Annotated in this window: 82 protein-coding genes and 2 pseudogenes (1 of these 84 running past the window's edge); 29 read left to right on the forward strand and 55 right to left on the reverse strand. The window is 55.0% G+C overall.

Features of this window, described 5'->3' with window-relative positions:
• The 9 genes from V8L73_RS19400 to gatZ form a co-directional block, all read right to left on the reverse strand.
• Window positions 1-542: the beginning of a TonB-dependent hemoglobin/transferrin/lactoferrin family receptor gene (locus V8L73_RS19400; protein ID WP_027273857.1), read on the reverse strand. 1,474 nt of this gene lie to the left of the window's left edge; the window shows 542 of its 2,016 coding nt (coding positions 1-542); the start codon lies at window positions 540-542; its stop codon lies off the left edge, out of view.
• A gap of 127 nt (window positions 543-669) precedes the next feature.
• On the reverse strand, window positions 670-900 hold the full coding sequence (gene hemP / locus V8L73_RS19405; RefSeq protein WP_347253780.1) for a hemin uptake protein HemP: 231 nt from the start codon (window positions 898-900) through the stop codon (window positions 670-672).
• Between the two features lie 215 nt (window positions 901-1,115).
• Complete coding sequence (locus V8L73_RS19410; RefSeq protein ID WP_347253781.1) at window positions 1,116-1,970, reverse strand: tagatose bisphosphate family class II aldolase; 855 nt, start codon at window positions 1,968-1,970, stop codon at window positions 1,116-1,118.
• Window positions 1,971-2,024: 54 nt separating this feature from the next.
• Entirely contained in the window at window positions 2,025-2,804 is a 780-nt protein-coding gene (locus V8L73_RS19415) for a DeoR/GlpR family DNA-binding transcription regulator (RefSeq protein WP_347253782.1), read from the reverse strand.
• A 103-nt stretch (window positions 2,805-2,907) separates the two neighbouring features.
• Entirely contained in the window at window positions 2,908-3,954 is a 1,047-nt protein-coding gene (gene gatD, locus V8L73_RS19420) for a galactitol-1-phosphate 5-dehydrogenase (RefSeq protein WP_347253783.1), read from the reverse strand.
• A gap of 47 nt (window positions 3,955-4,001) precedes the next feature.
• Window positions 4,002-5,384, reverse strand: coding sequence for a PTS galactitol transporter subunit IIC (locus V8L73_RS19425; RefSeq protein ID WP_347253784.1), 1,383 nt, complete (start codon window positions 5,382-5,384; stop codon window positions 4,002-4,004).
• Between the two features lie 3 nt (window positions 5,385-5,387).
• Window positions 5,388-5,672: a PTS galactitol transporter subunit IIB gene (gene gatB, locus V8L73_RS19430; protein WP_027273851.1), complete on the reverse strand. Its 285-nt coding sequence runs from the start codon at window positions 5,670-5,672 to the stop codon at window positions 5,388-5,390.
• A 64-nt stretch (window positions 5,673-5,736) separates the two neighbouring features.
• Window positions 5,737-6,186 (reverse strand): PTS galactitol transporter subunit IIA, encoded by a 450-nt coding sequence (gene gatA, locus V8L73_RS19435; protein ID WP_347253785.1) that lies wholly within the window; start codon window positions 6,184-6,186, stop codon window positions 5,737-5,739.
• 4 nt (window positions 6,187-6,190) lie between these two features.
• Window positions 6,191-7,453, reverse strand: a complete 1,263-nt coding sequence (gatZ, locus tag V8L73_RS19440) for a tagatose-bisphosphate aldolase subunit GatZ (protein WP_261832781.1) — start codon at window positions 7,451-7,453, stop codon at window positions 6,191-6,193.
• 328 nt (window positions 7,454-7,781) lie between these two features.
• Here gatZ and V8L73_RS19445 point away from each other — a divergent pair, with 328 nt between their 5' ends.
• The 3 genes from V8L73_RS19445 (at window position 7,782) to V8L73_RS19455 (ending at window position 10,448) form a co-directional block, all read left to right on the forward strand.
• Window positions 7,782-8,627 (forward strand): ABC transporter substrate-binding protein, encoded by an 846-nt coding sequence (locus V8L73_RS19445; RefSeq protein WP_261832782.1) that lies wholly within the window; start codon window positions 7,782-7,784, stop codon window positions 8,625-8,627.
• 328 nt (window positions 8,628-8,955) lie between these two features.
• Window positions 8,956-9,693 carry an amino acid ABC transporter permease gene (locus tag V8L73_RS19450; protein WP_347253786.1) on the forward strand — a complete coding sequence of 246 codons (738 nt, stop codon included), beginning with the start codon at window positions 8,956-8,958 and terminating at the stop codon, window positions 9,691-9,693.
• Window positions 9,694-9,695: 2 nt separating this feature from the next.
• Window positions 9,696-10,448, forward strand: coding sequence for an amino acid ABC transporter permease (locus V8L73_RS19455; protein ID WP_027273846.1), 753 nt, complete (start codon window positions 9,696-9,698; stop codon window positions 10,446-10,448).
• A 4-nt stretch (window positions 10,449-10,452) separates the two neighbouring features.
• On the opposite strand, the gene mdtG is transcribed toward V8L73_RS19455, so the two are convergent.
• Both mdtG and yieH read right to left on the reverse strand, forming a co-directional pair.
• On the reverse strand, window positions 10,453-11,697 hold the full coding sequence (mdtG, locus tag V8L73_RS19460) for a multidrug efflux MFS transporter MdtG (protein WP_347253787.1): 1,245 nt from the start codon (window positions 11,695-11,697) through the stop codon (window positions 10,453-10,455).
• Between the two features lie 124 nt (window positions 11,698-11,821).
• Entirely contained in the window at window positions 11,822-12,490 is a 669-nt protein-coding gene (gene yieH, locus V8L73_RS19465; protein ID WP_347253788.1) for a 6-phosphogluconate phosphatase, read from the reverse strand.
• A gap of 282 nt (window positions 12,491-12,772) precedes the next feature.
• On the opposite strand from yieH, the gene V8L73_RS19470 reads away from it, so the two are divergent.
• A complete protein-coding gene (locus V8L73_RS19470) occupies window positions 12,773-14,107 on the forward strand; it encodes an NCS2 family permease (RefSeq protein ID WP_027273843.1) in 1,335 nt (444 codons plus the stop codon).
• A gap of 48 nt (window positions 14,108-14,155) precedes the next feature.
• Here the strand turns inward: V8L73_RS19470 and V8L73_RS19475 are convergent, their stop codons facing one another.
• Window positions 14,156-14,578, reverse strand: a complete 423-nt coding sequence (locus V8L73_RS19475; protein ID WP_347253789.1) for a MarR family transcriptional regulator — start codon at window positions 14,576-14,578, stop codon at window positions 14,156-14,158.
• Window positions 14,579-14,783: 205 nt separating this feature from the next.
• On the opposite strand from V8L73_RS19475, the gene V8L73_RS19480 reads away from it, so the two are divergent.
• Genes V8L73_RS19480 through V8L73_RS19490 form a run of 3 tightly spaced genes read left to right on the forward strand, consistent with a single transcriptional unit; the run spans window position 14,784 to window position 17,061 of the window.
• A complete protein-coding gene (locus V8L73_RS19480; protein WP_027273841.1) occupies window positions 14,784-15,377 on the forward strand; it encodes a non-oxidative hydroxyarylic acid decarboxylases subunit B in 594 nt (197 codons plus the stop codon).
• A gap of 11 nt (window positions 15,378-15,388) precedes the next feature.
• Entirely contained in the window at window positions 15,389-16,825 is a 1,437-nt protein-coding gene (locus V8L73_RS19485; protein WP_027273840.1) for a non-oxidative hydroxyarylic acid decarboxylases subunit C, read from the forward strand.
• Window positions 16,825-17,061: a non-oxidative hydroxyarylic acid decarboxylases subunit D gene (locus V8L73_RS19490; protein WP_027273839.1), complete on the forward strand. Its 237-nt coding sequence runs from the start codon at window positions 16,825-16,827 to the stop codon at window positions 17,059-17,061. Before V8L73_RS19485 ends, V8L73_RS19490 begins: the two co-directional genes overlap by 1 nt.
• Before the next feature lie 18 nt (window positions 17,062-17,079).
• On the opposite strand, the gene V8L73_RS19495 is transcribed toward V8L73_RS19490, so the two are convergent.
• From V8L73_RS19495 to V8L73_RS19610, 24 genes are read right to left on the reverse strand one after another with little or no spacing between them, the layout of a single operon-like run.
• Window positions 17,080-17,664, reverse strand: coding sequence for a hypothetical protein (locus V8L73_RS19495; protein WP_347253790.1), 585 nt, complete (start codon window positions 17,662-17,664; stop codon window positions 17,080-17,082).
• 22 nt (window positions 17,665-17,686) lie between these two features.
• Entirely contained in the window at window positions 17,687-18,037 is a 351-nt protein-coding gene (locus V8L73_RS19500; protein ID WP_347253791.1) for a hypothetical protein, read from the reverse strand.
• Between the two features lie 45 nt (window positions 18,038-18,082).
• Window positions 18,083-18,376 (reverse strand): hypothetical protein, encoded by a 294-nt coding sequence (locus V8L73_RS19505; RefSeq protein WP_347253792.1) that lies wholly within the window; start codon window positions 18,374-18,376, stop codon window positions 18,083-18,085.
• A 56-nt stretch (window positions 18,377-18,432) separates the two neighbouring features.
• Entirely contained in the window at window positions 18,433-18,903 is a 471-nt protein-coding gene (locus tag V8L73_RS19510) for a YdcD family protein (RefSeq protein WP_347253793.1), read from the reverse strand.
• Window positions 18,903-19,406 carry a hypothetical protein gene (locus tag V8L73_RS19515; protein ID WP_347253794.1) on the reverse strand — a complete coding sequence of 168 codons (504 nt, stop codon included), beginning with the start codon at window positions 19,404-19,406 and terminating at the stop codon, window positions 18,903-18,905. The genes V8L73_RS19510 and V8L73_RS19515 overlap by 1 nt, the downstream gene beginning before the upstream one ends.
• Entirely contained in the window at window positions 19,403-21,055 is a 1,653-nt protein-coding gene (locus V8L73_RS19520) for a hypothetical protein (RefSeq protein ID WP_347253795.1), read from the reverse strand. Before V8L73_RS19520 ends, V8L73_RS19515 begins: the two co-directional genes overlap by 4 nt.
• Before the next feature lie 46 nt (window positions 21,056-21,101).
• Entirely contained in the window at window positions 21,102-21,524 is a 423-nt protein-coding gene (locus V8L73_RS19525; RefSeq protein ID WP_347253796.1) for a hypothetical protein, read from the reverse strand.
• A 41-nt stretch (window positions 21,525-21,565) separates the two neighbouring features.
• The gene (locus V8L73_RS19530; protein WP_347253797.1) at window positions 21,566-22,303 is read right to left on the reverse strand and encodes a 4'-phosphopantetheinyl transferase family protein; all 738 of its coding nucleotides are present in this window, start codon (window positions 22,301-22,303) and stop codon (window positions 21,566-21,568) included.
• A gap of 6 nt (window positions 22,304-22,309) precedes the next feature.
• Entirely contained in the window at window positions 22,310-23,539 is a 1,230-nt protein-coding gene (locus tag V8L73_RS19535) for a beta-ketoacyl-ACP synthase (protein WP_347253798.1), read from the reverse strand.
• Window positions 23,536-24,267 (reverse strand): 3-ketoacyl-ACP reductase FabG2, encoded by a 732-nt coding sequence (locus tag V8L73_RS19540; RefSeq protein ID WP_347253799.1) that lies wholly within the window; start codon window positions 24,265-24,267, stop codon window positions 23,536-23,538. Before V8L73_RS19540 ends, V8L73_RS19535 begins: the two co-directional genes overlap by 4 nt.
• Window positions 24,264-24,749: a hotdog family protein gene (locus V8L73_RS19545; RefSeq protein ID WP_347253800.1), complete on the reverse strand. Its 486-nt coding sequence runs from the start codon at window positions 24,747-24,749 to the stop codon at window positions 24,264-24,266. The genes V8L73_RS19540 and V8L73_RS19545 overlap by 4 nt, the downstream gene beginning before the upstream one ends.
• Entirely contained in the window at window positions 24,746-25,915 is a 1,170-nt protein-coding gene (locus V8L73_RS19550; protein WP_347253801.1) for a beta-ketoacyl-[acyl-carrier-protein] synthase family protein, read from the reverse strand. Before V8L73_RS19550 ends, V8L73_RS19545 begins: the two co-directional genes overlap by 4 nt.
• The gene (locus V8L73_RS19555) at window positions 25,912-26,490 is read right to left on the reverse strand and encodes a DUF3261 domain-containing protein (protein ID WP_347253802.1); all 579 of its coding nucleotides are present in this window, start codon (window positions 26,488-26,490) and stop codon (window positions 25,912-25,914) included. Before V8L73_RS19555 ends, V8L73_RS19550 begins: the two co-directional genes overlap by 4 nt.
• Window positions 26,487-28,841 (reverse strand): MMPL family transporter, encoded by a 2,355-nt coding sequence (locus tag V8L73_RS19560; protein ID WP_347253803.1) that lies wholly within the window; start codon window positions 28,839-28,841, stop codon window positions 26,487-26,489. Before V8L73_RS19560 ends, V8L73_RS19555 begins: the two co-directional genes overlap by 4 nt.
• On the reverse strand, window positions 28,816-29,442 hold the full coding sequence (locus V8L73_RS19565) for an outer membrane lipoprotein carrier protein LolA (protein WP_347253804.1): 627 nt from the start codon (window positions 29,440-29,442) through the stop codon (window positions 28,816-28,818). The genes V8L73_RS19560 and V8L73_RS19565 overlap by 26 nt, the downstream gene beginning before the upstream one ends.
• Window positions 29,439-29,870, reverse strand: coding sequence for a thioesterase family protein (locus tag V8L73_RS19570; RefSeq protein ID WP_347253805.1), 432 nt, complete (start codon window positions 29,868-29,870; stop codon window positions 29,439-29,441). The genes V8L73_RS19565 and V8L73_RS19570 overlap by 4 nt, the downstream gene beginning before the upstream one ends.
• The gene (locus V8L73_RS19575; RefSeq protein WP_347253806.1) at window positions 29,860-31,590 is read right to left on the reverse strand and encodes a glycosyltransferase family 2 protein; all 1,731 of its coding nucleotides are present in this window, start codon (window positions 31,588-31,590) and stop codon (window positions 29,860-29,862) included. The genes V8L73_RS19570 and V8L73_RS19575 overlap by 11 nt, the downstream gene beginning before the upstream one ends.
• Window positions 31,581-31,922 carry a hydroxymyristoyl-ACP dehydratase gene (locus V8L73_RS19580; RefSeq protein ID WP_347253807.1) on the reverse strand — a complete coding sequence of 114 codons (342 nt, stop codon included), beginning with the start codon at window positions 31,920-31,922 and terminating at the stop codon, window positions 31,581-31,583. Before V8L73_RS19580 ends, V8L73_RS19575 begins: the two co-directional genes overlap by 10 nt.
• Window positions 31,919-33,301: an AMP-binding protein gene (locus V8L73_RS19585; protein ID WP_347253808.1), complete on the reverse strand. Its 1,383-nt coding sequence runs from the start codon at window positions 33,299-33,301 to the stop codon at window positions 31,919-31,921. The genes V8L73_RS19580 and V8L73_RS19585 overlap by 4 nt, the downstream gene beginning before the upstream one ends.
• Entirely contained in the window at window positions 33,268-33,837 is a 570-nt protein-coding gene (locus V8L73_RS19590) for a hypothetical protein (RefSeq protein ID WP_027273825.1), read from the reverse strand. Before V8L73_RS19590 ends, V8L73_RS19585 begins: the two co-directional genes overlap by 34 nt.
• 36 nt (window positions 33,838-33,873) lie before the next feature.
• Window positions 33,874-34,128 carry an acyl carrier protein gene (locus V8L73_RS19595; protein ID WP_027273824.1) on the reverse strand — a complete coding sequence of 85 codons (255 nt, stop codon included), beginning with the start codon at window positions 34,126-34,128 and terminating at the stop codon, window positions 33,874-33,876.
• 17 nt (window positions 34,129-34,145) lie between these two features.
• On the reverse strand, window positions 34,146-34,403 hold the full coding sequence (locus V8L73_RS19600) for a phosphopantetheine-binding protein (protein WP_027273823.1): 258 nt from the start codon (window positions 34,401-34,403) through the stop codon (window positions 34,146-34,148).
• Window positions 34,396-35,214: a lysophospholipid acyltransferase family protein gene (locus V8L73_RS19605; RefSeq protein WP_347253809.1), complete on the reverse strand. Its 819-nt coding sequence runs from the start codon at window positions 35,212-35,214 to the stop codon at window positions 34,396-34,398. The genes V8L73_RS19600 and V8L73_RS19605 overlap by 8 nt, the downstream gene beginning before the upstream one ends.
• Window positions 35,202-35,933: a beta-ketoacyl synthase chain length factor gene (locus V8L73_RS19610; RefSeq protein ID WP_027273821.1), complete on the reverse strand. Its 732-nt coding sequence runs from the start codon at window positions 35,931-35,933 to the stop codon at window positions 35,202-35,204. Before V8L73_RS19610 ends, V8L73_RS19605 begins: the two co-directional genes overlap by 13 nt.
• A gap of 354 nt (window positions 35,934-36,287) precedes the next feature.
• On the opposite strand from V8L73_RS19610, the gene V8L73_RS19615 reads away from it, so the two are divergent.
• From V8L73_RS19615 to phrB, 9 genes are all read left to right on the forward strand, one after another.
• Window positions 36,288-36,683, forward strand: a complete 396-nt coding sequence (locus V8L73_RS19615; RefSeq protein ID WP_051155603.1) for a hypothetical protein — start codon at window positions 36,288-36,290, stop codon at window positions 36,681-36,683.
• A gap of 87 nt (window positions 36,684-36,770) precedes the next feature.
• Window positions 36,771-37,862, forward strand: coding sequence for a methyltransferase (locus V8L73_RS19620; protein ID WP_347253810.1), 1,092 nt, complete (start codon window positions 36,771-36,773; stop codon window positions 37,860-37,862).
• A 196-nt stretch (window positions 37,863-38,058) separates the two neighbouring features.
• Entirely contained in the window at window positions 38,059-44,106 is a 6,048-nt protein-coding gene (locus V8L73_RS19625; RefSeq protein ID WP_347253811.1) for a protein kinase domain-containing protein, read from the forward strand.
• Window positions 44,090-45,157 carry a hypothetical protein gene (locus V8L73_RS19630; RefSeq protein ID WP_347253812.1) on the forward strand — a complete coding sequence of 356 codons (1,068 nt, stop codon included), beginning with the start codon at window positions 44,090-44,092 and terminating at the stop codon, window positions 45,155-45,157. The genes V8L73_RS19625 and V8L73_RS19630 overlap by 17 nt, the downstream gene beginning before the upstream one ends.
• On the forward strand, window positions 45,154-45,726 hold the full coding sequence (locus V8L73_RS19635; RefSeq protein WP_347253813.1) for a LemA family protein: 573 nt from the start codon (window positions 45,154-45,156) through the stop codon (window positions 45,724-45,726). Before V8L73_RS19630 ends, V8L73_RS19635 begins: the two co-directional genes overlap by 4 nt.
• Window positions 45,727-45,783: 57 nt before the next feature.
• A complete protein-coding gene (locus V8L73_RS19640) occupies window positions 45,784-46,929 on the forward strand; it encodes a serine hydrolase domain-containing protein (RefSeq protein ID WP_347253814.1) in 1,146 nt (381 codons plus the stop codon).
• A 517-nt stretch (window positions 46,930-47,446) separates the two neighbouring features.
• On the forward strand, window positions 47,447-47,671 hold the full coding sequence (locus tag V8L73_RS19645; RefSeq protein ID WP_347253815.1) for a hypothetical protein: 225 nt from the start codon (window positions 47,447-47,449) through the stop codon (window positions 47,669-47,671).
• Window positions 47,672-47,998: 327 nt separating this feature from the next.
• Window positions 47,999-48,778 (forward strand): YbgA family protein, encoded by a 780-nt coding sequence (locus tag V8L73_RS19650; RefSeq protein WP_422655602.1) that lies wholly within the window; start codon window positions 47,999-48,001, stop codon window positions 48,776-48,778.
• 14 nt (window positions 48,779-48,792) lie between these two features.
• Window positions 48,793-50,220, forward strand: a complete 1,428-nt coding sequence (phrB, locus tag V8L73_RS19655) for a deoxyribodipyrimidine photo-lyase (RefSeq protein ID WP_347253816.1) — start codon at window positions 48,793-48,795, stop codon at window positions 50,218-50,220.
• 7 nt (window positions 50,221-50,227) lie between these two features.
• Here the strand turns inward: phrB and ggt are convergent.
• Together ggt and V8L73_RS19665 are read right to left on the reverse strand one after the other, a co-directional pair.
• Window positions 50,228-51,886: pseudogene (gene ggt / locus V8L73_RS19660) on the reverse strand (gamma-glutamyltransferase); the annotation flags it as partial.
• Window positions 51,887-52,188: 302 nt separating this feature from the next.
• Window positions 52,189-52,584, reverse strand: a complete 396-nt coding sequence (locus tag V8L73_RS19665) for a GFA family protein (RefSeq protein WP_027273811.1) — start codon at window positions 52,582-52,584, stop codon at window positions 52,189-52,191.
• 422 nt (window positions 52,585-53,006) lie between these two features.
• On the opposite strand from V8L73_RS19665, the gene V8L73_RS19670 reads away from it, so the two are divergent.
• Complete coding sequence (locus tag V8L73_RS19670; protein WP_347253817.1) at window positions 53,007-54,173, forward strand: M20 aminoacylase family protein; 1,167 nt, start codon at window positions 53,007-53,009, stop codon at window positions 54,171-54,173.
• Between the two features lie 124 nt (window positions 54,174-54,297).
• Window positions 54,298-55,641: an MFS transporter gene (locus tag V8L73_RS19675; RefSeq protein WP_027273809.1), complete on the forward strand. Its 1,344-nt coding sequence runs from the start codon at window positions 54,298-54,300 to the stop codon at window positions 55,639-55,641.
• 83 nt (window positions 55,642-55,724) lie between these two features.
• On the opposite strand, the gene V8L73_RS19680 is transcribed toward V8L73_RS19675, so the two are convergent.
• The 4 genes and pseudogenes from V8L73_RS19680 to galB form a co-directional block, all read right to left on the reverse strand.
• Window positions 55,725-56,501 (reverse strand): substrate-binding domain-containing protein, encoded by a 777-nt coding sequence (locus V8L73_RS19680; protein WP_347253818.1) that lies wholly within the window; start codon window positions 56,499-56,501, stop codon window positions 55,725-55,727.
• A 199-nt stretch (window positions 56,502-56,700) separates the two neighbouring features.
• Window positions 56,701-58,128: an anion permease gene (locus tag V8L73_RS19685; protein ID WP_261831886.1), complete on the reverse strand. Its 1,428-nt coding sequence runs from the start codon at window positions 58,126-58,128 to the stop codon at window positions 56,701-56,703.
• Between the two features lie 215 nt (window positions 58,129-58,343).
• Window positions 58,344-59,059: pseudogene (locus V8L73_RS19690) on the reverse strand (4-carboxy-4-hydroxy-2-oxoadipate aldolase/oxaloacetate decarboxylase).
• Complete coding sequence (galB, locus tag V8L73_RS19695; protein WP_347253819.1) at window positions 59,056-59,793, reverse strand: 4-oxalmesaconate hydratase; 738 nt, start codon at window positions 59,791-59,793, stop codon at window positions 59,056-59,058. The pseudogene V8L73_RS19690 and the gene galB overlap by 4 nt, the downstream one beginning before the upstream one ends.
• Window positions 59,794-59,929: 136 nt before the next feature.
• Between galB and V8L73_RS19700 the strand changes: the two genes are divergently transcribed.
• The 7 genes from V8L73_RS19700 to V8L73_RS19730 all read left to right on the forward strand — a co-directional run bounded on the left by V8L73_RS19700 (window position 59,930) and on the right by V8L73_RS19730 (window position 69,771).
• Complete coding sequence (locus tag V8L73_RS19700) at window positions 59,930-61,162, forward strand: LysR family transcriptional regulator (protein ID WP_347253820.1); 1,233 nt, start codon at window positions 59,930-59,932, stop codon at window positions 61,160-61,162.
• A gap of 496 nt (window positions 61,163-61,658) precedes the next feature.
• The gene (locus V8L73_RS19705; RefSeq protein ID WP_347254839.1) at window positions 61,659-64,082 is read left to right on the forward strand and encodes a DMSO/selenate family reductase complex A subunit; all 2,424 of its coding nucleotides are present in this window, start codon (window positions 61,659-61,661) and stop codon (window positions 64,080-64,082) included.
• Between the two features lie 12 nt (window positions 64,083-64,094).
• Complete coding sequence (locus V8L73_RS19710; RefSeq protein WP_027273802.1) at window positions 64,095-64,712, forward strand: DMSO/selenate family reductase complex B subunit; 618 nt, start codon at window positions 64,095-64,097, stop codon at window positions 64,710-64,712.
• A gap of 1 nt (window position 64,713) precedes the next feature.
• Window positions 64,714-65,493 (forward strand): dimethyl sulfoxide reductase anchor subunit family protein, encoded by a 780-nt coding sequence (locus V8L73_RS19715; protein ID WP_347253821.1) that lies wholly within the window; start codon window positions 64,714-64,716, stop codon window positions 65,491-65,493.
• Between the two features lie 381 nt (window positions 65,494-65,874).
• Window positions 65,875-66,471 carry a molecular chaperone gene (locus V8L73_RS19720; protein ID WP_347253822.1) on the forward strand — a complete coding sequence of 199 codons (597 nt, stop codon included), beginning with the start codon at window positions 65,875-65,877 and terminating at the stop codon, window positions 66,469-66,471.
• Between the two features lie 79 nt (window positions 66,472-66,550).
• The gene (locus tag V8L73_RS19725; protein WP_261831880.1) at window positions 66,551-67,396 is read left to right on the forward strand and encodes an EamA family transporter; all 846 of its coding nucleotides are present in this window, start codon (window positions 66,551-66,553) and stop codon (window positions 67,394-67,396) included.
• Between the two features lie 290 nt (window positions 67,397-67,686).
• Entirely contained in the window at window positions 67,687-69,771 is a 2,085-nt protein-coding gene (locus V8L73_RS19730; protein ID WP_347253823.1) for an OPT family oligopeptide transporter, read from the forward strand.
• 63 nt (window positions 69,772-69,834) lie between these two features.
• On the opposite strand, the gene V8L73_RS19735 is transcribed toward V8L73_RS19730, so the two are convergent.
• The 3 genes from V8L73_RS19735 to V8L73_RS19745 all read right to left on the reverse strand — a co-directional run bounded on the left by V8L73_RS19735 (window position 69,835) and on the right by V8L73_RS19745 (window position 72,562).
• Window positions 69,835-71,289 (reverse strand): DASS family sodium-coupled anion symporter, encoded by a 1,455-nt coding sequence (locus V8L73_RS19735; protein ID WP_347253824.1) that lies wholly within the window; start codon window positions 71,287-71,289, stop codon window positions 69,835-69,837.
• Between the two features lie 352 nt (window positions 71,290-71,641).
• Complete coding sequence (locus V8L73_RS19740) at window positions 71,642-72,046, reverse strand: DUF2628 domain-containing protein (RefSeq protein WP_027273796.1); 405 nt, start codon at window positions 72,044-72,046, stop codon at window positions 71,642-71,644.
• 246 nt (window positions 72,047-72,292) lie between these two features.
• Window positions 72,293-72,562 carry a hypothetical protein gene (locus tag V8L73_RS19745; RefSeq protein ID WP_347253825.1) on the reverse strand — a complete coding sequence of 90 codons (270 nt, stop codon included), beginning with the start codon at window positions 72,560-72,562 and terminating at the stop codon, window positions 72,293-72,295.
• A gap of 195 nt (window positions 72,563-72,757) precedes the next feature.
• Here V8L73_RS19745 and V8L73_RS19750 point away from each other — a divergent pair, with 195 nt between their 5' ends.
• Window positions 72,758-73,069: a YceK/YidQ family lipoprotein gene (locus V8L73_RS19750; protein ID WP_347253826.1), complete on the forward strand. Its 312-nt coding sequence runs from the start codon at window positions 72,758-72,760 to the stop codon at window positions 73,067-73,069.
• Between the two features lie 17 nt (window positions 73,070-73,086).
• On the forward strand, window positions 73,087-73,380 hold the full coding sequence (locus V8L73_RS19755) for a YceK/YidQ family lipoprotein (RefSeq protein WP_347253827.1): 294 nt from the start codon (window positions 73,087-73,089) through the stop codon (window positions 73,378-73,380).
• Here V8L73_RS19755 and V8L73_RS19760 read toward each other — a convergent pair.
• On the reverse strand, window positions 73,334-73,711 hold the full coding sequence (locus V8L73_RS19760) for a helix-turn-helix transcriptional regulator (protein ID WP_347253828.1): 378 nt from the start codon (window positions 73,709-73,711) through the stop codon (window positions 73,334-73,336). The genes V8L73_RS19755 and V8L73_RS19760 overlap by 47 nt on opposite strands.
• A gap of 92 nt (window positions 73,712-73,803) precedes the next feature.
• On the opposite strand from V8L73_RS19760, the gene V8L73_RS19765 reads away from it, so the two are divergent.
• Window positions 73,804-74,064, forward strand: coding sequence for a helix-turn-helix transcriptional regulator (locus V8L73_RS19765; RefSeq protein ID WP_347253829.1), 261 nt, complete (start codon window positions 73,804-73,806; stop codon window positions 74,062-74,064).
• Here V8L73_RS19765 and V8L73_RS19770 read toward each other — a convergent pair.
• On the reverse strand, window positions 74,058-74,378 hold the full coding sequence (locus tag V8L73_RS19770) for a helix-turn-helix transcriptional regulator (protein WP_347253830.1): 321 nt from the start codon (window positions 74,376-74,378) through the stop codon (window positions 74,058-74,060). The two genes, V8L73_RS19765 and V8L73_RS19770, sit on opposite strands and share 7 nt — an antisense overlap.
• Window positions 74,379-74,557: 179 nt before the next feature.
• Here V8L73_RS19770 and V8L73_RS19775 point away from each other — a divergent pair, with 179 nt between their 5' ends.
• The gene (locus V8L73_RS19775; RefSeq protein WP_347253831.1) at window positions 74,558-75,586 is read left to right on the forward strand and encodes a hypothetical protein; all 1,029 of its coding nucleotides are present in this window, start codon (window positions 74,558-74,560) and stop codon (window positions 75,584-75,586) included.
• Window positions 75,587-75,757: 171 nt separating this feature from the next.
• Here V8L73_RS19775 and V8L73_RS19780 read toward each other — a convergent pair whose 3' ends face one another.
• The 8 genes from V8L73_RS19780 to rpmH all read right to left on the reverse strand — a co-directional run bounded on the left by V8L73_RS19780 (window position 75,758) and on the right by rpmH (window position 82,065).
• Window positions 75,758-76,402, reverse strand: coding sequence for a hypothetical protein (locus tag V8L73_RS19780; RefSeq protein WP_347253832.1), 645 nt, complete (start codon window positions 76,400-76,402; stop codon window positions 75,758-75,760).
• A 121-nt stretch (window positions 76,403-76,523) separates the two neighbouring features.
• Window positions 76,524-77,012, reverse strand: coding sequence for a helix-turn-helix domain-containing protein (locus V8L73_RS19785; RefSeq protein WP_347253833.1), 489 nt, complete (start codon window positions 77,010-77,012; stop codon window positions 76,524-76,526).
• A gap of 444 nt (window positions 77,013-77,456) precedes the next feature.
• The gene (gene mnmE / locus V8L73_RS19790; RefSeq protein WP_347253834.1) at window positions 77,457-78,821 is read right to left on the reverse strand and encodes a tRNA uridine-5-carboxymethylaminomethyl(34) synthesis GTPase MnmE; all 1,365 of its coding nucleotides are present in this window, start codon (window positions 78,819-78,821) and stop codon (window positions 77,457-77,459) included.
• A gap of 313 nt (window positions 78,822-79,134) precedes the next feature.
• Window positions 79,135-79,644: a hypothetical protein gene (locus V8L73_RS19795; RefSeq protein ID WP_347253835.1), complete on the reverse strand. Its 510-nt coding sequence runs from the start codon at window positions 79,642-79,644 to the stop codon at window positions 79,135-79,137.
• Window positions 79,645-79,668: 24 nt separating this feature from the next.
• Window positions 79,669-81,315 (reverse strand): membrane protein insertase YidC, encoded by a 1,647-nt coding sequence (gene yidC / locus V8L73_RS19800; RefSeq protein WP_347253836.1) that lies wholly within the window; start codon window positions 81,313-81,315, stop codon window positions 79,669-79,671.
• 2 nt (window positions 81,316-81,317) lie between these two features.
• Window positions 81,318-81,578, reverse strand: a complete 261-nt coding sequence (yidD, locus tag V8L73_RS19805; protein ID WP_347253837.1) for a membrane protein insertion efficiency factor YidD — start codon at window positions 81,576-81,578, stop codon at window positions 81,318-81,320.
• On the reverse strand, window positions 81,542-81,907 hold the full coding sequence (gene rnpA / locus V8L73_RS19810) for a ribonuclease P protein component (protein WP_347253838.1): 366 nt from the start codon (window positions 81,905-81,907) through the stop codon (window positions 81,542-81,544). The genes yidD and rnpA overlap by 37 nt, the downstream gene beginning before the upstream one ends.
• 17 nt (window positions 81,908-81,924) lie before the next feature.
• A complete protein-coding gene (rpmH, locus tag V8L73_RS19815) occupies window positions 81,925-82,065 on the reverse strand; it encodes a 50S ribosomal protein L34 (protein ID WP_071783290.1) in 141 nt (46 codons plus the stop codon).
• Window positions 82,066-82,856: the final 791 nt, after the last annotated feature.

The following is an 82,856-nucleotide window of genomic DNA, read 5'->3' on the forward strand; positions in this document are numbered from 1 at the left end:
TGGCTGTGGTCCAGCGTCGCGCCGGAGCCGAACAGGCGCACGCCGCCCTGCTCGCCGTCGCGAAGCAGGTCTTTGGCGTCGACGGTGTCAAAGGCAATGACGCCGCCCAGCGCGCCGCTGCCGTATAGCTGGGCGGACGGGCCGCGAACCACCTCAACGCGCTTTATCAGCGCCGGATCGAGGAATATGCCGTTCAGGTGGCCGGTATCGGTGCCCTGACGCACCCCGTCGACCAGCGTCAGGATGCCGCGCTTGTCGTAGCCGCGCATGGTGATGTCCTGCCCGTTGCTGCGGCCGATGCCGGACAGGGTAATGCCGGGGATGGATTTCACCAGATCGGCCGCGCTGTTGGCGGCCAGATTTTCCGGCGCGGCGGGGTTGACGACGGTGACCATCATCGGCGCCTCAAAGGCGTTGCGATCGTTACCCGTCGCGACGACGGTCATTACGTCGTCGCCGGACGTCGCGTTTTGTGATTCGGCGTTAGCCACAAGCGGCAACGCGCAGGCAATGGTAATGCATAAGGGCGATAGGCGAAGCATAGCTGCAACACTCCATGAAAGTTATCAATGAAACGAAAGCGGCTGGCTGCCTTGACGCGGGGTCTGGGTGGCTGGCTGAAAGAAATCCGTCTACGACGCGCTGTCATCGCATGCAAACGGCAGTTTTTTACTTGGTTAAAATTAGTTTTCCCGTCTTGGTGATGCGCAGCTGGTACTGCTGGTTCTGATGCTCGATCAGCAGGATGCCGCTTTCACCAAGGAGCTCCCGGCTGCTTATTTGAGCGGGCTTTGTTGATTGCTCAGCGCAAAGGCTCGGTTCTGACTGCGCGAGGGATGGTAAGTTTGTCGATGCCATAGTGTTAATGATAACTAATTGCAAATTGATAATAAGTATCATTTAAAAAATACACATCAACAAGTCTTTCTTTATCTTTAAGGCGGGAATTTAAGAAATGTGGCTGTTTTTAATCGGATAAAATCTGATAGCCCGATCTTTTATCCGGATAAAAATTATTTACGTTATTAATCACATGGTCATTAGCGTTTGTCAGTGATTTGGTTCCCCTGGCGTTAACCATAGAGGGAACCTTCACTTGTTAAACCGAGAAAAAACTACAGCTTTCCGGCGCTCCCGCAGATAGAGATTTTTTCCTCAACCACTTTGCGCATCGCCACCTTCCCCGGCGCCATATAGTGCCGGGGATCGTTGGCTTCGGGGTTCTCTTTAAAGTAGCCTTTAACCGCGTCGGCAAAGGCGATTTTCAGCTCGGTGGCGACGTTGACTTTGCACACGCCTAACCCTATCGCTTCGCGCACTATCTTCTCCGGCAGGCCGGACGCGCCGTGCAGCACCAGCGGGATGTCTACCCGGCGTCGGATCTGCTCCAGCCGGGGAAAGTCCAGCTTCGGCTCGCCTTTATACAGGCCGTGGGCGGAGCCGATGGCCACCGCCAGCGAGTCGATGCCGGTGCGCTTGGCAAACTCAGCGGCGGCGTCGGGGTCGGTGAAGGCGCCGTGCTTTTCGTCCACCGTCAGGTCGTCCTCCTGACCGACCAGCTGACCCAGCTCGGCCTCGACGCTGATGCCGTAGCGGTGGCACAGCTGGGCGACGCGGCTGACGGTGGCGACGTTTTCCTCAAACGGCAGGTGCGAGCCGTCGATCATCACCGAGCGCACGCCCGCCTCGACCTTTCGTTCAATGTCCGGCAGCGCTTCATGGTGATCCAGATGCAGCGCGAAGGGCAGGCGGTGCTGGCGGGCCGCCGACTGGCAGATGGCGACCAGATAGTCGATGCCCGCGTAGGTGAAGGTGCCGGGCGTACCGGCGAGGATCACCGGCGACGACATTGCCGCCGCCGTTTCGACCACTACCTGCACCGTTTCAAGGTTGTGAACGTTGAAGGCGGGCACCGCGTAGCCGCAGCGCTGCGCCTTTTTGAGCATTTCATGACTGGGAATAAGGTACATAAGCCTTTAAACCTCAACAAACCACCGTATCCCAGCAGGCAGACGCACCGGGCGTCAGGCCGTCAGGACGGTGATGTTCTGTTTCTGAAATGCAGCCTTGTCCCGCTCGCTGATGCCTTCGTCGGTAATAATCGTGTCCAGTTTGTCGATGGGCAGCACTTGATTAAAGCCGCTGCGGCCAAACTTGGACGCGTCGATAACCGCGATCACTCTGTGCGCTCGGCCGGCCATGACGCCGCTGATGGCGTAGCCGTCGTTGAAGGTGGTAATGCCCTTCTCGGCGTCGATGCCGTCCGCGCCGACGAACATCAGGTCGGCGGCAATCCCGTTGAGGGACTGCTCGGTAATGCTTCCGTGCATCGAACGCGTCTTGTGGCGCAGCGTGCCGCCGCAGACGAACAGCGTGATCTCTTTATTTTCTGACAGGGCGAAAGCGGCCGGCAGATTGTTGGTAATGACGGTGATATTGTCGATTTTCACCAGCTCCTGGGCGAGCAGCATGGTGGTGCTGCCGCTGTCCAGAATGACGGTGTCGCCCGGCTTAACGAACGATGCGGCCAGAATGGCGATGCGCTTTTTCGGCTCCATTGCCTGCTGATAGCGCTCCTCCAGCATCAGTTCATTGGGAAGGGCCGTCGTCTGTACAGGCTCGTCGGCGGTTTTGGAGGCGCCGCCGTGAAAGCGCGTCAAAAGCCCCTTTTTTTCCAGCTGTCGCAGATCGGAACGTATCGTGACTTCGGAAATTTCAAAAGTATTCGAAAGCTGTGTAACGAACACTTTCCCCGAGGCGTTGACCATATCAACGATTTTATTTCTTCTTTCAAAAGAATTCATAAGGCAGACTCATAGAATAATATTTTCGATTAATGGAGAAAAGATAACCAAAATACGTTCTATTGTCATGTCATTACCAACGGCGTACCGGTAGGCTGCGGTGTTATTCGTTGATTTTCATCAACAGTTTTCCATTCATCGGTTTTCCTTTCAGCGCCATTATTTTCTCAGCGAAGCCTTCCGGATTTTCGATATTGGCGATAAGCGGCTGCAAATCGATGCGCTTTTGGGTAAACAGCTCCGCCGCCAGCCGCCATTCCTCTCCCGGCCACGGCGCGGAGTAGTTCATCCAGCTTCCCAAGATGCTGAGCTCCTTGCGCAAAATCAGGCCGAAGGCAGTCTGCGACAGCGTGAGGTCCTGATGCAGCGTACCCACCAGGGCGACCTGCGCCCTCGGCCCGGCGACGTTGAGCGCCAGCTCGACGGTCTGAGGCGTGCCCGCCGTTTCCAGCAGCAGCTGATTGAAGCGCCTGTCGAGGCTGCTTTCCCGAATCTGCTCGGCCGACTCGCTCTTAGAGTTATAGACGTGCGAGGCCCCCAGTCGCAGCGCCAGGTCGAGCTTGTCGTCGTTGATGTCGATGGCGGTGACGGAGGCCGCGCCCATGGCGTTGGCGCACTGCAGCGCCAGCAGGCCGATGGTGCCCGCGCCGATAATCGTGACGTGCTTGTCTTTACATCCGCCCGCCAGCAGCAGGGCGTGCAGGCCGACGGTGATGGGTTCGAAAAAGGCGCCCTGCAAAAGCGACACGTTGTCAGGCAGGAGGAACACGTTGTTTTTATTGACGACGATGTACTCCGCGTTCCCGCCGTGCTGCCTTGAGCCGACGAAGTTGTAGCGTTTGCAAAGCGAGTAATAGCCTCGCTCACACTCGTCGCACTGAAAGCAGGGAAGTAAGGGGACGCAGGCCACCGGAGAGCCCGGCTTTACGTGATTAACCCCAGATCCCGCCTCCACCACGTGCCCGCTGAACTCGTGGCCCAGCGTAATCGGGTAAAAGTGCGCGCCGCCGTGAAAAATGCGCGGCAGGTCCGAGCCGCATACGCCGGAGTAGGCGATTCGAATAAGCACGTCGTCAGGGGACGTCAGCGCGGGCGTTGGCCGATTTTCGACGTAGGCCTGCCCGTCGCTGCCTATAGATACAGCTTTCATGTTACCTCCAAATGAAAGGGGAGCGGAGTCGCTCCCCCAAGAGAGCGCTAGCTTTGCTCTGCGGCCTGTACCTGAACGTTGGCCGGGCTTTCCGCCTGTGCGGCGAATCGCTTCGCCCTACGCCAGGTCAGGAAGATGCCGATGCCGTACAGCGCGCCGATGGCGACCAGGCCAATCACGTTTTCCAACGTTAATGCCTGTACCAGCAGATAGGTGATGGGAGAGCCGCCCTGATCCATTGAGGCGACCAGGCTGCCGTCGCCGGTCAGAGAACCGGCGTTGGCGGCGAGCTGGGTGTGCAGACCGATGGTTTGCGTAGCTATCCACAGCGTGATGGACATAATGATGACGCCGGAAATCAGGGTGCGGAACAGGTTGCCCTGATGGACGGCGACCGCCATCGCGACAAAGAAGCCGATAGTCGCCAGGTCGCCGAACGGCAGCACCTGGTTGCCCGGCGTGACTACCGCAATCAGAATGGTCAGCGGAATAAAGATCAGGCTGGCGGAGACCACCGACGTGTGGCCGAGCAGCAGCGCCGGGTCTAACCCTATCAGGAAGTCCTGCCCGCCGAACTTGGCCTGCAGGCGGCTGCGCGCCTGTTTGGCAATCGGCGTTAGGCCGTCCATGATGGGCTTGATAACGCGAGGCATCAGCAGCATGACGGCTGCGGTTTTTACCGCCAGCTGCAGCACCGCTTTTATCTCGTAGCCGGCAAGCAGGCCGATGACCAGCCCCATCACAAAGCCGATGGTGACCGGCTCGCCGAACGCGCCAAAACGCTTTTGCACATCGTCGGCGCTGAAGTGGATGCGGTTAAGGCCGGGAATTTTTTCAATCACGGTGTCAACCAACACCGCAATTGGCCCCAGATAGGCGGAAGTGCCGTGCGGAATGGCGATGCCGTCGAGGCCGAAGAAGTCCCGCGTGTCTTTGGCAAACCAGTCCCCCAGCTTGTAGACGAAGGCGGCGTGGACCACGACGCCGACGATGGCCAGCGCATAAGAGCCGGTAGCGATGTGCACCAGCGCGCCGGTAAAGGTCATGTGCCAGATGTTCCAGATGTCGACGTTGACCACGCGGGTCATGCGCGTCATCAGCATCACCAGGTTAACCACGATAGCGACAGGAATGGCGATAAGCGCAATTTGAGACGCCCAGGTCATCGGTGAAGAGCCAGGCCAGCCGATGTCGACCACCTTCAGGTTGATGTCGAACGCCTCCGCCATCGCCTTTGCGGCAGGGCCGATGGAGTCCAGCATCAGGCCAATTACCAGCCCGATGCCCACAAAGCCGATGCCGATGTGGATGCCTGATTTAAAGGCGTCTCCCGGCTTCATCTTCAACAGCAGCGAGAAAAGGATGACGACGATGGGCAGCATAACCGTCGGGCCCAGGTCGAGCACGTAACGCATGATTTCTGTAAACATAGGTTACCCCTTCAGAATGCCCAGAATTTTCTCTTTCAGCGCGTCCATACCGACGCCGGAAACGAAAGGCATGCCGTGGACCAGAGGAATATCGCCGAAAGTCTGGGTCACTTTGGCGGTGGTGCAGATCATGTCCACATCGTCCTTATAGGTGTCGATTTCGTTGACCCGGCACTGAATGATTTCCAGATTGATGTTGTGGGCTTCACAGAGTTCTTTAATCTCTTCCGCCGCCAGCGTTGAGGTAGCGACAGCGCCGCCACAGGCGACGATAACTTTTCGTTTCACGGTTAAACCTCTTGTTATTGTGTTGTAGGGATGACTTAGCCTTGGAATAGAATGTAAACGACGATCAATGAAGCACCGCCTGAGAAAACAGCGTTGCCATGTCGTCTTCCGGCGCGGCCAGCAAGGCGTCCAGAAACGCGCTGTCCTGAAGCGCGCCGAACAGCCTTCTTAAAAGCGCCAGCTGCCTGTCCGGGTGGGTCACGACCAGAGCGATAATCAGCCTGGCCGGCACCGTACCGTCGTCATCCGCCTGATAAAAAGAGACCGGCTTATCGGGGCGGATAAGGTAGATAGCCGGCTCGTTTGCGTGGGTTGCTTCACAGTGAGGGATGGCGACCGCGTGCTGTTCCAGCGCGATGCCGGTCGGGTAGGTCGCTTCTCTCTCTAATAATGCTGACGGGTAGCTCGCTTTCACTACGCCCGCGTTAAGCAGCGTTTCGCCGATGTGGTGAAGCGCGTCGATATCGTCAGCAAACTTGATTCCGGTACGAATTAAAATCTTGCTTTGTTGCATGGGGTTATTCTCCACAGCCGTACGCATAGGCGCGCAGAACGTCCTGAATTTTGTCCATCACCAGATTTTCAGGCGTCAGGCGCAGCTTGTTTTCCATCACCCGTTCAAACTGCTGGGCGAAGTATTGGCTCACTAATCCTAAGGGAATGCGGACGTTTTGTAGATTGGCCATCAGCGTATCGACGCTTTGATTGATGCGCTGGTGAGGCCAGTAATAGCGAATGCGGTCCGACAGGCTGAAGTGGATATCCAGCAGAGAGTGGCTGAAGACGTCGCTGTAGTATTTTTTCCAGTAGCCCGGCTCGTCGAGCATTACCGAGTCGATAACTTCCAGCACCCGGCTGCTTTTTTCCGGCGCTATCAGCGCCTTTTCGATATGGGCCAGCGAGAAGATGGCTTCGCGCAGCGCGAAGGTGAGCGCCGGGCCGACCTTCAGAATGGCGAAGTGGTCGTTGACCAGGCTGCGGTAGCTGGCTTTGGTCTGGTAGTCGGTAGAGTGCGCTTCATACACCAGCGGCGTTGATTCGATAAAGTCGGACAGCGCCTTGGCCTTTTCGGGTTGATAAAGAATAACCTGCGAGTGGTCGAATTCGACGCCCGGTTGAACGACGACGGCGACGATGCGAGAGATAGCGTCATCCAATCCCAGCGCGCGAAACGCCTTTTGGTGTGATTCGATGGTGTAAGCGGCGTCTTTTTGCGTCGTAACGTGGATTTCGTTAATGGCCGACGCCTCACCGCCGGGAACCGGGACCTCGGTGCCGATAACATAGGTCAGCTGCCGCTTTTGCTCTTCGGTCGCAGCCTCTTCCGCCGCTTTACACAGGCGAGCCGCGCGAGAAGCGACTTCGTCCGGATCCAGCGGAACGGCGTCACCCGCGCAGGACATCGAAGCATCAAGGTGGATTTTGCTAAAGCCGGCCTTAACGTAGTCGGCGACCAGCGTCTGCGCCTTTTGCATTGCGACTTCAGCCGGTTCGTTCTGCCAGCAGTTTGGCCCCAGGTGGTCGCCGCCCAGAATAATGCGATCGTGGGGGAATCCCAACCGGTCGGCAATGGCGTAAACAAACAGGCGAAAATCCTTGGGCGTCATGCCCGTATAGCCGCCGAACTGATTGACCTGATTGGAGGTCGCTTCAATCAGTACTTTTCGGTTGGTATTCAAATCGAAGTGCAGCGCGGCTTCAATGACGCGAGGGTGAGCGGAGCACACTGAACAAATCCCCTGCGCGCCGTGCTGTTTGTGCTGTTTGACGATCTCTTTCATTTTTCATTCACTTCTTCGTCTGATGATGAAAGCATAATCGTAATGAATCGAAAGTTGTTCAAGCTGTGAGTTTTCGAATTGTGATCTAAATCGAATAAAATGAAAGTTGCGGTTAATATTCGAAAGTTATTTGGCGTGTTGAAGCTGATTATCGAAAGAATCGAAAGTTTGAGCGCCAAGAGTACGGCAGAAAAAGGTGGGAAAGTTCGTGAGTTATAACCAAAAAGAATATCAAAGCCGTTTATGTTATTTCACTTCTCGTTTCGCCTGCGATTAACTCATCATCAACGGCTTCGTCAACAATAACTATTTCTTTAGGATGGCAAACATGGCTCTCAAACTTCGCGCTTTATCATTCGCACTGGCCGCTGGGCTGGCAGGCGTCGCCGGCATCGCTCAGGCGGACCAGCTCGACGACATTCAAAAAGCAGGCGTTATCAACATTGCGGTATTCGACAGCAACCCGCCGTTTGGCTACGTTGATGCCAAGAGCAAGCAAATCGTGGGTTATGACGTCGATATCGCCAACGCCATCGGCAAGGCGCTGGGCGTGAAGGTTGAGCTGAAGGCCACCAACCCGGCTAACCGCATCCCGCTGCTGGCCTCCAAGAAGGTGGATCTTATCGCTGCCAACTTCACCATTACCCCGCAGCGTGCCAAAGAGGTTGATTTCAGCGTGCCCTACTTCGCCACCGGGCAGAAGTTCATCGCCCGTAAAGGCGTGCTGAAGCAGCCTGACGACATCGCCAAGCTTCGCATTGGCGCCGACAAGGGCACCGTTCAGGAAATCACCCTGCGCGACAAGTACCCGACGGCGAAAGTGATCTCTTATGACGATACCCCGGTCGCCTTTACCGCGCTGCGCAACGGCAACGTCCAGGCCATTACTCAGGACGACGCCAAGCTGGTAGGCCTGCTGGCCAACCTGCCGGACGCCGTAAAAGCCGACTTCGAGATTTCTCCGTTTAGCATCACCAAAGAGTATCAGGGCGTCGGCGTGACCAAAGGCGAAACCCGCCTGACTGAAGCGGTCAACAAAGTGCTGCTGGATCTGGAAAAAGACGGCCAAGCGGTGAAAATCTACGACCGCTGGTTCGGCCCCGAAACCAAATCCGCCATGCCCCGCGGCGACTTCAAGTTCGGCCCAGTAGAACCGGATCCGTCGAAGGGTTGATAAGAAAGGGACTCAAGGCGAGTCCCTCAGATTACGGATAAAGCGCTTTTGGATGAGTTTCGGAGTCAAACGGCGGGAGAGGCCTCCGTTGGGGTCGACTTGGCGTAAGCCAACGAAGCGCCCGTAGGAGGGCTAGGCCCGCCGCACGCCCAATGCTAATAGAGGCGCCCTCCCGGCCGAGCATAATGGCGATATAAGCACAATGTACTTTCGGCCGGAATATCCGCTGAAGCCGATTAGAATAGTTAATTAACAACCAAGAGGGACTCACAACGAGTCCCCTTTTGAGCTTCTGGCCCCGGCCAAATGCCCCTGCGGACAATAAAAAATGACCGAAAAAATAACCCAATGGCTAATGGTCCCCCAGTATCTGGGCTGGCTGTGGGACGGATTCCTGCTGACGCTCGGGCTGTCTGCGGTATCTATCGTTGCAGCGACGCTCCTGGGCGCCATCGTCGCCGGCGCGCGCGACAGCCGCCTTGCGTTGCTGCGCCTGCCCTCCGTGGCCTTCTGCACGCTGTTTCGCAACACGCCCCTGCTGGTACAGCTGTTCTTCTGGTACTTCGGCGTCGGCAAGCTGCTGCCGGAGGGCGTTATCCCTTGGCTGAATACGCCGCACGAGGCGACGCTTTTTGGCGTGACCGTCGCGTGGCCTTCGTTTGAATTCATTTCCGCCGTCTTCGGCCTGACGGTCTACTTTTCTGCGTTTATCGCCGAAGAGATCCGCTCCGGCATCCGCGGCGTGGCGGCCGGTCAGAAAAACGCCGCGCTGGCGCTTGGGCTCACCGGCTGGCAGTCCATGCGCTTTGTGATTTTGCCTCAGGCGATAAAAATCGCCTTTCCCCCGCTGCTCGGCCAGTACATGAACATCGTCAAAAGCACGTCGCTGGCGATGGCAATAGGCGTGGCGGAGCTGTCCTACGCGTCGCGTCAGGTGGAAACGGAAACCCTGCGGGCGTTTCAGGCCTTTGGCGTGGCGACGGTGCTGTATATCGTTACTATCGCCCTGATGGAAGCGTGGGGCATGTGGTATGAACATCGCCTGTTGGCGAAGGGGAGGCGTTAGGGATGGATTTCTCAGTGATTTATGACAATCTGGACTACCTGCTGTGGGGCGCCTACCCGGACGGCCCGCTGGGCGGTGCGGCGCTTACGCTGATTATCAGCCTGATAGCGGGCGTCGCGTCGGCCGTGCTGGGCGTCATCTTCGGCGTGTGGCTTGCGATGTTTCGCGGCTGGATTGGCGGGCTGTTGGCCGCCGTTTTAGGCTTTTTTCGCGCCATTCCCGTCATTATGCTGATCTTTTGGGCCTACTTCATGCTGCCGATGCTGTTTGGCGTCGATATCCCGGCCATTACGTCGGTGATTTGCGCCCTGGCGCTGATTTCAGCCGCCTATCTGGCTCACGGCGTCAAAGCGGGCATTATCGCCATCGGCGCCGGGCAGTGGCAGGCGGGGCTTTCTCTCGGGTTTAACCGCTGGCAGGTGCTGTGGCACATCGTTTTGCCTCAGGCGCTGCGCATGATGGTGCCTTCGTTTATCAACCAGTGGATATCGCTGATAAAGGACACCTCGCTGGCCTACGTGGTCGGCGTCGGCGAACTGACGTTCCTCGCTACGCAGGTCAATAACCGCAGCATGGTTTATCCGACGGAGGTGTTCTTGTTTATCGCGCTGGTCTACTTCCTGTTTTGCCTGACGCTCGACGTCGTCGCCAACGCGCTCAGCAGGCGCTACGCCGTCGCAGGCAAGGGAGCGGCGCGCTCCCGTTCGCTTTGGCGGTTTCTGCTGCCGATAAAGACCGGCGCCAGAGCGCTGTAGAAGGCTACTCTTCCTGTTCAGAAGGCGCGTCGTGCGCCTTTCTGGCCAGGAACCAGTAGGAATAAACGGCGTTAAACAGCACTACCAGCGCCGTAAAGACAAACACCGCGCGAAAGCCGAGGCTGGCGGCTACGGTAGAGCCTAAAAGCGGGCCGCTGACGTTGCCGATGTCTCGAAACGACTGGTTGTAGCTGAATATCCTGCCCGCCACCTGATTACTGCACTGATAGATAAGCAAGGACTGAACGGCCGGCAGCAGCGCGCCGTCGGCGATGCCTAACAAAAAGCGTAAAACCGCCAGCTGCCACGGGCTTTGCACGATAGACATCGGCAGCAGCACCAGTATCGAAAATATCAGCATAGCGACCAGAATGCGCTCCGGCCCGATGCGGTCGCCAAGCTTGCCCAGGCGCGGCGCGCTCAGCAGGGCGGCGAAGCCCGGCACCGAAGCGATAAACCCGCTGACGAACGCCAGGTTGTTGATGTTGCCCGCAATGTCGCGCACGTACAGCGTAAGAATGGGCGCGATAGAGCCGGTAGCGACCTGAATGATCATGGTGGTGATAAACAGCCCCAGCACCAGCTTGGGCCGCTTGAGCGAGGCGAAGACCTGACGGCCGCTGAGCATGTCCTTCTTGTGAACGCGCACGAACTGCTCTTTAACCGTAAACAGCGTCAGCAGAAAACAGACCAGCAGCACGCCGGCGGTGATGAAGAACACCGGGCGCAGGCCGTAGCGGTCCGCCAGAAAGCCGCCGATAATCGGGCCCAGCAGCGCGCCGCTGACAGCACCCGTCGACAGCGTCCCCAGCGCCCAGCCGCTGCGGTTTCTTGGCACCTGCGTGGCGATAAGCGCGTTGGCGTTCGGCACAAAACCGCCCAATACGCCGAGCAGCGCCCGCAGAATAAGAAACTGCCAGACGTTTTGCGCAAATCCCATCAGCATCATGATGATGGCCATTCCCAGCGCCGAGCGCAGCAGCATGACTTTTCTGCCGCGCCGGTCGGCCAAGCCGCCCCAAAACGGTGATGCAATGGCAGAAAACAGGAAGGTAATGCTGAATGCGACGCCGGACCACAGGTTAAGCTCCGCGTGGCCGGTGATGCCAAGCTGCTCCACGTACAGGGGCAAAAACGGCATTACCAGACTGAACCCCGCCCCGGTCAGAAAGCACCCTAGCCAGACAACGTAAAGGTTGCGCTGCCAGTTAACGGCTGAGACGGTGATGGTTTCGGGTTCTGTCGTCATGAGTAACCTGCAAACGAAAGTAAATGGCCGCTTATCATAATTTAAGTGGGTATTGGCTTAAGTTGCCATTAATGCCACTCTTTTAAAACGGGTCTGACCTCCGAAAATGGGGGCTACGTCAAGTTTAGCCCTGATAAATATTCCAGCCTCGGGCTTTCCACAGCGCAGGTAGCTCATTCATATGATAAAAGGGCGTCACCAGCGGGTGGTGGATGGGGTGCGAGTGGGGATCGGCGCAGTAGTAAAATACCGGAATGCCCGCCGCAATGCCCGCGTTGGCGCCGGAAACCGAGTCTTCCACCAGTATGCATTTTTCCAGCTCGACGTTAAGGCCGCCGCAGGCGAAGGCCAGAAGCGCCGGATCGGGCTTCCAGCGCTGGATGTCGAAGGCGCTGTAGAGCCTTTCGCCAAAGAAGTCGAGCAGGTGAGTAAGCCCAAGTGAGTGCTGCATTTTGCTGACCGGCCCGTTGGAGACGACCGCCATCGGCACGCGAATGCCCTCCAAAAGCGATCTTACGCCGTCAATGGGCTCGAGGCGCTGTTCAAACAGCACCGCCATGTTTTGGCGATACTCTTTTTCCAACTGTTCGTCGCTTTGAGTAAGCTCGTACTCTTTTCTCACTTCGGCAAACACCTGATAAAGGTTGGTGCCCTTGAAGCGTAAAACGCACTCCTGAGTTGAAAGCGGGATGCCGTAGTGGTTAAACACGATGGAAAACGACTCGCAGCAAAGAATTTCGCTGTCGACCAGCGTTCCGTCGCAGTCAAACAGAACGCACTCAACCGGTTGCATTTTTAATTCCTTATTTTTCGTACGGGCCGCTGCGCGGCGGCGGCGCGCTATTGAGAAAAGAGCGTGTCCATAGATAGTAGAACACCCGTATCGTAAATGATAGCCGTCTGTTTATTTTAGCTTTTTGTCTTTACGCCCGCGGCTTGAAAGCGCGAACGAGGCTGGCCTATCCTAAAGGACATGCCTGATAATGAAAATAAACCATGCAATCGATTGCCTATTTTGGTATATCTAGCGGTTTGATTTTTTACCTTCTCTTCACACTTTTCTTCGGATATCGACATGAACAAACCGGTTTCTGGCCCTACCTCCGAGCGGGGGCTGTTAGAGCGCGTGTTTCAGCTACGTCAGCACGGCACTACCGTTCGCACCGAGATCGTAGCCGGCTTTACAACGTTTTTAACCATGGTCTATATCGTCTTCGTCAACCCACAGATTTTGGGCGTTGCGGGGATGGATACCGAGGCGGTTTTTGTTACCACCTGCCTGGTGGCTGCGTTTGGCAGCATCTTTATGGGCGTTTTGGCTAACCTGCCGGTGGCGTTAGCGCCGGCGATGGGGCTCAACGCCTTCTTCGCCTTCGTGGTGGTCGGCGCGATGGGGCATTCCTGGCAGGTGGCGATGGGCGCCATTTTCTGGGGTTCGTTCGGTTTTCTTCTGTTGACGCTGTTTCGCATCCGCTACTGGATGATAGCCAGCATTCCGGTCAGCCTGCGGGTGGGGATCACCAGCGGTATCGGCCTGTTTATCGGCATGATGGGGCTGAAAAACGCCGGCATCATTGTATCTAATCCGGATACGCTGGTGGCGATCGGCAACCTGACCTCGCTGCCGGTGGCGCTCGGCGTGTTGGGCTTTTTTATCATCGCGGTGCTGGCAGCGAAAAACATCCATGCCGCGGTGCTGGTGTCTATTGTCGTGACAACCGGCATTGGCCTCGTCGTCGGCGACGTCACCTATCAGGGAACGGTTTCTGCACCACCGAGCATCGCCAGCATCATCGGCCAGGTTGACGTGAAGGGCGCGCTGGACATCGGCCTGGCGGGCATTATTTTCTCCTTCATGCTGATTAACCTGTTTGACTCCTCGGGTACGCTTATCGCCGTTACCGACAAGGCTGGGCTGGCGGATGAAAACGGCAAGTTCCCGCGCATGAAGCAGGCGCTGCTGGTGGACAGCATCACCTCGACGGCGGGCGCCTATCTCGGCACCTCGTCGATTTCTACCTATATCGAAAGCTCATCGGGCGTGTCCGTCGGCGGGCGCACCGGGCTTACGGCGGTCGTCGTTGGCCTGCTGTTCCTGCTGGTTATCTTCCTTTCGCCGCTGGCGAAGATGGTTCAACCCTACGCCGTTGCTGGGGCGCTTATCTACGTGGGCGTGCTGATGACTTCAAGCCTGTCGCGCGTGAAGTGGAACGATCTGACGGAAGCGACACCGGCGTTTATCACCGCCGTGATGATGCCGTTCACCTTCTCTATTACCGAAGGCATCGCGCTGGGCTTTATCTCCTACTGCGTGATGAAGGTGGGTGTGGGCCGCTGGCGTGAAATCAGCCCCTGCGTGCTGGTCGTCGCGCTGCTGTTCCTGTTTAAGATAGTGTTTGTCGACCACTAGATTGTTTATTGCGAGCGCTCCGCACGGAGCGCTCTTTCACTTGCGCAGCTAAAGCGCGTCTTTTCCCACCAACTTCTTCAGAAACGTGACCAATTCCCCCTGCTCCTGGTGCGACAGGCGCGATAAAAACTCGCTGTCTACGCCGTTGGCGATCGGTATGGCCGCCTGTAGCGCGGCTTCTCCTTCGGGCGTCAGGTAAATAAATCGCCTGCGCCTGTCTTCGCTGGTGCGTTTTCTTAAGATAAATCCGCGTTTTTCCATACGGGCCAGCATTTCCGCCAGCGTCGCCTTGGTGCTGACGGCGGCATTGATAAGCTCCATCTGTTCGATGCCGGGCTGCTGTGCGACGGCGAGCATCACTGCATACTGCGGTTTGGTCAGATCGGGCAGGGCTTTAAGCCATTGAGAGGTGTGTTCCTGAAACAGCTGGCGCATCAGGTGAAAAGCAAGGTGTTCGAGTTTAGCTGCCATGTCGTTCCTTCTTTCGACGTTAGGTGAAGGAAAAAAGATAAACAAAGTATATTTCAACAAGCGTGTGACGTTAACGATTGGATGTTTCATTTTGGAAATATTCGCACAAGAACTTTTTTATCGTTCTCTCTTGCCATCCTTTTCGCTCGGCGATAAATTATTCAACCATAATGTTCGTACACGAACAAATTAATCTGGAGCCGTTATGAAACTGATTGTCGGGATGACGGGCGCCACCGGCGCGCCGTTAGGCGTTGCTTTGCTAAAGGCGCTGAAAAACATTCCCGAAGTGGAAACCCACCTGGTGGTGTCTAAGTGGGCCAGAACGACGATTGAGCTGGAAACGTCGTTGACCATTCACGACGTGGCGGCGCTGGCCGACGCCTATTATAGCCCGGCCGATCAGGCCGCCGCGATTTCATCCGGTTCGTTTAAAACCGACGGCATGGTGATTATCCCTTGCAGCATGAAGACGCTGGCGGGCATTCGCGCCGGCTACGCCGATGGGCTGGTAGGGCGCGCCGCAGACGTGGTGATTAAAGAGCGGCGCAGGCTAGTGCTGGTGCCGCGCGAAACGCCCTTAAGCCCCATTCATCTGGAAAACATGTTAGCGCTGTCGAACATGGGCGTGGCGATGGTGCCGCCCATGCCCGCTTGGTACAACCACCCCAAGACCATTGACGACGTTACCGACCATATTATCGCTCGCATTCTTGACCAGTTTGGGCTGGAACACCCTGGCGCCAAGCGCTGGCAGGGCCTGTCCGACACGCGTCGGTCAAGTGGCGATATCAACTAAAGGAGATAAAGATGGCATTTGACGATTTGCGCAGCTATCTGCGCGCGTTAGAAGAGCACGGGCAGCTGCTCAAAATTGAGGAGCAGGTAAAAGCGGAGCCGGATCTCGCCGCCGCCGCCAACGCGACCGGCCGCATCGGCGAAGGCGCGCCCGCGCTGTGGTTTGACAACATCGAGGGCTTTACCGACGCGCGCGTGGCGCTTAACACGCTGGGCTCTTGGAAGAACCACGCTATCGCGATGGGGCTACCGCCGAACACCGGCACCAAAGAACAGATTGATGAATTTATCCGCCGCTGGGAAACCTTCCCGGTTGCGCCGGTTCGTCGCGATAATCCGCCCTGGGCGGAAAACAGCGTCGACGGTGAAGATATCAACCTGTTCGACATTCTACCCCTGTTTCGTTTAAACGACGGCGACGGCGGATTCTACCTCGACAAGGCCTGCGTGGTTTCTCGCGATCCGCTGGACCCGGACCACTTCGGCAAGCAAAACGTCGGTATTTACCGTATGGAAGTGAAGGGCAAGCGCAAGCTTGGCCTACAGCCGGTGCCGATGCACGACATCGCGCTGCACCTGCACAAGGCGGAAGAGCGCGGAGAGGACCTGCCGGTCGCCATTACGCTCGGTAACGATCCGATCATTACCCTGATGGGGGCGACGCCGCTGAAGTACGATCAGTCCGAATACGAGATGGCGGGTGCGCTGCGCGGCTCCTCCTATCCTATCGCCACCGCGCCGCTGACCGGGTTTGACGTGCCTTGGGGCTCAGAGGTTATTCTGGAAGGGGTGATCGAAGGCCGCAAGCGGGAAATCGAAGGGCCGTTCGGCGAGTTTACCGGCCACTACTCCGGCGGGCGCAACATGACGGTGGTTCGCATCGACAAGGTCAGCTACCGTACCAAGCCGATCTTTGAATCGCTCTATCTGGGCATGCCCTGGACCGAAATCGACTATCTGATGGGGCCGGCGACCTGCGTACCGCTCTATCAGCAGCTGAAGGCCGAGTTCCCGGAAGTGCAGGCGGTGAACGCCATGTACACTCACGGCCTGCTGGCGATTATCTCCACCAAGAAGCGCTACGGCGGCTTTGCCCGCGCGGTGGGGCTACGCGCCATGACTACGCCGCACGGGCTAGGCTATGTGAAGATTGTCATCATGGTGGATGAGGACGTCGACCCGTTCAACCTGCCGCAGGTGATGTGGGCTATCTCGTCCAAGGTTAACCCGGCGGGGGATTTAGTGCAGTTGCCCAACATGTCGGTGCTGGAACTCGATCCCGGCTCTTCGCCCGCGGGCATTACCGACAAGCTGATTATCGACGCCACCACGCCGGTCGCGCCGGATAACCGCGGCCACTACAGCCAGCCGGTGCGCGACCTGCCGGAAACCAAGGGCTGGATTGAGAAACTGAACGCGATGCTGGCGAACAAGAAGGAGGATGCATGATGATTTGCCCACGCTGTGGCGATGACCACATTGAACTGATGGCGACCTCTCCGGTGCCCAACGTCTGGACGGTGCACCAGTGCCAACACTGCCTGTACACCTGGCGCTCCACCGAACCTCTGCGCCGTACCAGCCGCGAGCACTACCCTGAGGCGTTTAAGATGACGCAAAAGGACATTGACGACGCGCCGCAGGTGCCGACAGTGCCGCCGCTGCTGGCGGAAGGAAGCCGTTAATTCGGTTTCATTCGTGTTTCAGTCGCTCAGGCTGAAATCATAGTTAACGTCGGCGGTAAACGGTGCGTTTTCGCCGACGGACTCAATGAGAAATTCCAGCGTTGGGTCCATTGAGTCGACGGCGACCGTTTTTCCGCTCTTGTCCGCTATCTCGTATGACTGAAGGGTAAATCCGCCGAGGATGGTCACGGCGTAAAGCCCTTTTTTCAGACTTATTTTCTCTTTTCGATGCTGCTTCAGGCTGCTTATAGCTTCCTGCGTGAAGTTTTTCAGGTAGGGAACCGTATAAAGATAGATGTCTCCGTCGCCGACGGTGAGAAGGTAGCCGTTCTGTTTGTGTTGCAGCTGATTTCCCTGCTTCAGCAGCTCTGGCGCTTCGCCGTCAACGTTGAAATACACTGTGTAGGGCCTGTCGATGCCCCGGATGGGGATAATAACGCCTTTTTCAACGACGTCATCGCCTGAATCCTGCGTGGTAAATTCGCACAGCAGGTCGCTCGGCAGCCCGTTTTCGCGTTGATATTGCAGCAATAGGTCGGGATCGCCCAAAAATACCGCGTCGTACAGGTCGTTAAGCACTTCTTCAAATTTTTGCGTCGTCATCGTATTGTCTACAGTCGCCGTCTCAGGGCGTTTTTTTAAACAACCGAGGAACGGCAACAAACCACTGAACGTAGCCTGAGATAAAAAACGGCAGCCATACCAGAAAGAGCATCAGGTATTTATTCGTAATGACGCTCTTTCCGTCAGGAAAGCATAGTTCCGAGAGTAGGCCTATCAGCGCAATAAGCGCGAAGGCGGCGCTGCTTAGCGGCGCGCAGACGATAATCATGGCCAGCACCATAATGCCAACGATCTCGCTGATGTCCCTCATGTCGGTAAGTTCGCCTAGCCGATGCATAAGAAATGCTAAAATGACGAGGCTTAGCAATAGCCACAGCGCTCTTGCGCCGTTGATAACATATTTCTGAAACATGCCGAGTTATTCCGTTTGGTAAGTCAATCCTTGATAGCGCGTATTCTAAACCTTTCTTTTTTTCAGGCGCACGTTTTTCCAAAGTCGGGGAAAAAATATAAACCACTGCCAGTAGCCGGCAATAAAGAACATCAGCCAGGTAAATACGATCTCAACGTAGCCCCCGCTATCTGAGTAGGCGATATCTATATTTAGGCGATACAAAAGATACCCAATAAGAGCGGCAGCGAGCGATGCCAGCAGGCCGGAAGGGAATGAAAGCAGCATCATGGCGTAGATAAGAAAAATAATAATATCGCCCTGCGGTTCGTATTTTATCAGCGCGACAATAAGAATCATAAAAGTGAAAATCATCTAGCCGATTTTAATAACTCGGGCGAGGAGAGGTTTATTAGTTATGACCATTTTCTTATCCACCGATCCAATTTTTCCTCAATGGCCGGATTATTGTAGCTTACCGTTTTGCCCCTGATGGTGATATTGCCGTTCACATGTTTTTGCTGCTGCTTCGAACAGCGGGGAATGTTTTTTGTCTCGGGAACGTTTTCCAACGCGAGGTAATAGAGCTGATTGTTAAAAAATGACAGCCGGACATCTACGTCGCCGCACTCCGTTGGATAGCTCTCAATCTTCGCGGTGAAAAAATGGCCGCGGCCTCGTTCGGCAAACTGGTCTTCCAAAACGATAAACGCCTTTTTCCGGCCTGCGGCGAGGGCTTTGACCTGCTCAATGGTTGAGCTGCCGTAAAACTGCAAATTCGTATCTTCTTTTGGGGCAAAAAGGCGATAGAACCCTAAAGCGGTTAAAGCAATAAAGAGAGCGGCGGCAAACGGAATGATCTGCCTCAGAAGGCTTTGAGTTGACACTATTGTTGCTCCCATTCTCGAATAGCCAGTTCGCGCCCTTTCTCCCATTCGGCCGCGCATTTTTCATCGGTAATCACCCTATATTCGCTAATAACAAAATAGTAAGGGGCTACTCGCTCTAATTCAGGGAGATAGTTTTTCTTTGCATAGCCTTTAAGCTTATAAAGGTTGCAGGCCGGAAAATTGTTCTGGGCCGTGAAGCGCTCTTCTGCTTTCGCGGATGGAAATTCTATACAAAACTCCCGGCCCGGCAGCACGCTGCCGTCGTTACGGCACGCTTCTTCCTGCTGATAGTCTTGCGATTGGCAGCCGTCCACCGTATTTTCACCCACGCGTTCAATACGGTAAGTCGTACAGCCGCCGCAGGCGTAGCGCATATCTGCGGCGTAAATTTCTACCGCTTCTTTTTTACTCGTTAGATTGCTGACAAACTGTGCGATATGGCGCCAGTGCCAGCCGGCGGCGAGCAGCGCCAGCAGGCATAAAACTACTTTTATTTTCACGGCTTGCTCTGCTTTTCCTTTTCCAGCGCGTCCAAAAACAGGCTGAAAAACTGGGCTGTAGGGTACCAGCTGCCGTCTTTGCGCATAACGGGCATGTCAAAGTTGAAGATGAAGGTCTTGGCCTGCTCGTCGGCGCTGTCGGCGTATTTAACCCGCAGTGGGCACAGATAGCGTTCGCTCTCTTCCCCTTCCATTGGGCGACACTCTCCGGTGAAGTTTATCCAGCGCACGAGTTTTTTCATCGGAGGGCGATCGGGATCGCCCTGTGTTTCAATCAGGTAGCTGTCCAGCTGCCTAAGCCCTGCCATGAAGGCTTCGCCGATTTTTTGTTTTTCTTGGATGAACACATAGTTTTTCAGGTTGGCCTCTTTGACGCGTTCAATGAGCGCCTCTTTTCCCTGATGGATGTCGACGTGGCCGTCCTGGTCGACGGTATAGCCGATTTTACCGGTGAGGTTTTTTTGGCCGCCGATAACGGTAGCCTCTTTGTAGGTGACGGTCGCCTCGCACTGCCGCTGACCGGACATGCTGTCGTAACCGGTTTCGGTTAGGTCTGATACTGAGGCGAAGATAAAGGTGGCGTCGTTTTTACCGTTGCCTCCGGCCGCCTGCGTTTTTTCCTTGTCCCTGTAGCTGTATTCAAACTGCTGGCTCAGCTGAGTTTTGGCTTCCGGATTATGGCATTCCGGTACGTCAGGCTCGGAATAGAATAAAAAATAGATAATAGCGCCGAGAGCCAGCGTAATAAGAATAAGCTTACCCATACAGCCGCGCTTTTTCTTTGGCGCCTGCGCTGCGGGCGTAGCGGGCTGGCGCTGCGCATTTTTGAGAGAAGCAGGGGGCACGGCCTTTTTCTTTTTGGCTTTTTTCGGCGCTTCTTTTCTCTCCGGCGCTTTTTTTACTAATTCCCGCGCTTCCAGCCAGGCCAGCAGCTCGTCGTCATCGTTAAAATGCAGCGGTGGCTGCTCGTCCAGCGCCTTTTTGGCTTTCTGTAACGAGCGTTGGTTAAGGGTGCCGGAGTAGTAAAGCAGCATCAGCCGTTCAAGCACCAGAGCCTGCGCGTCGGCGTCAGAATTTGCCTCGACGTCGCGCTGCGGCGCTTGCGTTAAGGAATTATGGGCGATAGCCTCCTGCTCTGGCTCTGGCTCTGGCTCTGGCTCTGGCTCTGGCTCTGGCTCTGGCTCTGGCTCTGGCTCTGGCTCTGGCTCTGGCTCTGGCTCTGGCTCTGGCTCTGGCTCTGGCTCTGGCTCTGGCTCTGGCTCTGGCTCTGGCTCTGGCTCTGGCTCTGGCTCTGGCTCTGGCTCTGGCTCTGGCTCTGGCTCTGGCTCTGGCTCTGGCTCTGGCTCTGGCTCTGGCTCTGGCTCTGGCTCTGGCTCTGATTCAGACTCGGGTTCTAATTCTGGTTGTGCCTCGACGACGTCTGGCGCTGCGCTTTCCTGTGGCTGCTGAAGCACCTCACTTTGAACCGCAGGCCGTTCGCTGATAATGCGGTTTTCCAGCAGCCAGTCAATCGCGCCCTCTTCGGTGTCGAACCCAACGTGGGAGATAAACTGGAGGTAGAGCTTGCCCCGGCTAAGCTGATCGGCGGTGATAATCTGGCGCTCAAACAGGCGGTCAAGCAGTTGGGTTCTTCGTTGGCTGTCGGACATTCCTTTTCTCTTTTTATTTCCTGCGTTGTGGACGGCCTATCTTAACCTAGCTTGGAGAAACGAGGGTGATAACGATCGCAACGGCGATGAGGGAGAAAAACGTAATAGTGATCCCGATTAAAAATTTTACGTAGAACGGGGTTTCATAACCTTTGGTTTGTATCTGGCGGTTATGGGGACGAGCCTGACGTATTTCCCCGCGCCTTTGGCGTTCTTCCTGTTCAATTCGCTCGACGCTTTGTTCTATTTCGGCCTGAACCGCCTGCCGGTCGGCCCTGTCGTCCACCAGCCCCTGCTCAACCAGCCAGGAGAAAAGGTGATGAGCGGTATTGAACCGCAGATCGGCGCGGCTCAGCAGCATCGGGCGGACGATGGAATACTGCCCGTCGGTGATGAAGTCGGCGTTGTGAAGCTGGGTAAGAAGCTCCTGCGTCTGCCGCTGGTCGTCGGTTATCGTGCTGTTTGTCAAAGGCGGCGGATTCCTGTCTGTTGCGTTAAACGTTTGTATCGCTATACCTTATCCCGAGCGGCGCAGGAGGTAAACGTTAAAAGGCCGTCCGTCGGTTCGACGCAAAACGCCAGCGTATCGACGTCGATTCTCCAGACGTCGATTTGCTCTGTCGTAAGCAGAGTATCGCAGGCGACGCTCCAGAGGGTGTGGCTATTTTGTTGAACGTAGCAAAAGGGCTGCGGCTCGAAGTCCGTATGGATACGCCGCTGTGCTGGTGAAATGGCTATTTGCTTCATCTGCCAAACGCCCTTGGCCGACAGCTTCAGCACCGACTCCCGCAGCGTCCAAAGCCGCCAGAAGCCGTCAGCCTGCTGGTTTTCTGGCAGTGAAGTCAGCCAAAGGCACTCTTCCTCGCTGAAACTGTAGCGCGCCAGATCCATCAGTTTTCTTCTCGGCCTGCTTTGTTCTATGTCGACGCCGACGCGGCAGCCCTGTGCGAGCGCGACCATCATATCCTGCCCGCTGTGGCTCAGGTTGAAGTCCGGCAGAGAAGAGGTGGAAAACGAAGGCCTGCCGTTGACCGGTTCTCCCATCTCGGGCAGCTGAGCGCAGCCAAATTGATGATGCATCAGCTCAGCCAGCAGCCAACGCCCCGCTAAAAATTGACTGCGCCGCTTAGGGGCAAGAGCCTCGCTCTGCGTCAACAGCGCTTGCGGCAGCCTCCGTAAAGAGGGCGGCTGCCAGAATTCGTCGGGCAGTCTTACGGTGGCGATAGTCAGATGAGGAGACGGCGGCATAATGGTTTACAACCAGCGTTTAATAATTAGTGACGTATTGATGCCGCCAAAGGCAAAGTTGTTGGACTGAATATAGTCAGTCTCGATATGGCGGCCTTCCCCCATAATATAGTCGAGCTTGCCGCAGGCGGGATCTGGCTGTTCCAGATTGATGGTCGGCGCAAACCAACCGTTGCGCATCATCTCGATGCTCATCCATGCCTCCAGTGCGCCGCAGGCGCCCAGCGTGTGGCCGAAGTAGCTTTTTAATGAGGAGATCGGCGTTTTGTCGCCAAAAACGGCCTCCGTTGCCAGGCTTTCGGCGATGTCGCCGCGCTCCGTTGCGGTACCGTGCGCAGAAATATAGCCAATATCCTGTGGCGACAGGTTAGCCGACTTCAGCGCTTGTTCGATGCAGGTCTGCATGGTTTCTTTGCGCGGTTGGGTGATGTGCGATGCGTCGCAGTTGGTAGCAAAACCGACGATTTCACCATAGATCGTCGCGTTTCGCTCCTGAGCGTGAGAAAGCTCCTCCAAAATGAGCGTACCCGCACCTTCACCAATCACTAGGCCGTCCCGCTTGGTGTCGAAAGGGCGTGGCGACAGCTCTGGCGATTCGTTCATTTGGCTGGTGGCGAACAGCGTATCGAATACGGCCGCCTCCGAAGGGCAAAGCTCTTCCGCGCCGCCGGCCACCATAACGTTTTGGTAGCCGTGGCGAATGGCCTCAAAGGCGTAGCCAATAGCCTGACTGCCGGACGTGCAGGCGCTTGAGGTTGGAATAACTCGACCGCGCAGACCGAAAAATAGCCCCGTATTTACCGCTGAAGTATGGGGCATCATCTGTACATACGTCGTGGCGGTGATGCTATAGACGTTTTTGTCGTTTAGCATGGTGCCGAATTCGCCGATTTGTTTGGTGCTGCCGGTTGATGAACCGTAGGCGATCCCGGTGCTGCCGTCGGTCAGAGCGTCGTGCTCCAAGAGCCCAGCCATTTCCAGCGCCAGCTCCGTTGCCCGGGTGGACAGCAGCGAAACCCGACCCATAGAGCGGATTTTCTTACGCGTGTAGTGTTCCGGCAGTGAGAAGTCGACGATCGGTGCGCCGAGGTGGGTGTTTAGCCCTTCAAACTCGGTCCAGGGCGGCATAAACCTGATGGCGTTTTTTCGCCTCTTAAGTGCGGCGTAAACGCTCGGCCAATCGTTGCCAAGTGCGGTGACGCCGCCCATTCCTGTAATAACGACGCGACGCGTCATATCATTCCTCCATTAATCGATATGACCTGACGCGTCACGTAGGCCGCGGCGTCAGACATTAAATAGCTGGCAAGCCCTGCTACTTCTTCCGGCTGCCCCATGCGCTTTAAGGGGATCATGCGCATGGCTTCATCCAGTGCAGCCGACTCCATATCCAGAATGCCGGTGTCAATCAAACCGGGCGCGATACAGTTTACGGTAATTTTTCTCTTTGCCAACTCCAGCGCTAACGCCTTTGTCGCGCCGATGATGCCGGCCTTGGCCGCGCTGTAGTTGACCTGTCCGCGATTGCCGGTAATACCCGATACGGATGAGAGCGTGACGATGCGCCCTCCCTGCCTGAGGCCGATCATCGGCATAATGCAGGGGTGAATGACGTTATAGAAGCTGTCCAGATTGGTGTGGATCACGCCGTCCCAGTCGCTTTCCGTCAGAGCGGGAAACGCTCCGTCGCGAATGATGCCCGCGTTGCTGACAACACCGTAATAGGCGCCGAACTGCTCAATATCCTGCTCGATTTTTTCACGGCATTCCTGCCGCTGGCTAATGTCGAAACGCAGTAGGCGTCCGGTTCCGCCGGTGCTTTTTATCTGGCTTAGGGTATTTTCCGCGCCGTCGAGATCGCTTAAGTAGTGAACAATAATTCTAAATCCGTCCCGCGCGAGGCGAAGCGCAATGGCCTGGCCGATGCCTTTACTGGCACCGGTAACTAAAACTGAGCGAGTCATGGTGTGGTGTCCTTTCCATTAGGTGGCTGTATTAGCAGCCGTAATTCCTCATCGTCGGGTTGGTAAACGTTCAGCTTTGTCTGAGTCACTTCTTTGCCATCAAGCGTGAGTCGGCAATCGAAGCTTGCCAGTTTATCATCCTGCAGCAGCATGGTAACGCTAACTAAAAGCCTGCTGCCACTGGGATAAGCAGCAAGCGTTGATTTAAAGCCGCGACCGCCCAGCAGCATGCCGAGCCTGGGCTCTTGGCCTAGCTGCATACCGTGCCAACCTCGCCAGACGCCGATAGTCTGCGCCATGATTTCAATGGCAAACCAGGCGGGAAGCTCTCCCTGAGGCGTGAGAAACGGCGCTAGAATACCGCTGCGGTCAACGCTGACTTCGCAAACTGCGCCTTGACTATCAACGGCATTTACCTTTTCGACAAACACCATTGGCGTTTCGTGAGGAAGATAGCTGGCCGCTGGCTGAAACTCTGTCATCCAACCTCTCCTAAAAGTACGCAGGCATTATTCCCACCGAAAGCGAACGAGTTGGATATGACGGCCTTTTTCGATAATTTCTGCGGATGAGTAATAAGATTGATATCGGCAAGGGCGCGGTCCTTTGCCGATAATGAAAAGTCCTGAATCGGCAGCGGAAGATCTCGATCGAGAAGCAGAAAGCAAAGGATAGCTTCGGTAATACCCGCAGCGCCCAGCGTATGTCCTGTTAGGTGTTTTGTTGAGCTACAGGGCGTTTCAGGGCCGAAAACGCGGTGAACCGCCAGGCTTTCTGCCGAGTCGTTAAGCACGGTCGCAGTACCGTGCAAATTGATGTAACCAACCTGCTGAGGCGTCATTTTCGCCTGAGCGAGCGCCATGCGCATGGCTCGCTCTGCGCCTTCCCCTTGCGGATGAGGCGCGGACATGTGCCAGGCGTCGGACGATTCACCGTAGCCTAACAGTGCAACTTTTGACGGCTCTCGGGTTAGTAAAATCAGCCCGGCGCTCTCGCCAATATTGATGCCGTCGCGGCCTTGAGCAAACGGGCGGCAGCGCTGATAAGAGACGGATTCCAGGCTGTTAAAGCCGTTTATCGCCATGCGGCATAGGCTGTCCGCGCCGCCGACTAGCGCCGCGTCGGCAAGCCCGGCCCGAATCAGACGAGCGCCGCTGATAATGGCGCGAACGCTGGAAGAGCAGGCGGTTGAAATCGTATAGGCCGGCCCGTTTAGCGACAGCAGGCTTGCCAAAAATGAAGAGGGATCGCCCAACTCCTGCTGCTGGTAGTCGTAGTGCTCAGGCAGCTTGCCGTGCGTTAGCTGATGCGCGATGGCTAGCTCTCCTTCGTGAATGCCCGACGTGCTGGTTCCCATGACGACCGCAATGCGATCGGCGCCAAAGCGGGCGATAGCGTCATCAACCCTTGGCCGTATTTGCGCCAGTGCAGCCATGAGTAGGCCATTGTTGCGTGAACGATGCTTCGCCAAGTGAGGCGGGATTTCCGGTAGCGCTTCGGCCACTTCGCCAACCCAGGTTGACTTGCCGTTTAGCAGCCAGCCTTCCTGCTGTGTGAGTCCGCTGTGGCCTGACGTCAGGCGATCGCCGATTTCGGCAAGCGATCCGCCCAATGCGTTTATCAGGCCAACGTGAGACAAATAAATCATGAAGCGTTATCCATATTCTGTATTTGGATCTGATAGCCAAAGCGATGGTGGATAATAGCGACCGGCTGTCGCTTGCCGCCCTCATTGCGATACTGGATCTCACTGACGGTTTCGCCCCGCTCGTCCTGCAACAGGCGCTTATCCTGAATGTCGGTAAGCCGCCAGCCCTTCGGGAGGTTTGGCGTCCAGGCTTCAATGGGCCAGTAGCTCATCATAATGTCTGATAAAACCTGCTCTGCAGGAGGCAGCTCCCCGAGCGCAACCGACTGTTCCGTATGAATTCCCATCGCGTCATAAGTGACTTTAAACAGCCTGATGCCAATAGGAGAAAGCGCCGCCAGCGTGATTTTCTGTCCGTCGGCGTCCAGCATGACCATCAGCGACTGGGCTTTACCGTCGACGGTAGCCGTCAATAGCTGCTGTTGGTTTAGTTTTACGTTTAGCGTCGGCGCGGGTAGAACAACTCGAGTACCGGGCTTTAGCCATGCCTTGGGCTGAGCGCCATTTTGCGAAAGCGAGCAGCCGCCGAGAAGCAGAGCAAGCAAAGCGAAACGGGGCCATAGCCTTATGTTCATGAAGATTCCTTTTCTGAAGGCGTATTGCCTAAAGACGATTTGTCCAAGGGCAAGCTGGGCAGCGCGAGCGGCGACAGCAAGAATGCGGTAAATATACCACCGCTGAGCACCAGCCCAAAGCCTGCAATCGCCTGTGTTCCACTGGCGGCCAGCAGGCCAAAGCTGAGTTCGGTCGTTAAGGCGGCCATGAAAATAGACAGCATCGACGTCGAGGGCGTACCCGAGGGGTTGCTGAAAAACAGCGTATAGTCCATGCCGATGCCAAGCACTAATACCAGCGCCAGCAGTGAAAACAGGTTGAGCGTCTGGCCGCTAAGCCCGAGTACGGAGAGTCCTATTCCGAGCGATAGCAGCGTCGGTATCAGGCACCGTATTCCCTGTCGTAAGCCAAAGCGGAGTAAAAACAGCACGGCGATAACCGCGACGGTGGCGGCGAGTATGGTCGTTAGATGCTGCCGATAAACGGAGAACAGCGAGGAAAACTCACTGTGTTTATCCACCCAAACCACGCCGGTATTGGTGTTGGCCAGTTGACGTAGTACATCAGGGCGTTTGACGCCGTTTACCGGCACAAGAACGGCCGAACGCCCGTCCGGCAGGCTTAGCCAAAGCAGTCGCCAGCCTTCGCTGGCCGGGCTTTTTAACCAATCGTCCAGCGAAGCGGGCGCGTCCGGCAAGGGCGTGAACCTGACCGGCAGCCCAGCATTTTGCAGCTTTTGAACAACCTCGGGCGCCTGCTGGTTAACAAGAGCGATATTGCTGCGCTGTTGCCGCTCTGAGGGGAACGGCATGCGGCGATACCCCTGTAGCGCCCCTTCCTGCTTTGCCGCCTCCAGCGCTTTGCCCAAAGGCTCCAATCGTTCCAGCGTCTGCTGCGGCGAGTCGCCGAAAACCATAAACCATTTTTGATCGCTGTGCTGCCCCGTTAACGCGGCAATTTGCTGCTCCTGCCGTTGAAACTCCGGCGGCAGGGTTTGCAGCTTGCGAATGTCGTCATCGACGCGAAGTTGGGATATACCGATTGCGGCAACCGCCAGCGCCAGCAGCGGAATGCCAAAGCGGATCGCCTTCTGGTTGCGCCAGCCGTCTATCCAGCGCGAGAAAAAAGCGGGGCGCAGATGGGGGCGAACCCGCAGTTGGCGAGAAAGGTACGGATACCAGCAGATGACGGTCAGAAAGGCGCCGCTAAGCCCGGCGGCGGCGAAAATGGCCAACTGCTGTAGCCCGGGGAAAGGCGCGATAAAAAGCAGCAGGTAGGCTACCGCACTGGAAGCTACCGCCAGTATCAATGCCGGAAACAGCTTCTTCATGCTGGCCAGCGCGCTTTCCTCGTTTCCGTGGATCAGGCGCTCTGTCAGGTAGTGCAGCGCATAGTCGATGGATATGCCCACGACGCTGGTGCTCATCACCAGCGTCATAACGTGAATTTCGCCAAACAGCGCAAAAACCGCGACGCTGCCGCACAGCGCGCCGACCGAGAGCGACAGCAGCGTCAGCCAAAGCGGCCTGAGGGAACGAAATACGAACAAAATAAGTACAATAATTCCTAATCCAGAGACGGTACCGATGGTTGAAATATCGTTCTGGGCCTGCTGGCTTGCATAGTCGCTGTAAAACAGCGTGCCGCGCTGTAGGACTTTAGCGCCCGGCCATTTTTGTTCTAACTGCGCTTTCAGCGCGTTAAGTCGTTTTACCGTTTGGCGAGCGCTTTGGATATCGTAGGACGATGCGCTGAGTTCTCCTCGGATAAGAAACCAGGTTCTTCCCCGTTCGTCGCGGCTGGTCAGCCAGCCGCGGCTTAGGGTAAGCGGACCTGCGCTGAGCTGTTGGTCCATCTGTGAGGAGCGCATCGTGAGCAGCGGGTCGCCGCTGAGTTCGCTAGCGCTGACCCCGGCAAACGGCGAGTAAACCTGGCTGAGAACCCAGTCGGCCTGCGCTGAGGGCGATTCGTTTAAACGTACGCGGGTTGCTTCGTCAAGCAGCGGATAGCGATGGTCAAAATAGAACTTCCCCCAGGACTGCTGATGCGATCCGTCCATGCGGCCGGCGATATCGCGCAGGGCGGACGTTTGTTGAAGCTGCTGTTGCCACCACGCTGCGGGCGCACTGCTGTCACCGCTAGGAGGGCTAATAAGCCAGACCAGCTGGCGATCCAGCCTCTGGTTGAACCCTTCTTCCAGCTCGGGAGGGACGTTTTGCGCGTGCTTATTTGGCAGCAGCGCCATCACGCTGCTGTTGATCCTGCCGTTTGGCAGGATCAGGACGAGTGCCGCGAGCAGCGCTATTGTGCAGGCGAGCCATCCCAGCGCCAAACGACGATGAATGTCAGGGCGAAAAATAGCGTTTTTCATCTGGCGTGAGCGCGTCCGGTTTGGTTTTTTGGTTAAAGAAGCGGACGTGCGTTCCGTCTCCCTGCATGTCTTCTATCTGTATTTCATTAAGAAACTCTGCGCCGCTGAGCGTAATTTGGCGAAACAGTTTATTAATGGGGGTCGTCGTGGGGTGTAAAACCAGACGCCAGCGTCCGCCGCCGAGATCGCTAAACGACAGGGAAAAGTTTTGTTCAAGCGCCTTCCTGTCGGCGTGAAACAGCGCCGTCAGCAGCGAGTTGAACTGGAACAGCTGCGGGTGGCTTTGCGCCGTGACGATCTGCGGCGCCTGGCCGCTTATGCGCTGCTCCATTTTGACGTCGTTCATCAACATCGTCATGGCGAAGGGCGCGCTCTGGTTCCATACCAGTCCATCTTCGGGAGAGATGAGCAGGTTACCGCTGGACTTAAGCGGTTGAGACATGCCGCTGATGGTGCGTAGTTGTTCAAACTGCGCCCGCAGCGTAGTTTTTTGAGCGAAGCGCTGCTGGAGGTCGCCAAGCGTCACGGCGCGAGCGGCGGTCGATAAGCTCATCATTGCACCGCACAGCAGTACCAGACAGAGGCGTAGCGTACGGTTCATGCGGCGGTCACTCCCAGTTTCTCAAACAGAATGGGCGGGCTGACGAAACACATCTCGCCGCTTTTCTCCTCCACGGCTACCTGAATGGTGTAGCCCTTGGTGGTTCTTTTCCCGCTTTCTGCATCAGTGATGACATAGTCGATCCGCAGGCGGTTTTCATATTCCGTAAGCCTCGCGCGAACCCGAATGCGCTGCTCAAACAGCAGCGGGGAAACGTACTTAACCCGGGTGTCGATAATCGGCCAGACGTAGCCAGACTCTTTCATCTGACGGTAGCCGTAGTCGAACTGCTTTAGCAGCGCTTCGCGGGCTATTTCGAAATAGCGAAAGTAGTTGCCGTGCCAGACGACGCCCATGGCGTCGGCGTCATGAAACGGCACCGTTATCTCAACGTCAACCGAAGCGCGTGGATCGTGTTTAAGCGTCATGGTGGCGGGGTGTCTCCTTCGTATGCTGCGGTTCGGTGAGCTGCCAAAAGTCATAGAAATTAAACCAGTCAAGCGGCGACGTCAGGCAATAGTGTTCCAGACGTTTCGCGTATCGTTCAACGGCCTCTTGTAACGCCTGCTGGCGCTCTGCTCTAGGCAGCGACAGCGGGTTGGCGAAGGGCTCGAAGTGAATGCGAAACTGCCCGTCGGGCTTGAGGCCAAACATCAGATAGACCGGGCAGCGCAAAACGTGCGCTAAAATAAATGGCCCTTGGGGAAACGGCGCCGGCTGGCCCAGAAAGCGCGTCCAGACTAATCTTTGTTCGCCGTTGTTGTCGCGATGATGGCTAATTGGCGTACGATCGCCAACAATCGCTACCCATTCTCCGCCGTCCAGCTTCTGTTTTAGCATAATGGCGGTATCTGGCCCCAGATTGTCTACCTGAATCAGGTTAACGTTCGAGCGCGGATTGACTTCCTGCATGACCTGATTAAAGCGCGCGGCGTGCTGGGTAAAGACCAGTGCGTTGATCTTAACGCCAAAGGAGAGTTCGCCCAGTGCGCGACAAACCTCCAGATCGCCCAAATGGGAGCCGAGGATAAGCGTGCCTTGCTTGCAATTCATTCGTTCAACACAGGCCTGTTTGTCGGGAAAGTCGACCTGTTCCAGCCTGATGTCGCCAAGCCAGCAGGCCAATTTGTCCAGCATGGCTTCGCCAAATCGCATAAAGTGGCGGTAGCTGTTAAGCCCCGCGGGGAGCGCCACGTTTTTTTGATTCGCGGCTTCTTTCAACCGTGCTAAATACAGCTCGGAAGCCTTTCTTTGTCGGCTGCCGGTTAGCCAATAAAAGCCGATAACCGGATAAAGCAGCGCCTTAAATGCGCGCCGGCCGAAAAGACGGTAGGTTTTCACCATCAGGCGAATGCCCCACTGCCCTTTGCGTTCATCCGTTTCTGACCAGTGCGTACGCTGGTTAAAGTGCCGGGCGATGAGGCGAGGCATTTTCGGCAGCATGGAGAGAAACAGGCGCGTGTGCATCCACGAAATGCGTAGGTTATCGCGCCAAACGTCAAAGTGGGATATGCCGTCTTGCGGGTAAATCACTCGAGTGGGAACAAAGCGGGACGCCGTGCCTTCCCAATAGAGCCTGACCATGATTTCAGTATCAAAGTCCATCCGCTGGCCCAGCGTGGTGCGCTCGGCAAGGCTCAGCACCTCGTTTATCGGATAAACCCGAAAGCCGCACATGCTGTCGCGAATGGAAAATGAGAGCGTTTCAATCCAAACCCAAACGTGGGTGATATAGCGCGAATAAAGGCGAGATTTCGGCACGCTGTCGTCGTACATGGGCTGGCCGGAAACAATTTGATCAGGATAGGCCCGCGCCTCTGCCAACAGGCGAGGAACGTCTTCCAGATAGTGCTGGCCGTCCGCGTCGACCTGTAGCCCGTGGCTATAACCCAGACGCCTGGCTTCGCGCAGCGCGCTTAATACCGCGCCTCCCTTTCCCTGATTTTGCCGATGGCGAACCAGCGTTACCCAGGCGTGTTTCTGGCTTAGTCGCTCCAGCTCGTCGGCGGTTTCCTTCTGGCTGCCGTCATCAACGATTATGCAGGGCAATTCGTAAACTTCCAGCTGTTCTAATACGTCGCCCATCGTTGCGCCGTGGTTATAGCAGGGGATGACCAGACAGGGTCTGAAGGCGTTTTCTAGCGGCATAGGCTTATCCTGCCGCTGCTGGCGATGGCGCCTTGGCAGCCATATTGAAAGTTCAGCTTTTTCTTTTCATCATCCCAGGCCAGCGTTAACACGATGTCTTCATTAGGAAACAGGGGGCGTTGAAATTTGACAACGTCAATGCCGGAAAAAGAGAGATCTAAGGCGAAAGCCTCACGGGCATAGTGCAACACCCAGTGTATCTGCGTGACGCCCGGCAGCAGCGCCTGTTCCGGAAAATGCCCTTTGAACCAAAAAAGCTGCGGCGATAGCGTAAAGTGGAAGGTCGCATTGCTGTTTTCGATACGGTGACTCGTTTCTGCGGGTAGCATCATAAAAACAGCTCCTGTAGTTCGCTGTAGGCGCGTTTGTTTTGGGCATTGTGCGGAATTTCATCGACGATGCGCCAGCGTCGCGGCAGCGCCACCGGTTCGAGCCATTCTCGCAGCGACTGGCGCAGTTCACTTATCACGGCGTTATCGCCGTTTTGCCGCCTGTGTCGTTCTCCCGGCGAGGTCAGTACGATGACGGCAGCTAAAACCGACCTTCGCCCCTGAGTAACGGGAAGAACGGCCGCATCGCGAACGACGTCGAGCGCCATCAGACGCTGCTCTACGTCGGTTAAGGACAGCCGTTTTTCTTCAATTTTGACGATTCTGTCCTTACGGCCAAGAAGGTAGAAACCTTCCGGATGCAGTTCGATCAAGTCATGAATTGTTTTGCCGGCATCTCCGTCAAACAGTGGAGAAACGACGTCGATCGTACCGTCTTCTTGCTGATGAACCGTGATGCCGTCCATCGGTTTCCATAGGCTGCCGATGTCGCGCTGACAGCGCGTTGCAATAACGCCGGTTTCACTGGTGCCATAAATTTCGTGCGGTAGCGCGTTCAGGCTCTGCTTGACGAGTCGGGCATCTTCGAATTCGAGCGGGCCGCCGGCGCTGAAGATTAAAGCGCATGAGAGCGGGGGCAGCGTTGAATCAAGCCGTTTTAAGTATGCCGGGCTTGCTATCAGCGTGAGCGGCGTCGAGCACAGGGGCTGGAGCTGCTCATGGTATTCGGTTAGCAGGGCGTTAAACGGGAGTCCCATAGCCAGAGGAAGGAAAATGCGAAACGTCAGGCCGTAGAGGTGTTGATGGGTAACCGTCGCAGCAATGCGGGTGCCCGAAAGCTGATTACCCCAACGGCGAACCAGAAGTTCGCTCTCTTTTTCCAATAGTGAAACAGGTTTACGGATAGCCTTCGGCCGACCGGTAGAGCCCGAAGTAAACAGAACGATCTCCGCATCCTGAGGCCAAAGCGGCAAGGATGTGCCGGACGTCTCGTTTTTATGCACTATGGATGAAATCCACAGCGTAGGCGTGCCGATTTGTAGCGGGAGGTCGGTTAGCATGCCGTCAAAGTCGCCCTGCTGATGCTGCTCTTGAAGCTGCTTTTGTCGCAGATGACCGGGGATAACGGGCGTTTTTCCGCAGTAGATTAACGCTAGCAGCGCGGCGGTAAACAGATAGCTGTCTTCGAAGCAAACCGCCCAGCGCTTGCCCTGCGTGGCCTGCAGTTGACGGCAGAGCGTTTTGACGCAGGCCCTCAGGTCTGACAGCGTTAGCGTTTCGGCGTTGCGCCAGGCAATGGGCGTATTGTGAGGGCGGTCCGGGCCGAGGATGTCGCTCAGGCGCAGCGTTAAGTGCGTGTGAGCCTTTTTCTGATTATCCATTCAACACCCATTAAGGTTCCCATTAAAAAATAGCTTATCGCACCGTTATACATCGTCCATATTTCGATGTCGTTATAGAGGCAGGTGAAAAGCGCGACGCCGCCGTTAAAAATAAAAAACCAGCACCATACTTTCGTCACGTTGCGCGTATAGCGAACGCCTTCAGGCGGAAGATCCGGCTCGGTTAATCTGGCCAATCGTTCAACTAGCGTTGGCGGTCGCAACAGTGACAGCCCAAACAGCGTGAGCAGCAAAATATTCACGACAACCGGATAGTAGAACAGCCAGTGGTTTTGCTTGAGCAGCCAACTGGCAAGCGCTAAAAGGAGGCCTAAAGCAGAGAATGCTTTCATCAGCCAGGTCAGTTGGCGGACTTTGCCTCGGGCCAGCACCAGCCTAGCGGCAAACAGCGCTATGAGCAGAGGCGCCAAAACGGCGACGCCCCAATAGCTGAGGCCAAAATAGACGGCAAACGGGTAGCCGATAATGGCCAGCGCGGTCAAAGCCTGAATGATAACGACGGGGCGAAACGGCATACGCCGACGGCTGTTCATCACAGTAGGCAATTGTGTTTAGCCGTTCTTCTTTTGCAAGAGCTGGCCTATCGCGTTAACGACGTCTTCTACCGTACGAACGGATTTGAACATTTCCGGGTTAATCTTTTCACCGGTCATCTTTTGCAGGTGTACAACCAGATCGACGGCGTCAATACTGTCAAGCTCCAGGTCTTCATAGAGTTTGGCGTCCATCGTAATGTCATCGGCGTCAACTTCGAAAAGCTTAACGATAATGGCCTTAATTTCTTGAAATATTTGTTGTTTATCCATGTCTTTTACCCTGGTGATTAACCGCGTTGGGACGCAACAAGCTCGGAGAGCGAAGCGACGGAATAAAAATGTTTACGCGTGTCTTCACTTTCGGCCGAGAGTATAACGCCATAGCGATTTTTAATAGCCAAACCCAGCTCCAGTGCGTCAATCGAGTCCAGGCCCAGCCCGTCGCCGAACAGCGGCGCGTCGGTTTCAATATCGTCCGGCGTCATCCCTTCTAAATTCAGGGCTTCAATAATCAGGGTTTTAATTTCTTTTGCTAAATCATCCATTATTTTTCTCATGAGTTTGAACTGGCTCTGGTATGAGCCTTTGGCTTAAAGTCTGCGTCAAACGGCGAGCGGCGATTGCCAAAGAGGCATCGTCATCTGCGACGTAATCCTTTACGCGTAGTTTTTCTTTTACCGTTATGTGGAACCGTGGTTTTACCGGCGGAATATTATACCACTTTCCCCGCTTCGTCAGCATTGGCTGGTCACAATGAATCGCTACCAGACGAATATCCGCCTGGCAGCGTAGTGCGATGTTGGCTGCGCCGCGCTGAAGGCGCATGGGCTCGCCCGGCGTCGTTCGCGTTCCCTCAGGGAAAATGAGGATCATGCCCTTGTCGTCCAGACGCGCCTTACACTGCGGCAACAGCGTCTCGGATTCGGCGTTAGGGATATAGCCAGCGGCCTTGATGACGCCGCGCATGAAAACGTTCCCTAGCAGAGACTGTTTAATGATGCAGTCGCAGCGCGGCATGCAGGATGCCAAAAAAACGTAGTCCAGCAGGCTGGGGTGATTGGCAACAACCAGGGCGCCTGCGTCTTCCGACAGCTTTTCAACGCCGTCAAAGCGGTAGTCCAGCACGCCGAGCGCTCGGGTTAGCCAAAGAAAAAGGCGAAAGCTGTGTCTGATGCTGCTCTGCGTCAGCGTCGCGCAGCGTTCGCCGTCTTTTACCAGCAGGCGTAGCGCCGTGAACCAGAACGTAGACAGCATGAGCGCGCCAATGCCGAACAGCGAGAAGCAGAAACCGGTTGCGGCAATGCGCCAAGCGCGGTTTAGCACGGACGATTGAAGGGATGGGGTTAGCGATTCCATTGCCAGTCAGACCCTGCTCCTTTAATGATAAATGACGATTCCTTTGTCAAAGCGTGACTGGTCAAATAGTGGCGTAGAAAGTCCAGTGACTGTGGGAGTTCGCTAGTTTCATGCTTCGGGCTGGGCGCTTTTTTTATTGCCTGACAGCGTAGAGCCTGGCCCTGTGTAATCAATAAGCCAACCGCGTAGGCGGGAACCGTATGGGTGATTCTGGTGCTGTAGGCTTCGGGCACGGCACCGTCAAAATCAACCAACAGCACCTTTTGCGCACCGGCGCTGATAATCGCCTGTACTTCCAGCATACCCTGCTGAAAACCGTCGATTCCCGCAGCCAGCGAAGTCATGGGCAACGGCGCCTTTCCTCCGATGGTTAGTAGCCCGGCCGCCGTGTTGTGTACCGACATGGCGAAATCGGTGGGGGATACGTCTTGCTGCCGACACAGGGATTCAATGATTTTATAGGTACGCTCAAGTTCACCGTGCCGGCTGATGAATACGGCGGCATCCGGCCGTTGCTCCAGCAGCGTCATACCAACCTCGACGCTAAGCCTACTCGGAGCGCTCATTCTACGTGCCATCATCATCGGAATATGGGGCGTGGGCGGCAGTGAGACCGACCAGTCATCGAACGATTGGCTTGACCATTGACGCCACTGTTCATGGTTGCTAAGCCCCGGCGCCAGCGCGCACCAGTCAAGGATGTTCAGTGAAAACGTCATGAAGTTAAAGAAGGCCTATGTCAGCTAAAAAACTAACGCAATAATACCTGATTGAGGCCTCATTTTATATGAGGTTAGCAATAGGGATATTCGTAAATTAGAGGGTGCGTGAATGATATCTTGGGCTGGATGCGTTGTGTTTCACAACAACAATGGGCGAGAGTATATGAAATGCCACATTGGTTATGTAAAAAGATAATTCTATTTATTTTCTTACTTGATAGGCGGTACCGAAATTTTTTCCCGTTTTGTAGATTCCCCATTTGGTATTCGGGTATGATTTGACCGGAATTTACACAGGATGGGAAATTATATGCAGATATTTTTTCCGCTGAACTTATGGAGAGTCGTTAAATGAACATGAAGAGTTTAAAAGCCCTGCTGGTAGGCCTGATAGCCGTTATCTTTATTACCGGATGCAGCGGCAACGTCGCGGCGCGTAATATTAGCACCGATCTGGACGGCAGCTTCACCAATCAGCAAATCGAAAAAGCGATTATGGATTCCGGCAAGGCCCGCGGTTGGGAGATGAAGAAGATGCGCACCGGCCTGATTACCGGAAAAATCGTCACGCGCGGCAACTCTGCGGAGATCCGTATTCCTTATACGAAAACCGGTTACTCCATTGAGTATGTCGGCAGTCAGAATTTAACCTCCGATACCGCAAAAGTGCCGAGCAACTACAACCGCTGGGCGAGCAAGCTGGATCAGGACATTCAAAACAAGCTGCTGGCCGTTAAAGCGCTATAGCTATCGTCGGTCGTGAGTTTATTGATTGATGCGGAGAATTTTCTCCGCATCTTTGTTATTTAAGCGTGATAAGTTAAGGGAATAACCTTGAGCAGCGAAGCTGAAGTCCGTTACGGCTACGATAAAGATTTATTTACGGCGTTTGAAGCCATTACGGAAGCACAAAAGATCGCCTTTGCCCCCATGCTGTTTCAGGCAGCACTTAACCTTAGAGACAGCGGCGTTTTAGCTCATCTGGACGACGCATCAGCGGAAGGAGCGACGATTGACGACATCGCTGACGCCGTGTCGCTAAGCCGCTATGCTATCCAACTGCTGTTGGACGTTGGCTTAAGCAGCCGCATCGTCTTTCAACGAGCCGACCGCTTTTTCCTGGGTAAGGTGGGTCACTTTCTTCTGCATGACAAGATGACGCGCGTCAACATGGACTTCAGTCAGGACGTTTGCTATCAGGGAATGTTCCATTTAAAAGAGGCGCTGTCGCAGGAAAAGCCCGCAGGGCTTCGCGTTTTCGGAGACTGGTCGACTATCTATCCTGCGCTGAGTCAATTGCCTGAAGAGGCGCGTAAAAGTTGGTTTGCCTTCGATCACTTCTATTCTGATGCCGCATTTTCCGCCGCCTTCAAACACATCTTTCCCTTTAAGCCCAAGCATATTTATGACGTCGGCGGCAATACGGGCAAATGGGCGCTGTGCTGCGCGAGAAATGATGAGAACGTCAAGGTCACGCTGCTGGATTTACCCCAGCAAATTGAACTGGCGAAAAAGAATGTTGCCGAAGCAGGGCTCAGTGAGCGCATTGACGGCTATGGCGTGGATCTCCTTCAGGCGAAGCGGCTTCCTGGCGAAGCCGACATGTGGTGGATGAGCCAGTTTTTAGACTGCTTTAGCGAAGAGCAGGTGGTGCACATCCTGAAGCTTATTCACGACAGCATGGATCCAGACGCTCGCGTATGCATTATGGAAGTCTTTTGGGATCGCCAGCCCTTTGAAGCTGGAGCGCTTAGCCTGAACGCGTCGTCTTTGTACTTCACCTGCATGGCGAACGGCAACAGCCGGTTTTATCACTCCAGAGTGCTGTATGACTGCCTGCGCAAAGCCGGTTTCTATGTTGAACAGGACATCGATAATCTGGGGCTTGGACATACCTTGCTGATCTGTAAGCCCCTGCCGAAATAACGCGCAAAGAGAGGCCGTCGCGCCTCCCTTTGATTGCACTTTTCCGCGTATTTATTACTCCACTTTCCGCCAAAATAAAGTAAGGTAGAGCCTGATTGCCATAACGGTCTGTGAAAGGAATCAGCGGTGTCACCGTGTCATCTATGCTTTGTTCTCGTGGCCAATGGACGCTCTGTTTATTTAGTGGATACGGCTTATGATGCGCCTCGGTCATGAAAACCATTCAGAACCCTCTTTTTTCGCTGACGTGGGTGAACCACTGTCTGGCACCTGTGCTTCAGAAATCAACGGCTGGCGCATCACCGACCGACTGCCTAAGCCCGATGAGCAGCGCGATCGCTACCGGGTAGTTCATGAGGTGGACGGTCGTCGGGGCGTACTTATTTTATACGCCTACGGCTGCGAGCCGGACCCGGCTGTCTATGACGTTGTACATCGTCTTCCCAAAGAGCACGTTTCCGAGCTTTTAGACAGCGGCCGCTGGCGCGATCGCGCCTGGTACGTGATGGAGGCGCTGGACGGCGGTTCTCTGCTGGACGCTATTTCTCAAGGGGACTTCTGGCAGCCGAACGAAGTTCGGGACATCGTCCGCGAGCTTGGCAGCGCGCTGGCTAACTTTAGCGAGAACGGCCTGCGCCACCGCGACCTGCGTCCTGCCAACCTGCTTATTCGAACCCGCCACCCTCTGGATATCGTCATTATCGAATTCGGCTCCGCGTGCCTGTCTGAACGCGACGTGGACGTCGTCTCCCCGCTTGAGATGAGCCGCTACAGCGCGCCCGAGACGCTGGCGGGCGGGGTTTCCAGCGCATCGGACTGGTGGAGCCTCGGCATGATCCTGCTGGAGCAGCTAACCCAGAGGACGTGTTTTGACGACAGGCCGCTACAGGCGTTTCTTATCGAGACGTTAACCAGCGGCGTTACGCTGCCGGACGGCCTTGACGACGATATTTATCCGCTGCTGGGAGGGCTGTTGACCGTCGACCGCCGAAGGCGCTGGCAGTGGTCGGAGGTTGCCGCCTGGCTGGACGGCAGGCCGATTGAGGTCATAGAGGAAGGTTACCGAGGCGACAAACCGAGCGGCCTCCCGCTGTTTCTAGGCGATGTGCCCTATTCGGACCCCGCCGCGTTTGCGCTGGCGGCAGCGCAGGCCGATCTCTGGCCGCAGGCCTTGGCCATGATGCAAAGCGGCGCCATCGTTCGCTGGGCGCAGTCGATAGGCCTGCCGCCGTCAACGATGAATCTGCTGTATCAGGTTATGGAGCTGCATCCGCTAAGCGATGACTTCCGCCTGCTGCTGACGCTTAAGCTGCTAAGCCCCCCTATGCCCCTGATTTATCGCGGAGAGATAGTTACTCCCTCGTGGCTGGCGAAAAACCCTACGCTGGGGTATGAGCTGATAAGCGGCCCTCTGCCGACGTTTTTAGCCGACGTTGAACAAGGGCACTGGCTCGCGCTGCTTAAGGCGCGGGAGGAAAGGGTTCGCGAGAAGGGGATGCGGCTGGAGATAGCGATGGACGAAGAGCGGCTTCGGCTGCATCTTTTGGCCACCTCACGCGCGCGCCTGCTGGCGCTTTGGGAGCGCCAGCGTCGGCTGTTTCCGGAAACTCACCATGAAGGGCTGGCGCTTTTTATCGACCGCCGAACGTTGAGCGAAGAGGAGCTTATCGTTTTACTCAGCGCGGACATCGCCCAGTTTGTGGCGGCGGAAGGCATTCTGGTTCAGGCCGCCGCGCTGGCGCGGGAATATGGCGTGACGGATTTCGATAAAGAAGAGGCTCGCGAATGGATAGGGCTGCCGCGACAGGCGCTATATCAGGAACTTAACGAGCGGATAAGCGGCTTTAACCGCTGTGCGATTGACGAACTTGACCGCTGGGCCGACGGGTTTGTGCTTGAACGTCGCCTTCCGCTGGAGCGGGCGCTGGTGATGCTGGCGATAGAGCCGCAGGCGTGGAAAATGCCGGAAAGGCAGCGCTACGTTAATCAGGTTCTGAATTTCTTTAGCCGAAAGATTCGCGCTTCATCCATGCGGGGATCTTTGGTACGGATGAGCGTCACGCCGCACTCGGCGCGGATAGATCTGACTGAGCTTGACGGCAAACCCTCGGCGCAGCGGCTGCTTAATCACGTTCTGGCTCGCCACCGCTCGGCGATAGGCATTGATTCCACCGCGCTGACGGCGCAGGGCAACGCCGGCGGGCGGCTTCGCACGCTGACGTCGCAGACTCAGATGTACCAGCGCGATACCGGCATAGACAGCCTCTATCTAGGATTTCCCTTTATTTTAACCAACCTTCAGCCGGGGCAGATTAAGCCGCGCATTGCGCCCTTGCTGCTTTGGCCCGTCAGCGTTTCTATGGCGGCGGGCGTGAGCGGGGCGGCCAGCCTGCGTTTTGACGCCGATCGAGGCGTCGCCAGGCTGAACCCCGCGTTGGAAAACGTCGTCAATGCGGCGTCCGTTAAGCAGTGGCAGGCGATAGTTGACGAGTTAATGAGCCGACGGACGTTGACGATTGACGAGGTCATGCAGGCGCTGGGCATCATGGCGAATGCCGATGGCGCAGAGCTTGTTCGCCTGCCGCCTTTGGACGTCGTCGTTCCCGAGCGTGAGACCCGGCTGGCGTGCAGCGCGGTGCTGTTCCAGGCGTCGTTTCTCAGTCAGGCGATAGGGGAAGACCTGTACCAGCTTTGCCAGCGTTCACCGGTCGGCACCGCGCTGGAAACGGCGCTGGGAATGGGCGAACCCAGCCCGGATGTGCAAGAGCTAGTGGGAGAAGCGTCGCGCTTTTTTGTTTCCGCCACCGACCCTTCACAGGAGGCCGCGGTAATGGCGGCGCGTCGAGCTCCGGGGCTTTTGATTGAAGGGCCGCCCGGCACCGGGAAAAGCCAGACTATCGTGAACATGGTGGCTGACGCCATTGGCCAGCAGCGCAGCCTGCTGGTGGTGTGTCAGAAAGCCACCGCGCTTGACGTTGTGTACAAGCGCATTACGGCCAGCGGCCTGTCTGACCGGGTTGTCATCGTCAGGGATGCGCTCTCGGGGCGCGAGACGATCCGAAGCGTCAGGGAGCAGTTGGATAACTACTATCGGTCGCTAAAGCCGGCCCCCCTCTTCCCTTGGCGAAGCGGGCGGCAAAAGCTGGCCGCTCAGATTGATCGGTTAGAACGGGAGCTGGACGACTACTATCAGGCGCTTTATCAGCCGGACCCCGCCGTCGGCATCAGCTATCGGGCGCTGATGGGAGAGCTCATCCGGCTGGAGGGCGTAACGATGCGCCTGGAAGCGCCCGAGCTGCACGAGGTGATGAAGTCGTGGGGCTTGAGCGAGCTTACGAACCATAAGCTGGAGATCCTGCCGGAAATAGCGCTGTGGCTGGCCGCAGACTATGAAGATAGCCCGCTGGCGAGGCTTAGCCCCTTTATTTCATCGGCATCGGCCATTGCCGCGTTTAGCGATGCGTTTGACGGCTTCCGCAGCCAGGAGCGCGAGCGAGACGTGGCCCTGTCCGATCCTCACCGAGACTTTGACTCGGACGACGTTGCCGGCCGCCAAAGCTGGCTTGAATCGACAGCCCACGGTTTTTTAACCCTTTCCCCAGAGCAGTGGGACACGATGGCGCGCTGGCTGCCGCTGTTTTACGTGCCCATTGGCGCGGCGGGGCCGGGCGAACCTATCTTGACGCAGCTCGGCGTGCTGATTGGCCGACTTCAGGCAATTGACGTCGATGGCAGCGATCCGCTGCTGTTCGAACCCCTTTCCCGCTGCGAAGACAGCGCGCTGATTCAGCTGGCGAAGGCGGCTGCGCAGCAGGCGCAGGGGCATTCTGCGCTGCGCTATTTTAATCCGTTTTATTACTTCAACCTTCGCCGCCTGAAGGCGTTTATGGTTGAAATGGGGCTGCCGTTCAGCCTCGGCATGTGCGAACGGGTGCTGGCGTCGGTGCGCCAGGAGCAGCAGTGGCGCAGGGTCAGGGCAGAGCTTACCCGCCTTGGGGAGCCGCTGGGCGTAGAGCCCGTCGGCCCGCTAGACGGGCTTGGGCTGAGTCGGGTGCTGGCGGATCTCTACTGTCGGCTTGAGCTGGTTGAACAGCGGTATCGACAGTTGGCCGAATCGCCGGACGCCGCGCGGCTGGTATCCGCTATCGTTGCGCGGCAGCAGGACGGGTTTATCGAACAGTGCGACGAGATACGCGCCGCCGTAAACCGCAGCCAGGCGAGGGCGCAGAGCCTGAAGGCGTTGGATACGCTGCAAAACTGGCTAACCGCCGACGCGCTGAGCGACTTCACTTGTGCGATTAAAGACAATCGCTCCCTGCGGGAGACCCTTGATTTGCTTACGAGCGCGCTGCCGACGCTGGACGCCTACCAGCGGTTCCGGCCCGTCGCCGCGCAGATGAACGAGCCGGCGCTGGCGGTGCTGCGCATCTTACGTCATCAGGCGCCAGCGCTTAAGGCGCTTGATGAAGCCGAGCTTATGCAAACGGTGGAAAATACCCTCGACAGAGAGGCTCGGCGAGTTTGGAAGCAGCTTATCGAATGGCGCTTCCCGATTTTACAGCAGCCGGTTTCCCATAGGGAAAAAGCGATTGCGCATATGGCCAAAGCCAGCGCCATGATGCGAGAGCGCAATATGACCGAGCTCACCGAAAACGTTACGGAAGTGCCGATTCGCCCGTCTCGCGAATGGGAGGAGATTACGCGCCTGAGCGGCAAGCGTATGCGCCGACTGCGGGAATTTATCGAAGAAGGCGTCGAGCTGGGGTTAATGACGCTGCGCCCGGTGTGGCTGATGACCCCCGACGTCGCCAGCCAGGTGCTGCCGCTGACGCCGGGCATGTTCGATACGGTGATTTACGACGAGGCATCGCAGATGCCGGTGGAATACGCCCTGCCGACCCTATACCGCAGTAAGAAGATGGTCGTCAGTGGCGATGAGAAACAGATGCCGCCGTCCGCCTTTTTCTCAGGCCGGTTGCCGGAAGACGACGATGGCGCAGAGGCGGAAGAAGCGCAGCAGGAACTGGCCGGCGAGGTATGGGACTACCGCAAGATAGGCGACTGCCCGGATCTGCTGCACCTGGCGCGGACCGTACTGCCGGTGCAGACGCTGGAGATCCACTACCGTTCGGCCTACCGAGAGCTGATTAACTTTTCTAACCATGCGTTTTATCACAACCGATTGAATATTCCGGTCCAGCATTCCGGTCGGGTTATCGATGCGGTTAAGCCAGTGAGGCTTATCGACGTCGGCGGGCTGTATCAGAATCAAAGCAATCTTGATGAAGCGAAGGCCGCAGTGGAAACGCTGGCTGACGTCTGGGCCCGACCGTTTGCCGAGCGCCCCTCCGTCGGCGTCGTGACCTTTAACCAGAAGCAGGCCCAGCTTATTCAAAACGAGCTGGAAGAACGAGCATCGCGGGACGATGCCTTTCGGCAGGCCTATCGCGAAGAGCTGGCGCGCCTTGAGGATGGGGAGGATATGTCGTTTTTCGTCAAAAACGTGGAGAACGTTCAGGGCGACGAGCGGGACATGATTGTCTTTTCCACTACCTTCGGCCGCAACGCGCAGGGCGCTTTCCGGCGCAACTTCGGCGTGTTGGGCCAGCAGGGCGGAGAACGTCGGCTTAACGTTGCGGTGACCCGGGCGAAAAAGCAGGTGACTGTCCTCTCCTCTATGCCGATCGATGAGATTTCCGATCTGTTGACCACTCGCCGCAGGCCCGATATTCCAAGGGACTTTCTGCAGGGCTATCTGGAATACGTAAGAATCCTGTCCGCCGGGGAGTTTGAGCGAGGCGGCGCGTTTTTACGGCGCATGTCGCAAAGCGGCGGCGCGAGCGCGGATCGCGAGATGCAGGACGGACTCGTGCAGTCGGTGAGGGCCTTTATTCGCGACTGTGGGTGGACAGTGGCCGATGCGCGGCGCGAAGGCGCGTTTTATTTCGACGCGCTGGTAGAAGATGCCGACAGCGGGCGTTATGCTATCGGCATCGAGTGCGATATGCCGCACCATCCGCTGCTGGAGCGGGCCAGAGCAAGGGAGCTGTGGCGCCCGTCGGTAGTTGCTCGCACGGTCCCTCATCGCTACCGGATCTCTTTATGGGCTTGGTATCACGATGCACATGAGGAGCGTCGGCGGCTATCGCAAGCCATTGAGCAGGCGCTAACGTCGCTGCGAATGCCGCCGGAACGGGAAAGTACGATAAGGGACATGGAGAAGAGTAATGGCGAAGTCGGATGAAACGCGGCCCGTAGGGCCGCTTGAGACCAACCACAACCGGCGGTTGGCGGAGCTGTTGGCGCAGGTATCGCAGGCCGTCGAAGCCGCCGAGTCTCAGGACGGCCTGGTGGCGGCCATTGAACGGGTCAGAGCCTTTGACGGACCGCTGGCGTTTAACCATACCCGGCCAAAGCTGGTGGCATGCCTGGCTCTGCTGGCCGCAGCGCTGGTTGGCGGCTATCAGTATTATGCCTATCGCCACCTGAGCGCGCCGGTAGTTATCCTGATGGTGATCTTTGGGCTTTGCGCCGTGGGGCTTTTTATCTACATGTGGCGCAAAAGTTCTCGCATACGCGCCCTTGCCGAGCGGCTCTATCAGCGCGATTTGCTGTTTGATAACGACATGCGCGAGCTGGGGGACGAACTGCCTCAGCTGGAAAAGCAGCTGTTCTCGAATTTTTATGAGTTCAACCGCGGCAACTATTCAAGGGAGCTGTCCGCCGGATACGAAGGCCGGTATCAGGGGGCAACGCACGCTATTAGCTATCACTTTTACCATTTCCACTATGTGGATAAGCGAACGGAAGTCTCCACCGACAGTAAAGGGAGAGTAAGAACGCGCACGGTATACGATCATTACGATCGCTATGGCATCATGCTGCCGTTTCGTTACGTAAGCCATCTGGCGATTATCGGTAAATCCGTCAGCGGGCTTAAGGGAAGCGACTATAAGCCTTCCTCCAATCGGTTTAACAAGCTGTTCAAGGTGATAGCCGATACGGAAATGACGGCGGCCCGCTTTCTCAAGCCGACGGTGGTATTGGCCTGCGAGGAGGCCGCCAACGGCTTCAGCGCGCTTAATCTGGAGTTTAACGCACAGGCGCAGCTGTGCATGTCGTTTGATAACCGCAGCGTGATTTCGGGGCAGCAGCAGCACGACTTCGCCTCGCCCGACGCCTTTATTGAAGAGGTGAGAGGGCACAACGCGCTGCCCGAACTGCAAAGAGCGCTGGACTTTATTCATACCCTCATGGTGTATTCCGACAGTAACTTTAGAAAGGATGAAGAATGATGGAAATCTTGATTCCCATTGGCATTGTGGCGCTGGTGATTATTGCCGTCGTCGTGATTTATAACGGCATCGTGGGGCGCATGAACGCGGTGGCGCGCGCGTGGGCCGACGTCGTGGTGCAGGAGCGGCAGAAAAACAACACGATCCCGGCGCTGGAAAAAATTGCCGCCGAATATAAGGACTACGAAGCGACCATCATGAAGCAGGTCACCGAGCTGCGCGCGTCCCTCAAACAGCTCGATACGGGCGCGATGAACTTAAACGCGCTGTCCGAAACCCGCAGCAAGACCACGGCGCTGCTTAATGGCCTGTACGCGGTCGCGGAAAACTACCCGGATCTGAAGGCGAGCGATCTGTACCGCGGCCTGATGGCGGAAATCTCCGAACAGCAGGAGAACATCGGTGCGGCCATTCGCATCTTTAACCGCAACGTTGAAGACTTTAACAACGGCATTGAAATGTTCCCCAACTCGCTGGTTAACGGGATGTTCAACAAGAAGAGAAAGCTTTCGACCTTCAGCGATTCAGAGGCCGAAAGCGGCTTTGAGTACCGACCGGACGTCCACTGATGGCCTCGCGGCGTGGCGCGTGCAGGTCAGTGCTGAAATGAAGAGAGGAAGATTATTATGCAGTTAGCTTTAGACAGCGTTATCAGCCGCGCCGTTTCCCCTGAGTCGGGGGAACGGCAGGCGATTGTCGGCACCGTCGTTTGTGTCGCTCAGGACGGTAAGCCGATATATCAGCGGGCGGCAGGGTTTGCCGATCGGGAAAACGCAAAGCCGATGGCGTTGGATACGCTCTTTCGCCTCTCTTCCGTGACCAAGCCGTTTGTGACGGCGGCGACCGGCGTTTTGCTCGAAAGGGGCAAGCTGTCGCTGGAAGATGACGTTACTCGCTGGCTGCCGGCGTTCAGGCCGACGCTGCCCAACGGCGTCAGGCCGGCAATCACGATAGAGCACCTGCTTTCTCACTCTGCCGGTTTGAACTATGTCTTTGCCGAAGAGCCCGAAGGCCCCTACCATCGGCTCGGCGTGTCGGACGGAATGAATATCTCCGGCCTGACGCTTGCTGAAAATCTGCATCGCATTGCGTCCGCACCGCTGCTGTATCCGCCGGGAACGTCGGTTGCTTATTCGGTCGCAACCGACGTGCTCGGTGCGGTCGTTGCCGCCGTCTGCGACAGCAGCCTGGGTGAAGCGATTGCGTCGCTGGTCTGTCGACCTCTTGGCCTGCGCGACGCCGCTTTTAGCGTGGCAGATCCCGCTCGGCTCGCCGTTCCTTACGTTAACACCGAGTTTGCGCCCAGGCCGATGGCGGACGATGAGACAATGACAAACGCTGACGTTGGGGCGGCAGGAGGCATTCACTTTTCGCCACAGCGAGTTTTTAAGTTGGATGAGTTTCAGTCCGGCGGTACGGGGATGGTCGGCAGCGCGGACGACGTAGAACGGCTGCTGCAGGTTTTCCGTATGAAGGGCGCGCCGCTGTTTGGTGCTCAGACGTTCGACAACTTGGCGCGGGATCGCTGCAAAAAGCAGGAGTTCGGCCCCGGCTACGGTTTCGCCTCCAGCTGGCAGGTGTTGAAAGACCCTGCAGCGGTAAACTCCCCTCAATCTTGTGGAACGATAAGCTGGGGAGGCGTTTATGGCCATTCCTGGTTTATTGACTTCGAACGTTCCCTGAGCGTCGTGGTTCTGACCAATACCGCTCCGGAAGGACTGTTCGGGCAGTTCCCGGGGGACGTTTGTCGCGCCGTTTATAGTCAGTTTTAGCGTTGAGGCGCTTGAGTGCGCCTTTTACCATTTTTAATGGCGTAACGCGCCGTTATTTAATTCTTACTGCGTTTTGTACTTTAATCTCTTTTTATGTAGCAACTCTTCTGTTTTTATTTTTCAATATGAGATTGGCGTTTATATTGAGATGGTTTTTATTTTTTGGTTATATGTCGATCGATGTTAACGCATTGGGTGGTTTTCATTATTTCTTATTCTTTATTTATAATTTGCTTAAATATGGTTGTTAATATTTAAATAACTATTTTTCCTTTTTTATCAGTGTGTTTTGCTTTATTGTTTAATGTGAATTATTTCCTATAACGGCCGGATTTTTCATTGTTATTATTTGTGATGTGTTATTCTTAAACGATAAGGGATGCATTATATTTAATAGGTTTTTTTCTTAACTTTACTTAATTTTCATTTTTTATTGCATTGGGGGTATTCGTTTTATTAAATACCTCTCGCCTAAGGGCAATTATTTATTTTTAACTTTTAAAAAGGATGTACTATTATGCGTCAATTAGATGTGAAAGAAATGGAAGCTGTAAACGGTGGTTGTATCAATATTACTATAGATGAATGGGCGCAAAAAGCGCTTCAGGACGCCGGTGAGTGGCTCAAAGGCGCCGCTGATGCGGTTTCTCAGGAAGTGACTAAAGTCTTCGAATCAGAAGAAATGAAAACACTGTTGGACAACACCACGCTGTCTCAGTTTTTTAGCAAGCTGTTCGGCTAATTGATCGTATACTCTCGTTTATTCAAGTAATGGAACATTTCGCCATTGGCGCATCGAACTGTGGATAATGCAATCCCTGATAAATAAGGCTCGTAGATGGGAGTGTAGCGCGGTCGTTGGATCCGTTGCTTAGAAAATGATGAGTATAAAGGGTTTCAATATCCATTAAGCAAAGGGGGAGCGTTTTCCCCCTTTGTGACGCCTGCCTGAAAAAGCCTCTTATCCCCGTTTGTTAAGTGAAAAATCGCTTTAAAAAATGTAACCGCCAGCGATGCGGCCTATATCTTCTACACTCTTAACAGTATTCGTTTGGTGTAGGGGATAAACGTGGGCAATAAAATTCTGGTTGGCGTCGGCTATTGCTCAAAGGATGACGAAGCGCGTTTTGAGGAAGACGACGCGTGGCGTATGCGCGTTTTTGCGCAGCTAACGCCCTATGTGAGCGTTGAGCGCCTTCATGCCGAGAGTCCGTTGCCTTTGTCTGAGCCAAAGCGCCTATGTGGCTGTATCCTGTTTGCCGATGCCTCCTGCGCGCGCGACCCGCTTACTGCCATGCTGCGTTGCCAAATGCCGTGGCTGCCCGTTGAAGAAAATGCTCATCTGCTGCACGACGAAGCGCTGCAGGAGAACTTCGTTGAGCGGGTTTTTGCGCTGTATGAGCTTAACGAACTGTGGCGAAAGGGCCTGACCCGCGGCGGGCTTATCGCCTTTCACAGCCGCTATAAGCTAGTGCTGCTGGCGCATTCGCAGCCGGCGTATCGCGAGCTTGGCCCCTTTGTCGCAGGAATCGACGCGTGGCGCGACCTGACGGCGTTTGCCGTGGAATATCGCCGCCGCCTGATGTCCCTGCTAAGCCAAAGGGCGACGCGAGCCAATCATACCAACGTGCTGATGCACGTTCAGGGCTATTTTCGCCGCTATCTCAGCTCGCCCCAGCGTCAGGAACTCGCCGATGAGATAGCGCGCTATCGTCAGGGCGAGCTGCCTTTGGCGGAGCCGATCGCTCACTTGAAGCGTTACCTGAATGAATATCCGGATGCCTATTTGTCCCAACAGCGCTATTTTGTCTCTTATTCGCAAGAGATGTTTTTACGCTACGGCGGCTAACTGAAGGAAATATCATGGCCACGCACTTAGTCTGGCTGCGCAACGATTTGCGCATTACCGATAACAAGGCGCTGCATGCCGCCTGCAGCGACTCGAACGCCAAGGTGTTGGCCGTATTTATCGCGTCCCCTGCACAGTGGGCAAAGCACGACATGGCGCCGCGTCAGGCGGCCTTCATCTATCAGAACCTGCTGCTGGTGCAGCGAGACTTGGCCGCATTAGGTATCGAGCTTATTTGTCATCAGGTGGGGGATTTTGCCGAGTCCGTTACCTGGCTGGCCGATTTTTGTCGGCGGCAGCGGGTGACGAGCCTGTACTATAACCGTCAATACGAGGTGAATGAGAGGCTGCGGGACGACCTGCTTGAGAATGTGTTGGGTGCAGACGTCGCCCGCTACGCTTTTGACGACGCGCTTTTGCTGCCTCCCGGCAGCGTGCTGACCGGCAGTGGCGAGATGTTCAAGGTGTATACGCCGTTTCGCAATGCGTTTATTCGACGGCTGGCGACGTCTGACGTTGGCTCGCTTCCCGCGCCACGTTCACGAGGCGCGGCGATTGACGTCGAAAAGCTCGCGCCGTTTGACTACCCGAGTGCCGACGTGGATGCGGCTTATCCTGCCGGAGAGGCGGCGGCTTTACGGCGTTTAACCGCCTTTTGCCGAGAATGGGTGGCCGATTACGCGGCGAAGCGCGATCTTCCCGCCGTCGATGGAACCAGCGGCCTGTCGCCGTACCTTGCCGTCGGCGTCCTTTCGCCGCGCCAGTGCTTTAACCGGCTTCGGATCGAGTACCCGGACGTAATGGAGTCCGTAAATTCCGGGGCGTTCTGCTGGCTAAATGAGCTGATTTGGCGAGAGTTTTATCGCCACCTTATCGTGGCGTTCCCCCTGCTGTGCAAGCACCGTCCTTTCATCGGCTGGACGGACGGCGTGCCGTGGCGTTCAAACGAGCAAGCGCTGTTGGCCTGGCAAACCGGCGCTACCGGTTACCCCATCGTTGATGCCGCCATGCGCCAGCTCAATAGCACTGGATGGATGCACAACCGGCTGCGCATGATTTGCGCCAGCTTTTTAGTCAAAGACCTGCTGATAGACTGGCGCATTGGCGAACGCTACTTTATGCAGCAGCTGCTGGACGGCGACCTGGCGGCGAATAACGGCGGCTGGCAGTGGGCGGCGTCCACGGGGACCGACGCGGCGCCCTATTTCCGCATTTTTAACCCCACGCTGCAGGGAAAGCGCTTTGACCCACAGGGGGAATTTATTCGGCGGTGGCTCCCGGAGCTTGCGGGCGTGCCGGGCGACGCGGTGCATCAGCCCCACGTTTGGGCGCAGAAACAAAGGAAGAGGCTCGACTATCCGCTGCCGATTGTCGAACACGGCCAGGCCAGAACGGAAACGCTGGCGGCGTATGAGGCCGCCAGACGTTTACGCCAGCCATAGCGGAGGATTAATAGCCTGCGGTCAAATCGTCCTTATCCCTCGGGTCGGAAGCGCCAAACAGCCCTTCCGGCGTAACGACGATGCTTTGCGTACTGCCCATCGTTGGCTTGACGACCACCTTATGCCCCTTTTTCTCCAGAAGTTTGATGGTGTCTGTGCTGATGCCCTTTTCAACGCGTAGTTCTTCCGGCAGCCACTGGTGGTGGATACGGGGCGCGTTGGTAGCCTCGGCGATGTTCATCTTGAACTCCACGGTATTAAGCACGATTTGCAGCACGGTGGTGATGATCCGGCTGCCGCCGGGGCTGCCCGTAACCAGCACCGGCTTACCGTCGTGGGTGACGATGGTCGGCGACATGGAAGATAGCGGGCGCTTGGCCGGCTGAATGGCGTTGGCTTCACCGCCGATGAGGCCGTAGACGTTAGGTACGCCCGGCTTGGCGGAGAAGTCGTCCATTTGGTTGTTCATCAGGATGCCGCTTTTACCCGCCACGATGCCGCTGCCGAAGTTGGTATTCAGCGTATAGGTGACCGCCACCGCGTTGCCTTCGGCATCGACCACCGAGAAGTGGGTCGTTTGATCGCTCTCATAAGGAGCCAGCTCGCCCGGCTTTATTTCAGACGACGGCCTGGCCTTGTCCATGTTGATTTGGGACGCCAGCTTTTTGGCGTAGGCCTTGCTGGTCAGGGCGGCGACCGGCACCTTGACGAAGTCCGGGTCGCCCAGGTATTCCGAACGGTCGGCATAGGCGTACTTCATGGCTTCCGCCATCACGTGAATGGCGTCGGCGCTGTTTTGCCCCATGGCGTTCAGGTCAAAGTTTTCCAGAATGTTGAGGATCTGAATGATGTGGATGCCGCCGGACGACGGGGCAGGCATAGAGAACACTTCGTAGCCCTTGTAGGTGCCGGAAACCGGCGTGCGCTCCACGGCGCGGTAGGCGGCAAGATCCTCTTTGGTTATCAGGCCGCCGCTTTTTGCCATTTCGCCTGCGATTTCATCAGCGATTTTTCCCTTATAGAACGCGTCCGGGCCCTCTTTGGCAATAAGCTGAAGGCTGCTGGCCAAGTCAGGCTGCTTGAGTAGCTCGCCCTTTTTCCAGGGCGTACCGTCCGGCTTAAAGAAAATGGCGCGGCTGGCGGGGTGGTCGAGCAGGACCTCTTTGCCATACACTGCCAAATCGTCCGCCAGCGCGTCGTTGACCTTAACGCCGTCTTTGGCAAGCCGGATGGCGGGCGCGATAAGCCTATCCATCTTCATTGAGCCGTATTTCTCATGAGCGAGGGCAAAGCCCGCTACCGTTCCCGGTACGCCCGAGGCCAGCGGGCTGGTGAGTGACTTCTTGCTGTCGGCGTTGCCCTTGTCGTCCAGGAACATGTCTCGGGAGGCCTTGGACGGCGCCATTTCGCGAAAGTCGATGGCGGTGGTTTTACCGTCTTTGGTCCTTATCAACATAAAGCCGCCACCGCCGATATTACCCGCCTGCGGGTGCGTTACCGCCAGCGTATAGCCAACGGCGATAGCCGCGTCAACGGCGTTGCCGCCCTGTTTCAGAATATCGACGCCGACCCGGGTTGCCGTTTCATCAACGGATGACACCATGCCGCTTTTGGCATAGACCGGATGAAAGATATCCTCTTCAACGCCGTAAGAGACGACCTTGGCCGCCGCCGCTCCTTGCCAGAACAGCAGTAGCGCAACGAGCAAAAAGTGGAATGGACTCCTTTTTAACTGCCTTAGCATAGACACCTCCTCATGGATTATTACGCTGAAAATGCAACAAAACGTTCACACTAATGGATAGGTGAACTTTTGACCAGAGAGTAAAAAGGGGTAAATCGCGGATTAAGTGTGATCTTCGTCACGCTATCAAAATAACGTTGTAAAAAGGTAAAATTATTAGAAAATCAAATGCTTCAATGAAGTGCATTGCCCTAATTTAGCGCGGGCAATGCGTTTGTTTTGCACTAAAATGATGCATCGTGTTTCGGGTAGTCGTCGCACAGGGTTTCCCAAGCGGCCTTGGACGCGACGAAAATATGGATTTTTTCCTCTGGGTTAATGGGAGTATCCAACGTACCTATCCGCAGGCGGTAGCTTTGAGGCTGCGCGTCTCTGGCGCTATACAGCGGTGAACCGCACTCGCCGCAGAACAGGCGGTGTACGCCGGGAGAAGAGGAGAAGCTTTTAATGCTCTCTTTGCCGCTGAGCAGGGTAAACTTGTCGGCGTCTATCAGCGCCGCCGAGTTGAACGCCGTACCGGTCGCCCTGCGGCACTTTTCGCAGTGGCAAAAAATGATTCGTTCAATGTCCTGATCGAGGCGATAGCTTATTCGTCCGCACAGGCAGTGTCCCGTTAACATGTTTAAGCTCCTTGTTGTTTTTTCTGTTTCCCTTTGAGTTAAGCATCAATCTTTCTGAAAAGAAAATGACTCCCATAAAATATCTAATAATGGCTATTTTTTGGGATTATCATCTGATAAATTGCCGAGGTTGACGCAATTAGTGGACGATCCTTTCTCTTTCTCCCTTCCTATAAATCTGATATTGTCCAAAAAGAGCAGAATGATATTGCCGTTTATTTTCTAACGTCATCGGCGGTCATGGAACCATACCACCGGTGACGCACCGTTTTAAAAACCGCGTATTCTCCAGCTTGTCGGTATAAAAATGCCTTTTGGCATATTTCTTGCTGATATTTCTATATGGTTCGTTTGCGAACGATGAAGGCAGTCAGGTTATCGATTTATGCCGGTTGTGAACTGGGGATAAAAAAGGAAGCGTCATGATTGAACAAAAAGTCAAAGAGTATGAATCCCTATTATGCGATATTCGCCACCAGATCCATGAAAATCCTGAACTGGGCCTGGAAGAGGTAAAAACCAGCGCGCTGGTAGCCGAAAAGCTGACTGAATGGGGCTATGAAGTCCATCGCGGTATGGCAAAAACCGGCGTTATCGGCACGTTGAAAGTCGGCGACGGCAAGAAAACCATTGGGCTGCGCGCGGATATGGACGCCCTGCCTATTCAGGAAGCCAGCGGCAAGCCGTGGTCAAGCAAGACGCCTAACCGTATGCACGCCTGCGGCCACGATGGCCACACTACCATCCTTTTAGGGGCAGCCAAGTACCTGGCGGAAACCCGCCGCTTCAACGGCACGGTGCATCTGATTTTTCAACCGGCGGAAGAGCTGATTAACGGCGGTGAAATCATGGTGAAAGAGGGGCTGTTTGACCGCTTTCCGTGCGACGCGCTTTTCGGCATGCACAACATGCCGGGCTATCCGGTCGGCGAATTCCACTTCCGTCCGGGGCCGTTTATGGCGTCGATGGATCAGTTCCAAATTATCGTACACGGCGTCGGCGGCCATGGCGCGATGCCGCAGCACGCGGTCGACCCGATCGTCGTAGCGGCGCATATCACAACGGCGCTGCAAAGCATCGTGGCGCGTAACGTCGATCCTCTGGAAGCGGCCGTCATCACCGTCGGCAGCATCGTGGCCGGCCACACCGCCAACGTGATCCCCGACAGCGCGGTCATGAAGCTAAGCGTACGCTCGCTTAGTCGTGAAACCCGCGAGCTGCTGCTCAAGCGCATCCCCGCGCTGGCCAAGGCGCAGGCGGAGAGCTTTGGCGCAACGGCGGACGTAGAACACGTCAACGGCACGCCGGTGCTGGTGAACGATAAGGCGATGATCGACCTCGCCTATGACGTCGCCAAAACGCAGTTTGGCGAAGATCGCGTGGTTTACGGATCCAAGCCGCTGATGGGCAGTGAAGACTTCGCTTTCATGCTGGAGGCGAATCCGAACGGTTGCTACATGTTCATCGGCAACGGCGACAAGGGCGAAGGTTCCTGCATGGTTCACAATCCGGGATATGACTTTAACGACAAATGTCTGGTTCCCGCCAGCGCCTTCTGGGGCGCGCTGGTCGAGCGCTATTTAAAATAATCCATTAGGCCGGGCGCTGAAGGCCCGGCCGGAAATAACAGCACAGGCGACGCCGCCCGGCGCGCCTTAATAATAAAAAGAAAATTTCCATCGCCACACAGGATGGTTAAGGAAAGGAGACACCATGGCAGACGCACTCACCGCAGAAGATAACGTAACGGACAGGCCGGTCAAGAAGGTCAACGGCCGCCGCATTATTTTCGCATCCGCTTTCGGCAACGCGCTGGAGTTCTTCGACTTCGGCGTTTATAACTTTTTCGTCGTTTATATCGGCGTGCTTTTCTTCCCGCCGAGCAGCGACTCCAACGTCGGCCTGCTGCTGGCGTTTGCCACCTTCGGCGTCAGCTTCTTCATGCGCCCGCTGGGAGGCATTATTATCGGCGCCTACGCCGACCGCTTTGGCCGCAAGCCGGCGATGGTATTGACCATCACTCTGATGAGCATCGGCACGCTGATGATCGGCATTGCGCCGACCTATGCGACGGCAGGCTATTGGGGCACCGTCACGCTGGTTGCGGCGCGCCTGATTCAGGGCGTGGCCGCCGGCGGCGAGGTGGGCGCATCGATGTCAATGCTGGTGGAGTCCGCCCCCGCCAACCGTCGCGGCTTTTACAGCAGCTGGGCGCTGGCGACGCAGGGCCTGGCGACTACCTTCGGCGGCCTGACCGCCCTGTGCCTAACCGTCTACCTGCCGGGCGTGAGCGGCAACCCTGAAGTGATGTCCGAGTGGGGATGGCGCGTGCCGTTCTTTATCGGCGTTGCGCTGGCGCCCATCGGCTGCTGGCTGCGCCTGAGCCTGGAAAACGACATGGCGCCGGCCTCGCGTCAGAATGCCGCCGCCAAAAAGGTTGAAGAGATAACGGAAAGCACCATGTCCCTGCTGATGCAGCACATTCGCGTGATCGCCGTCGGCATTCTGTTGACCATCGGCACGACGGTGGCGACCTACATTTCGCTCTACTATTACGGCACCTTCGCCGGCAAGTATCTGCACGTGGAGCAAAGCTATACCTATGCGGCCATGCTGCTGGCCGGCGTGCTGACCTTCGGCGGTGGCCTGCTGGTAGGCGCGATGAGCGACCGGTTGGGGCGTAAGAAGCTGATTGTTATTGCGCGAATTGCGGTGCTGATCCTTGCCTATCCGTCGTTCTGGCTGCTGGTGAACTACCCGACGCCCGCGGTGCTGCTAAGCGTCGTCTTCGTGATGGTGTGCTTTACCACGCTGGGCGCGGTGCCGGTGATGCTGGTTATCTCCGAGCTGTTGCCAAAGCGCATTCGAGCCATGGGCTTTGCCATGGTTTACAGCATCGGCGTTGCGATTTTCGGCGGCTTCGCTCAGTTTTTCGCCACGCAGTCTATCGTTTGGCTGGACTCGCTGACGGCGCCCGCCTGGTATTTGGGCGGTGCGACGCTGCTATCGATGCTGGCGCTGCCGTTCTTTCGCGATCCCAAGCGGCTGGAAAACTGATAGTCGGCATTACTGCCTGACAGCATGATGAAAGATGCCCCCGGTTTTTTGCGAAGCCGGGGGCATTTTGCTGAATGCGCTTTTTAAATCGGATCCATGCCGTTTTTGATTTTAACCTCGTTTGTTTCAGGCGAGGTCAAGTAGTCCAGCAGGGCTTGAACCGCTTCTCTTTGCGCTGACTTAACGGTAATGCCTGCACAAAAGCGGGTAACCGTCTGGATGTCAGCGGGCAGCGGGCCAAGTACGGTGATGTCCTCTTGATGAAGCAGCTCGCTAAGCTGTTGGAAGCCGAGCTCAACTTCGCCTTTGGCTACTAATGCACCTACCGGCACGCCTGCGGGCGCCTGCACGATGCGGTCTTTAATTTGGTCGGCAATGCCCCAGCGTTGGAACAGCTCAAACAGGTATACGCCGCTTGGGCCGGTCGAATAGCCAACGGTTTTGGCGCTCAGAACGGCCTGCTTCACCGCCTCTTCGCTGCCTATGTCCATCCTTGTAGCCCCTTCCCGTACGGCGATGGCTACGCCGGATTTAACCAGACAGGTCTTGCTATCGGGAACGACCTTGCCTGATGCGATAAGCGTGTCGATTGCGCCGGAGGCAAGAATAACAACGTCAAAATCCTCTCCCGCCTCAATGCGTTTGGCGGCGTTTACTCCGCCGACCGACGCCAGCTCAATTCGATATCCCGACTGTTTTTCAAACGGTACGACAAGTTCGGACAGAACCTGACGGGTGGCCATCGAGGAGATGACCCTGAGGGTCACTGGCTTATCGGAAGAGGCGTACGCTGACGCCGAGGCCGCGAGGCCGGTAATGCTCATACATAACCCCACAGCGATCGCTTTAGGTAATTTCATCAGTGTATCTCCATATGTACATATTTCTCACTTAATTAATGTCATTGCATCCGACGTTAATTAAAAAATAAGGAGCTGCATCCAAAACGAACCTTATAAATACGCACGCTATTTTTTATTAAATAAAGGCGGTCGGCCGGTAATAGTTATTATCGGGCGGTAATATATAACGCGATATTGTTTATATGGCGGTCTTGAATTAGTTAACGATCCCCAGGAACTGCCACCAAACGTAGCCGACGGTCATTGTGACGATAAAGCATGCAATCGCAATCACCGCGCCGGATATCCACCACTTTTTAACTTCGCTATAGCCTGCGCCGAAGATAATGGGCGCTGCGCCGCCTCCATAGTGGGTTAATGAGCCGCCGTAAGAATTGGTGGCGGCCAACACCAGCGCCAGGGCCATTGGGTCCGCTCCGGCGACTTTGCCTACGGTAAGGAATACTGGCAGCATGGCGATGGCGTACGAGCTCGCCGAGGCGAAGAAGTAGCGCACGGCAATGCTGAGAAAGCCAATAACGGTTAAAACGATGAACGGGTTGTGTCCAAAATCGATGTTGTTTTGGATAAGCGACGCCAGCCAGTCAAACACCTTGGCCTTGTTCAGCGCGCTTGCCAGCCCGATGATGCCGCCGAACCAAAGCAGCGTGTTCCAGGCGCCCTTGTTGTTCAGCACGTCGTCCCACTTGATGACGCCCAGTAGAATACACAGCACCGTTGCGACGATGGCAACCGCCGTTGCGTCGATTTTAAGGCCGATGCCAAACCCTTGCCCCAGAATGGACGGCAGCGCCCAGCCGAGCAGTGCGGAGATAAAAATACCGACCAGGATTTTTTCATTTTTCGTCATTGGCCCCAGTTCGGCCAGCCCCTCCTGAGCGATCTTTTTATTATCGACGTGGGTAATCTCCGGCTTATCCAGATAGTAGCCGATAGCGGGAACGATCAGCAGCAGCGCGATACCGGGTACGATCATCGCCAGCGCCCAAATGCCCCAGTCGAGGTGTACGTCCAGGATCTTCGCCGCAAAGTCGGCGGTGAGGAGGTTGGGCGCCATGGCGGTAATAAAGATAAAGCTGCTAACCTTCATCACGAAGTAGATGTTGGACATCAGGTAAGAACCCGCTTTTTGGGCGCTCTCTCCCGGCTCTGAGCCCAATGCTTTAACGACGGAAAGCACAATCGGAAATACGATGCCGCCGCTGCGCGCCGTATTGGACGGCGTGACGGGAGAGATGACGAATTCTAAAAAGGCCGTGACGTACCCGAGGCGAAGCGTCGTGCTGCCGAACGCCCTTATCATATGATAGGCGATGCGCCGGCCAAGCCCGGTCTTTACGAACGCTACGCTGATGCCGAAAGCGGCGAACACCAGCCAGACGGTTGAGGTTGAGTAGCCGACGAGGATTTTGCTCGTATTGTTGAGAAAAATGCCGGCGAAGCCCACGGCGGCCATCAGTACGACCGCTTCTGAAAACGGTTTTAGAATAAGGCCAAAAATGGCCGCCAGATAAAAGCCGAACAGGCGCCATGATGATTCGGTTAACCCGTCGGGGGGAGGAATAAACCATATGATGAGCGGTATTAATACCAAGATACACAACTTCCATATTTTATTATTCATGCTGTGGTCTCTCTTATTTAACGTGTTGTGATTTTCAATAATTCATTAAAAGGCCCTGAATTCTTTTGGGTTACGCCAGCGATATTTCCCGTTCAGTCATTAGCACTATCGCCATTAAAAGCGATAGAAATCCCACCCGACGCTTTTTACTGCGTCGGGATTGAATGCAAAGTAGCGTGCGTTGACGAACCGAAGGCTAACGCTTCGAGCCCTGATTATGGCGGCGTCAGGTCGTCGAGAGAGTTAACGTAGCGCAGCCCTTTTTTGGCTAGTTTTTCTCGCATCTGATAGATATCAAGGCCCAGCTCGCCGTGGGATAGGCGCAGGCGTTTCTCTTCTTCGAGGTCAACGCGCTTTTGTGCGCTGTCGGCAACGGCTCGCGCCTGCGCTCTCGGTACGATGACGACGCCGTCATCGTCGGCAATAACGACGTCTCCGGGGTAGACGAGCTGACCGGCGCAGACAATCGGCACGTTGACCGAGCCGAGCGTCTCTTTCACCGTACCCTGCGCCCACACCGCCTTAGACCAGATGGGGAAGCCCATTTCACGCAGCGTTTGGCTGTCGCGAATGCCGATGTCGCCTACCAGCGCCGTTACGCCACGCGCCCGTAGCGATGTGGCCAGCAGGTCGCCAAAAAAGCCGTCGTGGCAGTCGGAGGTGGGGGAGACTAACAGTACGTCGCCGGGCCGACACTGTTCCACGGCGACGTGAAACATCCAGTTGTCTCCGGGTGTTACCAGCACGGTGACCGCGCTGCCAGCGACGCTGCAGCCCTGCTGTATGGGGCGAATGCGCACGTCCAGCAGCCCTTGCGGCCCTGTGCTTCGTGCACTGTCGCCACGCCGTATTCAGCGAAGCGAGGCAGCAGATCGTCTTCTACCCGCTCGATATGGGTGACCACGATGCCTTTTGCGTTGACGACGCTCATGACAGGTTCTCCGTTACGCGCGGGAAGAGGCTCTGATAGCCTTCTCCGTGGGTGATGACCTTGGCGCTGGCGATGCCGACGTTGCGCTTTGCCTGCACGCCGCGCTGCAGCGCTACGCGAGTGTAGTATTCCCACAGGTGCTCCTGGCCCGCCATACATTGGATAGCGGCGTACTTTTTCTCCCATACGGAGGTGATGTCTAGCAGCACGTCAGGCTTCCAACCGCACTGCTCCGGCTGGTGGGGCTCAAAGCAGTAAACCGGCGGCGCGCCGACTATCGGTTCGCCAGGACGATACCCTTCCGCTTGGGCAATGATGCGGGCTTCCTGAGCCAGGCTGGCGGCCAGCGGGTGATCGAAGTTATAGGGGTCGGCCAGCGAATGAGTGAGTACGAAGTGGGGCTGTATCCGACGGTAAACGTCCGCCAGGCGGAACAGGTCTTCCTTGTCGGCCCGTAGAGGGTAGTCGCCCATGTCGAAAAATTCGACGCTGGCGCCGAGGATATTCGCCGCCGCCTCAGCCTCTTCGCGACGGCTCGCCTTGACGACGTCTTCCGTCATGCTGCCCTTGCGCCACAGCTTGGCGGATTCGCCGCGTTCGCCGTAAGAGAGGCAAACGATATGTACCCGATAGCCTTGCTCAACGTGCAGAGCGATAGCGCCGCCCGCGCGCCAGACGAAGTCGGCCGAGTGAGCGCTGACCACCAGCGCGGTTTTGGAAGAAGCGTTTGTCATGTCGATATCCTTTTTGCCGTTTATCTCTGTTCTGCATTCTGGCTTGGGCCCATAGGCGGGAGGTAGTGAGTTTTATTGCGTTAGGTATGAATTTTATTTATGTTTAAAAAATGAGCGCTCGCGGAGTGATAAAGAAATGAGAAAGAAGAATGTAGGTAACTATATAAAAATTATGCAGATAAGGACTTTTTGCATGATTGCCGAGCGGGGCTCTGCGTCTATGGCCGCGCGTAATTTATTTCGTACTCAGTCCGCAATTACGTATTCAATTCGTGATCTTGAACACATTTTGACCGTCTCTCTGTTTGAGCGGCACGCCGGAGGGATGCTGTTGACAGAAATGGGAAGAAAAGTTTTGCCTCGCGCTCGCAATGCGATGGCCGAACTTAGCCGTATCCCCACTCTGTTGAGCCGGCTGCGGCAGCGGGACGGGGTGGAGAGCGAAGATGCAGAGCCGGTTTGGCTTTTTAACGAACGCCGCCTGCAGATCTTTCTGTCCCTCTACCGGTTGCACCACACTTTGCGCGTTGCCAACGCGTTGAGCGTGACCCAGCCGGCGGTGAGCGCGGCGCTGAAGGTATTGGAAAAGGGGGCGGGTATCGCACTGTTTGACCGCACGCCTAAGGGAATGATGCCCACGCCGGCGGGCCATGAAATCGCTCCCTGCATCAGCCGTGCGCTTAATGAAATTCGCCACATTCCTGAAGATATCGCCGCCCACAGGGGGCAACTGACGGGAACCGTTTACGTCGGCGCGCTGCCGCTCAGCCGCGCCTACCTGCTGCCGCAGGCGATAATCCGGCTGGTTTCTCTTCACTCAGGCATTAAAGTCGCAACTAACGAAGGCGAGTTTTCTTCAATGGTGACGGAACTACGCGCCGGAGACGTGGATTTTATTATCGGCGCGCTGCGCGAGGAGGGCAGTATTCCAGAGGTTCATAATGAAGCGCTGTTTGAAGAGGAGTTGGTTTTATTGGTGAGGCCCGAACACCCTCTGGCCGGAAGAGAGTTAAACAAGACCGAGCTGAGCGACGCTCGGTGGATTTTACCTCGTAACCACGCGCCTTCGCGCTATTTGCTGGAAGACGCGTTTAGAAAGATGGGGATGGCGTCGCCAAAGCCGGTAGTGGAAAGCGGCGACCCCGCGGTAGTGCGAACGCTGCTGCTGGGGTCTGATATGGTGGCGGCGGTCTCTTCGCATCAGCTGGACTACGAGCTTTCTGCAGGCATTCTGGTGGCGTTGAGCATCAGCCTCGCCGATACTCGCCGAGAAATCGGCCTGATGACCCGGCTTGGCGCGCTGCATTCTCCCGCTACCGACGCGCTGCTTCGCTGTATACGCGAAATTATTCAGGAAACGAAAAATTAACCCGCATTTTAATTTGCGTTTTTTAATGCCAAAGCGGCGTTAGATAAACTTGTTTTCTTTCATTTTGCGACACTATTTTTTGATGGTTTCCGCTCTCATTAGAATATAAGAAATATCGATTTCATTATCTAAGCAAGCATAATTTGAATGGAAATCAAAAATAAGCACGTTAATAAGCAAAATGGATAAATAGCCTTGTCTGGGCTAAATCCTGGCATTATTTTTTGTAAAATGTGACCGGATAAGAAAAGCACGATAGATTTCCCCATTATGTTTTGATCGCTATCAATGTGTGATTACCTCAAAAGAAGTAAGTTTAACTTGCGCGTATGTCTGCGCGTTTCTCGTCGTGTTATTAGAAAAATAAGCACCCGTTTAAACTTTTAATTGCTACTCATCCCGCTTTTCTTTGGTTGTTATCCATTTAAACACCGGGTCATTGTGCCGTAGAGCGCGGTGGGTTTCATTTTTGTGAGCGAGCGTTATGTCAAAAAAGATGAACGACTTATTAGTCAGGGATATCTCCCGACGAACGCTATTGAAAAATAGTGTTAAAACCGGTGCGGCCGTTACGGCTGTCAGCGCCGTTTCTCTGCCGTTTTCCGCCGTCGCCGCTAAAGGCGAGTCGGCTCCAGCCGCCAAGGGTGGAGAAGAGACGGTGCGCCACAGCGCCTGCTTGGTTAACTGCGGCAGCCGCTGTCCTCTGAAGGTGATCGTCAAAGACGACACCATCGTGCGCATCGAGCCGGAAGACTGCAAAAATGACGCCGTGTTCGGCGAACACCAAATTCGCCCCTGCCTGCGCGGGCGCTCTAGCCGCTGGCGCGTTTACAACCCTGACCGCCTGAAATACCCGATGCAGCGCGTCGGCAAGCGCGGCGAAGGCAAGTTCAAGCGCATCACTTGGGAAGAAGCGACGGCGATTATCGCCGCAGAACTCAAGCGCATTACCGAGAAGTACGGCAACGAATCGATTTACTACAACTACCAGTCCGGCGCCTACTATCACACGCAGGGCACCAACGCCTGGAAGCGCCTGCTGAACCTCAACGGCGGCTTTCTTAATTACTACAACACCTACTCGACGGCGCAAATCAGCGTCGCGACGCCGTACACCCACGGCGTCTACGCCGGCAGCCACTTCGATCAGGTCAAGCACTCCGACCTGGTGGTGTTCTTCGGCATGAACCTGTCCGAAACCCGGATGTCCGGCGGCGGTCAGGTTGAAGAGCTGCGCCGCGCGCTGGAACAGTCCAAGGCGAAGGTTGTGGTTATCGACCCGCGCTATACCGACTCGGTCATCGCCGAGCACGCCGAATGGCTGCCGATTAAGCCGACCACCGACGGTGCAGTGGTCGCGGGCATCGTCCATACGCTTATCGTTGAAAACCTGCTGGACGAAGCGTTGATTAACCGCTACTGCATTGGTTTTGACAGCCAAACCCTGCCGGAGTCCGCGCCGGCCAACGCTGGATATAAAGACTATATCCTTGGCCGCGGCGACGACAAGACGGAAAAAACGCCTGAATGGGCGGCGAAAATCACCGGCCTGCCGGCCGAGCGCATTCGCCAGCTGGCGCGTGAAATCGCCAACGCGAAGGCGTGCTATATCGCTCAGGGTTGGGGGCCGCAGCGCCATGCCAACGGCGAGCAAACCGTACGCGCCATCCAGCTTCTGCCCGCGCTGACCGGCCACTTCGGCCGCCCCGGCACCAACAACGGCAACTGGCCTTACGCGACGTCTTACGGCGTGCCGAAGCTGCCGGAAGGCAAAAACCCGATTAAGACCGCCATCCCCTGCTATCTGTGGACGACGGCCATCGACGCGCCGGAAACTATTACGCCGACCAAGCTGGGCCTGCGTAATGCCGACAGGTTGAAGACCGGCATCAAGTTCATGCTGAACCAGGCGGGCAACACCCTGCTCAATCAGCATGGCAACGTCAACCGCACCAAGAAAATTCTGGCGGACGAGTCCAAGTGCGAGTTCATTCTGGTTATCGATAACCACATGACGCCGAGCGCGAAGTTTGCCGACATCCTGCTGCCGGAAACCAGCTATTTGGAAGCGAACGATCTGGTGGATAACTCCTACGCCTCCGGTTCCAACAACTACATGATCGCTATGCAGCCGGTCGTTAGGCCTATGTGGGAAGTGCGCAGCACCTACGACATCTGCGCCGACATCGCCGCGATTATGGGCCAGCGCGACGCGTTTACCGAAGGGCTGACGCAGCAGCAGTGGATTGAGAAAAACTACGCGGAAGTGAAAGCCAAGCGTACCTACCTGCCTGACTGGAGCGTTGCAAAAGACATGGGCATTGTCGACCAGCAGATCGCTACCGAGAAGCAGGGCATCGCGTTTGCCGACTTCCGTGAAGATCCGCAGGCGAATCCGCTCAAGACGCCGTCCGGCAAAATCGAAATCTACTCCGCCCGCCTGGCGGACATCGCCGCCAAGTGGGAGCTGGACGCCGATGAAAAGATCACGCCTATTCCGGAGTTCTGTCCGGCGTGGGAGTCCCATTTAGACACAGAAGGCCTGAAGAAATATCCGTTGCAGATGATCGGGTTTCATACCAAGGGGCGGACGCACTCCACCTACCACACCATCCCGCAGCTTCGCGAAGCGGTGCCGGATGAGGTATGGATTAACCCGCTGGACGCCAAGCCGCGCGGCATTGAGCCCCGCGACCGCGTACAGATCAAAAACGACCGGGGCGTCATTGAGATCCATGCCAAAGTCACTAACCGGGTTGCGCCCGGCGTACTGGCCGTGCCGCAGGGCGCGTGGACTCAGGACAACGGTGACGGGGTCGACGTCGGCGCCTGTATCAACACGCTGACGACGCACCGCACTTCGCCGCTGGCGAAAGGCAACCCGCAACACACCAATCTGGTGGATATTAAGAAAATCTAAGGGAGCTTAACTGTGACTCAATATGGCTTTTTCGTTGACTCCTCCAGATGTACCGGATGCAAAACCTGTCAGGTGAGCTGTAAGGATAATAAAGATCTGGATGTGGGCCCAAAGTTTCGCCGCGTGTATGAATACGGCGGCGGTGAATGGATAAAAGAAGGTGACGCCTGGCGCAACACCACGTTTTCCTATTACCTCTCTATCGCCTGTAACCACTGCGATGAGCCGACCTGCGTGAAGGGATGTCCGACCGGTGCGATGCACAAGCGCCCGCAGGACGGCCTGGTGGCGGTAAATCAGGAAGTGTGCATCGGCTGTCGCTACTGCGAACTTCGCTGCCCCTACGGCGCGCCGCAGTTTGACCCGGTGAAAAAGGTGATGAGCAAGTGCGACGGCTGTTTTGACCGCGTCGAGAAAGGGCTTTCGCCCATCTGCGTTGACTCCTGCCCGCAGCGGGCGCTGGAGTTCGGCAAGATAGACGAGCTGCGCGCGAAGTACGGCACCGCCAACGAAGTGGCGCCGCTGCCTTCTGCCAGCCTCACCAAGCCTAATCTTATCGTTAAACCTCACCCGAACGCGCGCCCGATCGGCGACACCGAGGGTGCCGTACAGAATCCGTCGGAGGTATAAGATGCATGAACTACCACTCGTCTTTTTTACGGTACTCACGCAGGCCGGCGCAGGGGCGTTTATTCTTTTGTACGTGGCTCACAAGCTGTCGCAGGTGAGTGACCGCCAACTGGGCGTAGGGCTGTTTTGCGCGATGGTGCTGTTCGCCTTGGGCGCGGTGTGCAGTACGTTCCACCTGGGTATGCCGATGCGCGCACTCAACGCGTTTAGCGGCATTGGCCGCTCGCCGATGAGCAACGAAATTCTGGCGACGGCGCTATTTGGCGTGGTCGGCGGGATTTCCGCGCTTGGCCTGCTGCTCAAGAAGGGCGAATCAGGGCTGTTCAACGCGCTGGCGGGCCTTGCCGTGCTGCTGGGCATCGCCTTTATCGCGATGGTGCCGATGGTGTATCAGCTTGATACCGTCAGCACGTGGGGAAATAGCTACACCACGCTGGTGATGGTGCTGACCGCGCTGGTGTGCGGCGGCGCGGTTGCCGCCACGCTCGGCGCCGTTCGCCTGGGCGCGCTGTTCGGCGCGGTGGGCGCGGCCGTCTCTCTGGCGATGCGTACCGGGTATATCGATACCCTGACGGCGGCCAGCGAGCGTCTGGCGCAGGCGCAGGAAACCTGGTTTACTGTGCAGATGGCGATGCTGGCCGTCGTGCTGGTGCTCTGCCTGATGGCGGTTATTGGCCGCCTGAATAACAGGGGCGTTTTAGCGCTGGCCGCGTTGTTAGCGATTGCCGCAGAGCTGGCGGGGCGCGTCGCGTTTTATAACCTGTGGTTTATTAGTATGTAGTTGTGAGAAAGGCCCGCGGATGCGGGCCTATCAATATTGATAATAAGCACGAGAAGTATATTCAGAACGATTTGCGGAGCTAAACGGAGGGAGAGTCTTCCGTTGGGGTCGACTTGGCGTAAGCCAACGACAAACCAGCGTAAGCTGGTTTGAACAGCGTTTACGCTGGCCCGTTAGGGTGAAGCCGAAGGCTTCATAACGGCCCGTAGGAAGGCTATGCCCGACGCACTCCTAAAGCTAATACAAGCACCCTCCCGGCCGAGCACATAGGCTATATAAGCACAGCGTATTTTCGGCCGGAATATCCTCTAAGGTTGATTAAGATTGTTTATCAACACGGGATTCAGGGTCTTTCATTATGAAGTCGAGTAACAAACACCCATGGAAAAACCTGTTGCGCTGATGCCGAGAATACTTGGCTCGCTGTTTTACTATTCACCGTCCGACGATCGGATTTGGGCCCTGTTGGAAGATTTGAGTGCGCTGAGCGATCTCTATGCGTGGAGCGATCGGCAGAAGGTGGAACGCCTGTGTGAAGGCGTCGCTTTACCCGAGCGGGACGAGGCCGTCTGGCAATTTTCCTCGCTGTTTGAGGGGCAGGGCGAGATGGTTGCGCCGCCGTGGGGCTCGGTCTATCTGGATAAAGACAACCTGCTGATGGGCGAAACCACGATTGAATACAGGCATTTTCTGGCGCAATACGGCATCAGCTTTGTGTCTGACGTTTGCCAGCCGGAAGATCAGTTTGGCCTGATGCTGTTGGCGGCGGCTCAGCTGCTGGAGTCGGATAACGAGAAAGCGGCGGCTGAACTGCTGGAACAGCACCTGCTGCCGTGGGCCTATCGCTATCTGGAGAAGCTGGCCGCTAACGGCGTGAGTCCGCTTTATGCGGCGCTTGCCGAGGTGGCTACGCTATTTTTACAGCAGGTTCAGCAGGAATATGGGCTAACGCCGCCGGCGCTGCGTTTACGGTTTTAAACCCACGGGTCAATGGCTTATCCGAGGCTCGTCGGATATGATGCCCTAAGATAAAAAACGCTTTCAGACGGACGCGCCGATGACCACCCTGCTTTTTCTTGCCGTTTTAGCCGCCGCCCTGTTTCATGCAGGGTGGAATGCGATCGTAAAGTTCGGCGAGGACCGGTTTTTAGGCGTTGCGCTGGTGGCCGTTTTTTCCGGCCTGGTATCGGTTGTCTGCCTGCCGTTTTTTGGTATGCCCTCGGTAGCATCACTACCTTGGCTCGCCCTGTCGATGCTGTTTCACACCGGCTACTGCCTGTTTCTAAGCCGGGCCTACGCCAGCGGCGATTTAGGCCAGGTGTATCCTATCGCACGGGGCAGTGCGCCCGTGCTGGCGGCGCTGCTGAGCTGGCTGATATTAAGCGAGGTGCCCCCGCTTATGGGGACCATCGGCGCGCTTTTATTGGTGAGCGGCGTATTGATGATGGCGCTGGCGGGGCGTAAAAGCGCTATCAGGATGAGCGGCCAAACGCTGGTATACGCGCTGATTACCGCCATGTTTACCGCAAGCTATACCCTGTCCGACGGCGCGGGTTCGCGCGCCAGCCTCAACCCCGTCGCCTATACGCTGTGGCTGTTTGCCATTAACGGCGTGGTGATGACGTTTATCCTCTTTGTTCGCTACCGCTCGGCGGGATGGCCTAAAATTCGGCGGCACTGGCGGCCGGGGCTGCTTGGCGGCACGATGTCGCTGCTGTCGTACGGCATCGTTATCTGGGCGATGAGTCAGGCGCCGATCGCGCTGGTGGCGGCGCTGCGCGAAACCAGCGTGCTTTTCGCCATGGTGATTTCGGTGTGGTGGCTTAAGGAGCCCTTAAGCCGCATGCGCATGCTGGCGGGCCTGACGATTGTCGCGGGCGTAGTGCTTACGCGCTTGGGGTGAAGCGCGCTTTCTCCCCGCCCCGGAGAATTACCCTTTGAAATTAATTAGAAATCGCCAACATAATGTTTTATTGAGACGCATGTTTTAGTAATTTGTGACAAATTGTTGCTTAAAATCCAGCCGTTTATGCTTATTTTCGTTAAATAAGTAGCAGTCGTATAACCATTATTCCGCTATAATCGCCCCATTCAAATCAAGACACATTGATTTGTCCAATACTTAATAGTGCGGACACAGAGACCTCTGTGCCGCATAAAAAATAACACTAGCAAGCTAACAACATGAATCCTATGGAAAATACATCTCATATTCGGGAGCTTACGCTCCGCGGGATTATCATCGGGGCGCTTATCACCGTGGTATTCACCGCATCAAACGTCTATTTAGGGCTAAAGGTGGGGCTTACCTTTTCATCGGCTATCCCTGCCGCCGTTATCTCTATGGCCGTGCTGCGCTTCTTCTCTAACTCCAACATTTTAGAGAACAACATGGTGCAGACGCAGGCGTCGGCGGCCGGTACGCTTTCGTCGGTGATCTTCATCCTGCCCGGGCTTTTAATGATTGGCTACTGGAACAGCTTCCCGTTCTGGCAAACGCTGCTCATCTGCTCCGCTGGCGGTATGCTGGGCGTCGTGTTCTCTATCCCCTTGCGCCATGCGATGGTGGTAAAAAGCAAGCTGCCCTACCCGGAAGGCGTAGCCGCGGCGGAAATCCTCAAAGCGGGCTGTGACGACTATATTGACGAGAATGACAGGCTGGTGAGCGCTAGCCACCACGCCGACGATGCGGTCGAGAAAGACAGCGGATTCCGCGATATTCTCTTCGGCGGCTTTATCGCCTCCGTCGTCAGCTTTGCCACCAACGGCCTGCGCGTATTGTCCGATAGCGCCAGCTACTGGTTTACTCAAGGCCGGGCTATTTTTCAGGTGCCGGTCGGCTTTTCTCTGGCGCTGCTGAGCGCCGGTTACCTTATCGGCATCGCGGCGGGGATCGCCATTCTTATCGGTACGCTGATTGCCTGGGGCGTGGCCGTGCCGATTTTAAGTTCGGGTGCGGACATCCCTGACGGCACCTCCATCAGCGGTTTCGCGATGGGGCTTTGGAAGAACAACGTGCGCTTTATCGGCGCGGGCACGCTGGCGATCGCGGCCATCTGGACGCTGCTGACGCTGGTCAAGCCGATTATCGAAGGCATGAGAACCTCGCTGCGGGCGCTGAACGTAAAAAACGGCAGCGTAACAATTCCCAGAACGGAATTGGATCTGTCGCCGAAGGTGGTGCTGCTCATCAGCGTGGTGATGTTCCTGGTGCTTATCGGCACGTTCTATTCGTTCGTTGCCGACAGCGGCCTGTCGCAGACCGTCGCCTGGGGGCTGGTGCTGGCGTCGGTGATTTTCGCCTTCCTGATTGGCTTTATGGTGGCCGCGGCCTGTGGCTACATGGCTGGCCTGGTCGGTTCTTCCGCAAGCCCGATCTCCGGCATCGGCATTATCGCCATTACCGTGATCTCCCTGCTGCTGCTGTTTTTGGGTGGCCTAAACGGCATGCTGGAAACTCCACAGGGCACTAACTTTGCAACGGCGCTGGCGATCTTCACCACCAGCGCGGTGCTTGCCATCGCCACGATTTCCAATGACAACCTGCAGGATCTGAAGACGGGCTATCTGGTAAAAGCGACGCCGTGGCGTCAGCAGGTAGCGCTTTTGATCGGCTGCGTAGTCGGCGCGGCGGTTATCTCTCCCGTGCTGGAAGTGCTGTACAACGCCTACGGCTTTGCCGGCGCGACGCCGCGTCCGAACATGGACCTGAGCCAGGTGCTGGCGGCTCCGCAGGCGACGCTGATGACCACCATCGCCAAAGGCATCTTCTCCCATCAGCTTGAGTGGACGATGATTTTCATCGGCCTGGGCGTTGGCGCAGCGGCGATTGTTATCGATCTGCTGCTGACCAAGAGCGGCAGCAGGCTGCGCCTTCCCGCATTGGCGGTCGGTATGGGCATCTATCTGCCGCCGTCCATTACGGCACCGCTGATTATCGGCTCCGTGCTGTCGTGGATTGTCACGGTGCTGGTGAAAAAGCGCGCTCGCGCGCAGAATGCCGATTTCCACGAGATGTACAAGAAGGTGGAGCGTAAAGGCGCGCTTATCGCTTCTGGCCTTATCGTCGGCGAGAGCCTGGTTGGCGTTGCGCTGGCGGTGCTGATTGTTATCAGCATCAGCAACGGCGGCAGCGATGCGCCGCTGGCGATTACGTCATGGCTGACGCCGATTTTCGGCGACTCGGGCGCGGTTGAGCAGCTTCTGGGCCTGGCGGTGTTCGTCATCGTCTGCCTGACGTTCGTCCGCCGCGTGATGGGTGCGCTGAAGGCTAAATAGCTAACCCAGCTTTAAATAACAAAGGCCCGCGGCTTACCCCGCGGGCCTTTTTCATATCCAGCGTCAGCTTTGCAAAAACGCCAGCCACGGCAGGGTGACAAGCAGCCAGACCGCCAGGAACAGGATGCCGAAAGCGGCGCCGAGCTTCCACCACAGCGCGCTGGGCAGGTAGCCGCCGCCGAAGTAAACCGGGCTGGGCCCTGTTCCATAAGGCGTAATGATGCCCATCAGGCCGGCAACCGGCAGCAGTAGCAGAACGAACTGATGCATATCAATGTCCGGCATGCCGGCAGCGACGGCAAGGATCACCGGCAGCAGCGCGGTGGCGTGGGCTGAAGAGCTGGCAAACAGGTAGTGCAGGAAGTAGTAGACGCAGGTGAGCAGCACCATAGCTATCGTCGGCGAAACGTCCTGCATGTGGGAGGACATGATGCCGCCGAACCAGCCGACGAAGCCGACGCTTTTCAACGCGTTCGCCATCGCCATCAGGGTGGCGTACCACACCAGCGTGCTCCAGGCGGTGGTGTTGGAAAGCACGTCGTTCCACTTGATAACGTCGAGAATGAGCAGCACCGCGAGCACCAAAAGCCCTACCATCGCGGTCGAGATAAACGACCCGCCGACAATCCACAGCAGCAGCGCGCAGAAGACGGCGATAAGCAGCAGGATTTCGTTACGGCTAATTTTTCCCATCGCCTGTAGCTCTGCGGCCGCCCAATTTGGAATGGAATTGCCCTTTTTGATTTCGGGCGGGCACAGCCAGTAGCTTAGCAGCGGCACCAGCAGCAGAAGCAGGATGCCGGCAGGCGCGGTGACGGAAAACCACTCGCCCCAGCTTAGCCGTATGCCGGTGATGCCCTCAACCAGGCCAATGGAAAGCGTATTGGTGGCCAGCGCGGTCATAAACAGCGTACTGGTGACGCAGGTGGCGGCAATGGCGACCCACATCAGGTAGGTGCCGATGCGCTTCATGCTTGGGTCGTTGGGCTTGGAGTCGTAAAGCGGCGGCAGGTTGCTGATGATAGGGAAAATAATCCCGCCGCTGCGGGCGGTGTTGGACGGCGTAAAGGGCGCCAGCAGCACGTCAGACAGCATGATGGCGTAGCCCAACGTAAGCGTGCGCTTACCTAGCGCTTTAACCAACCACAGGGCGATGCGCCTGCCAAGCCCGGTCTTGCTGTAGCCCATGGCGAACATGAACGCGCCGAAGATAAGCCAGACGGTGGTGTTGGAAAAGCCGGAAACTGCCCAGGCTAGCGCCTTGTCCGGCCAGTTAAACTTCGGAGCGGCAAGCTGCTCCGGCGAGAAGAGAGCGAACTGGGCCAGCATGGCGGTCGCCACCACGCTGATAAGGCCGATGACCGAGCCCGGCAGTGGCTCGAAAATCAGCCCGATAATGCAGCCGCAGAAAATGGCGAAGAAGTACCAGGCGTGCGGCGCCAGCCCGGTGGGTATGGGAAGCAGGCTGATAATCAGCGCTGCCAGAAACGGCATAAGTATTTTTATATGGTTTTTCATGGTTGCTATCCATCATGCGGTTAAAACAAAAAAGACAGAAATAGCCAGAGGAACCGTAGGGATATTAGCACTCGAAAAATCGTTGATTAAGGCGGCAACCGTGCAGGCGATAAACACGTTTCGTGATGAATGGAACCGTGAATGAAGAGGCGTTACGATGATAATCGGAAGCGAATTTATACGGGTGAATAAATAAAAAGGTGGATTTATTAATGCAGCGTTAAATTATTTATTCTTATTTGTTTATAATGACAAAAAGAGAGGGTTTAATAATAAAAAATTTATTCTTGATAATAGAAAGCCCGCCGAATGGCGGGCTAAGATATACTACTTCGAACGCATTATATTGCGCTTAGAACATGCGGATCCCTTCAAACGGGTTCCAGCCGTCCAGCCCTTTGACTTCTTTTAGATAGTAGGCGTAGTTGGCGCTCAGTGCCCACATTGAGGCGAGAGCGATGTTGAGACCCATGTCCACACCGCGCAGGTTAAGGCCGGTCACGATTTGAACAATGGTGAAAACAATGCTGACGCCCATAGCGATACCGAATAGCACGAGATTCTTTTTCCACAGGCCTAATACAAAAAAGTAGATAAAGCCAAAGAAGAACGCGATGATGTTCATATTGAAAAGAATGCGACGACCGAAGGTCTCTGCCTTCAGCGCAGCCTTAAATTCAGGCGTGTTAGGAGCACCATACTGATCGAAAAATGCGAAGCGATCCTGCCATTTTTGTGAATATTTACTTCTGTCCATGTGAGTCCTTTTCCTTGCGTCTTGGTTTCAATTTTTTAAATAATTAAATGGTGTGTTTTTAAACGGCTCAATTTTACATAAGGTGGGTGAAATTACAAGAATAGCTAATGTAAATATTTCGTCTATTTTTATTAACCCATTTATCCAAAGAATGCCATTTGGCTTTAAGATAGCTATTTCTATATAGAAGAAAATATTAATATTTTTATTCGATATGGCATTGCCAGATCAATAATAACGGTACTCTTATGAAAGAAGGCTCAGCGACAGCGCGGCGGTTACCGCCATTGCGATGATAAAGAGAGAGGAAAAGCCGTCGTTGATTTCATAGCGGTCGAGAAACAGCTGTAGGGCGCCGAATCCGGCGATTACCAGAATAAGCCCGATATAGTCGATGCGGTTCTGTTTCTTTTGCCGACGCTCTTGTTGATGCGGTAAAGAGCCATATGATGTTCTTCCATGTTTCGAGCTGTAGCGGGAGGCGGCTGGATGCCCGTAGGTCGCGCCGTTTTCCAATTTAAAATGCTTTGGTGGAATATTACTCAACAAGGCGTTGGGCGTAAACGTTCCTGTCGGTTGCCTATTGATGTGAGTACACGCTAACTTTTCTAAACATTTGGCAACTCATTAATTACCATCCCTGATTTTTTTATTGGTTATAATATCGGACGTTAGAGAAATTAGGACATATAGGGTAAAAAGGATTTAGCCATGAGGTTTTTGATAACTAGCATTATTTTACTGACGACGCTTTTTCTTACGGGGTGCGGCAGCATTATTACCCGCTCAACGCACTACGATAACTATTATGTTTATCCAGGCGTCAGGGAATCAGTAAAAGAGCTTAACTATCAGTGCGGCGCGGGCGGCGTTGCCGCAATGGGGTGCATAGGCAACGGTCTTGTAAAACCGTTCATTATTATCGACCTGCCGTTTACTTTTGTGGTTGATACCGTGCTGCTGCCGGTGGATGGGATTATTTACGGAGTGAGTTCGGCAACGGAAGAGCCTGAACCGCGTTAGGGCAGAGGGATTTGACCATGAGATTTTTGATAACTAGCGGTATTTTGCTGACGACGCTTTTTCTTTCGGGGTGTAGCAGCATCGTTATGCGCTCGACGGGCTACGATGATTATGCTGTTTATCCCGGCGTCAGGGAGTCGGTAAAGGTGCTTAATTACCGGTGCAGCGCGGCCTGTATCGAAGACGCTATTATAAAACCGTTGCTTTTTATCGACCTGCCGTTTAGCTTTGTGCTGGATACCGTGCTGCTGCCGGTGGATGGGGTTATTTATGGGGTGAGTTCGGACAAGGAAGAGTCTGAATCGCATTAGGGCAAAGGGCATTTGTCTTTTCTTTAGTAAGCGCTAACACCGAAAATCTTTCATTTTGCGACAGTGAATTGAAAGCCAATATTAATTCAGCCAGACTGTCATCGATAGCGTAAAAATAGGCCACTGGTACGTTTAACGCATCCGCCAGCCTTTGGGCCGTCCCTGTGTTTACGTTATGAATTCCCTGTTCGTAGCGGTTAATTCTCGTACTGGCGACAAACTCATCGATACCTGCTTCAATCCCCAATCTTTTTTGAGAAAAGCCCTTCGCCACCCGCGCTTGCTTCAGGCGTAGAGAAAAAACGTTACGGTAAGTTTGTGGGCTTTTCATTGCTACGATAATCGTAGTTTTTGCTTGCCTTGGATACTACGAATAACGTAGCATTGTTACCGATCATCATTAACTACAGGAGTAGGGGCAATATGGAACAGGATTGGCATCAGGCGGATATCATCGCCGCGTTACGCAAGAAGGGAACAACATTGGCCGCAGTCTCTCGTTCTGCGGGACTAAGCTCTACAACGTTGGCTAATGCGCTCGTCAGGCCTTGGCCGAAGGGGGAAAAGATTATTGCTGACGTTATCGGTATTAATCCGGAAGTCATTTGGCCCAGCCGCTATTCTCGCCGCCAGCGTCGTGAAGAACAAAAAGAAGAAATAAAACGGCTGTCAGAAGCTTACTGACGATCTTTTAGAAGGGAAAGGATGTGCTTGCGCTCAGCGCTCGGCAGTTTGGAGTAGTGAAGAATAAGCTCGGCCAGATCGTCATCCGCAGCGTAAAAATAGGCTGAAGGAACGCATAATACTTCAGCCATACGCTGCACGGTTTCCATATCCGCTTCATGAACGCCCTTTTCGTATCGATTAATCCGCGTGCTTGCCACTGAAGAATCAATGCCAATAGCAATTCCAAGGCCTTTTTGGGATAGGCCTTGAGCAATCCGCGCTTCTTTTAGGCGCAGGCTGAAAGTTTGGCGTTGTTTGCTGTTTTCGTTCATGGCTACGATGTTCGTAGCTTTTGGGAGGGATGGATACTACGGATATCGTAGTCTGGCAATATCATTGCTGCACAATCTGGACAAAAGGCGCTATTTTTAAAGGGAGAATTATGACTTTAGCTTTATGTCTTAAGATGTGAATGTTAAAGATAGTACGTTATATGCGATAGGGAAATTGAATGAAAGCTTCAAATAACATTTATGATGGAAAACCAACAGCATATCTAGATCATAATGTACTGGATGTATTGGTGAAAAAACTAAATTTAGTATTCGCATCTGAGTTGAGGGAGAAATATCAGATTGTCTATTCAGATGAAACACTTAAGGAGATTAAGCGGACAGGCAGTAATGGTTCTCAGTTTATTGAGGTTCTTGAAAGCCTAGAGGCGATGCATCTTCGAGTTTTTGTCACTGAGAATTTTGAAATAACAGGGCAAGCCATATTAAAAGAAATAAGTCCATTTGATGCATTTAAAAATTACTGTGAGAATATTGAACCAGTTTATGAGGCAATGGAAAAGGCTAGTGCGCAATCATTACTTAAATTTTATGGTGGTCGTACTGGTAGCAACTTTGATGATATTAATCAAGAGCAAGTAGATGCATTTGATAATTTAATGAAGTATCTTTCAGCGCGAGCTTATGAAGCCAAAGACTTAGTTCCTGGAATAGACTCAGCTGTTTCTGTCTATGTGAAAGAAATGAGAAGAAGTTATAATGAAGCTCTTTCTCAATCAACGACAGAGTTGCGTAAACATATAGAAGATGAGTTCGATTATTCTGGTGTGCAGGTGTACCGTAATCATACGAAAATTAGTCCGCTGCAACTAAATAATATTGAGCCGCCAAATGTAATAGAGAAAATATGGGAAATCTATAGAGCTATTGATGACTATAGAGATAATAATTTTTCAATAGAGCAGTTTTTAGGGATTTCAAGAAATCTAATCTATAACAGGGAAATGCATTTACATGAAAAAGTGACATCTATATACAATGTGCTAAATGTTATTGGCTATCATCCTGATTCTAAAATGAAGCTTGATAGAAGGTTTACTGCGGCGATGAGTGACGCAGGGCATGCTGCGATAGCTTCATTTGCAAATTATCTGTTTTCGCGGGATTTAGCTTTTATATATAAAACTAGAGCTGTATACGAGTATCTTAATATTAAAACTCAAGTTATAGAAGTAATCGTTAAGTAAGAAAGTATACGATTCATACTTAATTTGGTACCTTTAACTGTTACTCTTCTTTAAAATCGCGATGTGAAATCAATGTAGCGAATGAGGAATATATATTAACCCTGTGTCAAACAGTTAGGTATTCTATTTATTTAACTTTCTATTAGTTTGTACTAATAGGGGAAAATAAAACTAAGGTTTTAACCTGTAAATTGTACCAAAAAAATTATTTTGTGCCAGCCATTGTGCCGACGCAGAGTTCCTCAACTCAACAAGGTCGACGATTCTCTGATAGTCCCGTTCTAAGTCCCGTTTAAAGATGGGTTCATGGTGAGCAATACGGTTGCGTAATGTCCTTATGTGTTCTAGCTCATTATGAATATGGATACGCTTGGCCTGCTTTGCCATTCCCGGTTCCATATTAGGGAATAGGCGATCAATGTGCTGGCTCCATATGCGACCGAAATGGCGGTTAGTGAACATGCTTTGCCAGAAGAAAAAACTTAGCTCAGGAATGACTTGGCCCAAGGCCGTCTTGTTTTCTCGTGCTTTAAGCAGTTCTTGCATTCTGGCATTGGGCAAACTGGTTTCAAACGTTTTGTTCCACGGCCAGCTATGCCCGTAGATTATTTCAAGTGCATCGGATACGGAGTTGCGGATGATGACTTCGCATATCTGTAGGGGGATGAATAGCGCTGCGGACACGTGCCCATTCCAGATGTACAACTCCAGCGCTGACTTACCTGTTGGGAGTACTGCTGTGTCATACGTTGACAAACGTGCATGTGATAACACAAGCCGAATATTCTCGGTGTCTTCCGGGGTTATATTTGACATGGGGCATTCCCTAGGTATAAAATCGTTCTTGAGTGCCACGGGTCTTGCGGGCGAAAGCCTCCCCCCGGGACAGAAGATTGTGATATTAAAAAAACCCGCATCGCGGGTTTTTTTATGCCCATCATTTCTTCAATCCTCCCTTACGAGTCACCTGCTTCTTCCGTTCGCTGGCTTCCAGAAATTCTGGAGCAAGCTCCTGTAAGCGCTTAACCAGTCCTGTGAGATCGTATTCGTTACTGAGTTTTCCATTGTGGTCAGCAGAGCGAACAATTCTATTAATTAATCCTGCATTTTCAAGCTCAGCCATATAACGTTGAATCTGGCGTGGGCTCAAACCCAACCTATCGGCGAGTGTTTGTTTACTCGGAAAGGGCTTTCTCCCTGCTTCCCACCAGAAATCTGTAAGTTGCAACAGAATAGCAAGTTGAGTTGGATTTAAGCCGATGCGCTGCTGGCATCTTAGTAGTAAAGATGGTACTAGACAGAATCCGGCTTTCATTACTTCTTTGCCCCATTTTTCGTCCGCTACCCGGCTTGACTTTGTTTTGGTTGCAGGGATAGAGGTGGTAACTTCACTGTTGTTTTCTTTGCCGCTAGCCGTTACAGTCATTCTAAATCTCCGTATTTTTGATAACTGCACTTTATACCGTTATTGCAGCAAGTTACAGAGATAACCAGTAGACGTGTTTGTCTATAGACTGCGAGTTAAATATGCCCATACCCTCCTAGGCATAATCGTCTCCCTAAATAGTATTAACGGATACCAAGATAACCAATAGAACGATACCAATGAGGATATAATGGGGGAGGAGACGACTACGTCCTATGGGGTGACCTTAAGACTGATTATTTTCGCATGTCTTAACCTGATCGTTATTAGGGCAAGTCTGCTATTTGCTCCTGGCACAGCCCGTTAGATTTGCTCGCATCTCGCAATAGAACACTATCAAGTCGTGTAACGACCAATCTATTTACATAAGAATAAATTCAAAAGGTTGGAGAAACATTATACGCTAAGGTATTTGTCCTAGTGTTTTTCAAAGCTTCTGCGATATCACTTCCCAATACAAAAACTCGAAAAAATCCTCCCCAACAAATCGTCCGACGTAAACTCCCCGGTGATCTCACTTAAGCTCTGCTGCGCCTGCCGCAGCTCCTCTGCCAGCAGCTCCCCGGCGCGAGCGCTCACTAACTGTTCCATCCCCTGGTCGAGATGTTCCGCCGCCGCTTCCAGCGCCTGCAGGTGGCGACGGCGGGCGAGGAAGCCGCCTTCGGTGTTGCTGGTAAAGCCCATGCTGGCCTTCAGGTGGTCGCGCAGGGCCTGCACGCCTTCGCCGGTGCGGGCCGACAGGCGAATAAGTGAGTGACTGCTTACCTCGGTAAGCCCCAACGGTTCGCCGGTCAGGTCGGCCTTGTTACGCACCACGGTAATCGGGACATTCGGATTCAGGCGGGCGGTAAACTCGGGCCAGATGTCCTGCGGCGCAGTGGCGTCGGTGGTAGTGCCGTCTACCATGAACAGCACGCGGTCGGCCTGGTCGATTTCTTGCCAGGCGCGCTCGATGCCGATGCGCTCGACTTCATCGTTAGCCTCGCGCAGGCCGGCGGTGTCGATAACGTGCAGCGGCATGCCGTCGATGTGGATATGTTCGCGCAGCACGTCGCGGGTGGTGCCGGCGATGTCGGTGACGATGGCCGCTTCCCGACCGGCCAGCGCGTTGAGCAGGCTGGACTTACCGGCGTTGGGGCGCCCGGCGATCACCACCTTCATCCCTTCGCGCAGCAGGCTGCCTTGGCGGGCCTCGGCGCGAACGCCGTTAAGCTCGTCAATCACCTGGCTAAGCTGGGCTTCGATTTTCCCGTCGGACAAAAAGTCTATCTCTTCATCGGGAAAGTCGATAGCCGCCTCAACGTAGATGCGCAAGTGAGTGAGCGCTTCCACAAGCTGGTGTACCCGGTTGGAGAACGCGCCCTGCAGCGAGTTAACCGCCGAACGCGCCGCCTGTTCGGAGCTGGCGTCAATCAGGTCGGCGATGGCTTCCGCTTGCGCCAGATCCAGCTTGTCGTTAAGAAACGCCCGCTCGGAAAATTCGCCTGGATTGGCAATGCGAACGCCGGAAATGGTCAGGATGCGCTTAAGCAGTAAATCAAGGATCACTGGGCCGCCGTGGCCCTGAAGCTCCAGCACGTTCTCGCCGGTAAACGAATGGGGGCCGGGGAAGTACAGCGCGATGCCCTGATCGAGCACGCTACCGTCAGCGTCGCGAAACGGCAGGTAGTCGGCGTAGCGCGGCTTCGGCAGCTTGCCCAGCACTTGCTCTGCAACGATAGCCGCCTTCGGCCCCGAAACGCGCAGAATACCGACGCCGCCGCGTCCCGGTGGGGTGGCTTGGGCTACGATGGTGTCGGTATTGTTCATGGCTTGGTTCTCTTTGATGATATTAAAAAGACGGTGTCGCATTATATAAAGAAGCGAGGGGATATGGCTAATAATGAGGTCAGGCTTCTTGAGTAAGGACGGTTCTGGTAAACGTTTTATAGCCTTCCTGCCGCTTTGAGGCATCCTTATGGCCGGTCGGACTTTAATAATCAAATAGGTTATCTAACAATATGATAACTAGCGGTAAATACGTTGCGCCAAATGGATTGCCATACCTGATTTCAAGCGTGTCCTGTCGCAAGTAAATGTTAATGTCATCGCCGTAATACGGCTATCACTGCCTTATCCAGTATCATTTAACATTAAGACGTTCATTTAATTTACGAACATCGCTGATATTAAACACTTTTAGGTTTACTACCATTAACTTGTTATTTTTATCTTTAATTTCAAGGCGATAAGTGGGCATGAAGCGATCTTTATATTTTGTTGCGCCCACTTTGTATTTTATGGATTTTATCTCTTGAAGCCTTATATGGACAGTGCCGGAAAACAAACTTCTATAGTAGATGCTCTCATTGTCTATTCTTAGATTAAATCGAGAAATCCAGAAGCAACCCACTGATTCTAAAAATAATAAAAGCAATAAGACATGAGTTACCCCTGGTGCTGGCCATTTAGTCACCAATATGGTGATAAATATAAAGAAAGGCACGCCTACTAGGCTGCTAAGAACAACATAAGTCGATTTTCCTGCAGAAATATTCATATTGTTGTCAGTTAAGTGAATCACAAGCCACATCGCCTGATGTATCCGCCGCGCTATTAAAAAAGGCGATCTTACGATCGCCTTTTTATCCATTTCAGTTACTGCGACGCTCGTGAATTACGCTTTCTTCTCTTTTTTCTCACGATGGTGCAGACCCTTCTTCTCCAGACCGCGGTAAATCAGCTTCTGCTGGATAATGGTCACCAGGTTACTGACGATATAGTACAGCACCAGGCCTGATGGGAACCACAGGAAGAAGACGGTGAAGATAACCGGCATATAGGTCATGATCTTCTGCTGCATCGGATCGGTGACCGGCGTCGGCGACATCTTCTGGATCAGGAACATGGTTCCGCCCATCAGCAGCGGCAGGACGTAGTACGGATCCTGTGCGGACAGGTCGTGGAGCCACAGTGCGAACGGCGCGTGACGCAGCTCGACGGAACCCATCAGCATGTAGTACAGCGCAAGGAAGATAGGCATCTGGATAATCAGCGGGAAGCAGCCGCCCAGCGGGTTAACCTTTTCTTCTTTGTACAGCGCCATCATTTCCTGGCTCATGCGCTGCTTGTCGTCGCCGATACGCTCACGCATTGCCTGCAGCTTCGGCTGCAGCAGCTTCATCTTCGCCATGGAGGTGTACTGCGCTTTGGTCAGCGGGTACATGATGCCGCGCACGATGAAGGTGATGATGATGATGGAGAAGCCCCAGTTGCCGACAAAGCTCTGGATAAACTTCAGCAGTTTAAACAGCGGCTGAGAGAGGAACCACAGCCAGCCGTAGTCGACGGTCAGGTCCAGGTGATCGGCGACTTGCGCCATCTGTGCCTGAAGCTCCGGGCCGACCCACAGCTTGGCGCTGAGCTGCTCGGTGGCGCCCGGCGCTACGATGACCGGCGCGTTCCTAAAGCCGATGGAGGACAGGCCGTCTTGACCTTTGGTGGTGAAGAAGGTGTTCTCGCCGTCTTTATTCGGGATCCAGGCGGTCGCAAAGTACTGCTGAAGCATGGCGACCCAGCCGCCTTTGGTGTCTATCTTCAGGTTTTCTTCCGCCATGTCGTCGAAGCTGTACTTTTTATACTTGGTGTCGGTCGACGAATAGGCGCCGCCGCGATAGGTGTGCAGCGCAAAGTTGCTGCTGCCGTTGTCGCGAGCCTTAGGAAGTTTGGCGGTTTGCTTCAGCTGACCAAACATGACGACTTCAAGAGGCTGCTGGGCGGCGTTGTTTACGGTGTAATCAACGTCAACCGCGTAGCCGCCGCGCTTGAAGACAAACGTTTTGGTGTACTTAACGCCGCGGCTGTCGGTGTAGGTCATCGGTACGCTAAGCGTATCCTGACCGTCCGCCAGTTCAAAAACGTCCTGCGCGGTGGTGAACAGAGGGCGTTCGCCGTTGGCCGGGTTGTCCGGGCCGTCGCGGCCTACCAGGCCGCTTAAGGCCAGATAGGAGAAGTCGGGGGTATTTTCAAGCAGCTTGAACGGCTTGTCCGAGCCTAGCGTATTCGGGTAAGCCAGCAGATCGGCTTCCTGAATATCGCCGCCGCGGGTGTTGATGACGACGGACAGAACGTCGGTTTTAACGGTGATAACACCGCCTTTGCCCGCAGCCAGCTCTGACTGGGTTGAACCGGTGCCGGTAGCGGCTGTTTGCTGCGCGGCGGGCGGCGTTGCCGGCTGCGGCGCATTATCCGTTTCCCATGTCTGCCAGATCATAAAGGTAACGAACAGCAGAGCGATAAGAAGTAGATTACGTTGAGAATCCATTGTTAATGTTCTCTATTATGGTCAGTATTGTTAGGCGGAACCGGATCGTCGCCACCTTCGTGTAAAGGATGGCATTTTAATACGCGTTTGATTGTCAACCAACTCCCTTTAAGCATGCCAAACCTGCGCAATGCCTCAATTCCGTATTGAGAGCAGGTTGGCCTGAACCGACAGTGCGGCCCCAGTAGCGGGCTGATGAAAAGCTGATAGCCTCGTATCAACATAATCAGGAGCCGGCTACCTGCCGACGGTGACGACGCCATAGCTTATCCAGTGTCTCCGTCAGAGTGCGGTTATCCAAATCGCCGACCCCTTTTTTGGCTATGACGACAAAATCCATCGACGGGAGGTCATGCTGACACAGGCGGAAGCTCTCGCGCGTAAGGCGCTTGATCCGATTGCGTTCATGGGCTCTCTTTACGTGTTTTTTGGCGACGGTCAGACCAAGACGTGGATGTCCCAACGTGTTGAGTCGGCCAAGGATGGTTATCTGGGGGGAACCCGCGCGCTGCGGCTGTTGAAAAACAAACGAGAAATTACCGGGAGTTAACAAACGTAACTCCCTGGGAAATGCTAGCTTAAGCTTAACCACACAGATGGTTAACTCGATTAACCGGCAACAGTTAAGCGAGAGCGGCCTTTAGCACGGCGGCGGGCTAAAACCTGACGACCGTTCTTGGTGGCCATACGAGCGCGAAAACCGTGAGCACGGTTACGCTTTAATACGGACGGTTGGAAAGTGCGTTTCATGGCGTTCTCTACCTAAATCTTAATTATCACTGAAATCAGTCAATGCGTTTGGCTACTCGACCTGAAAACGACCGGCGCCTCAATCACAATGTACAAAGAGGCGGGATTGTATAAATTGTACAGCCCGGAGTCAATTCAGAACGCTTGTCTTCGTTTAAAAACTCGTAGTTTTTGCTACGGCTCCCAAACCTTAATACCGTCGAACAAAGCCATCGTCGCACAAAGCCGAACAAAGGCGCTGATAAAACGGACGCGGTTGGAAAACGAGAAGCGCCACAAGTAGGGCTGAGGATTATACGTTTTCCCAAGAAAATGGCAAGGATCCGGCAACGATCCTCAATAAATTGTTGCGATCGTTGATGGTTTTAACGGTGTATAAATGAACCGAGGTTATCCACAGGTTGGTTGTTGCATTACGGTCTCAACCCATCGTAGAATCCAGAACGGGCTCCGTCGGGGAGCCCTTTTTACGTTTAGATAGTAACTTTTTGATCTAAGTAGACACTCGGCGAATCTATTTCTGTAAACTGCCGAGACCTGTGGATAAATAGCCCTCTTGCTGTGAGATAGTGAAGATCTCTTCTGCGCTTTACGCTATTATCTATGGATGCCGAAAGCGCGCCCGCGGGCGCAACAAGGGGATGCGGATCGTTTGACCGGATCCTCACGCCATCGTCCGCGCCGTTTATAACCGCGCCAGGCCGTGGCCTATTTCGTGGTAAAGGAGTGAAACGGGAAGGATCTGTCTCCTTTGCTTTGGTTATTTATTTCTCGTTCGAGTGGAGTTCGCC

Source organism: Leminorella grimontii (genome assembly GCF_039789245.1).
GTDB classification, from domain to species: domain Bacteria; phylum Pseudomonadota; class Gammaproteobacteria; order Enterobacterales; family Enterobacteriaceae; genus Leminorella; species Leminorella grimontii.

Excerpts from the sequence above, each read along its gene's own strand:
- V8L73_RS19485 (WP_027273840.1), top strand. The coding sequence starts at position 15,389 with ATGGCATTTGACGATTTGCGCAGCTATCTGCGCGCGTTAGAAGAGCAC.
- V8L73_RS19670 (WP_347253817.1), top strand. The coding sequence starts at position 53,007 with ATGATTGAACAAAAAGTCAAAGAGTATGAATCCCTATTATGCGATATT.
- V8L73_RS19490 (WP_027273839.1), top strand. The coding sequence starts at position 16,825 with ATGATTTGCCCACGCTGTGGCGATGACCACATTGAACTGATGGCGACC.
- V8L73_RS19735 (WP_347253824.1), bottom strand. The coding sequence starts at position 71,289 with ATGAAAAACCATATAAAAATACTTATGCCGTTTCTGGCAGCGCTGATT.
- V8L73_RS19470 (WP_027273843.1), top strand. The coding sequence starts at position 12,773 with ATGAACAAACCGGTTTCTGGCCCTACCTCCGAGCGGGGGCTGTTAGAG.
- V8L73_RS19640 (WP_347253814.1), top strand. The coding sequence starts at position 45,784 with ATGCAGTTAGCTTTAGACAGCGTTATCAGCCGCGCCGTTTCCCCTGAG.
- yieH (WP_347253788.1), bottom strand. The coding sequence starts at position 12,490 with ATGCAACCGGTTGAGTGCGTTCTGTTTGACTGCGACGGAACGCTGGTC.
- V8L73_RS19770 (WP_347253830.1), bottom strand. The coding sequence starts at position 74,378 with ATGAACGAAAACAGCAAACAACGCCAAACTTTCAGCCTGCGCCTAAAA.
- V8L73_RS19595 (WP_027273824.1), bottom strand. The coding sequence starts at position 34,128 with ATGGATAAACAACAAATATTTCAAGAAATTAAGGCCATTATCGTTAAG.
- V8L73_RS19725 (WP_261831880.1), top strand. The coding sequence starts at position 66,551 with ATGACCACCCTGCTTTTTCTTGCCGTTTTAGCCGCCGCCCTGTTTCAT.
- V8L73_RS19715 (WP_347253821.1), top strand. The coding sequence starts at position 64,714 with ATGCATGAACTACCACTCGTCTTTTTTACGGTACTCACGCAGGCCGGC.
- V8L73_RS19550 (WP_347253801.1), bottom strand. The coding sequence starts at position 25,915 with ATGATTTATTTGTCTCACGTTGGCCTGATAAACGCATTGGGCGGATCG.
- V8L73_RS19530 (WP_347253797.1), bottom strand. The coding sequence starts at position 22,303 with ATGCCGCCGTCTCCTCATCTGACTATCGCCACCGTAAGACTGCCCGAC.
- V8L73_RS19480 (WP_027273841.1), top strand. The coding sequence starts at position 14,784 with ATGAAACTGATTGTCGGGATGACGGGCGCCACCGGCGCGCCGTTAGGC.
- V8L73_RS19535 (WP_347253798.1), bottom strand. The coding sequence starts at position 23,539 with ATGACGCGTCGCGTCGTTATTACAGGAATGGGCGGCGTCACCGCACTT.
- V8L73_RS19795 (WP_347253835.1), bottom strand. The coding sequence starts at position 79,644 with ATGGATAAAAAGGCGATCGTAAGATCGCCTTTTTTAATAGCGCGGCGG.
- V8L73_RS19720 (WP_347253822.1), top strand. The coding sequence starts at position 65,875 with ATGGAAAAACCTGTTGCGCTGATGCCGAGAATACTTGGCTCGCTGTTT.
- hemP (WP_347253780.1), bottom strand. The coding sequence starts at position 900 with ATGATACTTATTATCAATTTGCAATTAGTTATCATTAACACTATGGCA.
- yidD (WP_347253837.1), bottom strand. The coding sequence starts at position 81,578 with ATGGCGTCGTCACCGTCGGCAGGTAGCCGGCTCCTGATTATGTTGATA.
- V8L73_RS19780 (WP_347253832.1), bottom strand. The coding sequence starts at position 76,402 with ATGTCAAATATAACCCCGGAAGACACCGAGAATATTCGGCTTGTGTTA.
- V8L73_RS19410 (WP_347253781.1), bottom strand. The coding sequence starts at position 1,970 with ATGTACCTTATTCCCAGTCATGAAATGCTCAAAAAGGCGCAGCGCTGC.
- V8L73_RS19425 (WP_347253784.1), bottom strand. The coding sequence starts at position 5,384 with ATGTTTACAGAAATCATGCGTTACGTGCTCGACCTGGGCCCGACGGTT.
- V8L73_RS19760 (WP_347253828.1), bottom strand. The coding sequence starts at position 73,711 with ATGAAAAGCCCACAAACTTACCGTAACGTTTTTTCTCTACGCCTGAAG.
- gatZ (WP_261832781.1), bottom strand. The coding sequence starts at position 7,453 with ATGAAAGAGATCGTCAAACAGCACAAACAGCACGGCGCGCAGGGGATT.
- V8L73_RS19590 (WP_027273825.1), bottom strand. The coding sequence starts at position 33,837 with ATGCCGTTTCGCCCCGTCGTTATCATTCAGGCTTTGACCGCGCTGGCC.
- V8L73_RS19555 (WP_347253802.1), bottom strand. The coding sequence starts at position 26,490 with ATGAACATAAGGCTATGGCCCCGTTTCGCTTTGCTTGCTCTGCTTCTC.
- V8L73_RS19615 (WP_051155603.1), top strand. The coding sequence starts at position 36,288 with ATGAACATGAAGAGTTTAAAAGCCCTGCTGGTAGGCCTGATAGCCGTT.
- V8L73_RS19455 (WP_027273846.1), top strand. The coding sequence starts at position 9,696 with ATGGATTTCTCAGTGATTTATGACAATCTGGACTACCTGCTGTGGGGC.
- V8L73_RS19705 (WP_347254839.1), top strand. The coding sequence starts at position 61,659 with ATGAACGACTTATTAGTCAGGGATATCTCCCGACGAACGCTATTGAAA.
- V8L73_RS19475 (WP_347253789.1), bottom strand. The coding sequence starts at position 14,578 with ATGGCAGCTAAACTCGAACACCTTGCTTTTCACCTGATGCGCCAGCTG.
- V8L73_RS19685 (WP_261831886.1), bottom strand. The coding sequence starts at position 58,128 with ATGAATAATAAAATATGGAAGTTGTGTATCTTGGTATTAATACCGCTC.
- V8L73_RS19605 (WP_347253809.1), bottom strand. The coding sequence starts at position 35,214 with ATGGAATCGCTAACCCCATCCCTTCAATCGTCCGTGCTAAACCGCGCT.
- rpmH (WP_071783290.1), bottom strand. The coding sequence starts at position 82,065 with ATGAAACGCACTTTCCAACCGTCCGTATTAAAGCGTAACCGTGCTCAC.
- V8L73_RS19565 (WP_347253804.1), bottom strand. The coding sequence starts at position 29,442 with ATGAACCGTACGCTACGCCTCTGTCTGGTACTGCTGTGCGGTGCAATG.
- V8L73_RS19520 (WP_347253795.1), bottom strand. The coding sequence starts at position 21,055 with ATGTCCGACAGCCAACGAAGAACCCAACTGCTTGACCGCCTGTTTGAG.
- V8L73_RS19775 (WP_347253831.1), top strand. The coding sequence starts at position 74,558 with ATGAAAGCTTCAAATAACATTTATGATGGAAAACCAACAGCATATCTA.
- V8L73_RS19600 (WP_027273823.1), bottom strand. The coding sequence starts at position 34,403 with ATGGATGATTTAGCAAAAGAAATTAAAACCCTGATTATTGAAGCCCTG.
- V8L73_RS19580 (WP_347253807.1), bottom strand. The coding sequence starts at position 31,922 with ATGATGCTACCCGCAGAAACGAGTCACCGTATCGAAAACAGCAATGCG.
- V8L73_RS19730 (WP_347253823.1), top strand. The coding sequence starts at position 67,687 with ATGGAAAATACATCTCATATTCGGGAGCTTACGCTCCGCGGGATTATC.
- V8L73_RS19750 (WP_347253826.1), top strand. The coding sequence starts at position 72,758 with ATGAGGTTTTTGATAACTAGCATTATTTTACTGACGACGCTTTTTCTT.
- V8L73_RS19755 (WP_347253827.1), top strand. The coding sequence starts at position 73,087 with ATGAGATTTTTGATAACTAGCGGTATTTTGCTGACGACGCTTTTTCTT.
- phrB (WP_347253816.1), top strand. The coding sequence starts at position 48,793 with ATGGCCACGCACTTAGTCTGGCTGCGCAACGATTTGCGCATTACCGAT.
- V8L73_RS19675 (WP_027273809.1), top strand. The coding sequence starts at position 54,298 with ATGGCAGACGCACTCACCGCAGAAGATAACGTAACGGACAGGCCGGTC.
- V8L73_RS19560 (WP_347253803.1), bottom strand. The coding sequence starts at position 28,841 with ATGAAAAACGCTATTTTTCGCCCTGACATTCATCGTCGTTTGGCGCTG.
- galB (WP_347253819.1), bottom strand. The coding sequence starts at position 59,793 with ATGACAAACGCTTCTTCCAAAACCGCGCTGGTGGTCAGCGCTCACTCG.
- V8L73_RS19570 (WP_347253805.1), bottom strand. The coding sequence starts at position 29,870 with ATGACGCTTAAACACGATCCACGCGCTTCGGTTGACGTTGAGATAACG.
- V8L73_RS19500 (WP_347253791.1), bottom strand. The coding sequence starts at position 18,037 with ATGTTTCAGAAATATGTTATCAACGGCGCAAGAGCGCTGTGGCTATTG.
- V8L73_RS19545 (WP_347253800.1), bottom strand. The coding sequence starts at position 24,749 with ATGACAGAGTTTCAGCCAGCGGCCAGCTATCTTCCTCACGAAACGCCA.
- V8L73_RS19765 (WP_347253829.1), top strand. The coding sequence starts at position 73,804 with ATGGAACAGGATTGGCATCAGGCGGATATCATCGCCGCGTTACGCAAG.
- V8L73_RS19585 (WP_347253808.1), bottom strand. The coding sequence starts at position 33,301 with ATGGATAATCAGAAAAAGGCTCACACGCACTTAACGCTGCGCCTGAGC.
- V8L73_RS19445 (WP_261832782.1), top strand. The coding sequence starts at position 7,782 with ATGGCTCTCAAACTTCGCGCTTTATCATTCGCACTGGCCGCTGGGCTG.
- V8L73_RS19645 (WP_347253815.1), top strand. The coding sequence starts at position 47,447 with ATGCGTCAATTAGATGTGAAAGAAATGGAAGCTGTAAACGGTGGTTGT.
- V8L73_RS19505 (WP_347253792.1), bottom strand. The coding sequence starts at position 18,376 with ATGATTCTTATTGTCGCGCTGATAAAATACGAACCGCAGGGCGATATT.
- V8L73_RS19680 (WP_347253818.1), bottom strand. The coding sequence starts at position 56,501 with ATGAAATTACCTAAAGCGATCGCTGTGGGGTTATGTATGAGCATTACC.
- V8L73_RS19575 (WP_347253806.1), bottom strand. The coding sequence starts at position 31,590 with ATGCCGCTAGAAAACGCCTTCAGACCCTGTCTGGTCATCCCCTGCTAT.
- yidC (WP_347253836.1), bottom strand. The coding sequence starts at position 81,315 with ATGGATTCTCAACGTAATCTACTTCTTATCGCTCTGCTGTTCGTTACC.
- V8L73_RS19540 (WP_347253799.1), bottom strand. The coding sequence starts at position 24,267 with ATGACTCGCTCAGTTTTAGTTACCGGTGCCAGTAAAGGCATCGGCCAG.
- gatA (WP_347253785.1), bottom strand. The coding sequence starts at position 6,186 with ATGCAACAAAGCAAGATTTTAATTCGTACCGGAATCAAGTTTGCTGAC.
- V8L73_RS19785 (WP_347253833.1), bottom strand. The coding sequence starts at position 77,012 with ATGACTGTAACGGCTAGCGGCAAAGAAAACAACAGTGAAGTTACCACC.
- mnmE (WP_347253834.1), bottom strand. The coding sequence starts at position 78,821 with ATGAACAATACCGACACCATCGTAGCCCAAGCCACCCCACCGGGACGC.
- V8L73_RS19635 (WP_347253813.1), top strand. The coding sequence starts at position 45,154 with ATGATGGAAATCTTGATTCCCATTGGCATTGTGGCGCTGGTGATTATT.
- V8L73_RS19700 (WP_347253820.1), top strand. The coding sequence starts at position 59,930 with ATGAGAAAGAAGAATGTAGGTAACTATATAAAAATTATGCAGATAAGG.
- V8L73_RS19415 (WP_347253782.1), bottom strand. The coding sequence starts at position 2,804 with ATGAATTCTTTTGAAAGAAGAAATAAAATCGTTGATATGGTCAACGCC.
- V8L73_RS19740 (WP_027273796.1), bottom strand. The coding sequence starts at position 72,046 with ATGGACAGAAGTAAATATTCACAAAAATGGCAGGATCGCTTCGCATTT.
- gatD (WP_347253783.1), bottom strand. The coding sequence starts at position 3,954 with ATGAAAGCTGTATCTATAGGCAGCGACGGGCAGGCCTACGTCGAAAAT.
- mdtG (WP_347253787.1), bottom strand. The coding sequence starts at position 11,697 with ATGACGACAGAACCCGAAACCATCACCGTCTCAGCCGTTAACTGGCAG.
- V8L73_RS19625 (WP_347253811.1), top strand. The coding sequence starts at position 38,059 with ATGATGCGCCTCGGTCATGAAAACCATTCAGAACCCTCTTTTTTCGCT.
- V8L73_RS19450 (WP_347253786.1), top strand. The coding sequence starts at position 8,956 with ATGACCGAAAAAATAACCCAATGGCTAATGGTCCCCCAGTATCTGGGC.
- V8L73_RS19630 (WP_347253812.1), top strand. The coding sequence starts at position 44,090 with ATGGCGAAGTCGGATGAAACGCGGCCCGTAGGGCCGCTTGAGACCAAC.
- V8L73_RS19610 (WP_027273821.1), bottom strand. The coding sequence starts at position 35,933 with ATGACGTTTTCACTGAACATCCTTGACTGGTGCGCGCTGGCGCCGGGG.
- V8L73_RS19665 (WP_027273811.1), bottom strand. The coding sequence starts at position 52,584 with ATGTTAACGGGACACTGCCTGTGCGGACGAATAAGCTATCGCCTCGAT.
- V8L73_RS19495 (WP_347253790.1), bottom strand. The coding sequence starts at position 17,664 with ATGACGACGCAAAAATTTGAAGAAGTGCTTAACGACCTGTACGACGCG.